This window comes from Serratia sp. NA_13 (assembly GCF_052691735.1).
In genome coordinates this window covers 1-115,343 of record NZ_JBQZFV010000009.1, presented here as the reverse complement: position 1 = coordinate 115,343, position 115,343 = coordinate 1, and the positions used below count along the sequence as shown (strand labels likewise).

Genomic DNA, 115,343 nt, shown 5'->3' with positions numbered 1-115,343 from the left:
ATGGCTGCGGTTGATGATCCCCTGCTCATCCAGCTTGATCAAATCGCGCCGGATGGTGGCAGGAGAAGCATCGATAGCGCTGACCAATTGCTCAACCGTGACCAGATTATGGGCTTTGAGGTATTCCAGAATCTGGTCCTGGCGAGTTTTTGGCTTCATGACGTCCGCGCTATCACGCCAACTGAGTGGCTAATTGAATCGAGATAGCCATGCTCTCAGACTTGGCTTTACCTGTCCAGGCAATATCAAACGCGGTGCCGTGGTCGGCAGAAGTCCGGATAAATGGCAGGCCTGCCGTGATGTTAACTCCATCATAGAAGCCCAACAGCTTGAGCGGAATATGCCCCTGATCGTGATACATGGCGACCACCATATCGTAGTGCCCCTCGTAAGCCTGCAAGAACACGGTATCCGGTGGGCATGGGCCTGTAACATCAATTCCACGTTGTTTCATTGCCGCAATCGCCGGGCTGACGATGTTGATCTCTTCATCGCCAAACAGGCCATTTTCACCCGCATGGGGGTTAACCCCGGCCACCGCGATCCTTGGCTGTTTAAAACCAACGCGTTTGAGGAAGGCGTCCGCCATCGCCACCACCGTTTCAATACGTTCGGCACTCAGCGTGTCGAGGAATTTACGCAGGGCGATATGGGTTGAAACATGGATCACCTTCAACTTGTCGGTATACAGCACCATGGCGTAATCGCGGCTGTTGGTCAGCGTTGCCAGCAGCTCCGTATGACCTGGGTACAGATGCCCGGCCAGATGCAGCGCCTCCTTGTTTAACGGCGCGGTAGCAATGGCCATGACCTCTCCGGCCATTGCCAGTTCGGTAGCACGCTTTACGCATCGGTAAGCCAGATCGCCCGCCTGTGCCTGCACTTTCCCTGGTGTCAGCGCTGCGGGGTCCTCTAGCGGTTCATCAATGACGTTGATAATACCGGGCGCAAAGCGAGCCTGCGAAACTTGCAGGATCGGCCTCAATTCCACTTTTGGCACGATCCCCAACGCCTGTATGCGTTGCAACGTTTGCAGACAGCCCACCACGACCGCTGGCGTTCCCGCCAGCTCGCCTTCAGACAGCGCCTTGATGATAATCTCTGGCCCGATGCCTGCCGGATCGCCCATGGTGACCGCAATCGTGTTATTTGCCACTGTACATCTCCTCAATATAATAAAGTGCATCCCGTAGCGTTGATGCGCTGCCAAATCCGCCGGCTTTGGTGATCACCGGCAGATCGTCGATCTCGCTGTTGACGAACGTTCCGCAAGGTACACAAGGCGCCACTTCGCTGGTGATCCGATATCCTTCCGCGCCTAACGCTCTGGCTACGGCAATAGCGATATCGCCACCGGTCAGGAACAGGCCGCCAATCTGGGCCTGATTGATGATCGACAAAGTGATTGCGCCCAGCGTCTGGCTGATTTTGTCGCCTAATTGCTGGCGCGAGAGGTCATACTTTTCACACAGCGTCTCGATCACCTGGCGGGCATCAGCATCCCGACAGGTGCGTAACACGCAGTGTTGCCGATCCCGCAGCACACAGGCCGCCTGGCGAATAATTTCATCTACCGCGGTCTGGCTGTCCGGCTGCAACAAGCCTTCGACATTAATATCCAGAATGCCGAGCGACTTTTCTTCAGCTGCAAACACAATCTGCTGCCGGGTGGCTTCGCTCATCGAACCCGCAACCACCAGCACAGGTAGGCGCTGGCGAGTGGCCAGATAGCTGTTGGCTGGCAGTGCATTTGCCAACCCCGCCGCGCCCACCAGTAGATAACGGCAGTTGAGCTGCTGGATTGCCTGTGCTAATTGCGCCAAATCGCCATCGGTTTCGGCATCCACGACCACGATTGCTGGCCCGTTCTGGCTCAAGCGGGGTAATTCACTGCCCAGCTTGCCGCTGCGTACCGTTTGCAAATCCAACTCGTGGATCGGATAGGCGGTCTGCAAACCAATCAACGTCTTGATATGAGAAGAGACGATTGGCGTTTTCGGATCGCTGGCGAACTCGGTTTCCACCAGCGGCACGCCGTGAACCCGGCATTCACCATTGAGCGTTACCCGGCCCGCAGCGGGGATGGCAGCGGCAACAATAGCCAACTGTGCACCGCTGGCAAGCATCGCCGCCTCGACCTCTGCCCCTACATTGCCGCGAAAGGTCGAGTCGATCTTTTTATATACCAGAGGCGGCGTATCACTTTGACAGTAAGGCTTCAGGGCTTCGCTAACCTTGGCCCTGGCCATGTCAGGAAGTAACGCCCGGCTTTCGGTGTTGATCACCAACACATCCGTGCGTCGGGTAGACTGCGGCAACTCGTTGAGCAACACGTCGGTACGTGCTCCCTTTTTTGCCAGTTGCACACCGGTGTCATTGGCCCCGGTAAAGTCATCAGCAATCACGAGCATTTTCATGCCGCCTCCTCCAGCGCTGCGTTTTTCGCGGCATTACGCTTCGCGACCCAAGAACTGAGTATCGGAGTCAGAAGGGCGGTGGTGATCACCGAAGCGGCAATCAACGGGGCTGCCGCCGTCGCGACACTGGCCAACGAAGGGTCCGCCTGGGCAATCGCCAATGGCGTCGCTACCGCATTACCTGCGGTGCTTGATGCCGCAGCACCCGCGATACCTGAGCCCCCCACCAACCGATCGGCGCGAATGTTAAAGAAACCGCCAACAAAGGTGGTCAACACGCCGAGCAAGATCCCAGCCATACCACCTTGCAGCAGCATTTCCAGATTGATGCCAGCACCGAGCGCGAAGGCAAAGAATGGGATCAGGATCGGGCCACCTTTGGTAAGGAAGTCACGCATCTGATGGTCCAGATTACCCAGCATCATCCCGACCAGCAGAGGAACCAGAACGGCAACCAACGCCATCAGGGGAATATTCGCCATCCCTGCCGCTCCAAGCGCGATCATGGTGAAGAACGGCCCGTCATTCAGTGACAGGATGGAGATCGCCCCCACGTCCCGCTCATTACCAAACTCCCCCACCAGCGCCGCATACAGGCCACCGTTGGAGTTGCTCATCGCAGCAATGATTGCCACGCCGGTCAGGCCGAAAATGCCCTCCGCACCAAACAGATGTTCAACCCCCAATCCTAGCGCCATGGCAACCAGCAGTTTGGTCAGGGTGATGGTGCCACCTTGCAGCAGAGCCTGCGGAGCCGCTTTAAAACTGATCCCAGCCCCCATGCACAGTAGGAAAGCACCAATCAACGGCGCAGCGCCGTTTTTGAACAATGCCGTGGTGAAACCGCCGATATCCAGCGCCTGTGGAGCAAAGGTGTTGATCATTGCGCCAAGTACCAGTGGGACGACCATCATCCCCCCAGGGATTTTCTCTATTGCCGCCTTAATTTTCATCCTACCCTCGTCATTTTGATTTATTTTAATCAAAATGATTGTATTGAATCAAAAAATAACAAATGCGCGCTGTGTCGCAGATTAAAAAATCAACGACATGATTATTTGATTTTATTTAGTCATTTTAGGGGAAAGGAAAGGCGGCCGAGAATCGGCCACCTAAGATTTACCATGCAGGGGCGCTACATACCGCGCCCGTTGGAAAATCAGTAGTTCAGCATAAAGGTGCGGTAGGCCTTCAATACCTGCAAAAAGTCTTCGACGCCGCAGAATGAGAGGCTTTCTTCGTCATAGTAATTCATCCCCTCCTCCATCTCATCGCCCTCGAACTCCAACAGGTTAGCGCGGATCATCACTTCCTCCCCGTCCATCAGCAACGTGTATTCATGACCTTCCAACTGCCATTGACGCTCACTGCCCTTCACTTGCGCCGCACCGGCTTCGATGCGATCGAGCAGGTTGAAGTTGCCTTTGAGTTCTTCGTTGATCCAGTGGCCAATCGCCTCATGCCCCATCGAAAATCTGACGATCACCTGTCCGGTCACGTCACGCAGAAATTCGTAATCCATAGCACGCCCTCCTGAGCCCTTTCTCTTAGTGTAAACATTAATTCATGACTAACTCAGTGAGCGCTCGCAAAGTTGGCAACTGAGAAAAATAAAACGGGAGGCCAAGGCCTCCCGTTGAACAGTTGCGCAATATTACCCATCATTCTTCGAATTGCAACGGCGTTGACCGCCTTTATTCACCCCGGTCATTTGGTCGACCAAACTCCCGGGGATTCATTCAGTTGCCGCCTTGCCGCAACCCGAATTATTTAGGGTAACGCGGCTTAAACGGCGGTTTGGAAGATCACGCCGTCGGCTTTTTCAGTGTACTGACCCAGTTGGTCAAAGTTCAGATAACGGTAGGTATCCGCCGCTGACTTATCGACCTGTGCCATGTACGTCTGGTACTCGTCCGGCGTTGGCAGACGGCCCAGCAATGAAGCCACCGCCGCCAGTTCTGCAGACGCCAGATAGACGTTAGCGCCAGTACCCAAACGGTTCGGGAAGTTACGGGTCGAGGTGGAAACTACCGTCGCACCGTCGGCCACACGTGCCTGGTTACCCATGCACAGTGAACAACCTGGGATCTCGATGCGCGCACCGCTCTTGCCGAATACGCTGTAGTAACCCTCTTCGGTCAACTGAGCTGCGTCCATCTTGGTTGGCGGTGCCACCCACAGACGGGTCGGCAACTGGCCTTTGTGCTGATCCAGCAGCTTGCCGGCAGCACGGAAGTGGCCGATGTTGGTCATACAGGAGCCGATGAACACTTCATCGATCTTGCTGTTGGCCACATCAGACAGCAAACGCGCATCGTCCGGATCGTTTGGTGCGCACAGGATTGGCTGAGTGATCTCTGCCAGATCGATGTCGATCACCGCAGCGTATTCAGCATCCGCATCGCCTTCCAGCAGTTGTGGATCCGCCAGCCATTTTTGCATGCCCTGAATGCGACGCTCCAGAGTACGACGGTCGCCGTAACCTTCGGAGATCATCCACTTCAGCAGCACGATGTTGGAGTTCAGATACTCTTCAATCGGTGCCTTATCCAGCTTGATGGTACAGCCGGCAGCGGAACGTTCGGCCGACGCATCAGTCAGTTCGAATGCCTGCTCAACTTTCAGCTCCGGCAAGCCTTCAATTTCCAGAATACGGCCGGAGAAGATGTTCTTCTTGCCCTTCTTCTCAACCGTCAGCAGGCCCTGCTGAATGGCGTAGTAAGGGATTGCATGCACCAGGTCACGCAGAGTAATGCCAGGCTGCATCTTGCCTTTGAAGCGCACCAGCACCGACTCAGGCATATCCAGCGGCATCACGCCGGTAGCAGCGGCAAAGGCAACCAGGCCGGAACCCGCCGGGAAAGAGATACCGATTGGGAAACGGGTGTGGGAGTCACCGCCGGTGCCTACGGTATCCGGCAGCAGCATGCGGTTCAGCCAGGAGTGGATAACACCATCGCCAGGACGCAGCGAGACGCCACCACGGTTCATGATAAAGTCCGGCAGCGTATGGTGAGTGGTCACATCAACCGGTTTCGGGTACGCGGCAGTGTGGCAGAACGACTGCATCACCAGATCGGCGGAGAAGCCCAGGCAAGCCAGGTCTTTCAGCTCATCACGGGTCATCGGGCCGGTGGTGTCCTGAGAACCGACGGAGGTCATCTTCGGCTCGCAGTATTCCCCCGGACGCACGCCGGCAACGCCACAGGCGCGGCCAACCATTTTCTGCGCCAGCGAGAAACCTTTGTTACTGGCGGCCACTTCTTTGGCAATGCGGAACACATCGCTATGCGGCAGGCCCAAAGATTCGCGAGCTTTTGTAGTCAGGCCACGGCCGATGATCAGTGGGATACGGCCACCGGCGCGCACTTCGTCGAGCAGCACGTCGGTTTTCAGTTCGAAGTTGGCAATCAGTTCACCGGTTTCATGGTTACGCACTTCACCTTTGTACGGGTAAATGTCAATAACGTCGCCCATGTTCAGGTCATTAACGTCCACTTCAATCGGTAGTGCACCGGCATCTTCCATGGTGTTGAAGAAGATAGGCGCAATTTTGCCCCCCAGCACCACCCCGCCGCCGCGCTTGTTAGGCACGTGCGGGATGTCGTCGCCCATAAACCACAGCACCGAGTTGGTGGCGGACTTACGGGAAGAACCGGTACCAACCACGTCACCAACGTAGGCCAGTGGGAAGCCTTTTTTGTTCAGTAGTTCAATCTGCTTGATCGGGCCAACGCTGCCCGGCTGATCCGGCACTATGCCTTCACGTTCGTTTTTCAGCATCGCCAGGGCGTGCAACGGGATATCCGGGCGCGACCAGGCATCCGGTGCCGGTGACAGATCATCGGTATTGGTTTCGCCGGTGACTTTGAACACGGTTACGGTGATTTTTTCCGCCAGTTTAGGGCGTGAAAGATACCACTCGGCATCAGCCCAGGACTGCATGATCTGTTTGGCGTGTGGATTACCCGCTTTGGCCTTTTCTTCTACGTCATAGAAGTTGTCAAACATCAGCAGCGTATGGGACAACGCCTTGGCGGCAATCGGTGCCAGCTTTTCGTTATCCAGCGCGTCGATCAGCGGATGAATGTTATAGCCGCCCTGCATGGTGCCCAGCAGTTCAATGGCTTTCTCAGGGGTAATCAGGGGAGAGGTTGCTTCGCTTTTGGCGATGGCTGCCAGAAAACCGGCTTTGACATAGGCGGCTTCGTCGACGCCTGGCGGTACACGGTTAATCAGCAGGTCTAACAGAAATTCTTCTTCGCCTTTTGGCGGATTTTTTAATGATTCAACCAGCGCTGCCATTTGCGTTGCATCTAATGGCTTAGGGACGATGCCCTCTGCAGCACGCTCGGCTACGTGCTTACGGTATTCTTCTAGCACGACTTTCTCCTCGCTCACATTGTCATTTATTGTGCCTGGCGTTTATACCCGTCGTCTTCCAAGCCGCAGTGTTGTTACCTGCGCTCGTTCATCCCCAGTTACTTACCTGAGTAAGCACCTGGGGATGAACGAGCTGGGCGCCTAACTGCAACTTGAAAGCCATAGGGTAACTCTTCAAACCGGGTTTAGCGCACGGTGTTGATGCCATTGATCCTGACGGGGCACTGCTGTCGATATCCTGGACTGTAAAGTACAGCGCCCGGTTCCGCCCAGCCAGCATATCAGGATTTGAATTGGTTGTTAATTCGTTCACATAAAAGCAACATTAAATCTTTGCTGAATCGTTGACCACAGCGTAATCGACTGTTAGGCCGCAGTGGCGGACCTGGGTGGGTTACGCAACCAGAAAAATCTCAACCGGATGAGCACAACACAACATCCATACTTTTACAATGGTTATTAATGTATTCAGGGAAATTGGCGGGGGTCGGGCACAAAAAAACCGCCATAAAGACGGTTCTTTCGAACCCGTTCGGTGTTAGCAGGCACCAAAACGGATTTCTTACATCGTTATAGAACGATACAAGCGCTACCGAGCAAAGACATTGCGCGCAAATCTGGTTAAAAAATCAACCATAGGATGCAAGGCGGCGCTTTTTTATATACCCTGAACTTGGGTCTGTTCTGCCGGTTTAGCAGCCGGTCACCGGGCATTCCACCCATAAAAAAACGGCCCCTTTACAGGAGCCGCTTATTACCCTTTCAAACCAGCAGAATTACTTCTTCTTGGCTTTCGGGTTAGGCAAGTCGGTGATGCTGCCTTCGTAGATCTCAGCCGCCAAACCTACGGATTCGTGCAGGGTTGGGTGAGCATGGATAGTCAGCGCGATGTCTTCTGCGTCGCAACCCATCTCGATAGCCAGACCGATCTCACCCAGCAGCTCGCCGCCGTTGGTGCCGACAATTGCGCCACCGATGATACGGTGAGTTTCTTTGTCGAAGATCAGTTTGGTCATGCCGTCTGCACAATCGGAAGCGATAGCACGGCCAGAAGCTGCCCACGGGAAGGTGGATGTTTCGTAGCTGATGCCTTTCTCTTTCGCTTCTTTCTCGGTCAGCCCCACCCAGGCAACTTCCGGCTCGGTGTACGCGATGGATGGGATCACTTTCGGATCGAAATAGTGCTTCATGCCGGCGATAACTTCAGCGGCAACGTGGCCTTCATGCACGCCTTTGTGCGCCAACATCGGTTGACCGACGATATCGCCGATAGCGAAGATGTGCGGCACGTTGGTGCGCAGTTGTTTGTCGACGTTGATGAAGCCACGTTCATCAACTTCAACACCGGCTTTACCCGCTTCCAGCAGTTTGCCGTTCGGCACACGACCGATAGCCACCAGCACCGCGTCGTAACGCTGTGGTTCTGCAGGCGCTTTTTTGCCTTCCATAGTGACGTAGATGCCGTCTTCTTTGGCTTCTACCGCGGTCACTTTGGTTTCCAGCATCAGGTTGAACTGCTTGCTGATGCGTTTGGTGAAGACTTTCACCACGTCTTTGTCAGCCGCCGGGATCACCTGGTCAAACATTTCTACTACGTCGATCTGTGAACCCAGCGCATGGTATACGGTGCCCATTTCCAGGCCGATGATACCGCCGCCCATCACCAGCAGACGCTCTGGGACAGTTTTCAGTTCCAGTGCATCGGTAGAGTCCCACACGCGTGGATCTTCATGAGGAATGAATGGCAGTTGGATCGGACGGGAACCTGCGGCAATGATGGCATTGTCGAAGTTGATGGTGGTTGGGCCATTTTCGCCTTCCACAACCAGGGTGTTAGCGCCGGTGAACTTGCCCAGGCCGTTAACCACTTTCACTTTACGGCCTTTAGCCATACCAGCCAGACCGCCGGTCAGCTGATTGATGACTTTTTCTTTCCAGACGCGCACTTTGTCGATGTCGGTTTTCGGCTCGCCGAAAACAATACCGTGTTCGGCCAGGGCTTTGGCTTCTTCGATCACTTTGGCAACGTGCAACAGGGCTTTGGAAGGGATGCATCCCACGTTCAGGCAAACCCCGCCCAGAGTGGAATAACGTTCAACCAGAACGGTTTCAAGACCTAAGTCAGCGCAACGAAAGGCAGCAGAGTAACCTGCCGGGCCCGCCCCAAGTACCACGACCTGAGTTTTAATTTCAGTACTCATCATGACCTCTTAATTGTTTGTCCGGCGGGTCAGACGTCATCTTATCCCCTTCGTCTTTCAAGCTGCAGCGTTGTTGGCTTCATTTGCTCACCCCAATCACTTACTCAAGTAAGCTCCTGGGGATTCACGAACTTGCCGCCTAGCTGCAACGTGAAATCCATTGGGCATATTTCTAATCGATCTCATAACGCCCTTCATCCACCGGGACGCTTACACCGCCAGCAGTTTACAGAATTGTTAATAATCTGCAAAGCGTGTTCGAGTGACCCGTGTCTCAACAATTTTGTCGAGTCGTGCAAAAACCGACAAAACTGCTACAGAAGTGATAAGGGCGCAGCATGCTGCGCCCTTTTTTCATTACATCACCATACGGCGGATGTCAGCCAGCATGTTGTTGATGATGGTAATAAAGCGCGCACCATCTGCACCGTCAATGACACGGTGGTCGAAGGAGAGCGACATTGGCATCATCAGACGCGGCACGAACTCTTTACCGTTCCAGACCGGCTCCATAGCAGACTTGGAGACGCCCAGAATGGCCACTTCCGGTGCATTCACAATCGGTGCGAAGTGGGTTGTCCCGATACCACCGAGGCTGGAGATGGTGAAACAACCACCCTGCATCTCGCCTGCAGTCAACTTACCGTCGCGTGCTTTCTTAGAGATAGCCATCAGTTCGCGGGACAGTTCAGTGATGCTCTTCTTGTTCACATCCTTGAACACCGGAACCACCAGACCGTTTGGCGTATCAACCGCCACACCCACGTTGATGTATTTTTTCAGCGTCAGCTTCTGTCCATCTTCGGACAATGAGCTGTTGAAGCGCGGCATCTGCTCCAGAGCAGCAGCAACGGCTTTCATGATGAACACCACCGGGGTGAACTTCACGTCCAGCTTACGCTTGGCTGCTTCTTCGTTCTGTTGCTTGCGGAAAGCTTCCAGATCGGTGATATCGGTTTTGTCGAAGTGAGTTACGTGCGGGATCATCACCCAGTTACGGCTCAGGTTGGCACCAGAGATTTTCTGGATACGACCCAGTTCGACTTCTTCGATCTCACCGAACTTGCTGAAGTCCACTTTCGGCCAAGGCAGCATGCCTGGCAGACCGCCACCGGCAGCAGAAGCCGGAGCCGCTTCCGCACGTTTGACCGCGTCTTTCACGTAAGCCTGAACGTCTTCGCGCAGGATGCGGCCTTTACGACCGGTGCCTTTCACTTTCGCCAGGTTTACGCCGAATTCACGCGCCAGACGGCGGATTACCGGGGTTGCGTGCACATAAGCGGCGTTCTCAGCGAACTCGCCTTTGGCAGCCGGTGCAGCCTGTTGGGCCGGAGCAGAACTTGCAGCCGGAGCCGGTGCAGCTTCTGATTTTTGGGCCGGAGCGGCAGCAGGCGCAGCGCCTTCAACTTCGAAGACCATGATCAGGGAACCGGTTTTCACTTTGTCGCCGGCGCTGATTTTGATTTCTTTCACGGTACCTGCGAACGGTGCCGGGACCTCCATAGAAGCCTTGTCACCTTCAACGGTGATCAGTGACTGCTCAGCGGCAACTTTATCGCCCACTTTCACCATCACTTCGGTCACTTCTACTTCGTCGCCGCCGATGTCCGGTACTGCAACGTCTTTGGCAGCAGAAGCCGCCGGTGCCGCAGGGGCAGCCGGAGCTTGTGCCGCAGCCGGAGCGGCAGCAGAAGCAGCGCCAGCCACTTCAAACACCATGATCAGAGAACCGGTAGTGACTTTGTCGCCGGTGGCGATTTTGATCTCTTTCACGGTGCCCGCGAACGGTGCCGGAACTTCCATAGAAGCCTTGTCGCCTTCCACGGTGATCAGGGACTGCTCGGCTTCCACCTTGTCGCCCACTTTCACCAGGATCTCGGTCACTTCAACTTCGTCAGCACCGATGTCCGGTACCGCAACGTCTTTGGCAGCAGCGGCAGCCGGTGCAGCAGCAGGTGCTGCGGCCGGTTGCTCTTCAGCCTTGGCAGTTGGGGCAGCAGCGGCCCCTTCTGCTTCAAAGATCATCAGCAGTTTGCCGGTTTCGGTTTTGTCACCGACGGAAACCTTGATTTCTTTAACCACACCCGCCTGCGGGGATGGGACTTCCATGGAAGCTTTATCACCTTCAACGGTGATCAACGATTGTTCAGCTTCAACTTTATCGCCCACTTTCACCAGAATTTCGGTGATTTCCACTTCGTCTGCACCGATGTCCGGTACTTTAATTTCGATAGACATTCTTCAGTACCTCTTATGCCAGACGCGGGTTAACTTTTTCTGGGTTGATGTCGAATTTCTTAATCGCATCAGCTACCACAGAAGCTTCAATTTCACCGCGTTTAGCCAGTTCACCCAGTGCAGCAACCACAACGTAAGAAGCATCGACTTCAAAGTGGTGGCGCAGGTTTTCGCGGCTGTCTGAACGACCGAAGCCGTCAGTACCCAGAACGCGATAGTCGCTGGCTGGAACGTAAGTACGAACCTGTTCTGCGAACAGTTTCATGTAGTCGGTAGACGCAACCGCCGGCGCTTCGTTCATCACCTGAGCGATGTAAGGTACGCGCGGAGTTTCGGTTGGGTGCAGCATGTTCCAGCGCTCACAATCCTGGCCATCACGCGCCAGTTCAGTGAAGGAAGTCACGCTGTAGATGTCAGAACCCACGCCGTAATCGTCAGCCAGGATCTTCGCCGCATCACGAACGTGGCGCAGGATAGAACCTGAACCCAGCAACTGAACCTTGCCTTTGCTGCCTGCCAGAGTGTCCAGCTTGTAGATACCTTTGCGGATACCTTCTTCTGCACCCTGTGGCATAGCCGGCATGTGGTAGTTTTCGTTCAGCGTAGTGATGTAGTAGTAGACGTTTTCTTGCGCGTCACCGTACATGCGAACCAGACCGTCATGCATGATCACTGCCACTTCGTACGCGTAAGCTGGATCGTAAGAGATACAGTTAGGAATAGTCAGAGACTGGATGTGACTGTGGCCGTCTTCGTGCTGCAGACCTTCACCGTTCAGGGTGGTACGGCCGGAAGTACCGCCTACCAGGAAGCCGCGCGCCTGCTGGTCGCCTGCGGCCCAGCACAGGTCACCGATACGCTGGAAACCGAACATCGAATAGTAGATGTAGAACGGGATCATTGGCAGATTGTTGGTGCTGTAGGAAGTTGCTGCGGCCAACCATGAAGAGGCTGCGCCCAGTTCGTTGATACCTTCCTGCAGAATCTGGCCTTTCTCGTCTTCTTTGTAGTAAGCCACCTGCTCACGGTCCTGCGGGGTGTACTGCTGGCCGTTCGGGCTGTAGATACCGATCTGACGGAACAAACCTTCCATCCCGAAGGTACGAGCTTCGTCGGCAATGATTGGAACCAGACGATCTTTGATCGACTTGTTCTTCAGCATCACGTTCAGGGCACGCACGAAGGCGATAGTGGTAGAAATTTCTTTGTTCTGCTCTTCCAGCAAGGAGCTGAAGTCTGCCAGAGCCGGCATTTCCAGCTTCTCGGTGAACTTCGGCATACGGGTCGGCACATAGCCTGCCAGCGCCTGACGGCGTTCATGCAGATATTTGTACTCTTCGGAATCTTTCTCGAAGGTGACGTACGGCAGTTTTTCGATGTCAGCATCGGCAACCGGCACGTTGAAACGATCGCGGAAGTGGTAAACCCCTTCCATGTTCATTTTCTTCACCTGGTGAGCAATGTTTTTACCTTCCGCAGTTTCACCCATGCCGTAACCTTTGATGGTATGGGCCAGGATAACGGTTGGTTTGCCTTGGGTGTCCTGCGCTTTTTTCAGTGCAGCAAAGACTTTCTTCGGATCATGACCGCCACGGTTCAGCGCCCAGATCTCTTCGTCGGTCATGTCTTTGACCAGCGCAGCCGTTTCCGGGAAGCGACCGAAGAAGTGCTCACGTACGTAAGCGCCGTCTTTGGATTTGAAGGTCTGGTAGTCGCCGTCCAGGGTTTCGTTCATCAGTTGGATCAGCTTGCCGCTGGTATCTTTACGCAGCAGTTCATCCCAACGACCACCCCAGATCACTTTCAGCACCTGCCAACCTGCGCCAGCGAAGATGCCTTCCAGCTCATTGATGATCTTGCCGTTACCGGTGACCGGGCCGTCCAGACGCTGCAGGTTGCAGTTGATAACGAATACCAGGTTGTCCAGCTTCTCACGGGTAGCGATGGTGATCGCGCCCTTGGATTCCGGCTCATCCATCTCACCGTCGCCCAGGAAGGCGTATACGGTTTGAGCAGAGGTGTTCTTCAGGCCACGGTGTTCCAGATATTTCAGGAACTTCGCTTGATAGATGGCGCTGATTGGGCCCAGGCCCATGGAAACGGTCGGGAACTGCCAGAATTCCGGCATCAGTTTAGGATGCGGGTAAGAGGACAGGCCTTTGCCGTGAACTTCCTGACGGAAGTTATTCATTTGGTCTTCGGTCAAGCGGCCTTCAAGGAAGGCACGTGCGTAAACGCCCGGAGAGATGTGGCCCTGGAAGTAAACCAGATCGCCGCCATCTTGTTCGGTGCGTGCACGGAAGAAGTGGTTGAAGCAGACTTCATAGAAGGTCGCAGAAGATTGGAAGGAAGCCATGTGGCCGCCCAGATCCAGATCTTTTTTGGAAGCACGAAGAACGGTCATTACCGCATTCCAGCGAATAGCGCTGCGGATACGACGCTCAAGATCCAGGTTACCAGGGTAAGCAGGTTCGTCTTCCACCGCGATGGTGTTGACGTAGTTGTGAGCCGCAGCACCGGCTGCAACGCTAACACCGCCTTTACGGGCTTCACCCAGAACCTGATCAATCAGAAACTGAGCTCGCTCAACACCCTCTTCACGGATGACCGATTCGATCGCCTGCAGCCAGTCGCGGGTTTCGATCGGATCCACGTCATTGTTTAAACGTTCTGACATGGTGGTATTCCTTATCTGTCTAATGGTTTGTTTTGGAGCCTGTCTTCCTGTGTTCTGAGACAAAACACACGAAGACAGGCCCATCAGTTTAGTTGCCGCTTACTTAAATGCTTAATTAAGCACTTCGAACGCAAACCCCGCAGGCTGGTGTGCCCTGAAGAGAACCGCTCTTAATCCTTGCGTTGCTGGAGACGCCGCAGCGATCTCTCGCGTCGGGTATGCTCCCGACTGAGATCCAGCAAGATTTCCTCGATAAACGCCAAATGGCGGTGCGAAGCTTCACGAGCTTTTTCTGGCTCGCGTGCCACAATCGCCTCAAAAATTCCGGCGCGGTGGCTGCTCACTTTTGCCAACATCTCACGGCGCGAGTAGAGCAATTCAAAGTTCTGGCGTACGTTCTGTTCCAGCATCGGCCCCATACAGCGCAGCAGGTGCAGTAACACAACGTTGTGGGCAGCTTCGGTCACGGCGATTTGGTATTGCATGACCGCGTCGGCTTCGGCGTCGAGATCACCGCTGTCCTGAGCCTGCTGAATCAGCCTATGGCAATCGCGGATGCGAGCCAGATCTTCGTCGGTACCGCGCAACGCCGCGTAATAGGCAGCAATGCCTTCGAGGGCATGGCGGGTTTCCAACAGATCGAATTGTGATTCAGGATGGTCGGCCAGCAGTTCAGCCAGCGGATCGCTAAAGCTCTGCCACAGATTAGTTTGTACAAAGGTGCCACCGCCCTGACGGCGCAGGAGCAGCCCTTTCGCTTCCAGGCGCTGGATAGCCTCTCTCAGAGAAGGACGGGAAACATCAAATTGTTTCGCCAGTTCACGCTCCGGTGGCAGTTTTTCGCCTGGACGCAGTGTTCCCTCGAGGATCAGATGTTCGAGCTGCTGCTCGATGACGTCTGACAACTTGGGTTGGCGGATTTTGCTGTAGGCCATGGGTGATTTCTTCTCTGCGAATGGCGCGGAGTCAATTGGTAATACCAATTTCAAAAACGTGACGGTAAAGTAACAAAGTATTCACCTCCTGTCCATATGGGCCTTGTTCGAAATCAGGTTACCCGCACATTTTAACACCTCAATACCAGACCTGCTGCAAACCGCCAACGCGCGCTTGGTAATACCATTTACGAGGTAGGTTTTTGATTTAACTTTTGCGAAACCTGCCATCGGGCAGACTGAACTCCCTAAAGTAGAATTCTATTGCATGTTTATTAAGCTTTAACGAATACCTATTTGCATCGCAAAAGGTGCGTTCGCCGGTTAATATTTCGCCACCGACCAACCGCCAGCGCTAAATTATTTTTGCGCATTATGTGAGTTAATGCTTATTTCATGCATTGAATCCCCCCTGTCGTCACACAACCCGCATTTTGTTTCCTAAACTGCTGAAATCTTAATCACTCACCACATAAAGCAGGTGCAAACTGGCGCACATAACATTATTCTTTGCCAAACGGTAGCGGCTCCGTGGAATTAATAGATATAACGCCGTAAATAAAACAAAACACACATCGTAACCACTGCTTTACAGCATGTGAGTAATTCTGCAACGACAGAGGGTTTCATTGATGGATGGTCAACAGCATGATGGCGACCAGCTGAAACGCGGCCTTAAAAACCGCCATATTCAGCTTATTGCACTGGGGGGCGCTATTGGTACCGGGCTATTTCTCGGGATCGCGCAAACAATAAAAATGGCCGGCCCTTCGGTCATTCTCGGTTATGCCATTGGCGGCTTTATCGCATTTTTGATTATGCGCCAATTGGGTGAAATGGTGGTCGAAGAACCGGTGGCCGGTTCCTTTAGCCACTTCGCCTATAAATACTGGGGCAACTTCGCTGGCTTCGCTTCCGGCTGGAACTACTGGGTGCTGTACGTCCTGGTTGCCATGGCGGAACTGACTGCGGTGGGGATCTATGTGCAGTACTGGTGGCCGGAGATCCCGACCTGGGTATCGGCAGCCGTATTCTTCCTGGCGATTAATGCCATCAACCTGGCGAACGTGAAGGTGTATGGCGAGATGGAGTTCTGGTTCGCCATCATCAAGGTCGTGGCGATTATCGGCATGATCGTGTTCGGTGCCTACCTGCTGTTCAGCGGCATGGGCGGCCCGGAAGCCACAGTGACCAATCTGTGGGCGCAGGGCGGGTTCTTCCCTAACGGCGTCATGGGGCTGGTGATGGCGATGGCGGTGATCATGTTCTCGTTCGGTGGGCTGGAGTTGGTGGGCATCACCGCGGCAGAAGCCGACAACCCGCAAAAGAGCATTCCCAAAGCGACCAACCAGGTTATCTACCGCATCCTGCTGTTTTATATCGGTTCACTGACCATTCTGTTGTCGCTGTACCCGTGGGGCAAAGTGGTTGAAGGCGGTAGCCCGTTCGTACTGATCTTCCACGCACTGAACAGCAATCTGGTCGCAACGGTGCTGAACGTGGTGGTGTTGACCGCCGCGCTGTCGGTATACAACAGCTGCGTCTACTGCAACAGCCGCATGCTGTACGGCCTGGCAAAACAGGGCAACGGGCCGAAAAGCCTGCTGAAAGTCGATGGTCGCGGCGTACCTGTCATTGCGATTGCCGTCTCCGCCACTGCCACGGCGTTCTGCGTACTGATTAACTACCTGATCCCAGGTCGTGCCTTCGAACTGCTGATGGCGTTGGTGGTGTCGGCACTGGTGATCAACTGGGCGATGATCAGCCTGGCGCACCTGAAGTTCCGCGCAGCCAAGAACCTCGAAGGCGTTGAACCGAAGTTCAAAGCCTTCTGGTATCCGTTCAGCAACTATCTGTGCCTGGTGTTTATGGCCGCTATCCTGGTGATTATGTACCTGACGCCGGGCATTCAAATCTCGGTATTGCTGATCCCGGTTTGGGTCGCCATTTTAGGCATTGGCTATGCCATTAAACAGCGTAGCCAGCGTACAGTAAGCGCATCGGGCCGCAGCTAACCGCCCCAAAAACAAGGCCCACAGTGCAAACTTTGGGCCTTTTTATTGCCTCTCTATTCTGCAAGCTGGCTCACAGTTTCCCCGCCATGGTTGATTTGTCCATCTCTACAACCATTCACTTCTGATAACTCGCCGCCAACCGGGACAATAATCGTTGCCACTCAGTCAGACTTTGCCGGTGCGGAGAAAATGTCCATGAAGAGCAACGCCCTATCAATAAAAGAAAAGATTGGCTACGGCATGGGAGATGCCGGCTGCAACATGATCGGCGGAGCCATTATGCTATTTCTCAACTATTTCTATACCGATATCTACGGTCTGACTCCCGCATTGGTCGGCGTGCTGCTACTGTCAGTTCGCGTGCTGGATGCCATTACCGATCCGATCATGGGTGCCATAGCCGATCGTACCCAAAGTCGTTGGGGTCGCTTTCGCCCTTGGTTGCTGTGGATCTCCCTGCCGTATGTATTATTCAGCGTTTTGATGTTTACAACGCCGGAATGGAGCTACAACAGTAAGGTGGTCTACGCCTTCGCCACTTACTTCTTGATGTCGCTGACCTACACGGCGATCAATATCCCCTACTGTTCGCTGGGCGGCGTGATAACCGCCGATCCGCACGAACGGGTCTCCTGTCAGTCCTATCGCTTTATCCTGGTCGGCATTGCGACCCTGATCCTGTCCCTGACGCTGTTGCCAATGGCCGAATGTTTTGGCGGCGCAAACAAGTCGCGTGGCTATCAGATGGCAATGGGAGTACTGGCACTGATTGCCCTGTTCATGTTTCTGTTCTGCTTTGCCACAGTTAAAGAACGCATACGTCCGGCAGTGCCAACCCATGACGCCCTTAAATCCGATCTGAGAGACGTGTGGAAAAACGACCAGTGGGTACGCATTCTGCTGCTGACATTTTGCAACGTCTGCCCCGGTTTTATCCGCATGGCCGCCACCATGTATTACATCACTTACGTCATGCAACAATCCGCCTCCTTCGCCAGTCTGTTTATCGCGCTGGGCGTCGTCGGCATGATGATTGGCAGCGCGTTGGCCAAGCCCTTGACCGATCGCTTCTGCAAACTGAAAGTGTTTTTCTGGACCAATATTGTGCTGGCGGCGTATTCGTGCGGCTTTTATTTCCTCAACCCTCAGTTCACTGCGCTGATCGTCGCCGCCTATTTCCTGCTGAATATCCTGCATCAGATCCCTTCGCCGCTGCACTGGTCGTTAATGGCCGACGTGGACGATTACGGCGAATGGAAAACAGGCAAGCGCATCACCGGCATCAGTTTTTCCGGCAATCTGTTCTTCCTTAAAGTCGGGCTGGCGGTGGCCGGTGCCATGGTGGGCTTCCTGATGTCGCTGTCCGGCTATCAGGCGGATGCTGCCAGCCAAAGCGCCGGCGCACTTAACAGCATCGTGCTGTTGTTCACCGTGATCCCCGGAATCGGATATCTGATCACGGCCGGCGTGGTACGCCTGCTGAAGGTTGATCGCCAACTGATGCGTCAGATCCAGATCGATCTGGAAAAGCGACGCATTAATTACCGCGAGCTAACCGACTACTCTGAGCCGCAACTAAAAACCCGAACCCCGTAAGGAGCCTGCGATGCGCGACTACCCTAATCCCTTGATTGAACAGCGGGCCGATCCATTTGTTCTGCGCCACAGCGATGGCTACTACTACTTCACCGCCTCGGTGCCGGAATATGACCGGTTGGAACTTCGGCGCGCGCGTAGCCTCAGCGAACTGGCACAAGCCAGCCCGACGGTGGTGTGGCGAAAACCACAACTGGGACCAATGAGCCATTTAATCTGGGCGCCGGAACTGCACTTTATTAACGGCAAATGGTATTTATATTTCGCCGCAGCCCATAGCCCGGAGATTGCCGGTGGCCTGTTCCAGCACCGAATGTTTGCCCTGGAATGCAGTGCAGCCAACCCACTGACCGGGGATTGGGTGGAAAAAGGCCGAATTTACACCCATATCGACAGCTTCGCCCTCGACGCCACCCACTTCGAGCATCGTGGCAAACACTATTATCTCTGGGCGCAGAAGGATCCGGCGATCCCTGGCAACTCCAACCTGTATCTGGCCGAGATGGAGGATCCCTGGACGCTGAAGGGCCGACCGGTGATGCTCAGCCAACCGGAACTCCCTTGGGAAACCGTCGGGTTCTCGGTCAATGAAGGGCCGGCGGTGATCACCCATGGCCAAAGAATATTTATCAGCTACTCCGCCAGCGCGACCGACGAGAATTATTGCCTCGGTCTGCTGTGGGCCGATATCGACAGCGACATTACCGATGCCGCCCAATGGCATAAGCTCGACCAGCCCGTGTTTCGCACCAGTGTAAAAAACCGCCAGTTCGGCCCTGGGCACAACAGCTTTACCCTGGATGAACAGGGGCGAGATATCTTGGTTTACCATGCGCGCAATTACACGGAGATCGAGGGGGATCCGCTCTATGACCCGAATCGTCATACACGAATTAAACCGCTGGAATGGGATGAGGAAGGAATGCCGGTATTGGGTGAGCCCCCGGCAGATAATCGTTAATAAAAGCGTGCGTCTGCTGTTACGGCCAGTGCGGCATATCACGGGCGAACACCTTCTGCCCCATCACCTTGGCGCGGCCATCGATGCGAAAGCGAATACGCTTTTCATGGGCATCCCAGTTAGGAGACTGAAGGATTCTTTGCTCAAACAGCGCGGCGTAGGCACGACTGTACAGTGGCGCGAGGTATACGGAGCCCCCCGCAATCACGGCGCTTTTGATAAAGCGGCGCCGCGACGGGGGTTAAAGTTGCTCATAAAAAGTCCTTTGCTTCTTATTGTATTTTTGTATTCAGCGGTGGTGTTGCGCAAACGCTGACGACCTTGCCGTAGACGTCATAAACATATGCTTATAACCAAAATTATGTGATTATTAACATGCTGTTTTCAAGAAAAACACATTTCAAGAACACATATTTTTAGTAAGGTAATAATAAGTTGCACAAATTCGGGCGGGTAACATGACAGCGGGCATAGTGATCGCCGCTGCCGGACGTGGGGAGCGTTTCTCTCAGGCCGGTGGCGAAGGCAATAAATTAAATGCCGGGTTTGCAGACGACTCCGGCCAGCAACGTTCCGTATTTGAACAAACGCTGCGTCAGGTACTGGCCTCTGGTTTGCCGGTATGGGTAGTCACCCGGCCGGATAATCTCCAGGTGCAGCAGGTCTGCACGGCCTATCAGGTTCCGGTCACACTGCTGGCAAGCTCTGGCCTCGGGGAATCCATCGCCGTCGGCGTTAACGCCACCCCGCACTGGCAAGGCTGGCTGATCCACTTAGCGGATATGCCCTTCGTTACACCGACGGTTTTCCAGCAGGTAGCGGCCGCTCTACAGCAACATGCCATCGTTCGCCCCGTTTTCCAGCAGCAGCCGGGCCATCCGGTCGGGTTTTCCGCCATTTTGCGCAAACAACTGGGCCAATTGCGCGGTGATAATGGCGCACGTGAACTGCTTAAAGGGCAGTCGGTGTTCCTGCTTCCTCTTGAAACGTCCGAGGTGGTGCAGGATATTGATCTTCCGTCACAGCTACCGGTCAGCGAGTAAATCCTCTATGCAACATCTCGATATCACCGTGGTCAACCAGGCGATAAGCTGGCTGAAGCAACAACCGGTATGGCTGTGCACCGTACTGAGCACCTACGGCTCCTCACCGCGATCGCCGGGGGCCATGTTGGTGGCCACCCAAGACGGGCATTACTGCGGGTCGCTGTCAGGGGGCTGCGTGGAAGAGGATTTTCTGCGACGCGTGGCGGTCGGAGAATATCAGGCGGCCAGCCAGGTGATCCGTTATGGTGAAGGGGGTCTGGAGCCGAACGTGGCGCTGCCGTGCGGCGGCGTACTGGAAGTACTAATAGAATCCCTGCCTGCCGGTGACGACAGTATTGCCTATCTGACAAAAATTGCCGGTGCACTGAACGGGCACCACGCGCTGGTCAAACGCCTGACCCTGCCCGATGCCTGTACCAGCCTGACATTGACCGATTTCGCCAGCGCCACCCAGGTGGAACGTCGTGGCCCACAGGTCACTTTGCATATCGCCGCGGCACCGCGTTTGCTGATCGCCGGGTTATCCAGCGTGGCGCTGTACTGCGCCGATTTCGCCAGCTCACTGGGGTTTGAAGTGTTGGTCTGTGAGAATCGGCCGGAGGCGCTGGATAATTTCGCCCCGCAGCTCAGAGCCAACGTCACCTTGTTGCGCCAGTTCCCGGCCAAGTTTATTGAAGACGGTGGCTGCCACGCCAATACGGCGATTGTGGCGCTGACCCACGATCCGCGCATGGACGATTTGACGCTGATGGAGGCGATCCACACCCCGGCATTTTACATCGGAGCCATGGGGTCATTGCGCAACAGCGCACGTCGCCGCCAGCGTCTGCAACAAATTGCCGAATTCAGCCCACAGGAGCTGGAACGTATTCATGCCCCAATCGGGTTGCCACTCGGCAGCAAAACCCCGGCGGAAATCGCGCTGGCGGTAATGGCGGATATCGTGCAGCAGAAAAACCGCACTACCGCCGCCCTGTCTGTCAACCAAGCGGAGTCACTGGCACCAGATGCTGGAGCTCAAGCTGCAACTCCTCCCGCTCGTTCAGCGAAGAGTTGAACATGGTCAGATCAGGCCCCTCTCTACGGGCCAGGCCAAGTTCAGGTAATGCCTGGGTGTAAATCTGCACCACATGCTCGTGCAAGGCCACCTGCTTGCCGGAATAACAAAAACGGCAAAAATCGCCGTGAATTTCCGGCCATGGCTCAAGCCCGGCCTCATCACTGACAGGACTATCCGCCGCAACACCGAGTGCGTATTCTACCCTGACCTGCTCTCCATCGGGTATAAACTCAGTAAGCGAAAAGGTTAACGTCGGTCGGCTGTCCACCGATTGATAAAACTGCTCTCTGATTTTGCTGCGAATGTGCAGGTGCGACTTATCCAAATCGGCAATATCGAGGTGATAAGCGTAACTTTTCCCTTTGATGGCATACTGCCCTTTGACTACCTTGATGCGGTCAACCTGAATATCGCCGGGATGGTTGACTGACAGCGAACGAACCAGATGACTGAAGTCCTGCTTGCGGGCATGGCGATAAACGCTGGGGGATTCGGCAAAGTGCTTTTTGAAGCAGCGGGAAAAGGTTTGTTGGTTATCAAATTGATATTCAATGGAAATATCAAGAATGGTTTTTTGCGTGAAGCGCAAGGCAAAAGCGGCGAGATACAGGCGGCGGGCGCGAATATAGGAGGCCAGCGACAGACCGGTCTGCGTCTTGAACATTCGCTGCAGATACCATTTCGAGTAGCCTGATTTGGCAGAAACGATATCCAATGATAGCGGGTTGGTCAGGTTGTCTTCAATCCAGACCAATAATTCCCTGATATGATTTTCTTGCGTTTCCATGTAGTTGCCGAGCCTTCTGTGCCAAATATGCCTTTATGCGTGTATTACTACTGCGCACGTAGGGTATACAGGTTAAAACGCGGCGTCCAGCGGGCTACAGGACTTTACACAGGCCTGAGCAAACCTGAAAAATTGCCGCCCGACCGCGGACGGCAAGTATTGACGAAAGTTATTTCACACAGCGCGAACACTGACCTGCCTGGATCTTCTGGAAGAAGTCATTGCCTTTATCATCCACCAGAATGAACGCCGGGAAATCTTCCACTTCGATTTTCCAGATGGCCTCCATCCCCAGTTCAGGGTATTCGACACAGGTCAGGCTCTTGATGCTTTGTTGCGCCAGTACCGCCGCCGGGCCACCGATGCTGCCGAGATAGAAACCGCCGTGTTTGTGGCAGGCATCGGTCACTTGCTGGCTGCGGTTGCCTTTGGCCAGCATGATCATGCTGCCGCCGTGGGACTGCAGCAGATCAACGTAAGAGTCCATGCGCCCAGCAGTGGTTGGCCCCAGAGAGCCGGAGGCGTAACCGTCTGGCGTTTTGGCCGGGCCGGCGTAGTAAATCGGGTGATCTTTAACGTACTGCGGCAGGCCTTCGCCGTTGTCCAGCCGCTCTTTCAGCTTGGCGTGTGCGATGTCACGCCCCACGATAATGGTGCCGCTCAGCGACAGGCGGGTGGACACCGGGAATTGCGACAGCTGCTTGAGGATATCGGCCATTGGGCGGTTGAGGTCAATCTTGACGGCCTCGCCTTCCCCAGCCTGACGCAGTTCTTGCGGAATGAACTTGCCCGGGTTGTGCTCCAGCTTCTCCAGCCAGATGCCGTCACGGTTAATCTTGCCCTTGATATTACGATCAGCGGAGCAGGAAACCCCCATGCCTACCGGGCAGGAAGCGCCATGGCGCGGCAGACGCACCACGCGGATATCGTGCGCAAAGTATTTGCCGCCAAACTGCGCGCCCAACCCCAGATTCTGCGCTTCTTTCAGTAACTCTTCTTCCAGCGCTACGTCGCGGAATGCCTGGCCGTGTTCATTGCCTTCGGTCGGCAGGCCGTCATAGTACTTGGTCGAGGCCAGCTTGACGGTTTTCAACGTCGCTTCGGCCGAGGTCCCGCCGATAACAAACGCCACGTGGTAAGGCGGACAGGCTGCGGTACCCAGCGTGCGCATTTTCTCGACCAGATAATCCTTCAGCTTACCCGGAGACAGCAGCGCCTTGGTTTCCTGGTAAAGATAGGTTTTATTGGCTGAACCGCCGCCCTTGGCGATACACAGGAACTTGTATTCTTCGCCGTCAACGCTGTAGAGATCGATCTGCGCCGGCAGGTTGCTACCGGTGTTGACCTCGTTGTACATATCCAACGCGGCGTTTTGCGAGTAGCGCAGGTTGTCTTCGATAAAGGTGTTGTACACCCCACGAGACAATGCCGCTTCGTCACCGCCGCCGGTCCAGACGCGCTGGCCTTTTTTGCCGACGATGATGGCGGTACCGGTATCCTGACAGGTCGGTAAAATACCCTTGGCGGCGATTTCTGAGTTACGTAAAAATTGCAGCGCAACGTACTTGTCGTTTTCGCTGGCGTCCGGATCCTTGAGAATATCGGCCACCTGTTGCTGATGCGCCGGGCGCAGCATGAATGAGGCGTCATGGAATGCATGTTGAGCAAGGAGGGTTAACGCTTCGGGGGCTACTTTCAGCACTTCCTGGCCTTCAAACTCACTCACACAAACGTGGTCACGGCTCAACAGATAGTATTCGGTATCGTCTTTTTTCAGCGGGAACGGATCTTGATAATGGAACGGTTTATTCGACATTAATCTCTCACTTGCAACATCAGCTGCGTTAAATTCACACTTACTCAGCCAGCTCGGGGCAGGCCGCGTCAAAAAACTCCCCACACCTTACGTACTTTTAATCAGTCAGTTATTGCGCTAAATCGCATAATTCCCTCTGATTTTTAAGGGTGTTGTTGGCTACACCCGCATTACTCGGGGCCAATATATTCACCCCCTACAGGCAGGGACTCGGCATATACGGTTTATTATCCCGCAGTTAACACAATGATTACAATCCATCAGCGTCGATCGGGTTATCAATGCGGTGAAAAACTGCCATTCTTCCCTATCCATACCCAAAATAATTGGAGCAGCATCAAGGCGGCAAGGGTGCTCATCCCGATGAGCTTACTCAAGTAAGTGATTCGGGTGAGTAAGCGCAGCCAACACAGAGGCAGCTTCAAGTATGATGGGTAACGCTTATTGCCAGCCGGCGCGCCTTTGCTTAAGCTAGCCGCAATGAACAAAGTAAGAATCCCCATTGCACTGCAACAGGCGGTGATGCGCTGTCTGCGAGAAAAATTGCAGCTGGCCCGTCAGCACTTTTCCGTCGAGTTCCCCGAGCCCAAAGTCGTTTACCAGCAACGCGGAACCAGCGCGGGCACCGCCTGGCTGCAAGCCTGGGAAATCCGACTGAATCCGGTGCTGCTGATGGAAAACCAACAGCCGTTTATCGATGAAGTAGTGCCGCATGAACTGGCGCACCTGCTGGTATTCCGCCAGTTTGGCCGCGTGCCCCCCCACGGCAACGAATGGCGCTGGATGATGGAAGGCGTGTTGCAGGTACCGGCCAGCCGTACCCATCAGTTTGAGATTGCCTCGGTGCAGAGCAAAACCTACCCCTACCGCTGCAGTTGCCAGTTACACCAGTTGACCGTGCGCCGCCACAATCGCGTGATGCGCGGAGAAAGTGAATATCGCTGCCGTCAGTGTGGCGACAAACTGAAATTTTTCGCCGGCGAGCCTGTTTAATCGAGATAATCACGCGTACCCCCCTATGAATTTCGAGTTACAGCTAGGCGCCCAGCTCGTTCATCCCCAGGAGCTTACTTTTGTAAGTGACTGGGGTGGGTGACAAATCTGTCGGGAACAGATTTGAACGCGCGATCAGCGGCCCCGAAGGGGCAAGGCCCAGATATGGGTCTTGTAAGCAGGTAAAAACGCTGTAGCTTGAAAGGCGACGGGGACGTTTGCCACTGCTGTAAACTTCCATTACCCTGCCTGCTTTTCCAATTTTGAGCTGTTTTGGAATATGCTTCGCAAAATTTTATTTATGGTGGTTCTCACTGCCGGTGCCGCACAGGCGCACGGTATCAATAACTTTTCTCAGGCCAAGGCGGCCGCAGCCAAAATCAATCAGGACGCCCCCGGCTCCTTCTACTGCGGTTGCCGGATAGACTGGCAGGGCAAAAAGGGCATTCCCGATCTGAACAGTTGTGGCTATCAGGCGCGTAAAAACGCCCAACGTGCGCAACGTATCGAATGGGAACACGTGGTACCGGCCTGGCAGTTCGGTCATCAATTGCAGTGTTGGCAACAGGGCGGGCGCAAAAATTGCAATAAAGACGCCGCTTACCGCCAAATCGAAACCGATTTGCACAACCTGCAGCCGGCGATAGGTGAAGTGAACGGCGATCGCAATAACTTTATGTACAACCAATGGAAAGGCGGTGAGGGCCAGTACGGCCAGTGTCCGATGAAAGTGGACTTCAAAAATAAGCAGGCCGAACCGCCCGCCCGCGCCCGCGGTACGATCGCCCGCACCTACTTCTATATGCGCGACCGTTATCAACTGCGGCTTTCCCGCCAGCAAACCCAGCTTTTTGAGGTATGGAATCGCCAATACCCGGTCAACGAATGGGAATGCCTGCGCGAAGCACGCATCGCTAAGGTACAGGGCAACCATAATCCTTATATTCAACAGGCTTGCCAGCAACGAAAGGGCTAAATCCCCTTCGTACTTAAAACTGCAGCGGTGTTGACTGCGTGAGCGCCCCCGAATCACTTACTTAAGTAAGCTCATCGGGATGCACTCACTTGCCGCCTTGCTGCAGCTTCAATTACTTTGGGTATATACTCTTTTTTTTTCAAGCTGCAGCACTGATGACTGCATATTAGTCAGGATCGAATATTCATATGCGTATACCCCGTATTTATCACCCGCAGCCGTTGATCGACAACGCGGAAATCTTCTTAAGCGAAGACGCCGCCAACCATATCGGGCGTGTACTGCGCATGAACGCCGGAAAGGCGCTGCAGTTATTCGACGGCAGCAATCAGGTGTTTGACGCCGTGATCACCCAGGTCGACAAGAAAAGCGTTCAGGTGCAGCTCAGCGCCGGCCAGTTGGAAGACCGTGAATCACCGCTCGATCTGCATCTGGGCCAGGTGATTTCTCGCGGTGAGAAAATGGAGTTCACCATTCAGAAATCCATCGAACTGGGGGTTAACGTTATTACCCCGCTGTTTTCCGAGCGCTGCGGCGTCGCGCTTTCCGGCGAACGCCTGGCGAAAAAAATTCAGCAGTGGCAGAAAATTGCCATCGCCGCCTGTGAACAGTGCGGCCGCAACCGCATCCCGGAAATCCGCGAGGCCATGCAGTTGGAAGCCTGGTGTGCCGAGCAGGATGGCAGCCTGAAGCTGAACCTGCACCCACGTGCCAGCCACAGCATCAATACCCTGCCGCTGCCAGTGGAGCATGTCCGGTTGCTGATTGGGCCAGAAGGCGGTTTATCTACAGACGAAATTGCGATGACCACAGGCCACGGATTTACTGATATCCTGCTGGGGCCACGCGTTCTGCGTACAGAAACCACAGCGCTCACCGCAATTACCGCTTTACAGGTACGTTTCGGCGATCTGGGTTAAAGGAGAAAAGATGATTAAGCTCGGCATCGTGATGGATCCTATCGCCTCCATCAATATCAAGAAAGACACCAGCTTCGCCATGCTGCTCGAAGCGCAGCGCCGTGGCTGGGAACTGCATTATATGGAGATGGACGATCTCTATCTGCACGCCGGTGACGGCCGCGCCCGCACCCGCCTGCTCAGCGTGAAAGAAGATAAAGAGAGCTGGTTCAGCTTTGGCCGCGAGCAGGATCTGGCGCTGCAGGATCTGGACGTGATCCTGATGCGTAAAGATCCGCCGTTCGATACCGAATACATCTACGCGACCTATATTCTCGAGCGCGCAGAGGTCAAGGGCACGCTGGTGGTCAACAAGCCGCAGAGCCTGCGTGACTGCAACGAAAAGCTGTTCACCGCCTGGTTCCCGGAACTGACGCCGGACACTCTGGTCAGCCGCAGTGCGGCGCACATCCGTAAATTCCACCAGCAGCATGGCGACATCATCCTCAAGCCGCTGGACGGCATGGGCGGCGCGTCGATTTTCCGTGTGAAGCAGGATGACCCTAACCTGTCGGTGATTATCGAAACCCTGACCGAACACGGCAGTCGTTTCTGCATGGCGCAGAACTTCATTCCGGCGATCAAGGAAGGCGATAAACGCATTCTGGTGGTGGACGGTGAGCCGGTGCCTTATTGCCTGGCGCGTATTCCGGCGCAGGGCGAAACCCGTGGTAACCTGGCGGCCGGTGGCCGGGGTGAAGCGCGTCCGCTGAGCGAAAGCGACTGGAAAATTGCGCGTGCGGTAGCGCCGACGCTGAAAGAAAAAGGGCTGATTTTCGTTGGCCTTGACGTGATTGGCGATCGACTGACCGAAATCAACGTCACCAGCCCAACCTGTGCACGCGAAATCGAAGCGGCCTTCCCGGTGTCCATCACCGGTATGCTGATGGACGCGATCGAAAAGCGTCTGGCAGCGAAGTAATCCGCAGTGCGGGCGGCGTTGTCGCCCGCTATCCTGACCTCCCTACTGACGCTACCGGCCTCGGCTGAGCGAGTGCGGCTAACAACGCTGCAACTTGAAAGGCGACAGGGATGGCCGCATACTGGCGGCTGTTTAACTTCTCACCAATCAAATACCTTAAATAACACCATGAATTTACAGCACCATTTTCTTATCGCTATGCCATCACTTCAGGATCCTCGCTTCAAACGCTCGGTGATTTATGTCTGCGAGCACAATGAAGAGGGCGCCATGGGCCTGGTGATCAATAAACCGGTGGAACAGTTCACGGTGGAAACAGTGCTGAGCAAACTGAAGATCATGCCACAGGCGCGTGATCCGGCGATCAGCCTCGATAAACCGGTGTTTGCCGGCGGCCCGTTAGCAGACGATCGCGGCTTTATCCTGCATACGCCGCGCAAGGGCTTTGGCTCCAGCATTCAGATCTCGCCGGATACCATGATCACCACCTCGAAAGACGTGCTGGAAACGCTGGGCACCCCGGAGCAGCCGGATGACGTGCTGGTCGCGCTCGGTTATGCCGGCTGGGAAAAAGGCCAGTTGGAGCAGGAAGTGCTGGAAAACGCCTGGCTGACCATTGAAGCCGACACCGACATTTTGTTCCATACGCCGATCGCCAGCCGCTGGCGCGAGGCCGCCAACCGCCTGGGCATCGATATCCGCAGTATTGCCAACCATGCAGGACACGCCTGATGACCAACCGCACCATTATCGCCTTCGACTTCGGCACCAAAAGCATCGGTGCGGCCATTGGCCAGGAGCTTACCGGCAGCGCCCGTGCACTAGCGGCCTTCAAAGCGCAGGACGGTTCGCCGGACTGGCAGAAGATCGAGAAGTTGCTGAAAGAGTGGCAACCGGATCTGGTGGTAGTCGGTCTGCCGCTGAACATGGACGGCACCGAGCAGCCGGTCACCGAGCAAGCACGCAAGTTCGCCAACCGCCTGCACGGCCGCTTTGGCGTGCAGATCGCGCTGCATGATGAGCGCTTGAGTACCGTCGAAGCCCGCGCCAACCTGTTCGATCGCGGCGGCTTCCGTGCGCTGGACAAGGGCAGCGTGGATTCCGCCTCAGCGGTAGTAATTCTGGAAAGCTGGTTCGAACGGCAATTGGGTTAATCCCTTGGCAAAGTCCCCTCCACACCGCCCAGTAATCCCGCACCGATCCGCTGTTGCAGACCTTGCTCAAAGGTCTGCATGCCGGACTGCCCACCGGTTTGCAGCACGCTGGCAAGCTGATGGGTTTTGCCCTCGCGGATCATGCTGCTGACCGCTGCCGTCGCCGTCAGCACCTCAAAAATCGCCACCCTGCCGCCCCCGGGCCGACTCAACAGCTTCTGTGCAATCACCGCCTGCAGGCTACCGGCTAACTGGGCACGCACGTAGGGCTTTTCTTCCGCTGGGAAAACATCCACCAGCCGATCGACCGCCTGCGTCGCGCTACGGGTATGCAGCGTCGCCAGTACCAGATGGCCGGTTTCCGCAGCGGTAAGCGCAAGCCTGATGGTGGTGGTGTCACGCAGCTCCCCCAGCAGGATCACATCAGGATCCTCACGCAGTGCGGCCCGCAGCGCATCGTCAAAGCTATGGCTGTCGCGCCCCAACTCCCGCTGCTGAATCAAACACTGCCGGCTGCGGTGGATAAACTCAATCGGATCTTCCAGCGTGAGGATATGCCGCCGCTGGTGCTGATTGATGTCGTCAATCATTGCCGCTAGGGTGGTGGATTTACCGCTACCGGTCGCGCCGGTCACCAAAATCAGGCCATCTTCCCTGCGCACCAGGGCTGGAATGATGTCTGGTGCTGCCAACCCCGCCAGCGTCGGGCACTCGCCGGCAATCAGCCGCAAGGCAAGCGAAACCCCGAGGCTTTGCAGAAAGAAATTGGCGCGTAGCCGAATATCGTCCGCAAGCGTCAGCGCCAGATCAAGCTGCCGCTGCTGTTGCAATTGCTGCCGCTGCTGGGGTTGCAGCAACGCGTTGCACAAGCGATGCATCTTGGTCTCGGTCAGTTTTTCCGCACCTGCCAGCGGCTGTAATTCACCATCGATGCGCAACATCGGCCGATGCCCCGTACAAAGGTGCAGATCGGAAGCATTATGCTTTACACTAAGGGCCACGAATTCATCGATATCCATATCAATCTCCTGGGTCAATAATGAGCACTATCCAACAGAATCTGCAGGATGTCAGAAACCGCATTGCCGCGGCCGCTCAAGGCTGCGCTCGCGCTCCAGAAGAAGTGACGCTGCTTGCAGTGAGTAAAACCAAACCTGTGGCGGCGATCGCAGCAGCCATCGCAGCGGGCCAGCGTGCCTTCGGCGAGAACTATGTTCAGGAAGGGGTGGATAAGGTTCAGCATTTCGCCACACTGCCGGAAGGCGCAACGCTGGCTTGGCACTTTATCGGCCCGTTGCAATCCAATAAGAGCCGGCTGGTGGCAGAGCACTTTGCCTGGTGCCACACCGTCGATCGGCTGCGTATCGCCTCGCGCCTGAATGAACAGCGCCCGGCGGAGATGCCGCCGCTTAACGTTCTGATCCAAATAAATATCAGCGATGAGCAGAGTAAATCTGGCATTGTACTGGCTGAATTGCCGGCGCTGGCGGAGGCGGTTGCCGCCCTGCCCAACCTCAGACTGCGCGGGCTGATGGCTATTCCAGCCCCGCAGGAGGATTATCAGAGCCAGTTGGCGGTGTTCGGCCAAATGCGCGACGCCTTCCTGGCGCTGCAGCAGCAATATCCGCAGGTAGACACGCTGTCGATGGGCATGACCGATGACATGACGGCGGCGATTGCCGCAGGCAGCACCCTGGTGCGTATTGGCACCGCCATTTTTGGCGCGCGAGATTATTCGCAGTCCTGACACACTGACGAGGAATTTTAATGCAACACCGTAAGATTACCTTTATTGGCGCCGGCAACATGGCGCGCGCTATCATCGCCGGCCTGGTGGCGGGCGGTTATCCGGCGGAATCCATCAGCGTCTGTGCACCTTCGGCCAAAAACCGTGATGCGCTGGCAGCGGACTACGGCGTCACCAGCAGCAGCGACAACCAGGCCTGCGCCCAGGCCGCCGATGTGGTGGTGCTGGCAGTCAAACCGCAAATGATGGCCGACGTCTGCCAGCCGTTGCGCGAAGGGGTCGATTTCAACGCCAAGCTGGTACTGTCGATCGCCGCCGGTATCCAGGTCAACCGTTTTTATCAACTGCTGGGTGACAAGCTGAACATCGTGCGCATCATGCCCAATACCCCATCGCTGGTGGGCAAAGGCATGAGCGGTCTGTATGCACCGCAGCAGGTCAGCCAGCAGGACCGCGACTACACCAGCGATTTGATGGCGTCAGTCGGCAAAGTCTGTTGGGTGGATAACGAAAATGGCATTAATAGCGTGATCGCCGCAGCAGGCAGCGCACCGGCCTATTTCTTCCTGTTTATGGAAGCCATGCAACAGGAAGCCGAACGTATGGGCTTCGACAGCCAGACCGCCCGTGATCTGGTGCAGCAGGCGGCCTCCGGCGCGGCTGCACTGGTGGAAGCCAACCCGGATACGCCATTATCGACCTTGCGTGAGCAGGTCACCTCCAAAGGCGGCACCACCGCCGAAGCACTACGCGTTTTCAACGAGCAACAGCTGCCGGCAACCGTGGCCAAAGCCATGCAGGCGGCAGTATCCCGCGCGCAGGAAATGGAAAAATCATTTTAAATAATCGAGAGTTAAGGAGAAGGGCTACTACATGCTAACGCTGACTTTTTTGGTCAAAACCGTTATTGATCTGTACGTCATGATACTGCTGCTGCGTATCTGGATGCAGTGGACGCGCGCTGACTTTTACAACCCATTCGCACAGTTTGTCGTGAAAATCACCCAACCGGTGATCGGCCCGCTGCGCCGCATTATTCCATCCATGGGGCCTATCGACAGCGCATCACTGCTGCTGGCGTTCCTGCTGATGACCATTAAGTACCCGCTGCTGCTGCTGATCCAGGGCGGCGCAATGTCACTCAGCCCATATAACCTGCTGTTTGGCCTGATCTCGCTGGTGAAGTCGGCCGGCTACCTGATCTTCTGGGTAATGATTATCCGCGCGCTGATGAGTTGGATAAGCCAGGGCCGCAGCCCAATCGATCAGTTGATGTACCAACTGACCGAGCCCTTGATGTCCCCCATCCGCCGCATTCTGCCGGCCATGGGCGGCATTGATTTTTCGGCGATGGTGGTGATCCTGATCCTGTATCTGATCAACTACCTGGGCATGGATCTGTTCGGTGAGATCTGGTTCCTGCTGTGAGTGCAGTAACCCCAGTGCTGGACGGGCTGGCGATCAGGCTATATATTCAGCCGAAAGCCAGCCGCGACCAGATTGTCGGTTTGCATGGCGACGAACTTAAAGTCGCCATTACCGCCCCGCCGGTAGACGGCCAGGCCAACGCTCATCTGATCAAGTTTCTCGCCAAACAGTTCAAAGTGGCGAAAGGCAACGTCACCATAGAGAAAGGCGAACTGGGGCGGCATAAACAGTTACGCATCGTTAATCCGCAACAGATCCCCGCCGTGGTCGCGGCGCTAATCGAATAAATTTCAAGGTAGTCATCATGCAAAAAGTCGTTCTTGCCACCGGTAACCCGGGCAAAGTGCGCGAACTCGCCGACCTGTTGGCCGATTTCGGGCTGAATGTGGTCGCGCAAACCGAACTGGGCGTAGAGTCTGCCGAGGAAACCGGCTTGACGTTTATCGAAAACGCCATCCTCAAAGCCCGTCACGCGGCGCAAATCACCGGCCTGCCGGCGATCGCCGACGACTCGGGTCTGGCGGTAGACGCTCTGGGTGGTGCGCCGGGCATCTATTCTGCACGCTACGCGGGCGTTGACGCTTCTGACCGGCAAAACCTCGACAAACTGCTGGTGGCACTGAAAGACGTACCGCAAGGCAGTCGTGGCGCTCAGTTCCACTGCGTGCTGGTGTATCTGCGCCACGCCGAAGACCCAACACCGCTGGTGTTCCACGGCAGCTGGGCCGGTGAAATCACCGACAGCGCGGCAGGTGAAGGCGGTTTCGGCTACGATCCGATCTTCTACGTCCCGGAACTCGGCCGTACCGCCGCCGAACTGAGCCGCGACGAGAAGCGCGCGATATCGCACCGTGGCAAGGCGCTGAAACTGATGCTGGAAGCCATGCGCAATGCTTAAGCTGCCTCCGCTGAGTTTGTACATCCATATCCCGTGGTGCGTGCAGAAATGCCCTTACTGTGATTTCAACTCGCATGCGTTAAAGGGCGAAGTTCCGCATCAGGAGTATGTCGATCACCTGCTGGCGGATCTGGATGCCGATCTGCCGCTGGTCGCCGGCCGTGAAATCAGTACCATTTTTATCGGCGGCGGCACCCCCAGCCTGCTGAGTGCCGAAGCCATGCAATCGCTGCTGGACGGCGTGCGGGCGCGTATTCATGTGGTTGATGGCGCCGAGATCACCATGGAGGCTAACCCCGGCACCGTGGAGGCCGATCGCTTCAGCGGCTACCAGCGTGCCGGTGTGAACCGCATTTCTATCGGGGTCCAGAGCTTCAGCGCCGAGAAGTTAACCCGTCTGGGGCGTATACACGGCCCGGAAGAGGCCAAACGCGCAGCGCATCTGGCCACAGGTCTCGGCCTGCGCAGTTTTAACCTCGATCTGATGCACGGTCTGCCGGACCAGTCGCTGGAAGAAGCGCTGGACGATTTACGCCAGGCGATTGCCCTAAACCCGCCGCACCTGTCGTGGTATCAGTTGACCATCGAGCCCAATACCCTGTTCAGCTCACGCCCACCGGTGCTGCCGGACGACGACGCACTGTGGGATATTTTCGAGCGAGGTCATGAGTTGCTGAGCGCCGCCGGTTATCAGCAGTATGAAACCTCGGCCTATGCCAAGCCGGGCTATCAGTGCCAGCACAACCTCAACTACTGGCGCTTTGGCGACTATCTGGGGATTGGCTGTGGCGCACATGGCAAACTGACCTTTAGCGACGGCCGCATTCTACGCACCGCGAAAACCAAGCATCCGCGCGGTTTTATGCAGGGCAAGTATATGGACAAACAGCATGAGGTGACGACGGCAGATCGGCCATTCGAGTTCTTTATGAACCGTTTCCGCCTGCTGGAGGCTGCGCCGCGCGCCGAGTTCGTCAGCTACACCGGACTGGATGAAAGCACTATCCGTGCACAGCTGGACGAAGCACTGGCGAAAGGCTATCTGGAAGAAACGCCGGAATATTGGCAGATCACCGAGAAAGGCAAGCTGTTCCTTAACTCGCTGCTGGAACTGTTTCTGGCGGATGAATAACAAAAAGCGCTGACAATTCAGCGCTTTTTTTGGGTTTTAATCTGAGATAATCGAAAACAAACTACCCGCGCTGATTTGATGTTACTTCAAAGCATTAAGCAGGTCTTTACGCTGGGCTTCCAGACCGGTAACACGGTTACACACGTCGTGGCCGAAGTTCTGGAAGTCCTGCTCCTGATTGTTCCATTCGTTCTGAATCGCTTTTTGCAAGCCACCCAGATTGCCCATGATCGCCTGCAACGGATTGCCGCCGCTGTTGGCCGCCTGCTTGACGCCCATCTCGTTCAGGCTGTCCTGCAACACGCCGCCCATGCTCTGCTGCACCAGGTTACGGCCATCCTGCTCAACCTGATCAATCGCCTTGTGGTGGAAGGTCAGGCCGTCGCTGCGGTGTTCGATAATGCGGTTCATCTGCTGTTTAAGCTGGTCATTGAGCGTAGTCAGGCGGTTGCGCACGTTGCTGTCGCTGCCCAACTCCTTGACGATCACCTTGTCCAACGCCACGCGCGCTTTTTCCAGGTGCTGCTGCGCGCCCTTGTCGATCCACGGCAGTTCCTTACGCAATGCGCTCTGGTAGCTAAAGGCCTTCTGCCGCTGGCTGTCATTCAGGCTCAGGGCCTGACCGTTGCGGGTCACATCGCCATCCGCTGAAATTTGCAGGTTGCCGCTGGCTCCCGTCACCTGCACGTTCTGCGGGCTGATAATCACGTCGTCCTGGGGTTTAACGCTGCACTGATATTCGGCATGTGCCTGTGAAGCAGTCAACAGCAGTAAGGCTAACCCGGTTTTCTTTAACATATTTTCTCCTGACTCCCTTCCGTGGTGGGATTAAAAAATCGAACGGCTGATCCGTTGAGACAACAGTTCCAGCGCCGCAGTTCCCGCCAGTGAGTTACCTGAGGCATCCAGTTCCGGCGACCAGACGGCGATCGACAGCTCATCGGGAACGATGGCGACAATGCCGCCGCCGACACCGGACTTGCCCGGCATGCCCACGCGATAGGCAAATTCCCCCGCGCCATCGTACATGCCGCTGGTCATCATCAACGCATTAATCTGGCGCGCCTGCAGCGGGCTGATCACTTCACTCCCGTTAAGGTCACGTCCCTGATTGGCCAGGTAAACAAAGCTGCGTGCCAGCTCCAGACTGCTCATCCGCAGCGCACAGTAGTGGAAATAGGTTTGCAGCACGGTGAGCACGTCGTTTTCAAAGTTACCGAACGACTTCATCAGATAGGCGATGGCCGCATTGCGATCGGAGTGTTCAAACTCGGAACGGGCGACTCGCGAATCATAGGCCAGGTCTTCTTCACCCGCCAGTTGGCGCACCACTTCCAGCATGCGCTGTTTGGGGGCGCTGAGCCGCGTTTGCAGCATGTCGCACACCACCAGCGCACCGGGGTTGATAAACGGATTGCGCGGCTTGCCCTGCTCCATCTCCAACTGCAGCAATGAGTTGAACGGCAGACCGGAAGGCTCTTTGCCGACCCGTTGCCAGATCTCGTGCTCCTGATAGCGCGTCAGCGCCAGCGTCAGGCTCAGCACCTTGGAGATTGACTGAATAGAGAAGCGCTCGGTGGCGTTACCGGCCTGGAACATTTCGCCATCGACGGTGCAAACGGCGATCGCCAGACGATCGGACGCCACTTCCGCCAACGCCGGAATATAGTCCGCCACCTTGCCCTGGCCAATCAGCGGGCGCACCTGTTGCAGGATATCTTCCAGCAACGCGTTATCCAATGTAGTTACCACCGCGGTCACACTCCGGACAAAATAAAGGTGCCGTTAAGGCACCTGAGACTATTGACAAAGAGGGGGGAAAAACGTGGTTTCCCCCCTCTTTGTGGTAATCAACCGAAAATCAGTCCCACCAGATATCGAACAGATCGCTAACCTTAACGTCGCTCAGCTTGCGCGCTTCCAGCCATTTTTTGACCAGTTCGCGCTGTTCGTCGGTGCAATGACCGATAGTCTGCAGGCAGATCAAACCTTCCCACTGCAGGTAGCCACTGCCGTCAAACGCCATACCGTTTGGCTCAATCACTTCGTCGATGAAAGCGTCCAGCGTGCCGTCGATATCTTCAACTGCGGTGCCTTCGGCAAAACGCCATGCTACGGAGAAACCCAGCTCCTGAAACTCTTCAATGTGTAACTTTTTACGTAAACGACGACTGCGGTTCTTAGCCATTATTCTTTCCTCTCAAACATCAAATCCCAAACGCCATGTCCCAGACGCTGGCCGCGTAATTCAAATTTTGTCAGTGGGCGTGAATCCGGGCGCGGCACGTAATCATTATCGCTGGAAAGATTACGATAGCCTGAGATCCCGTTCATAACCTCTAACATATGTTCTGCGTAAGGCTGCCAGTCGGTGGCCATATGGAATACGCCGCCGACTTTCAATTTGCGCCGCACCAGTTCCACAAACGGCGTCTGTACAATGCGACGTTTGTTGTGGCGCGCTTTATGCCACGGATCGGGGAAGAACAGCTGCACCATGTCCAGCGAACCGTCCGGGATCATATTCTCCAGTACCTCAACCGCGTCGTGACACATCACGCGCAGGTTGCTCAGTTCCGCTTCGGTAGCGTCGGCCAGGCAGGCGCCCACGCCCGGCGAGTGTACTTCAATCCCCAAGAAATTCTGCTGCGGGTTATTGCCCGCCATGGTCACCAGCGAGGCGCCCATGCCAAAACCGATCTCCAGCACGGTCGGCGCATCGCGCCCAAAAAGTGCGGTGATATCGACAGGTTCAGCCTGATACTCCACGCCCATCACCGGCCAATAATTGTCCAGCGCGTGCTGCTGACCTTTGGTCAACCGCCCTTGGCGGCGGACAAAACTGCGGATACGGCGCATCGCGCGGCCGTTCTCATCAAATTCTGGGGAGATGACGTCATTAATCATAGTGCTTTCTGTCTGTTTGGCTGCCAATTAGGGAAACGCGCATTATGCAAAGATACATTGGTTTAGCAAGTGTTCATCTTGTGTACCTGCCGTGCTGCGTCGGAAAGTTCCGGTTTACAGCATCATGACTCTATGCTGCAATCGCGCTTCATTTACTGCTGGATATTGAATCTGCTTATGATGCAAGCACAACAGTTCGCACAGGTGGTGCTTGACTGGTACCAACGTTACGGCCGCAAAACCCTGCCGTGGCAGCTTGATAAAAACGCCTATAAAGTATGGCTCTCTGAGGTCATGTTGCAACAAACTCAGGTTGCCACCGTGATCCCTTACTTCGAGCGCTTTATGGAACGTTTTCCCAACGTGCGTACACTGGCAGAAGCGCCGTTGGACGAAGTGCTGCACCTGTGGACCGGCTTGGGTTACTACGCCCGAGCTCGCAACCTGCACAAGGCCGCGCAGGCTATTGTCGCACAGCACGGCGGCGAGTTCCCGACAACCTTTGAAGAAATCCACGCTCTGCCCGGCATTGGCCGCTCAACGGCCGGTGCAGTACTGTCATTGGCACTCGGCCAGCATTACCCGATCCTCGACGGTAACGTGAAACGCGTGTTGGCTCGCTGCTATGCAGTCGAAGGCTGGCCGGGCAAAAAAGATGTCGAAAACCGGCTGTGGCAGATCAGTGAAGACGTCACCCCGGCACAGGGCGTCGGCCAGTTCAATCAGGCGATGATGGACCTGGGGGCGATGGTCTGTACCCGCTCCAAACCCAAGTGCGAGCTGTGTCCACTCAACCTGGGCTGCATCGCCTATGCCCATCACAGCTGGGCGAAATACCCCGGTAAAAAACCCAAGCAGACTCTGCCGGAAAAAACCGCCTACTTTTTATTGCTGCAACACGGCGAACGAGCCTGGCTGGAACAACGCCCGGCCGTCGGCCTATGGGGCGGCCTGTTTTGTTTCCCGCAGTTCGGCGAACGCGAAGAGATGGAACTCTGGCTGCAACAACGCGGTCTGAAAAACAATCGTCAGCAGCAGTTGACCGCATTTCGTCATACTTTCAGTCATTTCCATCTCGATATCGTGCCGATATGGTTGGAGATGAACGACGCGGCTGCCAGCATGGATGAGGGTGCCGGTCTCTGGTATAACTTGGCGCAGCCGCCATCGGTCGGGCTGGCAGCGCCGGTTGACCGCCTGTTACAACAGTTGGCAAAACAGTCACCACGCCCGCAGGGTTTATTTGGCGATAGCGCCATTGATGAGGAATTAGCATGAGCAGAACCATTTTTTGTACCTTCCTGCAGCGCGATGCCGAAGGGCAGGATTTTCAGCTTTACCCAGGGGACGTTGGCAAACGCATCTATAACGAGATCTCGAAGGAAGCCTGGGCAGAATGGATGAAAAAACAGACCATGCTGATCAACGAGAAAAAACTGAACATGATGAACGTGGATGACCGCAAACTGCTGGAAGCGGAAATGATCAAGTTCCTGTTCGAAGGGCACGACGTGCACATCGAAGGCTATACGCCACCGAGCGAATAACGCTGTTGGGGCCAGGCGCTGGCCCTCTTCAATACTTCCCGTATACGGCTTTAAGATGAAGAAAATTTTAGCTTTGCTAGTGATAGCGCCTTTGCTGATTTCCTGTTCCGGCAAAAAAAGTGAAGAAGTTAACGAAGCCCTGGTCAAAGACACCAACGGCTTTGAGATCCTGATGGGCCAATTCGCCCACAACATCGAGAATATCTGGGGTCTGAACGAAGTTCTGATCGCCGGGCCAAAAGATTACGTTAAATACACCGACCAGTATCAAACCCGTAGCCACATCAACTTTGATTCTGGCGCCATCACCATTGAAACCATCGCCACTACCGATCCTGCCGCCCACCTGCGCCAGGCGATTATCAGCACCTTGCTGATGGGGGACGATCCGGGTTCTATCGATCTGTATTCCGACGTCAACGATATCCAGATCAGTAAAGAGCCGTTCCTGTACGGCCAGGTGCTGGATAACAAAGGCGCGCCGATCCGTTGGGAATGGCGTGCGGCGCACTTCGCCGACTATCTGGTACAAACCAAGCTGCAAAAACGCACCTCCGGCCTGCACGTGATTTACTCGGTCACCATTCAACTGGTACCAAACCACCTGGACAAGCGTGCGCATAAATACCTGCCGATGGTCCGCAAGGCATCGGAGAAGTACGGGGTTGAAGAGTCGCTGATCCTGGCGATTATGCAGACCGAATCGAGCTTTAACCCGTATGCGGTGAGCGGTTCGGATGCGTTGGGCCTGATGCAGGTGGTACAACACACCGCCGGTAAGGACGTATTCCAGATGCGTGGCAAATGGGGTAAACCAAGCCGCAGTTATCTGTTCGATCCGGAGAACAATATCGACACCGGTACCGCCTATCTGGCCATTTTGCAGAACAACTATTTGGGCGGCATCCAGAACCCAACCTCGCGTCGCTATGCGGTGATCACCGCCTATAACGGCGGGGCGGGCAGCGTGCTGAGAGTGTTCTCCAGTGACAGAACCCGCGCGGTGGGCATCATCAACGGCATGCAGCCGGGCGATGTCTATCAGACGCTGACCACCAAGCATCCGGCCAGTGAATCGCGCCGCTATCTGGTGAAAGTGAACAACGCGCAGAAGAGCTATCGACGCCGTTAATCACCCCGGTCAGGGCGGTCTCTCGCGTCGCCCTGACCACCAATATCCCTAAGCGATACTGTAACCATTACGACCAAGCTCCTTGGCGCGGTACAAAGCCTATTGCTTGATCATATAACCGAAGATACGTTTCCAGCCGTGATCCTTTTTCTCGATATACACGCCCTGTAGCTCCGGTGAAAAACCGGGCAGCCGGTTGATACCATCTTCCAGCGCCAGGAAGTAACGCTGCACCGCCCCGCCCCACACTTCCCCCGGCACCACGCACAGCACGCCCGGTGGGTATGGCAGCGCGCCTTCCGCCGCAATGCGACCTTCCGCCTGGCCAATCGGCACCAGTTCGACGTTGTCGCGGATAAACTCCACGTTGGCATCCTGCGGGTTCATCATCACCTGCGGGAAATGACGCTGGCGGAACATTTCTTTCTGCAACTGTTTAACGTCAAAGCTGACGTACAGGTCATGCATTTCCTGACACAGCTGGCGAAGGGTATAGCCGCGATAGCGCTGTTCATTCTTGCGATACACCGTTGGCAGCACCACGCTCAGCGGCGCGTCTTCTTCCACATAGCGTTCGAACTGCACCAGCATCTCCACCAGTTGCTCCATCTTGGCCGGGTTTTCCGCCGGAGTCAGCAGGAACAGGATCGAGTTAAGATCGCACTTCTCCGGCACTATGCCGTTCTCACGCAGGAAGTTGGCCAAAATGGTCGCCGGTACGCCAAACTCGGTGTACTGGCCGGTAGCCGCATCAATACCCGGCGTAGTCAGCAGCAGCTTGCACGGATCGACCAAATACTGATCCTGCGCGTAACCTTCAAAACCGTGCCATTTTTCATCCGGCACAAAGTTGAAGAAACGCGCATCGTTGGCGATGAGATCGGTGTCGTAATCCTGCCAGTTTTTACCCGCCACCTGCGGCGGAATAAACGGCCTGAGCTGCGAGCAGCGTTCCAGCAGTTGTTTACGCGTTTCGATACCCAGCTTCACGCAATCCAGCCACATGCGGCGACCGGCGGCCCCGGCATGCATCTTGGCGTTAACGTCCAGCGCGGCGAACAGTGGGTAAAACGGGCTGGTAGAGGCGTGCAGCATGAAAGCATTGTTGAGGTGCTTGTGGTTGCAATGGCGCTTCTGGCCCTTAATGTGGTCGTCTTTCTTGTGGATTTGCGAGGTCTGCGAGAAACCGGCCTGCTGCTTGTGTACCGACTGGGTGACAAAGATACCCGGATCCAGTTCATCGAGCTCCAGCAACAGCGGCGAGCACTCTTTCAGCATCGGGATAAAGCCTTCGTAACCCACCCAGGCCGAGTCAAACAGAATGTAGTCACACAGGTGGCCGATGGTGTCGATCACCTGGCGGGCGTTATAGATGGTGCCGTCATAGGTACCGAGTTGAATAATCGCCAGACGGAATGGACGTGCCATATTGGCCTTTTCTGGTGCCACTTCGCGGATTTGCTCGCGCAGGTAACGCTCATCAAAGCAACGTGAATCAATACCGCCAATAAAACCAAACGGATTACGCGCGGTTTCCAGGTATACCGGCGTTGCCCCAGCCTGGATCAACGCACCGTGGTGGTTGGATTTATGGTTGTTGCGATCGAACAACACCAAATCACCACGGGTCAGCAAAGCATTGGTCACGACCTTATTGGCGGCAGAGGTACCATTAAGCACGAAATAGGTTTTATCGGCGTTGAATACCCGTGCAGCATGCTTTTGCGCATCCTTGGCCGAACCTTCGTGGATCAACAAATCGCCGAGCTTAACGTCGGCGTTGCACATGTCGGAACGAAAAAGCGTTTCACCGTAGAACTCGAAAAACTTCCGGCCGGCCGGATGCTTACGGAAAAACTCGCCGCCCTGATGGCCCGGGCAGGCAAAGGTTGAGTTTTCCATTTCCACATAGGTTTTCAGCGTTTTGAAAAACGGCGGCAACAGCGCCTGTTCATAGGCATCGGCGGCAGCTTCAAGCTGAGCCATATAGAACGCCTTGCTGGCGCCTTCCAATGCAAAAACACCGCTGATCAACGGCAGGTAGTCCGGAGAGAGATGCTCGTCCCCTGCCACCGCCACAAAGGTCGGGATCTCGAACCCGGTCGCTTTGAGCTGCGCCAGATGACCTGCGTTAACGTCATCCACCGACACCACTAACGCGGCCACGTCGGTGTAGTCCGTTTGCTCGATGCGGACGACCTGGCGCAGTGTTTCAATGGTGGCAACCAAACTGGCGCTGGTGGCTATTTTCAATTCTTTCATTGTGCTAACTCTCAAACGGTTAAGGATGAGGGTGTGCCACGAGGCACGATGATGAGATAACAAAGGTTATCTCGGCAAATTGATGTCCGGCGTGAGCGCATAAAGCGCAAGCGTGACCGGCTGACTCTCTTAAGATTATCAGGTAACTATCGGGGACTGGTATCGGCAGCGTCCGATAGACATCAGTAAAAGCAGAGCCGCAGCTCTATTTTTAACAATGCCTAACAGCGAGCATCCGTTAGCCTTACCGCATGGCAAGCTGGACGTTTTTGACCGATTGCGTTCGGGAAAGGTAACGACGGAATGGCGGCATCCTCAGATGTCTGGTACGCAGTGACGCTTGAGTAACAAAACCAGTCATGACTGCAACCTCTGACTTAAATGAGCGGGAGCGCCGTTAGGGGACGTAGAGTGCTAAAATTTGCGCAATGATTGCATGTTTTTTTATGAGGTTCAAGTGACAATGATGCTGATTTAATTACGAGGAGATAAAGCGTAACGCATTGTTAATTAAAAAATAAAAATAAAAAACAGAAAAATCAAAATGGTATAAATAGACGATTTTTTTGCATATCTATTACCAAACAACGCCACTGACTCTCACCTGCCCCAGTTTCCATTGCATGAAAATAGAGCAACCGATCGGCTTTGTGACAGAAAGCGATTGACGATTTCCGGCCAATAGGGTTAAATGCGCCCCGTTGCCCGGATAGCTCAGTCGGTAGAGCAGGGGATTGAAAATCCCCGTGTCCTTGGTTCGATTCCGAGTCCGGGCACCAAATTCATATCAACGGACCTCCACGGAGGTCCGTTTTTGCATTCTAAGCCCGCCAAAATCAACACTTCTACAATCCCTTAGCGCCACCCAACGCAATCAACTTCAACCCGCATCAGGTCCCTTGCGAGGGTACAACTAAGTGTAGTTGATCAGTCATTCAGGACACCTCGGAATCCTGTTAATGTTAAAACAGTGAAAATGAGGTGATGCATGATCAAAACTCGTCGGACTAAACGCACCTTTTCCCCTGAGTTCAAGCTCGAAGCTATCGAACAGGTTATTAAATATCAGCGAGATGTACGGGAAGTCGCGCAGGCACTCGAACTCAATCCTGAGCATCTGCGTAAATGGATACGGCTGTATAAGCAGGAACTTCAGGGGATTGAGCCAGCTGGTAATGCTATCACACCTGAACAACGCGAAATTCAGCATGTAGTGATGTGATGGATGCCCCTCCCTAAGGTTGTCAGTGCCATACTTTTACTGACTGCATTAATCCGGGAGTTGGACTGACCCCCCCCCGGTAGACGACACTGCCCTCTAGTTCGCCGAGAATAGTTTTGACAAACGAACTCCGTCCTATGATGACAGTATCCACATAGTCAGCCTCAGAGCCGCCCCCCAGAACATCGCACAAAGCAACAGGGTGCCGATCCAGATACTCCTACAACTGAGCCACCAATCCTGGCTCAACCATCGAGCATTCAATGTACTCCAGCATCGACAGACACGAACCCATATCATTCTTCTCCTCCTGAGATATGTCATCTTGCATAATTGGCGTAAACCAAATGCTCAGTAAATCCGGCAATAGCCTCATTTTCACGCCGACAAATTTAACAAACCCTGCCCCGAAACCGACAACCATTTGCCCACTTCTCTTGTAGGCCAAAACACAAGGACGCCATATACGCCTGCACTTAAGCAGACCCACGCTCTCCGTGCCTTCATCTGTTTGCTCTTGAAGAGAATTGGTCGGAAAAAATACGGCACGGTACCGATTTCATCAGAGTATGTTTGATTCAGGGAGTCGCACTTTACGTCTCTCGCTCCGGGTTCTGAAAAAGGCTCTATGGTTTTTCATCGTCCCTTCTCGCCGAATCAGTAATAAAAGAGCGGGACATCGGCGCAAACCACCGCAACAACGCCAACACGTTCTTGGCTCCGAGCTTAAATAGAGCGCCGGACCTATGGTTATAAATTGTTTTCGTACTGACACAGTGAACGTGCGCTTGTGCGCGAACGGATATTTCACGCAACGTTTGCGCCAACACTCGTAGTTCGCCTCGGGTAAATACCCGTGTGGGTTTACCAGGCGATATTTCGTTAAACCCTTCTTCCGTCGAGGACATAATGAGCTGACATAATTTCGCTGGTGCCTGCCGGGCATCCACGACGCGTACTGCGCTGCTTGGCCCCACACTTCGAAGAATGCGACGAACAACCTCGGGTTCAATATGCGATAACACCACGATGCGTGGGTAACTCGCCACGGTAACCTCCCCCAATTCCAGCAACAAAGCCAACGCGGCCTGAGGCGCCATCGGCAAGCGTACAACCAGAAGAGCCTGTGCCAGTTCTCCCCTTTTGCGATAGCTTGTCATTATGTATGGGGAAATGCTCGACAGCAGTCTCGTCAACGAGTCGACGGCCATGACACTCCGGTTGCCTGAGTTTGAAAAATACTGCTGCAGTGCCGCCAGCAACCCAATTCGCCCGTAACAACAGTCATCGACAAGGGTCACCTGCCAGCACATTTTGGCGAGATGCGTACCAGCCGGCGTATCAAAGTGCTCCGCCGCATCCGTCGGCAAACCAACCCCCCTGCTCGTCTGCGGATAAAATGTATTCATGCAACCTCCTGTCCATTACAATGAGCGGCCCCTCCTGAGATAACAATGTTCGCCACCCAGACACGCAACAAGCAGGAAAAACCGAGAGTGGCCTGTCAACACTCCATGCCCCGAATAACACACCTCTATCCCATCTCCCGCGCCTGTCACCCATACCGCACGCTTGTTCGTTGGCCGTCATGGGTAGCACTTTTTTACCGCTTTTTGGGAAATAATATGAACAACGTCATTAACAATGACCTGCCATTGCCTCCCATTATTTTCAATGGGGATTTTAAAATAAAAAAATTTTCACGGCTGACATTATTAAATCAAACTTAAATTTTAAGAATACATTCCGAGCTTGATTCTTAAAAACGTTAATTTCCAAACATATTATTAACTTCATTAATCCCATTGAAACAGTAATAAACCAACACCCCGCCACGCACATTTTCTATTACAGCACTACGTTGTTATTAAAAAATCCAATCGAAAATTTACGACCATAATTTTACAATGGTATTATTTCAGCTTTACATTATTTTCTTGCCATATCGAATGGATAATTGAGCACGCAAGAAATTTGCCATTTTGTAATGCCATAAGATGCTATAAATATCAGGCAGGGCGCAGCCTGCCTGACAAAAACTCGTTTAAAAGTTGTACTTCACCCCAACCATCGCGGCACTGTCGTTATAACCTGCATCCCCCATCTGCACACCAACGTTACCCCAAAGATTCAGGCGCGGGTTAATTTGCCCTTCAAGCCCAACTTTAGCTTCGGCGAGATTGCCTGCCCCGTTTTGGCTAACGGTATTGTCATCCATTTTGGTCGCAAAATCGCGCGTATTGTGCAACCAGTTCAGTTCTAAATAAGGTTGGAATTGACGCTCCTTGCCGTTATCACGTGCATGGTGACCTTTAAGGTAAGTTTTAATGCCAAGCCGAGTCATGATGTTCCCATCCCCCTCGCCGCTGACCTGAGTTCCGTTGGCTTCCTGATGGCTATCCGCCCTTACGCCCATCCATACTAACTGGGCCTGTGGCTGAACAAACCACTGATTAAGCGTGCCCTGACTACCCAGGAATTGCCCAAGTTTCCATGTATAACCTCCTTCCAGCGAAGCGGTAATCCCATGAGATTTATATCTTTCAGTCGTCAACTTATCGCCGCTCACTTCGTTATTGAACCAGCTGTACTGTAGCCAGCCATCCAAATAGGCACCGGTACGATTTTCATTGTTGGCATACCAGGTGGCATAACTCCCTATGCTGTAACCATCCACTGAGCCTTTCGATCTGTAACTGCTGACCTGATTCCGGGAAGTGCTGTGGTTGTTGCCATAACCCGCCATAAGGCCAACGTGCCCGCGATTCAGCCCATCAGTGCTCCAACGACTTACATCGCCGCCAATCTGAACCATATACCGGTTACTTTGGGTTTTCATCTGCCCACTACCATCACGCCAGGCATTATGCCCGCCGACCTGACGCAGCCACAGGCTGGTCACCTCCTGTTGGCCAGTCAGCGCATCGATATACTGGGTTTCCCCCAGACGATCGTGCAGAGTCATCATAAACAGGTTATTAGCCGCGGCCAGGTTAGCCGTGTAGCTTCCTCCTTCCGGGCGAATGACTGAAGCTGTTTCCGGTTGCGGATCTGGTGTTGGCTCGGGATTGATCACGTTACTGCTCAGATACCAACTTTCTCCTTTTTTGACGAGATCGTAATCATAAGCGCCGGCAACGATACGATCCATTTTGACAAAACGTCCCCAAGAAGTACCGCCGACATCAACGATTTTTATTCCCTCAACAGTCTGTGCACCTTGGCCGCCAAGATTATTGATGAAAACGTTAGTGGTTCCCTGCTGCACATCTCCGCCGACAATCAGTTTATTCGTCGACGAATCGTCGCTTCCCAGCACACTGTTCATTATCAGCGTCCCGCCGTCGCCGGTATAATTTCCCGTCACTGTCAAAGTGTCGAATTTGTTAGGCGCGGAAAAGACAACGGTACCGTTATTACTGAGTTGCCCAACGACAGAATTGCTTGTCATATTCCAGTTACTGCTACTATCCAGCGCCAATGAGGTGGCGTTATTTACCGCGCCATTCAGTACGGAACCTGAGGTAAGATTAATTACGGCGGTATTTCCCGGATCCGACACCACAATATCGCCATTTAACTTACTGTTTGTCGCATTGAAAACTACGTTACTGTATATGTTATTTGTCGGATTAAGAGCATCTTCATAGTTGCTGACGGTCATAAGCTGACCATTTCCGCCGCTAAGAACGGTATCTTTCACCTCCAGCGCAAAATCGGTCGTCTCGACAGCTATCGCCTGCGCCAGCTCGCTTTTAAGCGTCACATTATCGAGTGATACTTTATTGCTGAGCGGAGAGGTTGAGGAGTAGCCATTGACATATAGTCCATATGCCTCCTCACCTGAAGTGGTAATATGGCTGTCGCTAATGTTCAGCGACCCCGCGCGACTCCACAGCCCAAACCCCTCCTTACCGGAGGTATCGATCAGCACCTTGCTTGCGGTTATTTGCGATCCAGGGTAGGCTGATAAACCCGGCGCAAGCTCGCCATGTGTAACAATGTTGCTGTCAGTCAGGCTTCCCACACCGCCAAGCGCCGTGAAAAAGCCCGCGCTTCTTGCTCCTGAGGTAGTAATAGACAGGCCATCACCCCGCGCCTGATTTTCGGTATATATGCCGTAGGCATTGTCTCCCTGCGTTTCGAGAGTACTGTTTGTGAGCTCGGCAGTCCCTTTTTGCGCATTTACTGCGATAGCTCTCTCACCGACAGTAGTGATATTTGCTTTATTCATCAATAACGAAGAGCCCTTTGAGGCGATCCACACTGCATCACTGTAAGCCCCCTGAGTGGTAAACTGCCCTCCCTCAACATTAATGCCTGCAGCCATATTGGCATTCAATGCATAGCTCTGGTTACCCGTAGTACTGACGGCAACATTATCCAGCGCCAATCTCCCCGCCATCACCCTGATGGCATCCCCTCCAGCGGTTGCAATAATACTGTCGGTAATGTGAGCGTTTGCGATGCCCTGAGGCGTGGACCAACTACCATCCAAGGCCAGCCCCAGCGCATTATTTTGAGCCTGAATATCTATCTTGCTCAACACAGCTTCACCGTTGTTCGCCAGGTAAATCCCGGTGCCGGAACTCCCACTAACGTTAATTTGTAAATCTCGTCCGATAAATTTACTGTCGTTGTTCCAGACCCCAACGCCGCGAATCCCTGAGCTATTCAACTGTAGCCGGGTACCTGTAAAATTAGCGCCATTTTTCGCCTGAATAATGAAGGCTCCATTAGTACCGTTTTCAAGCGTCAGATCATTCAGAGAACGTACTGTACCATCAGCAATAATAGTGTCGTTGTTGGCCGCCCGCACATAAGAACAGGGTGAAACCAATACGGGTGAAATATACAGCGAGCTGAATAATAACAAGCCAAAATTCCATTTGTTATTGGTATTATAATGCATCGTCAACTCCTTTTTCCAATTTAGTAATTATAAGCACAAGGTATTTCGTTCACCACATCCACACTTCGCAATAAACGAAGCATATCTATAGAATTCAGCTTGATTTTCCGCGCCCATTTTTCGAAAGGCGCTTCTATAATGGGTACGTATCGTTTTGCGCGAACGATTAAGTATTCTTGATATTTCAGCACTGTTATATCCCTGTCCTATAAATATCATTACGTCATTTTCGGTATCAGAAAGTTGAGCGTACTTTTTCAACCCAAACTTCCAATAAACCTCTTCCTTATTGATAAAATCATTATAATCAGCATGGGCTATCTCAAGTATCTTGCATATTTTCATTGAGATATCATTTAGAGTTTTACTTTTTGGCAAGAAAGGGACATGAATGGTTATTTTCTCTGACCTTTTACATACAGCCTCATTGTGATTAGTATGATTTTTATTAAAAACATTGATCGTTACCAGTTCATCATGGAAGATAACGTTAGCGATATCCTTATTATTCTCCTGCGATGGCAATAAGAAAAGGACCTCATCTAATAAACGATAGCCTGGGAGATATTTTAATATTAAAAGACTCAGTCCCGAAGTTTGGTAAAAATTATAATCCATTAATAATATCTTTAACATGCTCCACCCCCATGTGTTATGTTCTCCATTCGATATGTAACGATCAGCTACATCCGCCTCCCTGTAGCATCCGGTTACACGCGGGCATGGCAGACCGCAACATAAGACCAGATACGTTCCGATAACACTTTTCGGTCATAAAACACACTTAGGGCAAGCTCGATACAGCGGCAGTTTTTTTTCACTAATGCGCCCTGTTTTCTCCGCATTATTATTACTTTCTAACGGTATTAATTTTCAGAAAAAATTAATACCGCCGATTTCTTAACAATTCATTGTGACTTTTTAGTTGCCTGGTATTCTGCTCCGGCACCAGAATACGGCCTTGCTCAGACGTGATGACGCTGCCTGATTAGTTCGCCTGGTGTGAAGTAGGATAAGCCAACTTCCCATACTGTCTACCGCGCCTTAAAAGCATGTTCTCATTGAGATGGAAGCTCAACACAGTCCTACTTAGACATCCTTATTATTACTATTTTTAATTACGCCCCCTTATTTGAGATGGCAAATTTATTTTAATTTACTATGATAATAGAATCACAATATTTATTAACCTATCTCCTCCTATGAGATTTTCCTCATTCTATATCCAACCCCCATAACGATCAAATATATTTAAATTCCATTAAAACCAGAATAACATATCGTTAATAATTAAAATTTAGAACAAAAAACCAACATCATTAAGCCACATAGTTAATAAGACAATAATCACTGGGATTTTTCTATACTTTATAACTAATGAATTTTAGAACATTCTGAATTTAGGAAAAACGGCTAGGAAAATAGCCCAGCCAAATATCCCAACCTGGTGAAGATATTAAAAGGGCTTTAAGAGGGCTATAGCAACTTTAAATCTACTTTTTCCGACTCAAAGTCATAACGGCCACTCATGCATAAATCAACCGGATGGGGTTTCCAGTAAATCAATCCCCTAATTTCGAATAGAATGACAGCATGTCTAGGTAAAGTATCCTTTTCCTGCAATGAGCGCACGAGTAGCGTTTCAGGGATAATACGTGGCTCAAAACGTAGTATTGTGTTACGAATTATTTTTTCTGTAAAATTCCAGTTTGAGTGATTTTCCTGAATACCAATCAGCGCAGGAACACCATAATTAAGCACAGACTCTATTATGTTTTTATGTCGTTCTTTATCCAGGGTATCTTCGATATTGGTATGATTAATAAGATCGACAATATCCTTCTGAACCAAACTGCGAATCCTTTTTATATCAATAGGTTTTTCACGGTCATCAGGAATTTTAGGGGTATAGTCCAGTAAACGTTCCAACAAGGTCGGAAGATATTGTCGATTCTTTTCAAAAAAATTATCCGAATGCAATGTCGCCAACTTCCATAATTGATTGTTCACTGAGGTTAGTAGTCAGAACCTTGCGCCCACTGCCGGTGAAGAGAATATCGGACAACGTCGCCCATTCAGTTTTTAACCCCAGCTTACAATCTTGTGAATCACTTTGATTAACAGGGTAACGCGCCGGAATAAACCCATAATAAATTTCCCCATCGACTTTAATGGTCGAAGGTACCCACAGGAGATCGAGTAAATCTACAGGCTTTGAGACGCTCAACTGCTGTAGAGAAGCAAAAGGCAACCAGCGATATCCCCCGGCACAAATAAACTCGCAAACCGGTCCAAGGCGGCTGTCGCTATCCGCGATCCAAGAAAATTCTCCCAATGTATCGCTTTTTCCGACACTTTCCGGCGCAAGTTCAAATGCTTCCTGGCGAGATACCCTCGCCTGTTCTGCTTTCCCCGTATAGTGTTCCACATTTGCTTGCTGTAATTTCTCCATCCATTGCAGAGTATCCCCTTGCAAAGTGGCCGCCTGACGCTCTCCGGTTAATACCTGCATACGCTGCATTTCACTGAACACCAAATTCTTATACAGCTCGATCCGCTTTTGTGCGCCTTCATCCAGTAGCATCAACGTCTGAAGCTGCAACAATGCCTTATCCCACAGTCCTTGAATGCAATATAATTTAAACAGTACTTCCCTCGCTTTTAGGTCCTGCGGGTGCTCTTTTACCTGAGCCAGTACCTGTGCAAAAATTTCATCCAGCGAGGAGATTTTTAATGCCTGGGTGAGAAAAGTTAAATCCTGCATAATGATATCTCCTTTGATTAGTAATAAGAATCCAAACCAACTTTGTAAAAGTCCTGAAATACCAGTTCAGGAACTTTATATTTTCCTTTGGCGACGATATGTTCGGGAGAAAGGGCTTTGAGAAGCTCCACTTTATCTTCTTCATTGAAGATATCATCCGAATACTCCCCCACCTCAAGTTCAGGCCATACTTTTTCCATCAAAAAATCCTTTGCGACAATGCATTCGGTTAAGGTTTTTTCTTTAATTTTCTCCCTGATACTGTCAAAACGGTGATCCGTTTTGATTATATGCTCAGAATGATCGCTGCTCCCATCGTAACGCCCACCATCCAACTCCCTCCAGATAAGGAAACGTTTATATTCCACCTCCAATGTCTTTAGAACATCATTTCCTTTGTCCTGGGCCAGTACCACGTCGTCGAAATAACGCAGATCATTAATATAATTCCCCCCATTGGGGAGAATGTCCTCAACTTCAGGGATCTTGTTTGCCGCCAGCCATGCGCCATTCGGATAAATAAGCTCATAGAACCCCGCCTCATCCACTTCGTCAGAGCCAGTCGTCGTTACCAACTTAAAATGGCCAACCTGTATTTTACTTTTATCTCTTAGCGGGTGAACGCTTCCATACTGAAGTTCAAGGCCATCGAGTCGACAAACGTGGTTGGCGCATAAATTCAGCATCACAGGCCGGACCATATCCCAGTAAAAAGCAACAGTATCCTGTTCCCGATCTTGACTATGAAACCTCCCACTGGAGACATCTAAAAAAATAGCATTATCCACTGTGAAATCACCTGACAATGCAACAGAGTGGCACGATGACGGCCACTCAAATTGAATGTTCATGTCGTCAGCCGCCTATGTATACATCACAAGACCCCGTGACCACGATAGCTCCGCACCCCGTCACATCACCAAGCCGCGCTGCCGAAAAACCATTAATGAAAACCGAGCAAGACCCCGTCACAACAGGAGCAGCGCAGTGGAATGCACAAAGCGCAACACTTGCGCAGACCATTGCCGCAGGCTGACAATTAATATAGACATCCCCGGAACCAGAACATATTACACCGCCGTGGGCGGTAACATCTCCGACTCGTCCTGCATTTTGCATAAACTCCCTCCTTGATAAAACACTAAGAACGACAGCGGATGCACTCCGCCGTCTGTATAAATGAACCGTTAACGCACAGTGGCTGTGGCACTGCCAGTCTGCGTTTGTGTTTGCGTCTGCGTTTGCGTCTGCGTTTGTGTCTGCGTTTGTGTCGGTGTCGGTGTCGGTTTCGGTTCTTCTGTTTCCGTCTGCGTTTGTGTCTGCGTTTGTGTCTGCGTTTGTGTCTGCGTTTGTGTCGGTGTCGGTTTCGGTTCTTCTGTTTCCGTCTGCGTCTGCGTCTGCGTCTGCGTTTGCGTTTGCGTTTGCGTTTGCGTCTGCGTCTGCGTTTGCGTTTGCGTCTGCGTCTGCGTCTGCGTTTGCGTTTGCGTTTGTGTCGGTGTCGGTGTCGGTTCTTCTGTTTCCGTCTGCGTTTGTGTCTGTGTCGGTTTCGGTTCTTCTGTTTCCGTTTCCGTCTGCGTTTGTGTCTGCGTCTGTGTCTGTGTCTGTGTCTGTGTTTGCGTCGGCGATGGTGTCTGCGTTTGTGGCGGTGTCGACGTTTGTGGCGGTGTCGACGTTTGTGGCGGCTTCGGATTCGGCTTCGGCTTCAGAACAAGTAATGGTGGCAAAGGAAGCACCACGCCGAAGAGCGAGCAAATCGGCGGTAATCCCGGCAACCCAATCAACCCGAAGCATGCAAAAAGGCCACCGCCACAACCGCAATGGTGGCCACAACAATCACCGGGATTGATATCGACCTCCCCTCCCTGAATAACGACTTTGCTGGAACCAATAATTTTGATTTTATGGGCCGCGATGATCAACTCACCCCCTGCAGTGAGAGTCATTATCCCACCCGCTATCATGGTGCTCAGCCCTCCAACCGCAAGTGAGTGACAGCCTCCAACATTGACTTGATGAACGCCACCAACAGAAAGAGAGTGATATCCCCCGACTGCAGTTGTAAACGCTCCTCCTACATTGATCCCTTTAGCTCCAGCAACGTTGTCGCTCTGGCACCCACCGACTTGAATGGCCAGAGCCCCTCCGACTAACGAACTGCTGCTCCCAATCACATCAGACATATAGTTCGCGCCGACAAACAGATTTCTTGATACCCCCACATTGACATTAGAACTCAGACCAATAGTCTGAACCTCATTTTTTTTAGTCAAGCGGTTCATATTACGTTCGGCTTGTTCCCAGTACTGCTCACGACCTGGTTTATCCTCAAAACGAATGCCATTAAAATTGCTGCGGCCACCACCGACGGTGCGGCTAATAAACCCACTCTGGGTCGCATTAGCGGGTAAATCCCAAGGCGGCCTCGTGACGTTGTTGTAAAGGCTGCCAGTAATCAGAGGCCTATCCGGATCGCCATTGATAAAATCGACGATAACTTCATGCCCAATACGCGGAATGTAAATCCCGCCAAAATTATTGCCTGCCCAGGCCTGACTAACACGTAGCCAACAGGAATCAGACTCACGGTTTTGGCCATAACGATCCCAGAGAAAACGCACTTTTACCCGACCATATTCATCCGTCCATATCTCCTCGCCCGGGGGCCCTACGACAATGGCCGTTTGTGGCCCACTGGTTTTAGGTCTGTCCACGGTCATCGGATGACGGTAAATTTTAGTGGTTGGCTGAACGGTAAAATCGCAGCTGTAGCGGAATTCGTCCTTCGAGGCTAACTGGTCTATTTCCTCAATCAACAGGTGGCTGCGCAGTACCATGTATTCACGATTCGCTTTTTCGACGGGATAATTCGTCAATTCGAAATCGCAACCGCAGGCAATGCCGCGCAATTCGCCGGAACCTTCGCAACGCGAACCTAAAGCTCCCCGTTCTTCCATACGAACGCGCGCCAGCTGCTCGCCGATATCCGGCTGTTCATAATCGCCGGGCCAGTGGAAGATCTCCATCTGGTTAAAGCTGGTCTTACGCGGCTTGCTATCCAGTGCCATAATATCCGCGCGCGACTTGGTAAAATCATAGTCATTGGTAACCCATTTCCCGGAGGTAATCGTTTCCTGGAAATGAAACTGGTTGATATATTCCTGATCCATCTTAGGAAGATCGGGAGCATACTGAATAACGTGGTAGGCCCCGCTAGGGAAGCGCTTATGCGCGCCGACGTTATCAACTAAAATCAGTTTATGATTCCTTCCGCTATGCTCGAAAAACCAGTAAATACCCCACTCTTCCATCAGGCGTTCAATAAATTCGAAATCTGTTTCCCCATATTGAACCTGAAAATCGAGCTGAGGGTAGTTCCCCGCCAAACGCTTTTCAACGGGGAAATTATAATCACTCAGCACTTCTTCAATAATATTCACTACCGTTTTCTGTTGGAATATTTTGAAATCTGCGGTTAATTCCGCGAGATGAAGCCAGGGCCGAATTATCAGCTCATAAAGTGCCTGATTGCCATCACGCCCCACATAGCGAGCTTTCTGTACTATGCCAGAAATTTCGCGTACGTCTTTGCCAATACCGATAATCTCGCCCAACCCGTTGCCATCGAGTTCAATTTCAACGGTCATTTCTTTGCCGATCAACGATTTCAGATCGACATTCGACGCCGCCTGCCATGGAATAAGCGGATTAGCGGGCGTTTTAGCGGTAATCGCATAGGAATAGAGTGAAGAAAGCGACTCTTCACCCTCCAGCTTTGAGATTACCAACGCCGGTTCTCCAAGCAAAAACGGCATCGCCGAGCTGCTTAATTTTATAGTACGTGGCATATGATCACCTACTGCGTTGTGAATATCTTAAAATGATGCGTTAGGCGGTTTAGCCTCAGCGCTTCGTAACGAAATTCTCTGCGAATCTAATATGTTCCCGTGCCGGCTTTGCCGCCAAATCCAGATGCTCTCCTCCTGCTGAATACAGTCGGGCCAGTTTTTCCACGGCATCACCTCAACACCATCAATACTCCGAATGTGATAGTCTTCCTGAGTCCCCTCCCTGAGTAACACCTGCGAATGATTTTTAAAGCGCCAGGCAGGTGTCAAAACAAAGGATTCCCAGAAAGGGGAATACGATCGTTTTAACGATTTGACCCATTGCCACAGCGGCCGCCAGTTATTTTCGGCAAAATCACTTTTCTGCACGTTATTTAAAATCCTTGCTGCCCAGAACGTCAGCGGAAAATCAGTGTGCATATTTTTCTGCAACCACCGATAAGACACCACGCTATGCACGACAACAAGTGACGTTTTTCCCTGCTCACCACGAAGCACCATAAATGCACCGACGTAGTGATATTTCCCCCGCCGTGCGGTGGAGGAAATAACAAAACACCACGGATAACTCTCCGATAAATACCCCTCCAGCATTGAGGAACCTATGTTTGGCAGAATCTGCTGGGTAATAATGGAGCGTATTTCCCGCTGCCGTTTACCCAACCGGTGAAATGGACCCACGCGCGATTCATCAACAAGTAAATACAGACGTAGCGACATAGTTCCCTCTAACGTATGGTTGCCACTTTTTTAATAACCGCCGGGACAACGAAAATCCTTCAGTAAATCCACGACAAGCCTGCCTTTATAAGTCAACCCGGAAACTTCAATATTCACTCGACGTGAATCCAGCTCGTAAACCAAGACAGTTTCACCCGAATCGTTTTTGACAACATCACTGGCCCCCTCCAACCAGCGGAATAATGACCATGGGCCACTAAACGCCAGTGATGAGGCACCTAACGCGGCGCGTGGGGTAACATTAAGCATAATTCTCGATGCCCTGCGCGATGCAGGCCAGATTATCGGTACGGGCGACACCGGCCAATGGGCATAATTCACCTGCTTCCCGTCGAAATTCATATTCAGTTGAGTGATCGCCGGATCGAGATAAGGCACCGAAATCTCGAAAGCGAGCGACATTTTCCGCCCCCCGTCTTCCTGAAAAAAAGCATCGCGAATTTCTACCACGCGCTCGAAAACAGCCAGTATGTCCGCAGAATCTCCATCAGCATCGCCCTTGTAACGCCACGGATGAGTGGAGGTATCCACTTTGTCCGCCAGATTTTTCTTGAAGTATTCATCTGCCACTCCGCCCGCAGCAAAGAAACGTTCAAAGTCCGCCAGCTTCACCTCTCGCCGACTCTCAGCGAAAGGATAGCGCCCCGCAAGCGCAGAGCGGCACACCCTGCCAAGATTGTCTTCGATGCCTTCATTACTTATGGCGATGGCTTCACGGCTGGCCCGACGGTAGGCATCATTCAGCAGCGGGCTAATCAGGTTGCGCAACGGATCGGGCCAGGTTTGCGATTCCGCACTCATATTCAATGCCGTGTTGGAGAGCGCCATTGAGTTGCCGTTTTTCAGCGCATCGTCATAGATAACGAACAACGTATACTGCTCGCTGAGCGCCCCCATCAGCTTACTCAGCCCCGAGCCCCCCACAGCGGGGCGTTCGTCCGCTGTCGCCTCATTGCTGCCGGTGACAAACTCACGTAACGGCGCAAAATGATTATCTACCCGCTCTCTCAACAACTTATTTTCCACCGCAGCCCAGGCGAGATTCACTTTAGTTACCGCATTTAAAAGCTGCCCCTTATTACTGACGTTATCGAGCAGCGATTTCCCCTCCTTTCTCACTAACGTAGTTTCCACCACGGCACGACGTACCAGATTAGCAAGCGGAGAATCCGCCGAGCTTAGCGTTCGCAATATGTAAATATCCGCCGCCACGCCGGCAGTGCCGTAGTTCAGTTGCAGAACATCCGATTTAATGCGGATGTTGCTCAGAAAGTCCTGCCAATGCCGAGTGTATTCATCCAGATAGAGCGCCAGAATCTGCTGCTGTATCGGATTAACCAATACGCCATTGTCCGCAACTTTCATTTGGGGCCGTGGGGCGCTATCGCTCCCCTTTCCCATGACCCAAGCGTCCTCATGCTCCAGCCACATCAGGCCCGGATCCATTTTTTTTTTAAACAGGTCGTAATAGCCCGCACGGGTAAATAAGCCGGGAATGACCGTCTCGCCGCTTGCGTCCGCCAATGAAAAAAACTCGCCGCCTCGCGATTTTGCCATTTCGCCAAGCGTTAAATCGGCGGGTACATCCTGTGATAGCGAGTCTTTAATGCGTCCGTAAAGGCGGCTGGTCAGATCTTCGCGACCCAGCATCGCACGCGCATATTTCACCAAGCCATCATCCATCTTCTGGCCATAGCGTCGCCATTCGGGCGAAGCGAAGAGCTTGGTCAGATGAGAGACAAAAATGTGGCGCTCTTCGTAAGGCTCGAGCTTGCCACTTGTCTCCCACAGGCGGGTGATATTGTCAGTCATCGACTGACGTTCGAATTTTCCCTGACCAAACACTTGCAGATAAAGCTTCAACCGTGCATAAATCTGCTCTGAATGACCTTTATCAATCGCCTCTTGCAGTGCCAGGGTAACCTGCTGCTCAATCTGCGGCAGCAGCAGTCGATGAAGGAAGAATTGGTACAGCGAGTCCGAAGCATTCATCACATCCGTACCGGTATATAAACCGTAGCGCCATTCCAACCCCGGGTTGAAAATATCCAACACGCCATACTCCGGCAAATATTGTGAAAGCGTCAACAAACGAGGAAGCAACTTGTCATTTGACGTTTTGACAAAACGATTAACTTCGGTGCGCAGCCCGTCGACTTTTGTCTCAACAGTGTTCAGATACTCAGTATTGTGACGGTAGCTGTTATAAAAGCCGTTCAGCAGGATAACGGCCATCAAAATACACACCGAATGCCCCAGAAAACGTTGCAGGCGATACTTCGATTCGTTAGCCAGATTATGACGTGCCAAATCAACATCTTTTACAATGACGTCACTGAACAGTTGCTTGAGAAAATACTGTCGCCCATAGGACACATCGTTGATGAGAAAATCACGCTCGCCAGGCTGCTCGGTCAAAGAGGCTGTTACCACCGGGGCTTTATTCTCGACGTAATTGGACCATTTGCGAATGATGCTTTGATTATTCAACAGGCTAAAATCAACCGGCTGATGGCTACTTGAGAAATAGATGCCACGCAACAGGGTAAAGCTCAGCGTTTCATCATAGCGGGATGCAAAAAAGATGTTGTGCACCACCTCGGCCACCATGCTGGAAAGCAGATGGAAATCCTGAGGCAGCGCGTACATTTTCTTGCGATCCCGATTGTCATATTCTTCCTGCTGACGCACGATCATATCCCGTTCGATACGCTCCTCAAGCAGAGAGAACTCTGCTTTTATCTGGTCGTGCAATTCCGATACGGAATCGGTTCTGGCATCGCCATACGGGAAAGTCACTCCCCAAACCTGCTCCCGCTCCTGCTCGGTCAGGATCCTGAAATATTCCGCAAAGCCGGGCAGTTGGTCCAGTTTAGTGACCAAGACATAAACCGGGAAACGCACGCCCAGCGTCTGACGTAAATCGTCTACTCTAGCTCTCAAACTGGCCGCCAACTCAAATAACTCCGCCTTGCTACGCCCCATGACATCGGCGGCGGAGAACGTGAGTACCGCGCCGTTCAGCGCTTTGACCGGACGATACTTTTTAAGCGCTTTGAGCATTGCGCGCCATTCGTTGAGGTACTTTTCCGGTTGGCTGACATATTTCCCGGCGGTATCGATATAAATGGCGTCATTGGCAAACCAGCATTCACAATTACGTGTCAACGGCGCAGATTTGCCTATCCGGTTAAGCTGTTCCGGCAACGGGAAGTTCTGCCCTGAGGCCAGGATAGCGGAGGTCTTCCCGGCATCTTCGGTGCCGAGCATCATGTACCAGGGCAAAATATCAAGCGGCTTACGTGCCAGAATCACGCGCTGGAAGAAGGAGAGGTTGCTGCGATTCTTATTAACGTAATCGACCGCATTACCGATAACGGAGGCAACTTCAGAGGTGTCATTTTCCTCCGCAGACACTTTATTACGGGCAAATTTATCGAGCAGCGTCGGATTATCTTTTAATGCCAACAACAGCAACCACAGGCCATACAACAGTGTAATCAGCAAGATAGCCGCAATAATCGCCAATCTGACGCTGACCGGTTCTACCGGGTATTTTTCCCCCACCAGCAGGAAGGGGCCCAGAACCCAGACCAGCACGCAAAGTACGGCGGCAACGACAATGAAAATAGGCCAGCGCAGCCAGAAACTCACCAGGCAAAACGCCGCCAGCAGGATGAAAATAACTCGCGACTCTACACTAAGCAGGGGACGTGATTCACCAAATCCGAAAAACGGCCCAAGGAACCAGATGGCGGCAACCAGTAGCGCGATGCAACACACAATCAGCAGCGTCTTCAGAAACCGCGCCGCGAAGACTCTATTAAAATAAGACATTGTCATTCTCGTTAATACGTGACAAAAAACTCTACGCGGCGATTCTTCGCGCGCCCCTGAGGAGTAGCATCGGAGGCCAGCGGCTTGTTATTCCCAACCCCTTCCACTTTCACCTTGCTTTCAGGCAACCCTGCAGCAATGAAATAACGAGCCACTTCCGCTGCACGTTTTTCCGACAGCACAATGTTATTAGGCAATCCCGGCCGATTAATGGGCGTTGAGTCTGTATGGCCAACAATAATGATATCCCCGTTGACGCGGCGCACTTCGTGCGCCACACGCTCGATGACCTTCACCATTTCAGGCTGAACTTTGGTCGAACCGGATAAAAACAGCGAATCCCCCTTCAGCACCACTTTGCTCTGCCTCTGCGTTTCATCAACGCTAAGTAACTGTTGCTGGATTTCGTTACGGAGCAAAACGGCCAATCTCAGACGCATTTTCACTGGCATCGTGGCCACCTTAATATTTTGCATAGCATAAATATTATTGGTAATGCGATCGCCGCGCACCGACAGCCAGTATTTGCACCAGATAAAGGCCGAAGCCACCAATACACCTGCACACAGCGCGGTCAGCCTTACAGGAATGATCGTCTTCTCCCGACGCGCCGGTCCCTGCGGCTGGAGCCCATGCGGCGACAACGCTGGCTGGGTAGTATTGCGAGTACTTTGGATCAGGGTCAGCAGACGTTGGCGGATTTTTGTCAGTTGGCGGTCGCCATCTTCAATAATGCTGTAGCGCCCTTCAAAGCCCAGCCCAAGAATGAGCAGCAGCACTTCGAGCACATCGGCAAATTCATTGGGATTCATGGAGAGACGGCCTATAAGCAGGAAGTATTTGTTCCCACCATCGTTGTCCCCCTCAAAGTGGTTCAACAAATTGCTCTGCGACCAGCCAGACTCGAGCCCCCACGGCGCGGTATGCGCCGCCTCGTCAAGCGCGGTGCAGAGGCAATAACGAACTATCGCCATCTTTTTCCAAGGAATATTCACTTCGTCGCAAACAATGCTGAACAGATTGACCTCGCTTTTGAGCGTATTCTTTAAGATCTCGACATGAGCGATGTCGGCAATCCGCTCCGGCATATCGCTAAGCGCACGTAGCAAAGGTTGAGCCGCCTCCAGTAGCGGATTCTCGGCCTTACTCACTTTCAGCATACGCTGCTGTACGCTTTCGCTTTTCACCACCCTTTCATTTCTGAGCCCTTTATCGTCAGCGCCGGATGCCGTATTCTGGCCGGATTGTGCTGTACCTGACTCCTGAATCCAGTCGCCCTGCTCATCAAGAAGGAACTTCCCCTGCGCTTGCGGAGAGCTTTCCTCATTGAGAACAGGCTCGGAAGAAGCCGCTGTTTGCTGGCTAATATCGTCTTTCATCAGCCCCTGATTCCCCAGAGATCCATTTTCAAGCCAGGAAACTCACCGGCAACGTGCAGCGCCAATGCGCCGGTAACCGAGATCCGCTCCCAGAAAGGTCCATTTTTAAGCAATTCGAAATAGACATAGCCTGTGCTGTAAGGAATTTGACGCGGCGGAACCGGCAAGCCTTGTAGTACCAACCCCGGCAAGTGCGAACGAACCAGCTCGTGCAACTGCTGCGGGGCGCTGATTTTGGCTTGCGCCTGGAACTGTTGCTGCAGAACATCCATTGGCAGTTGCGCGTGCACCGCCAGCACCAGGTGAGAGAACGAACGCAGTTCATTAGGCAGCATCGATGCCGACCAGACGCCGTTGCCCTTAGCGTGCAATTCGATGAGTTGGCCTGCCCGCACCAGAATCTGATTAAGCAAGTCATGCACATCGTCCACCAGCGGACGAATTGAAGGATAAAGCCTGGCATGGTCATACCCTGGCGCACTTTTCGGACGGCGAGTTTTGGTGCGAACAAAGGTCGAAAGCTCACCCGCCAATTTTGACAACTCTTCATACAGCACAATTGGCGGCAGCTCGGGGATATGACGCAGATGATCGAGGATCGGCTCATATTTGTTGAAAATTTGCAGCAGCAGGTAATCGACAATCTCCGCGCTGGCACTGGCTTTGCCATCCGAAGAGGACAGACGGTTCGCCAACATTTCGGCGCGCATTTTCACCAGGCCATTCAGGTGCGTCAGCCACTCACTAAGCAGGGGATTGGCCGCATAGCCGGTTACCGGCGGAATATAATCGTCCAGATGCAACAAAACGCTACCGTCCGGCTGAATGGCCTTCACCTTGGTCAATTCCAGACCTATCCACGATTCGGTCATTTCCGCTTGTGAAACCAGCTTTAACCTGAGCTTGGCAAGTTGCACCGGCTTTGGCCCCTGACGGATAGAATTGGTGTCGCAGAGTTCAGCTTCCTCCGCGCGAAAACGCGCCAGTGAACTGGCGTCATGTTGGCTAAAAATGGTTTCATCGCTGTTATCAAGGCGCAGCGGCACAGCCAGATAGAGGCTCTTGCCCAGATGCTCAGGCAAAATCGTTAGCGGTTCCGGCAGGTCCGCGTGATCGGGAATGTCGAAAGGCGTGCCATCCGGCAATACGCCGCGCGCGGAACGCAAGACCAGTTTCCCATAGCTCAGCGCCTCACGGTCGATTTCGTATTGCGAGAACCCCCAGAAGAAGGGACTCAGCGTCGAGGCGCGTTTATGAGCGTAATATTCAAAATAACGCTCTTGCTGTTGAAAAAGTTGCGGGCGCAAAAACAACCCTTCACTCCAGACGACTTTATTCGTTTTCACGATTTAATCCATTTTTTTAATTGTAATTGCTGATTTTTGGAAATGCGCATTCAATTCAAGCGAATCATTGCCAAAAAATCCCCGCCACCACGATTTTTTCTTTTCTGGTAAATCCCAACTCACCAGCCAGATAGAATCGTTAAGATCGCGATATGCACCAATAAAACCCAAAGTTCTGGTATCGCTGTCCGGCTTGATGAAAACAACACGCGACTCTCCAGGTTGGAGTATCGCTTCATAAATCTTTGACGCCGCGACTTGCAGAGGCTTACTGCCACCATCAACAATTTCAAAAAAATCGGCATTCACGAAAACATCGGCTTCCTTTACGTTGAAGATAAAAATATTTAGTGGTGCCGGCTCACCCTTTCCATTGGGGTTGATATCTTTATCTGCAATCAGATTGATTTTAATTTCACCGCCAACTGGTTCAGACCGATTGCTGCCACAGGACGTCAAAACGACTGCCAGTAATATTGCTACCAATCCCTTCAGCGGATCCAGCCGGTATTTTTTTATTTCTGTGCTGAAAAACATATCCCTAACCACGCAACCTATTTTTTCTGAACTGTGTATTCTGAATTGACGACTTAAACAGAGGATAGGGAAACCTGCGGCTTTCCGTATCTAACTACCTAATGGGAGTTTTGCCGCCGAAGCGGCAAAACTCTTTTAGCTTGCCTGGCGATATTAGCTGCGCAGGTTAGCTTTAACATCGTAGCTGGTAGAAATAACGCCAGATTTGGCGCCTTCAGCATTTTGCATCACATAATCTTGAGTCATCTTAGTGAAGGCAAAGGTAACTCTTTCACGCGGACGAGTTTCATCCTCTACGGAACCGGCCGTTTCAACGCAAGTAATAATTACATCAGTGAATTTAATAGTCAGATATTCAAGAGGATCACCGCCCGCTTTACGTACTACGAACTGAATGTCCTTAATGTGTTTACCAGACAGACAGTAGCTCAGCAGATTGGTACTGGCTTTATCGACATAGTGCTCGAAGCAAAAATCTTCTACCGTCGCTTTGCCGGAACCACCACCGGAACCACTGTGCATATTTGAATGCTGAGCGCTGGCCCAACGCCATGAAAGCACCTCGATCTCATTTTTATGAGTAGCATCCAGAGATTCACCTTCGATGCCATCAATTTTAATAAACATATCTTGAGCCATAATATTTCCTTATTTACTTTCATTAAAAATGTCACACAGAGTGCAACAGACCAAACTAAGACAGAGAAAAGTTCTCATCATGAAAAAAAATCTCTGGCCTTTTACAGCGCGCAAGAAATCCCAGCGCAGCCGTATCTATTAAGAAGAATAAAATGAATATTCTTCCGGTTTACTTATCAGAATCAGGCAACATTTTTGAGCGAAGGTAATTTGGCAACCATACGCAGAGAAACGGTCAACCCTTCCAGTTGGAAATGCGGACGCAGGAAGAACTTCGCTTGGTAATACCCCGGGTTGCCCTCAACGTCTTCCACCACCACTTCTGCCGCAGCCAATGGACGACGAGCCTTAGTTTCCTGAGAAGAGTTTGCCGGATCCCCGTCAACGTAATTCATCACCCAGTTATTCAACCAGCGCTGCATATCTTCACGCTCTTTGAAAGAACCGATCTTGTCACGCACAATGCATTTCAGATAATGAGCAAAGCGCGAGCAGGCAAACAGGTACGGTAAACGAGCGGAAAGATTGGCGTTTGCCGTAGCGTCCGGGTCGTAATACTCGGCAGGCTTTTGCAAAGACTGGGCACCAATAAATGCCGCATAGTCTGTATTTTTACGATGGACCAGGGGAATAAAGCCATTCTTGGCCAGTTCCGCTTCCCGACGGTCAGAAATCGCGATTTCAGTCGGGCACTTCATATCCACGCCGCCATCATCGGTCGGGAAAGTATGGCAGGGAAGGTCTTCCACCACACCGCCGCTCTCAACGCCGCGAATCATGGTGCACCAGCCGTAATTTTTGAATGAACGGTTGATGTTTACCGCCATTGCATATGCCGCATTAGACCAAACATATTTGCTGTGATCCGCGCCGTCAGTCGTTTCTTCAAAATTGAAGTCATCAACAGGATTATGCTTGATTCCATACGGCAGGCGAGCGAGGAAACGCGGCATCGCCAAACCGATATAACGAGAATCCTCAGACTGACGCAGCGAATTCCAAGCCGCATATTCCAGGTTTTGAGTAAAGATTTTCGTCAAATCACGCGGGTTGGCCAACTCTTGCCAAGAATCCATCTGCATTACGGACGGCGCGGCACCAGTGATAAATGGCATATGAGCAGAAGCCGCAACCTTACCCATCGAAGACAGCAGATCCACATCCTGTGCACTGTGATCGAAGTGATAATCTGCCACCAGACAGCCATAAGGTTCACCGCCGAGCTGACCATACTCCTCTTCATAGATTTGCTTAAATAGCGGGCTCTGATCCCAGGCGATGCCTTTGTAACGTTTCATGTTGCGTCGCAGGTCATTTTTTGAAATGTCCATAAAACGCAGCTTCAGCTTTTCATCGGTTTCAGTGTTATAGACCAGATAGTGCAAACCACGCCACGCACTTTCCAGACGCTGAAATTCTTCGTGATGAAGGATCAGGTTTATTTGTTCGGAAAGCTTGAGATCAATTTCCGCAATGATCGCCGCGATGTTTTTATATGCGTCATCGGCCATCGTGATCGAGGAGTTCAATGCCTGTTCGGCAAGGGTCTTCACCGCGATTTCAACCGCCGTTTTCGCCTGATCTGATTTCGGCTTAAACTCACGGGTCAGCAAAGCATTAAAATCATTTTGCGTTCCGGCCTGAGTCATAGCCTGTTTATTTGATTCTGCTTGAGTTGCCATAGTTCTCTCTCTACATCACTTTTGGGACGCGGCTTCATCAGCCTGTTTTGGCTTGGGAGCTGAAGCCAGAGTATTCAGCAGCGACTTGTCGTTAAGCACTTTCATAACCAGACTTTCCGCGCCTGCTTTGCCATCCATATAGGTTTGCAGGTTGGCAAGCTGGGTCCGTGCCTCAAGTAACTGCGATAATGAATCGACTTTGCGGGCAATAGCGTCGGGAGCAAAATCATCCATGCTCTCGAAGGTCATATCGACCATCAGTTGCCCTTCTCCCGTCAAGGTGTTAGGTACTGCAAACGCCACGCGCGGCCGCATTCCCTTCATACGTTCGTCGAAGTTATCGATATCGATGCTCAGGAACTTCCTGTCGGTAACGGGAGGCAATGGCTCCAACGGTTTACCGGACAAGTCGGCCAGCACGCCCATAACAAACGGCAGTTCTATTTTCTTTTCACTGCCATAAATCTCCACGTCATACTCAATCTGTACACGTGGCGCACGGTTACGTGCGATAAATTTTTGCGAATTGCTTTTGCTCATAGTAGTCAACACTCTTTAATAACCGTTTATGGATAAACCGTCGTTCGCCTGATGGTTAACGTTCAGATAATTAGGCAGCCTTGCCTCCCTGTTATTTATAAACAAGCTCAACCCTTGCTACAGAATGAACTTTCCCAGCAGTAACGGCTGAGTCCCCCTTTGCATAATAACTCGCTGTAAATCTGTGACTTAATGATTCAGCAGCAGAAGAAATAACATAATCCTGCCCTGTTGTAGCATTATCAATAATAACTTGAGAGTTATTTTCTTTTCGTAACCGAATTTGCACGTTGCGACTGAAAAGAACACCTGCATCATTAACTAAATTTCCCGTTTCCGTATCTGAACCAGAAACGCTGCTGTTAAAAAATACCGTCACGGTTCGGCTGGCAGGACAATCTTTCAATGTAATATCAAAAGGCACACTTCCCGCTTCACTGCCATTTTTTTTGAGAGCCCCTACCGCTATCCGGGGTAAGGTAACAACCTCATTAATGCCGGCGTTATTAATTACCACGTTACAAGTTTCGTCGATATATTTACCTGTAAAGTAAACGTCTATTGAGCAATTTGTCGAGCAGGCCATCGCCGTTAACATCGATTGAATCGCAATAAACACCGTATATAAAGCAATACGGATAGACTTCATACCCGGAGTGATAATAATAGTTAATGACATAAAACCTCTACCTGGGTAATAGCACCAGAAGCGCTCTTGATTTTATGGGAAATATCGTCATCCGAATAAATGGTACAAAGGCGTACTCCAGATGAATCTTTCACGTACAGGTTATTATTCTGTGCTTGCCAACCGCGAACAAATGCCATCCCCCCTTGCCCGATAATGCCAATATTGTTGTTGCCTTCATCAACCATATTCATACCAATCGGCAACGGTTTACCTTGCTTGTCATGCACCACCAGCACGACAGGATCGCCAACCATTGTTTTCACATCGATTTTTAGTGCCGCTCCCAGGCGCGGAATGACGATACTTTCGCTTTCCAATACATCAACAGTATCTGGCAGCCCCTGGGTGTTCACCGCGACGGTATTCTCGCGATAAGGCGTCAGGGATGGCACGATGGCATAACCATTCGAATCAATTCTTGCACCATAACCGTTGAGTATTCTGGCACCTTCAGCACCCGGCGCATTGACCAGCGCAAATGGATAGTCACCCAAACGCGGTCCTGCGGTTATGCCACCACCATGCGCCACCAAGCTCCCGTTCGCCGAGAATGAAAGCTGACGCGATTTATTACCTACCGAAGCGGTAGAGCCAAACTCTCCCATCGGGGAGTTGTAGTGTATGTTGCCGTTAAAAACGGTTTGGGAAGAATCATTCTTCGCTCTGGAAACCGAAGTCCCGATACCATAGTTCAGCTCGTTTTGCTCGCCTTGGCTACCAATAGCGTTTGCTTGAATCGAACCGGCGCCATCGTTGTCGTGGGAGACGGAAGAATAAAGCGAGCTAAATACAGGTTTCTCCGTAATGTTGTTTTGCCCCAGAGGAACGCTAAAGGACAGCATAACGCTATTCACATTCCGTTCTTCGCTGCTATAGGATCGCGAGGCCGAAATTCCCCAAGAGAAATAGCGCTCGGACTTGTTATACGAAAGCTGGTACTGGCTGGTCGATGAGCGGCCCCCCCAGTAATTGTAAAAATTGCCGGTTAAATTTAGCCTTCCACCATTCCATAGCGGCTGACCGACATTAATGGTAAAACGCTGCCGGGTACGATAATCCACCATATAGCGATCGTTCTTTTCGCCATACCTGTCCAACGCCGCATCTCGCAGGCTGTAAAACCCGCTCGATGAATAGCGATAAGCCGCCAAAGTGACGTCCGTTGAGGTTGAATCCACATATTTGCTAAACCCGACATTGAAACTATTACCTGTAGAAACCTTGCCATTTTTCAGTTCGCTGCGCGCCCTGGTAACATCTACCGATACGCCGCCTAGTGGCGTATTAAACGCATTCCCCAACCCCAACGCGGCGTAATTGTCAGAAAGCTGGCCACCGCCATACAGCGTATACATATTGCCGATGCCGTACTGATAAAAGCCCTCCGCCAGCCCAGGTTTTTCCAATAACGAATCATCCTGCAGCTTGCCTACCGTAATGCCAAAACGGGAAACACCAGCATGCAGCAACATGGGGGGAGCCGAGAAAGGCACCACCTGAGTTTTCTGCCGGCCATCAGCTTCTGTCACCGTTACCAGCAGATCGCCACCGTAACCCATTGCGCCAATATCGCTGATTTCAAAGGGCCCCGGTGGCACCGTAGTTTCATAAAGGGTTCGGCCACGCTGAGTTACCAACACTTTCGCGTTGCTGTCGGCCACACCGCGCACTAAAGGCGTGTAGTACCGCAGCCCTTCCGGCAGCATGAGTTCGTCAGACTGCAATTGAATGCCCCGTACGGTCATACTGTCAAACAGATTACCGCTGGTCGTGCTGTCACCAAGTGTTAACCGGCTTTTCAGTACCGGTACGTCTCTCTGCAGGTAGGTGAACAAGGATTGAGTATGGGCCGAAGAACCGCTGCTCCAATTGGTGTTGATGCGTTTGCGCAAACGCCAAGCAGAAAAGTTCAGACCCGCCATCGCCCCTAAACTACCGCTAACAGCATGTTCATCATTGCCTTTAAAGAAACTACTGGTTGACTGCTGAACGTAAAAGTTAGAGTTATAATCTAACAGCCCTATCGTCACACCAGAGTCCCAAGAACTCGGATCGATATAACCACGCGGATACTGCACCACATAAGCCTGGGGGACCACCAGGTCGAGATAAAAATCCCCAGAGTCATAATTGGCCTTAGCACCAGCAATCCACTTACCAATCATGGCACACTGCGCTTTTTCCTTAATTCCGCTTTTATCCGTCCTCTTTGCCATTGAAACATCTGTTACCTTGAGGCCCAGACTGGTCAGTTCGTGTTGATTAAAGCAAGGCTGGGCACCAATTTGACCTTCAACTTGCCTGAATACCACTTTACGCTGCCCCCGATTTTCACCATTGACGGCAACCGAGACCGTATATTCACCGGCTAAACTTGGATTCCCCTGATAATATTGAGAAATGTCGACGCTGAGGCCGTGGATAAACGCACCATTAAACTTCACATTTTCAGGTTGCGTATTATTTTCAAGTATTTCCGGTACATTAGCGGAATTACCCTGAGCAAATACAGAAAAACTGATCCCTAAAGAAGTAATAAGGACACGTCGGATCGCATGCGTTAACTTAGATACACACATTGCTTGTCGCGCATATTTTTTTATTTCTTTCGGTTGCACGTCCATGTCTCCTGAACACAAGGTGTGAATGCCAGAGCGATAATCAAAAACCGTTCCTACCTGAACGAAGAATCACCACTATTTTGCACACTATTCTTCTTTTATGGTTAATCTCTTTCCTGATGCAGGAATTAATTGATACTCAACCACACTGCCATAATCGCTAAGCATATTAATATTCACACCATTCGCAGTCACTGGTGCATTATTTTTATTTTCCAGTAAAAAATCTTTACTGCCAAAAGGTGGAATCATATCAACGTTCAGAGGATATTTAATAGCACCAGAGATTATTGATGCCGAATCGAACGAGTAATAATACGGCGTAGGATTGGTTACTTTAATGCCTTTCGCCGGGCTGATAATTTCCCAGTGTAACTTGCCAACTTCATTCGTACTGCTGCTTTTTAGCACGCTTGGCCGATAAAAAATTTTAATACGCGTTCTGAATGCCAGCTCAAGGTGATCGGTTTCCTTCGCCGTCTCTTGCATCGGCGGTACTTCCAGCAAATTAAACCAAAATACGGACTCTCGATCCTGCGGTAAAGCCATACCGTTGTAAATAAGGCGTATGCTTTGCCCTTTTCCTGGTTCAACACGATAAATAGGCGGCGTCACGGTAAACGGAACTTTGACGCTATTAATATCATCATTAGCATTACCATCGTCAACCCAAACCTGCGCCAGCAAAGGTATACTTCCCTTATTGGTAGTTCTCACGGTTTGCTCGCGCTCAGCTCCCGGAAAAATAATTCGAGTCCCAGAAATGGTCATGCCGGCAAAAGACATCTGGGTCGTTAATATCAGGCAGAAAAAAGCCTTGGTTAACGTTGAAAAAATTCCACTTTGATATTTCATAACACTACCCTGTGCGCGTTGCATCCCACCTTATAAAAGGTAAAACAGGAACGTTTCTTAATAAGGGGCGATAATTCGCCCCAATGCCAACCTTGAGGCTGATTTATTACGGGTAAGCTAAGGTATAACGCGCTTGCGCATAAACCATACCAGCACCAGTGGCTGCCGTTGCGTAATAACCACCATAGTAGGTCATGGTGGCACTACCTTTATCGTCGACTTTCGCCGCGGTGCCCGTGTCACCCAGTTTCAGTTGTGTCGTCCCATCGGTGTTGTACAGGCGAACCTGAACCTCCGTGGCTTTGGTTTCCGCGCCCTGATACTCGTTTTTTAGGTTCCCTGTTGCGCCATCCAGGCCGCTACTGCCAATAGCTTCAAAATGTGCAGCAACTTGAGTAAGACCCTTCGGGCAGTTTTCAGCCGTCAGTTGGAACATTTTTGAACCGGCTTCTTTCCCATTAGCATTAAGAGTCTGAATAGCAACTTTTGGCAAAGTAACTATGCGGTTTTGAGAGCCATTCTCAATAGAACAGGTCTCAGCAGTCAACTCACCATTAAAGGTTACGGTCCCCTGAGTAACTTCATCCGCAGCCAAGACGGAAGTCGATACCGCAGCCAGCGCGCACAGCGTTAACGTTAATTTACGCATTAATAATTCCCTATATTTATGTTTTTAAATTAAATTCATCGATTAACATATCATTTGATGCTTTCTGATTTTAATTTTAATCACTCTATCGGCAGATCCTCCATTGACATAACAACCTCAATTGCTTTCTCTTGTGAATAAATGACACGAATAATTATTGTTTTATTCTTTTCTGCATCAGCACCTGTCAGGTTTAAAACGGTAACGCCAATTTTTGGCAGAATATTTTTCTCGATAAAACGGATTAACATCCTGGCCCCAGTTTCAGCTACCGGACATTGCTCAACCACGTGCTGAACCAATTCTTCGCTGAAGGTCAGCGCAATACCATAATTCGCTTTTGCCCGCTCAGCGATACGGTTCAGGTGAATGTTGACAATCTGCCGCAACGAGGCAGTCTCCAACGGGAAATACGGTATGACAGTGACCCGCCCCAAGAAAGCGGCGGGGAATACTTTCAGCAATGCCGGCTGCAATAACGTTAATAAGCGGTCTTCATCCGGCATCGTTTCCGGATCCGCGCAGGCGCTGCTGATTATTTCACTACCTGTATTGCTGGTAAGTAAAATAACGGTATTGCGGAAATCGATATGGCGACCTTCACCGTCCTCCATCGAGCCTTTATCGAAGACCTGGAAGAACAGCTCGTGCACATCCGAATGCGCTTTTTCCACTTCATCGAGCAGAATAACGCTATAAGGTTTACGCCGAACCGCTTCGGTTAATACGCCGCCTTCCCCGTAGCCCACATAGCCTGGCGGAGACCCCTTCAGCGAAGAAACAGTATGCGCTTCCTGATATTCGCTCATATTGATGGTGATAAGATTCTGCTCGCCGCCATAAAGCTGGCTGGCGATCGCCAATGCGGTTTCTGTTTTGCCGACACCAGAAGGCCCCACCAGCATAAAGACGCCAAACGGTTTTTGCGGGTCAGCCAGGCCAGCACGCGCAGTCTGAATGCTCTGGCTTAGGCAAGTCAGCGCATATTGCTGACCAATCACTCTTTCAGAGAGGCGCTGCGGCAGCTCCATTACTGCACTAACATCATCCTTAAGTACCTGCCCTACCGGTATTCCGGTCCAGTTCGCTACGATAGAGGCAACCACACCGGCATTCACTTCAGCCTGCACAAGCGGCTGCTCACCGCGAATTTTTCTCAGCGTTTCCTCTAATTCATTCAAACGCGCCTGTAAATACTCGACTTTTTCTGCTTTCGGGACCTGAGATTCTTCCACCGCAGCGGCCAAAAGTTGCTGACGCGTATCGATGATGCTGGCAACCAGCTCGCATTCCTGCGCCCAACGGCGATCGAGAAGCTTCGCCCCTTCAGCATGCTCAGCGATGGAATTCTGAATAGACTGGACGCGTTCACCGTCTTCTTTACCAAAACCGATCGCTTTTTCGAGCAAAGACAATTCCGTCTGCGCCGACTGGCTGCGGAATTTCAGTATTTGCAATTCTTCCGGCGGAGCATGCTGCGCAACGGCAACCCTGGCACAAGCGGTATCCAGCAGGCTAATCGCCTTATCAGGCAATTGACGGGCAGGAATATAACGATGAGAAAGGCGCACAGCCGCTCGTATCGCCTCGTCCATGATCCAGACGCCATGATGCTTCTCCAGCACCGGCAGTAGCCCGCGCAGCATGGCGATAGCCAGCTCTTCGGAAGGCTCTTCAACTTGAAGCACCTGGAAGCGACGCGTCAGAGCCGGATCTTTTTCAATGTGGCGCTTGAATTCGCTCCACGTAGTGGCACCGATCGTACGCAACTGACCACGCGCCAACATGGGTTTCATTAGATTGGCGGCATCGCCCGTACCGGCATTACCGCCCGCACCAACCAGCGTATGTACTTCATCAATAAACAAAATCACCGGCTCGGCGGAATTGACGGCTTCTTCCAGGACCGCTTTTAAACGCGCTTCGAATTCGCCTTTCATGCTGGCACCCGCAGAAAGCGCAACGACATCCAGCGCCAATAGGCGGACGTTCTCAAGCGAAGGCGGCACTTCACCGGCAACGATAGCCAACGCCAGGCCTTCCACCACGGCAGTCTTACCTACACCGGCCTCACCGGTCAGCAATGGATTGTTCTGCCGACGGCGCAGCAAGATATCTACCAGGGTATTTATCTCTTTATCGCGCCCCAAAACCGGATCAATTTTTCCCTCACGCGCCAGTGCCGTCAGATCCGTCGAATACTGCGACAGGCCGCCCCCCTGTGCTGATCCCAATGCATTACTGGCTTCGCCAGGAACGCCAGCTTCGCCTGGAATAACCGCGCCGCCGGTCAAATCGCCTTCTTCGGCCGAATCGCGAATGATATAACCGAGATCTTTGCTTAAATGCTCCAGCGGGATCTTTTCGAACGCCGGGGAAATGGCAAACAGCGCACGGCGTAATTCCATGGTGGTGAGCAACGCAATAAGCAAGTGACCACTGCGGATGCAATTATTGTGGCATTCCAGACTGGCAAATACCCACGAACGCTCGATGGCCAGTTCGATATGGTATGAGAAATCGGAGATAGAGCTCGCACCTGCCGGTAGACGCGTTAATGCCTGCGCGAAATCACGCTCCAGCATTTCGGCGTCCACTTCAAAGTGCCGAATGATATGCTTGATATCACTATCTTGCTGTTGATATATCTGATTTAGCCAGTGCACCAACTCAACGTAAGGATTACCACGCAGTTTGCACAACGTAGTCGCACTCTCTACGCTTTTAAACAAACTAGTATTTAGCTTGCCGAATAGGTTTTTTCTGGTTATCGCCACGATAAAACTCACCCTGTTTTAATTCTTCCATAGTGGATCTGAGAACCGTTTTGGTTACAAAAATCCGGCGTAACGGTACGCTGCTTTGTAAGAATTCTAATTAAAAAAATTGAAATAAAAACCCTAAAACGCGACGCATAACAATTTTGAGAATTAAGCCCGGAAGTTATTCTTAGTCTTAATCATTAATCTTTATTTTTTAAGAATAAAGCCCGAGGCGCATTCTTAAAATAGCAACTGGGATTAATAATACCATCGTAAAAAAAAATTAAATTTATAGAATCGCTACCGTTAAAGAGAAAAGTTCAGCAGAAGGCCAGCGGGACACTTTTGATTTAATTTCGGGTATTGTTCTCCTGACCAACAAGAAAAGTTCTTTTTGCCGTTATAAATTGACAGGGTGCTAAGTGGAACACAACTTCCTAGACTACTACAATCGAGAGCTGACATTCGTCAGGGAAATGGCGCAAGAATTTGCCGAACGACATCCTAAAATTGCCGGGCGTTTAGGGATGCACGGCATCGAGGTTGCGGACCCTTACGTGGAGCGTTTGATTGAGGCATTTTGCTTTTTATCTGCCAGAACGCAAATAAAACTTGACGCTGAATTCCCTAAATTCACCCAGCGGTTACTGGATCTTATCTATCCAAACTATAATTCCCCCACCCCCTCTATGGGTGTTGTCCAGCTGAAACCTAATTTGAGCGAGGGGGATTTAACGCATGGCTATAAAATCCCCAAACAAAGCGCTTTCTATAGCAGGATCTTGCCTGGTGAAATGACCCGCTGTGAATTCAGAAATAACCAAGACGTTACCTTATGGCCGCTGGAGATAGCAGAGGTAAGACTGACGTCCGTACCACCGGATATTCCTAATTTGGAAAGTTATCGTCTCAATCATCATCAGTTGAAAGGCGCACTGCGGATAAAACTAAAACTGCAGGGCGACCTTGTTTTTTCTGCGCTAAAAGGGCTGGATAATCTTCCTTTTTATATTCAAGGTGATGAACGCGTTGTGTCTCATACCTTTGAGCTTCTGCACGGCAGCCATGTTGCGACAGTGATCCGCAGTGAGAATAGAGAAAAACCTCAGCATCATGTCATCAACAATCAACCTCTGAAATTCGAAGGCCTGGATCCGGATCAGAGCCTTTTGCCCCTGCAGTGGAATATGTTCCATGGTCACACTCTGATTCAGGAATATATTGCCTGCCGCGAAAGATTTTACTTTTTCTCTCTCACGCAGTTGGGCACGGCATTGGAAGAAAATAATACAAATGAAGTGGAGATTATTATTCTCCTGAATAGATTACCGCAGGATTTAATCGCCCATCTGGACAGCTCACGTTTTTTGCTGTTTTGTACGCCGGTGATTAATCTTTTCCCGAAGAGGGTAGACCGCATCGAAGTCAATCGGGCGCTGAACCACTTTCATATTGTCCCGGACCGTAGCCGCCCGCTCGATTACGAGATTTTTTCCGTTAATAAGGTCCTTGGTTTGCAGGCAGAAACCAGTGAGGAGCTGACATTTAACCCGCTTTATCAGACCCGGCACAGCGACACCGGCAATTTCGGGCGCTACTTCTCGGTAAAGCGTGAAGTCAGAACAAAAGAAAGCCTCAGTCGTAAATACGATACCCGCACGCCTTACAGCGGCACCGAAATTTTTATCTCGCTGGTCGATCAACAAGAAGCGCCCTACGGGGAGCAGATTCGCTATCTATTGGTCGACGCGGTGGTTACTAATCGTGATTTACCCCGTTTGCTAACCAGCACCGGCAGCTTTGATCTCACTATGTCAGATTCCGTTCCCATCCATGGCGCCCGATTCGTAAGCTCGCCAAGCGCCCCGCGCGCGCCGTTCGCCTTAGGCGAGTCGGCATGGCGGCTAATTCGCCAGCTTAGCTTTAACTACCTGCCATTATCTGACATGGACCATGCTCAGGGGGGCGAGTCGCTGCGTAATATGTTGCGGCTTTTCACTACCGCAGCCGATCTGGATTCCGTAGCGCAGATTAACAGCCTGGTAGGGTGCAAAACCGAACCCGTGGTTCGCCGTCTGTCGAATGAAGGGCTGCTGGTTTACGGACGCGGAGTTTGCTGCAGCTTGACCGTAGACGAAGAGGGTTTTTCCGGAGTCAGCCCCTATCTCTTTGGCCTGATAATGGAAAACTATCTGGCGCGCCACGCCGCCATCAACATCTTTACGGAGACTGAACTGCATTCAATGCAGCGTGGTTTAATCGCGCGCTGGAAAGCGCGGCCAGGCAGGCGAGGTGCGCTATGAATCATCGCGACGCCTCCCGGCAACCTGCAAATCTGGACAACTGGTACGACATCGATAAACCCTGGGAAGCCGGTTTTATCAGCATAATGCGGGCTATTGCGGCCCGCACGCCAGACTCTCCACCGCCGGGCAAGGCAACGCTGCCTTCACAAGAAAGCTTTCGACTTGGGCAGGTTGCCAGTATGGCATTCTCGCCACGTGAAATTTCCGCCATTAGCCAACAGGACGAAAAAATCAAGCTCCAGCTATTCGGTTTAGGGATCTGGGGCGCACAAGGCGCCATGCCGCTTCATCTTTCCGAACTGGCCTACTCCCGCTACGAGCAGCACGATCGTACGCTAACCGATTTTGCGGATATTTTTCACCACCGGGCACTCAGCCTGTTTTATCGCGCGTGGTTTTTATCGCAGGACACCGCCTCGCTGGACCGCAAAGACGATGAACGTTTTTCGTTTTATGTCGGTAGTCTGATAGGGCTGGATCCTGCCGAACTCCCCCCTGCGCCGCTTCCGATTCATACCCGGCTGGCCTCTTCTGCACACCTGATTCGAGAAGCGCGCAACCCGGACGGCTTACTGGGCGCAATGCAGTATTACTTCGAAGTGCCGGTCCGTATGGAAGAATTCGAGCTGCAATGGATTTTTCTGGAAAGCAAAGATCAAACCGCGCTAGGCGACGATCACTACGCCACATTGTTAGGCGACGGTGCCATTCTCGGCAACACCGTACTGGACAGGCAATGCAAATTCAAATTGCTGATGGGACCGCTAACGCTGGCCCAGTACACCCAGTTTAGTCCGTGGGGCCGCGATTTGTCGGTACTGCGCGAACTGGTGCGCAGTTTTATTGGTTTTGAATATGCATGGGATGTAGAGCTAGTGCTGGCCGCCGATCAGGTACCGCAGGCCACGCTGGATGGCAGCCATCAACTGGGCTACGCCAGTTGGCTGGAGCGAAACACCTGCGATTCGCCAGTCTCCGGCATGAGCTTCGAACCGGAAATGTATCACCGCTAGCGGCTCCCTACGGGCCGATTACGCAGCCACTCATGGATGAAAGTGAAGTCGCTATGAATCAGACACACAGCCTGAACTGTTCAGATTATTACCAGCACCTTATGCAACCCATTGAGGGTGATGCCCCCTGTGGTGAGAACCTCGATTACGATCCTGCCTTTATCATGCTGCAATCCAAGCTGCAGCCCAAACTTGGCGTTGAGTACGGCAATTTTTTTGAAGCGGCGGAGCCGATTAACTGGACGGAAACCGAGCGTGAATGCCAGACCTTGCTGCAAAAAAGCAAGGACATCAGGCTGATTATCATCCTGATGCGCTGTCAACTACGCAAGATTGGCCTCCCTGCTCTGGCGGAAGGGCTCGAAGCTCTGCATTCCTTGCTTCACGCCTGGCCGGACGATCTCCATCCGCAGCTTTTGGACGAGGGCGAATTTACCCCCGTTCTGCGCGCTAATGCCCTGGCCGAACTGAATGACGTCAATGGTTTATTGGCAGACTTGCGTAACCAACTGTTGCCAAAAGCTGCCGGTCTGCAAGTCACCGTCAAAGAATTCGAGAAAGCGCATCAGATTCCGCGTGAAGAAGGAGCGCTTTCGGATACTGCCGTCGCCGCACTGATCCATGAATGGCACAGCAGCGCCCGCGAAGAGATTCGTCCTTTGAGCCAGGCATATCATTTCATACTTGAAATGAAAAAAGCGCTCTCGGAGATGCTGGCGCAAGAAGCGCCGGAGTTTGACGCTTTGGTCAGTATTCTGAAGTTGTTCTCCGGCGAATTCGGCAGCGAACCGCCTGCTGCGGCGGCTCCCTTTCCTGACTCCATTCCCGCCGCAGTTGGCGGGCAAGACGACTTGCCGGCACCCACCGTTGAAGCGCCCGTCGCTGCTGTGAAGACCGTATCTCCCCAGGTTGAGGCTGCGACATGCACTGTGCCAGAGGTGCAACGCGGCATTGGCAGCCGTATTGATGCGTTGCATCGCCTACAGGAAGTTCGCAGCTGGTTTGCCATGACCGAACCCAGCAGCCCGCTGATTCAGGTATTGAAGTACGCCGAGGATAGCATCGGTAAAAACTTTGCCGACCTCTTAAAAATGTACCCTCCTGAAATCGTTGCAGTGCTGAATCAAGAAAAGGAATAAATGATGTTAAAGATCTCTATCATTATGCTCTCCGCCCTTATTCTGTCGCCCAATGCCGAGGCTGCCTGTAAGCTTGCCCGTGGCTCGCTCACCAAGCTGAGCATTCCTTCGCAGGTAATTCGCATTTCTGCTGATGCCCCGGTCAGTACTTCAAATCCTCTGGCTCAGTTCGATAGCCCGACAACATCGCAGGATATTGGCTTCGATGATTGCATAGCGGGGACACCATACGGTAAACGTACGATAAATCTCCGAAACCAGAACCCGGCGACAAAAATCTTCCCAACCAATATTCCCGGCATCGGAATTAGAGTGCTTGCGAGAGCTGGGGACGCTACCGGCGACTTTCCCTCAAGCGGTGCCGTCACATTTCCTGGTGGCGAACAGATAGGGACATTCGATATCAAGGCAGGGCTTGGTTATCGCATTCAAATTTTTAAAACCGGTAGTCGACTTTCTCTACAGCATGGAGAGAATACTTTCCTACCAGCCGGTCTCATTGCTTATAACTACCTGGGGATAGCGGATCCGGCCTATTTCACCACCGATCTGACCATCGGTGAAATGAAAATTACCAGCACGCCGGCCTGTACCTGTACCTCCGATAAAGCGAAAACCGTCAATTTTAACGATATCACCCCTTCACAGTTAAAAAACGGCGTTACGCGCAAGCTGAATTTCGCCATTGTCTGCAAAAGCGACTTTGGCTCCTATTCGGCCAAAGCATCGATTATTACAGCGACCCCCTCCTCTGATGCCTCGTATATCCGTGCCAAAGATGCGGCAGGCAAACAAGACCGGTTAGGAATAAAAATCACTGATAGTGCCGGTAAGACAATGAAAGTCGACGGCAGCACGTCGGAACAAAAAACCGGTGTCTCCAGTCTTGGACCCGCTGAGTTTGCCTGGAACGCCACACTGTTCGCCAGCAGTCAATCCGCCCCAACAGGGGGAGTTCTCTCCGCTAAAGCGGAAATCGTTTTTGATATTCAGTAATAGGGATTTTTATATGGTTCGGGAAAACAGGGATAACCCAGCAACAATTTTTATCAGCATAGCCAGTTACCGTGATCCGGAATTGCAGTCCACGCTTCAGGATATGCTGCAGCACGCCGCACATCCTGAAAATCTGCATATCGCCATTTGCTGGCAGGATAACGAAGAACGGGATGTTTTCGAACAGACTGGGCTGGAACCGATAGGCAAGCGGTTCGTCGCGGGCAATGAGGTCTTTGCTTATCGCTATCATCAGGCTCGCATCGATGTTATTAGCATACATTATTACGCCAGCCAAGGAGCCTGTTGGGCACGTAACCTGGCGGAAACGCTATTTGATAATGAAAGCTACTTCCTGCAGATAGACTCCCATTGCCGCTTCATACCCAACTGGGATGAAGAAATGATCGCCATGTTACGACAATTACAAGCAACATCGCCTCTGCCCATTATTTCTTCTTATCCCCCTGCTTATACGCCAGGAGACAATGAAGAAGCGAGCAAGATATCTAGTGTCACCCGCTTACTTTTTCGCGCCTACGAGGACAGGATTCCGATGTTAGGTTCCACGATTTTTGAAGCGACCAAACCGCTCCGAGGCAGCTATCTCGCAGGCGGATTCACCTTTTCCACCGGGAGTTATGTTAAGGCCGTTCCTAACGACCCGCAGATATTCTTCGCTGGTGAAGAAATTGCCATGGCCGTGCGTGCATTCACTCACGGGTACGATATCTATCACCCGCATAAACCGCTGCTCTGGCACTACTATCAACGCGCGGAACACAACAAGATCTGGGGTGATCACACCAATCAGGCTAAGGATGATGGCATGGTTGAAAAAGCGTGGTGGGAATGGGACAACGCCTCGAAAAAACGCGTCAGAACCTTGTTGGGGCTGGAAAGTGATGGGGCTGCCAGTCTGGCTCCCTACACACTGGGCAGTAAGCGAACCCTAAGGCAATTCGAGTATCAAGCAGGGATTTGTCTGGAAAACGGCACAGTCCTACCTGAAGTGATGGGCCCATCATTGATAAATTTTTTTGCTGATCCTCCCATTGACGAGCAGGAATGGCTCAACCGCCAATACGCCTACTACAAGAAAACCATCACACTGAATGCGTCGGAATATAGCACCATTGAACCGGGCATGAGCGACCTGCACTTGAACGTTTATAACAAGGAAAATGTCCTGCTGTATAAGCGCACACTGGGAACCGAGGAATTTGAGACGTTACGGAAAAAATCGCCACATGACGGGCTAACCTTATCAATCGAATTCAAAACTGCCAACACAGTTCACCCCGCCGTCGTACGGTTATGCCCGTGGTCTACGGCGTCAGGCTGGGGTGCTATCACGGAGAAAGCCTGGTGAAAAGCGAAACCTTTTTTTGCAGGCTTATTGGGATCGATACCCTGTTCTCTTTCGACGGGATCATTCCTTCCGCTGCAGATTTTCAGCTCAAGCTAACCTCGTTGATAGAGCAGCTCAATAAAGCCTTGCTGGCGGAAAACCAACTGCCAGCAGAGAGCGAAGCGCTCTGCCAAGCCTTGTGCGGTTATTTCGACATGCGTCTCACCAACGCCCCGCAGAATAACTCCTTATCCTGGCAACGTTATTCATTGATGCACTACTTTTACGGTTACAACGAAAGTCAAGAGGCCCCTTCATTACCCGCTCAGTTGGAGGTTCTCTTGAAGACCGGCAGCGACGTGATTTTCCGCTACGCCTGGAAACTGCTGCTGCTCCTGATGAAGGAAGAAGGGCAAACTGAAACCTTGGTTTCGCTACGCTCAGCTTCCCGTGCCCGTTACTTTTCCCGTGTTCGCCCCCACTTAACGCCACCGGAACCAGAACCCACCCTCTGGGGATCGCAAAACGATACGCTCTCAGATTCGCCGCGCCTGATGGTGTGTGTTATTGGGCCATTTGCCGGCAAATGGTTTAGCCAATCTGATCTTTCCACAAGCAACGACAGCGGGATTGTTTGGGTTGTCGCTGAGCACGCGACGTCACTGGTTAAACGACTCGAGCATTTGAAGGAAAGCTACAGTTCGATGGCTACCCTCGCTTTTTTCCCGCTGCTTGCCGACGGATTTCAAAACAGCGGGATCATGATTGAACAAATTACTGCGTGGCAGTATGCCTTTTCATCTACGCGACTTCCCGATCACTTGCCCTGCATGCTGGGGCTGTATACGCGCCTGAGCCAACAGCGTTATCCACACGATCCCGATAGAGCAATCTGGACCGGAGGTTTAGCGGCTCCTCCCTACGGGGAGCTAAAACTGGAACCCCGCCTTATTGAGCTTATTGACGAGCTTGATGCCAGCGATGATGGCAACGATGTTTACACCATTCAACGACACGCGCTGGGCTCTATGTGCGTAGTCTGGCTTGCCGAAAATCGGATACTGAATGCCCTGCAAACGTTGTTTGACAGCACACAGCTCGATCTCGCCGGCGTTACGCTGGCCGACCACGGGCAAGGATTCACCCGCCACGGCGCATGGTCCCTTTGGCTTGCGGAAAAGTATGGCATTCTGCCAGGCCTTGCTGCCTCCTTAGCTATGCATCCACTCCCTGCCGTCCCCCTTCCGCCTGTGATGACAGAAGATCCTCTTCTACCGACGCCGGTTTTGCCTCTCGCCAAACCTCATCCTCCGCAACGACGCAGAAAAACAGCCTTCACACTGTTGGTGTTATTTGCTTGTGTGGCAGGTGGTTTGGGGTATTACAGTTGGCAATCTGGCGGTGAAATACGTGAGCAGTTGAAACAGTCGGCATTTTTTAACGCGCTGTTCGGAGACTCCAGCCTAAACACTGACGTTGTGCTATTTACTTTGAGCGGCAACACGCCGTTATTCGAAAACGGCAGCAGCAACCTAATGCCCAGCAGCGAAAAACAACTCGCTGAAATCGTACCAAAAATGACGCACATCCCAGGCCAAATGTTCCTCATCATCGGTCATTCTGACAATACCGGTTCCGCCGCTACCAACCTTGCGTTGTCAACCGAACGGGCGCGTGTCGTTCGGGACTGGTTGGTTGAACACAGTGGGTTATCTGTCAACCAATTCCTCATTGAAGGTGCAGGGAACTCACGTCCGGCCGCCAGCAACGCCACCCAAAAAGGACGCGCGCAAAATCGCCGCGTTGAGATTATTCCACTATCTATGCAAAACAATCAGGATTGAGAGAAATTCGCTTATGAGCAAAAAACCTGTGACTTACCCACTTAATGAAGGCACTTTCGTAACACTGGATCCGCAAGAGGATAGGACAATCAATATCCTACGCTATATGGATGACGAGAATACCCCCTACAATATTCTGATTAATCGTGCCATATTGGAAGAAGGTCAAACCGTAGATGATTTTTGTGAAAAGCAATGGGAAAAAATGAAACGTTCCGTCCCAGGATTTGAAGTGGAAGGAAAAAACCTGAAACATGAAATTGGCCCGGCTAAACTACCCGTCCTACAGACTGCCAATAAATTCCTGGAGGACGGCGGCTGGGTTCGGCAGGTCTCGTCCATCATTACGCTGCCTTGGCACCCACAGATAAACCCAGACTCTCGCAAACTGTTGGTGTTTACGTTGGCGGTAAACAATGATTTTACCGAAGCGCAACGCAAGCATTACGTGCGTATTATCAACAGCTTTATCCCTGTAGAAACCCCAATCAGCGTCGAAAGTTGACTCTTCCCTTCGTTCTGCTCCAAGGCCCCATAAAAGGCCTTGGGCATTAATTATTTATATCTCGACAAACTTTAGCAGGCAGTAAATTCGGTGTACACGCTTGTGGTTCCAAACGTGGTCCTGTCTGAGAAGCACCTGAAGAAGCGTCTTAAATCCGCAGCGAGGGTAACATTCAACCGCCTCGGATCACTGCTTCATCACGTCGTGTATAGGGCTGATAACGAAACACCGCCCTGCTCAGCGATAAAGTCCTGCATGCTTGCCGTATGCTCATCGTAAGTGCCCGGGTTTTCCACCCGGTTAAGGTCGGTTCCTGGACACGCTACCGCCCATCGCTGTTTCCCATGAAGGGGACCAGAGCGCATGCGGTCAGGCTGGCAGGCAGATTGTGGTTTTCTTTACTCAATGCCCACCGTGCAGGCACTCAGAAAAAACGGCGGGCACTCCAGGAACACCTGCATCCCCGCCGTTAAACGTTCATCCGCGATCGCATCCGACATCGTCTGCGCGTCCTGCCAGATGTCCAGCGCACTCAGCTCAGAGACCGGGTTCAGGTTGATTTTTTCAAACAGGGACGCGTAAACGCCACCCGCAGCAGGACGTTCCAGCACCACACTCTCACCACCAGCCGCATTCTCATTTTTTACAGACATCAGCATCTTCCTTATTAATCCGTTAAATCATCGTGACCGTTATGGCTGTCTTGGGGCCAAGGCTGAAAGTTCGGCTCAGAGTTCTGCACTTAATGCCGGGAAACCTGCTCAGGAGTGAAATCCTTCATGCTCAGGAAGGTCAGACTGATATTGTCTTCACTACCATCATCGGCAAGCGTGTTTTTAACGGTCAGATTGACTTTTGGGGAATATTTGGAAAGAACTGAATCAAAATTATTTTTGTTCAAGTTAACTTTTTTGCGCTCAGACAATGGTGCAGACTCCTGATCATTACTGAAGTCGCCCGCCACCAGTAATTTCAGAGGGAGCTCAGTTTTCTTGCTCGCGCCCCCCGTATGCAAATCGAGTTTCAGATTAATGCGCGCTTTAGGGATTTCGGACTGAAAGGAAGAGTTAGACATGGCTGTCCCTGTTCTATGGAGTAATAGAAACGGTCAATGCCAGTGAGAAATTAATAAGAAAGGCTTACCCTGCCAGAACAACATCCCTGCTTACGTCATCCAACGTAAATCAAAATCCCGGAACTAAAAAGCGGGTGTATTCCATCCACCAGCATGCCGACACTGTATTTTTGAGTATTTCTCTGAAATAAGAAATTTCAGATAAGACCCAGTAGCCGGAGTGTAGGAACGTTCTCTGCCTGATCGGAAATGAAAAAATGTAACAAAATTTTACAAAGTCAACCTTTAACACCAACAGATCATCTTTCTGATTTATAAGAATTTTCCTTAAAAACCACTTCAATCCATGTGGAATAAGGGTGTTCAGCAAACGATCAATTGAGCTTAGGGAGTATATTTGTACAAAACACCACCAATCACGTGAAATATCTGATTTTGTACTTTTATCAAAAAATGAGAAGCAGGACGTGACTGAGCATGTGAAAAATTGACGACATCTTCGGGTTATCATCATTTCTTATTATTCACTTAAACGAGGCTTATTTGTTTTCGTCAGAAGAAAGGAAATTTCACGACTGCCCTTTACTCAAACCATAGGGCAGGATCGTCTACCGGGGTGGGGCCAGTCCAAACAGGCTATTGAGGTGTCCGGAATTGCTGATCAACTACAGCAATGGTGGGCTGATTTTCTGGGGATCAACAGAGAAGGCATGATTTCTCCGTTTGATTATGCGAAATTGACGTTGCCACGAACCGGATGTGAGCACGCATGGACACCCAGCCGATAAAGACTGGGTGTCTACTCTGACGTTATTTTTTCAGTAAAGGCACCCTAACCCGAGATGATTGAGTGGCAGGGGCAATAAAACAGGTCTAAAAAGGAAAATGAAGTGAAAAAATGGATATTGCACAGACTCGCATTATTACTGTTAGCAGCCCTGCCCTTCTGCAGCGCGCAGGCCGAATTATCAGTCACCGCCCATAACACCGGCGAGTTGGCCGGCACATGGGGGGGCAAAAATTGGTATAACGTTAACGGGCATGCGCTTTGGCGACAGCAGGACGCTGCAGCTATTCAGGTGAGCTGCACGGCCGTGCTGGGCTGCGCGCTGGCAGTCGGCACCGTCGTCGGCGATAAATTCTACCCAAGATACGGGTTTATCCCTGTCGCGAGGGGGATGGCTTGGGAAAAGGCCTACACGCAGTGGATTTACACGCACACGACCGATATGGCCTTTACCTACCCCGAGCCGGCAGAGCGACTTTCCGCGCCCGGGGCCTGCAGCACAGTCGGTTTATACTGGGGTCGCGAGGAAGGCGACGGTTACTCACAGTGGTTGCCTGTCCCCGGCAGCCTTTGTGCGCCTATCAGCGGCCCCCAATAACAGGGTGAGTCGCGTCAGGCCCACCCTCGACTCGCGGGAACCGGTTCAGATGCCTTCCCCGACGGCTCAGAGAAGGAGACCAGGCTATCCCGTCATCAATGGTACAACCCGTCTTCGGTAAAAAATAATCAGACGGGTGACCTCATCTGTCAGGCCACAAGGTGAGTGAGCACCTTAATGTTATCGCGGACGGCATTGGAATAAGGGCAGACGACATGGGCTTCTTCGATCAGCTTTTCCGCCTGTGCGGAAGACATGCCGGGTAATGTCACCCTCAGTTCTGCTTCAATGCCAAAACCGGTGGGTGTCGGCCCTATACCGACAAGACCCTCGACATTAGTACCTGCCGGTAAGGCTATTTTCTGCCGCGCTGCCACATACGTCATCGCGCCAAGAAAGCAGGCTGAATAACCCGCGGCAAAAAGCTCTTCGGGATTGGTTCCCGGTACGCCTGCCCCACCAAGCTGTTTGGGGATGGAAAGGCTGACGTCCAGCACTTTACTTTCAGACCAGGCGCGACCATCGCGGCCCCCCGTTGCAGTGGCTTTTGCTGTATATTTTACATCTTCAACTTTCATGGTTTTCTCTCTATGTCTGAAATAATGTGCAGATAAATGTGGTTTTTCCGCCCATGCCAACCGTTTGACAGAAAAATTGCAGGCTGGCCATACTTTTGCTAACGCATTCAACCTCGGGCAATTCAGGCACTTTTTCCTGCCCCGTCCTGACCATAGACGACTTTATTAAACAGGCCTTCAAGATTTTCAGGCGGCAGATATCCATTGATGAACGTGCTTAATCTGCCATTTCTCCTGAAACAGACTGTCGGAAATGATTGCACGCCTGATATTCTGCAGAACCTAAACTGTGCCTGTGTAGCAGACTTGATTTCATTACTTTCAAACCAGGAAATAAAATCCTCAACCGGAATGGAATGTAACTCACACAAACTTCTGTAGAACTCTTTTTCCTTGGGATCCTCACCAGAAACATAAAACTTTTCCTGAATGCTGCGAAAAAAAGATAGCTTCTTACTTTCTCCAATAAAAATCCCGGCGGTGATGACGGCCCGGCAGGCCGGCTCTGTGTCATAATTGAAGGAATGCCTATCAAGTAGTGTGTAGCTGAAAGGCTTTCCTGTTTTTAACGCGATATAAGCCCATTCATTTCTGAGAAATTCCGTAAATTCCGGCCCCCACAGATCCCCCCCTCCGGCCCGCAATCCTCCTGTTATCACGTTGAAGCCGATGTCGTTTTTTTCACACAGGTTTTCCAGCGCAGAAAACGTATCAGACCCACCCCAGCACCACGAACACATTGGATCGCCGAAATAATAAAATGAAATATCCTCTTTATTCCCGACATCCGAAAATAAATGGGCGTTGATATCAGGCACACTCTCGGCCAAACAAATACCTTTTTCATTTTCGCATTTCATTGTTGTCTCCTGTTAATTAGTATGCGGGTATCTTATCAACCGCCCGGTCAGGTACAATGCGCTGTATCCCAACAACTGTGTGCAGAAAACCTGAACGATGGACAAACTCACCGCGATGCAGACCTTCATAAACGTGGCCGAGGCTGGCAGCTTCAGCCAGGCGGCTAGGCTGATGAATGCACCCAAAACGCGGGTATCGCAGCGAATTTCTGAGCTGGAAAAAGAGTTAGGTGTCAGGCTCCTTGAAAGAAATACCCGCTCACTCAAGCTGACACCCGCAGGGGAAAACTATCTGTCGCGCTGCAGGGATATTATTGGCGCCCTTGATAATGCTGAACACGAAGTGCGTGGGGAGGTTTATGGGGCCCGGGGACATATTCGCGTTGACATACTGTCCCCCATAGCACGTTGGGTTATTGCACCACGCCTGCATGAGTTCATGGCGCTTCATCCTGACGTCACGCTGAGCATTATCAGTAACGACAGTTTCGCCAGACTCTACGAAGACAACGTGGACTGCGCCATTCGCGGCGGCGAACTGAAAGATTCGGGCATGATATCTCGCCACCTATGCAACGTAGAACTGGCGCTTTATGCTTCACCTGAATATGCGGCAACGCTGAGTGAAAGTCCGAAATTATTGTCTGACCGCGATCTCATTACCTGGCTCAGCGCCGATGAACGCAATTTGGTGTGGTCGCTGAAGCGGGAAAATGAAACCCTCACGCTTCGCTCGGAAGCTCATCTTTATATGAACGATCATGATGCCGCACTGCTACATTGTGCGGCAGGAAAAGGAATATGTCCGGGGATCGGTGCAGGGGTGAGCGAACTGGTCTCTGCCGGCAGGCTGGTGCAGGTATTTCCTGGGTGGACCCTTGCCCCAAGGCCGGTCAGCATCGTTTATCCAAGCAGAAAGAATCTGCCGCAGAGAGTCAGTCTTTTTGTTGAGTGGGTATGTCGCACCGTTTCACTGGCTGAAAAAGAGATTAACAGCATCAGCAAAGCGCTGACGCTGGAGTAGGCTTGGCCCCATGAAAAGCGCTTGCCGGCATAACGTTTTCAACGGGGCGGTAGCGAGATCTCAGATAACGGGATATTGATGGCGTACATCTTACATGTGGCATTACAGAATCCGCCGCGCGCCAGGCGAACGCGGTGCTCATGAAGGAAACGCCCGGCATTCTCTTCGTCTCTGAAGACAAAAAGCCCCCCGGCAGCCTGTTCTTCAGCATTCTCCGTCCAAATTTTCCACATCAGTCCTGCTTCCGCTGAAAAATCATGGGCAAGCGGGCCATAGGTTGCCGACATCTCACGGCCCCAGGGGCCCTGATGAGAAAAGTCGGTTTGTATAAGATACAATGCCTCTTCTTTGTCAGAGCCGCAACTGAACGGACGTGTATGAAGAGGTGCTGAGTTGATGGCTGAAAGGGGTTCATTAACCTCAAAAACGTTCATCTCAATGCCGGAAATCCCCGCCAGTGACAGCCTTTCGGCATGCATCCGGCCGTAACGCAAGGCATCATCCCGGTTGTCAAAAAGATAGATCCCCCCTGCTTCGCAGGTTAAGGCATTCTCGGTCCAGAGTTTCCAGTACAGGCCGGGCTCCTGAGCAATAGTTGAAGCCAGGTCGCGGAAATTCTCGGTCATGGCATGCTGCCAGGGGCCCGCATACGGGAAATCCACCTGCAGGATATGAAGTGTCATTTTTTCGTACCTTCTTATTTTTTCATTTGATAATGGAACTGTGACGTTGTTGAGGCGCTGATAGTAGCAGGGGGCTGAAGACAAACAATAACCCGGCCCAGAGAAACAGTGTGCAGGAAAATTGGACAATCATGCATAAGCGATGACGACCAAGTCGTCAGCCTGCTGATTAACCTCGTTGAAAATAAAACAGCGGTTTTTAACCCTATTTTCTTAAAGAAAGGCAGTAATTCGCGATCATTATCATCGAACGACGCGTCAATTCGTTCGTTGTCAGTGTGAAAAATCTCACCCGTGGCCTTGCTGTGTGTCACCCGCGCTGTTGCCCTCAAGGTGTTACCCTCGATGATGCGATTATCCGTGGAGGTTAGCCATACTGACCGCGTGCTGCGCAGTGTGTGCAGCAGCGGGCCCGGTAGCGCTGTGGTTTCCCCTTACTCTTGAGATAAATCTTTCTAACAAGAAAATCTCTTGCAGGGCACAACAGGGAAAAAATAAAACCAACCGACCTGAAAATCTCAAGCACTAAAATAAGTTTAAAACCCATAAAAATAAATCAACGCAACAGTGGGTTATACTTATTTATTAATGCAATCGTCTTGATTTTATTTTATCTTACAAAATATCAACCTTGAAAAGCGCAAACCCACTCACGGTTTGCCCAAGTGTCCCTGTATCGGTAACAACAAAGAGCGGGTTAAACGTATAGGGGCCAATGATATCCCGTTCAGCCGTAGAACCGCAGCCATCACAGGCAGATATTTTCACCCGGACACCGCCATTCATCACGATTGTATCCTTCATGTCCAAGGTTGTTACACTTACACGCACCCGTACACTAAGGGGATTACAAATAACACGTACTGCCGCAGTGCCCCGCGTCGACTTACCCACTTGAGTGATTAAGTTTACATGGTTCAAGACTTCAGCAGAGCAGGATTTTGTGGGTACCGGGGGGATGTATTGATTATAAATATAATATCCGTACATGCCCTTTGGATAACATTTAATGATAAGGGTATTCTCTCTTTTCCCTCCTCCAGGAAAAATCACCGACGTCAAAGTCTCGCCAGAATACCTATTTACAAAATCAGATGCCGCCTTCTCATTCGGACAATCCAAGCTAGCTGAAGGCTCCTGTCTGGCATAAACATCTTTTTTTTCATCGCTGTATTCAATGTAGCCCAGAGTACCAGCATTTTGAGAGATCGCTGGAAAAAACATCATATCCGCAGGAGTGCTCGATCCAACAACAATATAACCATTGTTAATTTTTTCCGTAGCAAACACGGCATAAACCATAGGCGAAAAAGAAAAAAATAAAGAAAAAAATAAAAACCTCATGATTTACCACCTCAACAAACTAGCACCTAAAATAAAACCAAGCACTATTAAAGCCCCAGCAAGAAATATAAAAACGACGGGGATTATTACCCTCCCCCCACTCAACGAGACAATTATTGCAAAACAGAAGCAATTTGAAAATATAAAAAATGAGATTAAAAAAAATAAAAGACATAACTCTTTCCCAATATTAATTTTACAACTTTCACGACCTTTAATATCAAAAAAGAAAATAAATCAGAATAAAAAACCATTGAAATAAAATGCTTAACATTATCGAACGTTAATTTAAAAGGTGCGTTATAATCATCTAAAATTAGAAGGGAATGTGAGCACGTATCTCAGGCTGGACGCGAAAAGTACTTGATTGATAAGTCTCAGAGAACACCTCGCCAAGAAACTAATAGTTTGAAAACTAACAGGTACCTATTTGGTTGCTGCCGTATTAAATACCACCTGGCGCCTGAGCACAAAATCCAGCGTGGGTAGTTCGACATACCATGCCATTCAGCACACAAAGACACCCAGCCGAGATGATTGAGTGGCAGGGGCAATAAAAACAGGTCTAAAAAGGAAAATGAAGTGAAAAAATGGATATTGCACAGACTCGCCTCGTCGAAAATAAAACAGCGGTTTTTAACCCTATTTTCTTAAAGAAAGGCAGTAATTCGCGATCATTATCATCGAACGACGCGTCAATTCGTTCGTTGTCAGTGTGAAAAATCTCACCCGCAGCCTTGCTGTGTGTCACCCGCGCTGTTGCCCTCAAGGTGTTACCCTCGATGACGCGATTATCCGTGGAGGTTAGCCATACTGACCGCGTGCTGCGCAGTGCGTGCAGCAGCGGGCCTATCGTTGGCATGCAGAAAATGACGGACGGCCCCCAAGCCACGGATTCACTCTCGCTTGCAGACCATGGGAGTCTGCCAGGGAGATGACAACAGATACTCCTGTCCCCCCAGGGGGATAATTTTAAACTTCACCTCGTCATATCTGAACAATTTAAAAATAACCGCCAGGTCAGGATTGCGTGCGCCAAAACGGACCGCGTAATAGCTGCCTTCCTTTTTATAGGTAAACTCTACAATTCTCTCGACCAACTGAGGCTGAGCATTGGGGCAGGTATAACTGCCCGAAACAACTACATAGCCTTTCCCATTACCGTGCATGGCCAGAAACAATTCGGTAATGCTATCCCCCTGACAGGTATTCGCCGCCATCCGGGTGTGTATGCGAGCCTGGCATTCAAATCCGCCATCAAGTTCTTGTCCTACACTTTTCCACCCCAAATACCCCAGGAGAAGTCCCACCATTATCAGCAAAAATACGCTACTTTTCGTCTTTATTTTCATAGTTAAAAACATAGTCATTATCGCAAGGCAGCTTACTGTCGTACGGACAATAAACCACTAAATGATTGGTAAACGCTTTGCCCACCGAATCTATCGTACTGTCCACGAAGAAATACACGTTTGCTTTACGGGTACAGTCCAGCGGCTTACGGCGGAGCCGCGTTTTGAAAACGTTGATGGCTTCCGGCCTTGCCATGGCTTGGGCCCCGCCCCCTGCCAGATAAAACCGACACTGGTCAAGGGTGAACACCTGCGTTCTCACCGGGTGCCGCCAGAGACTCAGAGACACACCGAGCGCCATCACGGCCGCGCAAAGCGAAAGGGCAACTATGAGCCATTTTCTTTTAGTGGAACCTTTGATCCCGACAACCGGGAGCTGCTCTTCAGACACCACCAATTCAGAGAGTGGACTCAAGTCTGCCGCAACAACCGGTGATGCCTCTGCCTTTTTCTCCTCGTCGTCAATGACGCTGAGGCTCTCGGCCTCAAACACAAAACCATGTTTAGGAAGGGTGGTTATCAGGCCCGTCAACCCACACTGCGAAAATGCTTTTCTCAGCATGGAAACGTGATTGTTCAAATTATTACTGGAGGCATTAAGCCCTCTGCTCTCCCAAATTTCATTTAAAATAACCTCTCTACGTAAGGGGAGCCCGTTATTTTTCACAAATAGCAACAAGAGCTCATTACCCACACTGCTCAGCGTGAGCATATCTATACTATTTTCAGGACAAAAAAGCGTGCCATCTGAAGAGTTGTACTTTGCAACTCCATTAATAATGTACTTCATAAAACTCCCCGGTAATAACTCTCCGTAATTGTATTTATTTTCTACATCTCCACAAGCCTGCCGTCCTGTCCTCCCTGAGGTTGTTCTCCCTTGCAGTTCGCTCCGCCCCCCCCTTGTATTGTAAAAGAAAATTCCAAAGCAGCGCACTGGCCTTCCGGCCTGAATCGCCCAACCCCCCTTTTATTCAGAACAAAAATCTAACTAATGTTAATAATCAGAATTAAAATCTATGCTCAATAAAACAATGATATATATGACCGTTAGGATTTTACTGAGTGTTAGGATTATTCCCATCAAGCAGCACACCCCAGGGAGATGACGCTCAGACGTGTCCACGTTGAACACTGAGCTGCGGAACCATGACAGCCCCTCAGGGCGTCACGCAGTCAATAACAATACGCCTTAAAAACACCATTACGTTGGGGAAACTTTTTCTCCAAGAGATTTTTTTGCAAACCAAAAATACAGAAGAAAATAATGAAAACTGTAAGTAACGAGCCCTATTTTGAAAATAGCAGACTAGTCCTAATCAATAATACCCTGACCTTAAAAGAAGAAAATATCTCGGTACGACTGAGTGTCCTGCAAAACACATTCCTCATGTGTTTAGTCAGGGGTATTACGGAGAGGCAAGCCATTATTCAGGCAATATGGCCAAGCACCCATTGGAAAGATAAAGGAAATAACTACAAACAGTTGCTGTTTCAAACCCGGACGACTTTGAAACGCCATGGCTGTCCTGAAGACACGCTAATCCTCTCCCCGGGGAGGGGTATCGGCTTAAATGTGAATTTGATGAAACCCCTTGGCCCGGCGTTTGATGAGGGCGCATACCCCCTACATGACCAGGGGTTGATGTATATCCTTTAGCACAGAGAAGTCGTTTGTCAACGTGACACATAAAGGTCCTGCAGATGCCTGTACAACGGGGCGCGAATATGCCAGCCCCGTTAATCATCCACAGCGCTGATTGCTCAGTCAGAGAATGAACTGCACCTCTAGATGGCCCCACTCTTAGCTTAGTATTCTGGGTGATAATTGATTTATACCTATATTAATATAAAAATCAATAAACCACTCTGGAGGTTATTTAAATCGCGGATCAGAAGGGAATAGTAACTCGGCCTCTTGGTGCAATGCATCCGCCTCAACCAATTTTTTCTGATAACGCAAAATTATCAGAAGATTTGCATAGACGTTTTTATCGATACGATATTTCAAGTAATCTTGCGCCCATTGGGTATACCCTTCCAGTAATTTTTCATCTCCGGTCTGGTTAAAACGCAACACCCCATACAAATGACGATCAAACTGCCAACGATCTTTGTGCACCCAGGTCAGCACCACAGGCAATGCCAACACCTTGTCCATATTGTTGAACCGCTGTTTTTCGGACTGGGTTAACAGCATACCGGTATAAAACGCCATCACCATGATGGCCATGCCAGCAGCAGATAATATAAACACAGCGCTCCCCACCAGGGGTTGCCAATATGTTGGCAGCGAATAGCGATGAGCAGTAGGAGAAACCAGGCGATCCAGCATCGCTAGCAACAGCAAGAATACCATCCAGTGTATGGCAGAAAGATAAAATGGGTATTCCGTCTGTGTATGTAACAATATGGGCAGCAACGAAAAACATAAGGCCATTCCTTGTCCGGCAGAGTCCTTACCATTATGAAAAGCCACACTATCATATCGCCAGGCCTTGAGAAGTAAGAAAATCCCTGCAACTATTAGCAGCAACATACCTGTCAGACCGACCATTCCTCCCTCAACCCACCACAATAGCAGTTCATTGTGCGGATGACGGGCAATACCTACACCTTCGGTTGATAAGCCCTGCGCCAGACGAAAATGCTGGAAGCTATATTCAAAGCCTCCGTAGCCCCAACCTAACCAGGGTTTCTCCGCTATCATTTGCAGCGTGGAGAACAACATAGCAGAGCGTGCCTGATCAGAACCATCATGGGGTTGATAGGCCATATTCTGGTCGAACTGCATTACCCCGATGGCCATCAGTACACCAGCTGCGATAGGCAAAGTTGACAAACAACAACGCCATGGCATTCGCCGGCCGTAGTACAGTAAAAACAACCCAATCAGCAAGATACCAGCCAGCCAGCCGGTGCGTGATTGTCCCCAGACGAGCGTCGCCGGGAATACCGCTAGCATGACCCCCAACGCAGCACTGCGGCAGCACTCCCAATATTTTTGCCTTAAAGCAAAGCCTGGCAATAAAAACACCATTAACGTTAACGCCAAACCGGTAGCCAGAAAGCTGGCTAACAGGTTGGGTTGCTGAAAAATACCGACTGCCCGACGGGTTGCAAGCGGTGCCCAGGCATCCGCTAACCCAGGGAGAAAGAGTTGTAATAGAGCCAACAACGCCTGTATCCCAGCCGCGATGATTATCAAATACACGACCCACCGCTGCCAGCACGCCTGCAACCGCAATTGTAAACACATAAAGTAAAAAAATACGCCCGTAAACAAACCTAATGCACGCCAGCCTGCGCTCTGTAACCATTCAGGGCGTGTATAAAACAACGGTACCAGCAACACGACCATGGCACACATAATAAGCCGACTGGTTTCTGTTACCCTAATTGCACGCAAAGGCAACCTGAGCCAGCACGACAATATCAGTCCTGTCATTAATAAATAAGTGATTATATTATTAGGCATGGCCAACCCCACGCCCCCGGGATTGGATATATAGAAAGAGAGCCCGCCAAGTGCAGCAAAAATCCATAAGAAAGTAATATTATTTGTTCTCATACATAAGCCTCACCAGAATATTAAACTGCTTTCATCCAGGTTGGGGGTTATTCATTTTTCGCTATACCGAATAAAAATTCCACAACGCAAATAAGCTCAGCCGTTACTCACTTCCGCGGTCACACGCAACCCTTAATCCATTTTTTCGGTTTGCTACGAGCCAACTCAGCCTGCCCCGCTCCTGGGGCGACTATACACGTCATAGATTGCGGGCTAATCCTGAAGCCGCACTGATGGACAAGTACATTAACCCAGCGCCAGTAGAACTGCCTTGACCACCTGCCGCATACACCGCAAGTGGTCATCACTTGGAAGCATTTTGCAAAGGTAGCCAAGCTCCATCAATCATAGCTAAGGTTCACGATGACACTTCCACGAAAAGCGCCAGGTTTACCGAGGTCACGCCCCCCCAGTCGTCCTTTGAGATTTACTGTGTTCCATCCCCCCCCACGGAATTTATAGGGGCGCCCATAGCCGCCGCCCCAATCGAGTTCAGCATAGATATCATCCGTTATGCTCAGCGGAATCCGTTCCCCAGAGTTGGTCTCAATGACGAGATCAACCGAGGCCCCTATTGTACAAGACACGTTCACAGTCGTAGAGGCCGTAGCATTCACTCTATCCGCAGTGATTGTACCAAAATCCAGCTGCATGCTATTGGAGAAAAAGCTACATGAGGTAGCTTGTACAATACCCTTGGCGCAGTTCGAAACGAGAGTGCCAACTTTCAGGTAACCATCAATGCCAGCAGCGATGACGACACAAGGCTTATTCCCCAGTAGCGGTTCGAGGTAATCTCGCCCAACCCTCCCTTTATTCTGTACACCCGCCCACCATGTATCAAGGTATTCAAAGGTTGATATGTGCCTTCCCGATTGGTGAATCCAATCATCTACGTCAGTAGCAGAGTAGTGTGCACCGTTAGGGAGCCAAGATTCGTCGATCGTATAGAAGTGGAGCCTGCACCTAGATTCGCCGTAACATGGGTTACGGATGTGGCCAGGGGGACCAACAACGGCGGCCGAAAAAAAACCATTAACACTGATAGGGACCTCCACCACAGATATGGTAAAATTGGCATATACTGGAGCAGATACAACAAGCAGGAATAACCTAAAAAGAGAAAGAAAATTCATAATACGGTCCTAATATTCGCCAACCTTGCATCTGGGAAAACACTAAATAACTAGTTAGGGACTCTAGGTGCTTCCCTCAGCAATCGGTGCCGCCCTCAACATACCCTCACCCCGTTTTTTCACCGTGCTGTGCGCGTCCGCTTATTGCCATTGATAACACACTACGATACATCGACATTGGACGGGGAGGCATAACCAACCGCAGGCAAACTCCCCTTGGGTTATTGCCCTATTCATATTCCAGACTAAAGGTGGCGGTGGCACTAAAGGGCCCGCGCACAATCGCCTTTTGAGCTAACGCCTTCGGCTCGCCCTGCACATAGGTATGAATCGTCAGGGTATTGCTGCCGCTCACCAGCACCTGCGCCTGTCCGCTTTTATTCACCGGCAAAGGCTGCCCTTCGGGGGTTTCCATACCAATGGCAATACCGTTGGCCTGGCTGCCGCCGTCCAATGCCAGCATTCCCGGTAGCGCGGCGTTTTCGGTGCCGCTAAAGGTGACTTTCACCGTTTTCCCCAGGCTCAAGTCACATTCCGCCAGGTGCAGCGCAAACGCCTTCCCCAGTGTGCGGGTGTTCAGATACAGGTATTTATCGATCACCGTGTCAAAATCCAGTACCACCGTTTCATCTCCCGGAGGGATCACACAGGGTTCCGCCACCAGCGCCCCGTGCAAACGCATATTGTCCGCACTATGGAGTGATTGACTGAGCAACAACAGCACTCCCGCCACTCCATACAGCCAACGGGCGCTGTAAGCCTTCCCGGCCAGCAAAGAGGATAAGCTCGTCATTGATACACCGCCAATAAAGTAGCCGTAGCCTCAAACACCCCTTCGCTTAAGGTTGAGCCTGGCCGTTTTACCGGCACCGCCTCCAGCCGTGGTGGGCTATTAAGAGTAATGGCAACCGGTTTGTTCAGCTCAAAGGCACTGCCGTCACGCAACAAACGAATCCCCAAGTCGGTTGCATTCGTTTGCAGCGCCGCTGTGTCATAGGTGGTCGGCGTCCCGATCACCGTCAGCGTCAGCGTCATCTGCCAGACATTTGCCCCTGAGTCGCAGGTGATCTGGTAATTCACAGGCTGCAGATAGTTGTTGCCATTCACTTTCGTCACCCCAACCCGGCTGCCAAAATCAACGTCCACTTCGCCACCGTCGTTAATGGTGCAAGGCGGCGGTTCAATCAGTGTGCCGTAGAACTTCATGTTCTCTGCAGCCGACGCCTTGCCCGCGAGCAGCCCGCTGAGCAGCAGGCCGGTAAATACCGCGTATTGCATCATTTCCAGGCCCCTATTCACTGGTATTCCACCTTCATGGTCGCCCCGGCGGAAAACGCCCCGCCGCTCAACGTCGCGCCCGCCTGCTTGACCAGCACAGCCTCCAGCGTCGGCGTGTTCGGATAAGTAAAGTTCAGCCAGCTATTTAACGGTACACGATTGCCGTTCCTGACAAACGCCACCCCCAGGTCGGCGCGATTGGTTTGCAACACGCCGCTGTCAAAACCGGCACCGTTGCCGGAAACCTGCATTTTCATCGCGTTGGTCGGCGCGTTTGTGCATTCCACACGATAGGCCACCGGCATTTTTTTGTAGCTGCCATCCACCCGGGTGGTCATAACGTCATTACCAAAGTTCACTTCGATCACATTATTGCCGTTAATCACACAGGGCGGCGGTGCCACAATGGTGACGGTTACTGTCAGGGTCGTCACCGCCATTAACGGCGTGCTAATAATCAGCAGCCCCGCAGCCCAAGGGAGATATCGCCAATTCACGCCATACATGTTGTGCTTTCCTTAGTCATAACTGAGCCTGAAATCCACATGGGCGGAATACGCACCGGCTTGCAAGGGTGCGCGGGTCCGCTCCGGGGTCACGCTGTAGTTCAGGGTGTTTTGCCCCACGGCCAGCAGCAACGGTGCACCACGCCCCCCGAGACGCACATCCCGCCCTTGTGCATCCGCAATACGCAACGCAAGCCCGGATGCCCCCGCAACCCTAACGAGCTGTGGGTTGTCGGCATCCGCCGGGGCCATAAAGCTCACCGAAACCGCTGGTTGCTGGGCATCCCATAACAAGTTACCGCTGCGCGTATCCCGGTTATTCGCGGCGCTACGCAGACAATCTTGCAGCCGCAACTGTACGGTGACCGGTCTGCCACGTGCACCCACGCTGGCAAGTTGAGCGGTGCCTGTTTGCCCCAGATAGACCGCTTGGTCGGCAGATTCCATGTCCAGCCGGCAAGCACTTTCACTGAGTGCACCATGCACATGCAGTTGGCCGTTGGCTCCTTCTACCTGCCAGTTGTCTGCCGCTGCCGCCACCGGTAACAACAGCACCATGGCGCATACCACCAGTGGGATCATCATCACCATGGCACTGATGACCAGCACGTACAGCCATTCATGCCATTGATGGCGATGGTTATTGATATAGCGAAATACCCCTTGCATGCTGCCGTTCCTTATCCGTTAGCCTGTGGTTAGTTGCCGCTCTTACCCGGCATCACCTTGCAGCTTGCACCGTTACACTGGAAGGTCAGTACCGGACGACCGCCAAAATCATTGACATAAGTCAGCACCGGCGCATTGCCCAACGCGGCTGCCGCAACGCCCAACGTTTCACTACTTTTCGGGGCGATCATCAGCGGGTTAAAACCACTGGCACTAGCACCGCCTTTATGGCTGGCGGCATCCACCAACGTGACGTAATACGGTGTCGGGTTATTTACCTGGTATTTATCGCCCTGCTTGGTCAGGGTCAGTTGTTCCTGCCAGGGCGCCGTAGTCTGGGCATTGACTACTGCAATGGCTTTTGGCCGATAAAACAGCTTGATACGGGTTTGCAGCGCCAGTTGTAGCGTATTGGGCTTGTCGCTTTTCGGTGGGATCTCGCGTAAATTGAAGTAAAACAGCGTCTCGCGATCCTGCGCCATCAGGTTGGCCGCAGGTAACCCTTGCACCTTCACCTGGCTTTTCGCACCCGGCTCCAGGCGTTGCACCGGCGGCAGCACCGTCAACGGGCTGCTGATTTTGTTGCCTTGGGCATCTTCAATCCAGCCCTGTGCCAAATAAGGCAATTGCTTGTTCTCATTGCTAATACTCAGACTGACGGATTTATCTTCACCGTTGAAAATCACCCGAGTACGATCCAGAGAAATCGCTGCACTGGCCTGCTGTGCCAGTAACAAAGCGGCGATTAAAGTTACTGTTGAATTCAGTTTCATCATTAAGGACTCGTCGAAAAATAAATTAAGGGTCTGTTTTGGCCAACGGGCCACACGGCAACAACAGGTTTGCCAACTGGCTGGCCTGCAACCGCTCGGGCAACGTAAAACCACACTGTGCAATACCGCCCCAGTTCACACTCATGGTTTCACCGGCATTGATGCCACTGAGGTAAACGTTGCCGCCGTCGTTGATGATGCCCACTTCCTGTCTTTTGTGGTTCAGCACGGTGGCGCCAAATGGCGGTGCACTGCCGTCAGCCAACCGTACAATAGCCATCGCTTTTTCACCGGAGATCACCTCAAAATGCCGATAGCCGATCGCCCCCTCGGTCAGGGTGGCCTGCGTCACCGAACCGTTCACCTCGGCGGTATCCGGCAACCCATTCAAATCAATGTTGAACTGGTTTCGGTAGTAATTGCTCACGTTCACCATCACTGCTTTACCAAACCTGTTACTCTTCGTCGGGGTGCTATAACCACGGATCGGGATCCCTTCGACACCGTCTGTGTCCAGCATCATGCGCGTACCTCCTGCCGTGCTGTTGCGGTGCAATGCCGCGCCTTGCAAGGTCGCCGTAGCCCCCCCCTGCATTGATAATCCCAGTGAACTGTACTGGCCCGCTTGGTAACTGGCACTGGCACTCACTTGATTAATGTCGCCCTCGTGGCTGTAATAACCACTCGCCATTGCTCCATTACGTGACATACCGCTGCTCAGTTGATAGCTGTCGCGTTCGTTCACACGATCGTAATAACTCACTTGGTTACTGTTGTTCTTACTGTTGACGCTACCGTTGTAGCTCAGACTGCCGTTGTCACCCCAGGGCATGGACAGCGATAAATACATGCCATCGTCGTTCACACCGTTATACTTATTGCGATAAGCGGATAATGACAGGCTCAGGTTTCTGAAGCTCCCGACATCGAAATAGTGCGCCAGGGTCAATTTGTACGTATCATTCGCTGGGCGATCCCAATAGGTCTGGTGATGGTAGTCAAGGAATGCACTCAACCCCAGATCGCGGAACTGCTGATTAAAGGTGATGTTGTACATTTCCTTGCTGCTGTTGATCCGCGAGCCAAACGCCTGCGCATCCAGATACTCACCCATCGTCATATAATTGCGCTGTGAGAAACGATAAGCGGCGAAGGTCACCTGACTATCGTAATCGTCAAAGCGTTTGGAGTAGCTCAACCGGTAGGAACCGCCGCTCAATGTGTCTTTATCCTGTAACTTAGCCCGTGACTGTGTGGCGTCAAAAGACAAGGCACCAAACATCATAAGGTCACGGCCAACGCCCAGTGCCAGAGCGTTGTAATCCCCGCCAGCGACCGCACCGCCGTACAGTGACCATCCGTTGCTCACCCCCCAGGAGAATTCACCGATGCCAAATATAGGCCCATTACTACGGTGCTGATAATCTGAAGGGCGGCCGGCGCTCACTTTGTAACGTACTGATCCTGGGCGCGTCAGGTAGGGAATACTGGCAGTGTCCATACGGAACTCCTGCACGCTGCCATCCTGTTCTTCGACCCGCACGTCAAGCTGACCATTCACCGCATCATTAATGTCCTGGATACGGAACGGCCCCGCCGCTACCTGGGCTTCATACAAAACTCGCCCTTGCTGGCGGATCACCACTTTGGCGTTGGTACGGGCGATACCGGTCACCTCAGGCGCGTAACCGCGCAGGTTCGGTGGCAACATATTATCGTCGCTCGCCAGACTGGCACCGGCAAAACGGAAGCTCTCAAAAATGTCGGAATATAAATAGTTTTCACCGACGGTCAGCTTGGCGCCGATGCGCGGAATGGCCCGATAAGCGTAATACCGGCTCCATTCCCACTTATTGCGGTTTGCCGCTCCCCCTCCGCCCTGGTGTTCCAGCCGTGATTGCCAATCCGCCCGCAAACGCCATGCACCGAGGTTAGCCCCTGCTGTGCCATTGCCGCTCAGGTTATAGGCTTGCGTGCCTTGTTTTTGCTGGCGCTGGCTCTGCGCGTTCAGGTTATAATCAAATAAAATTCCAGGAATCCCATTATCCCAACGCGCAGGTGGGTCCCAGTTTTCCGCGGTATACTCCAGATAAGCCTGTGGAATATTCAGATACAGCGCTGCTGCACCTAAATCACCACGAACTTCCATGCCGTCTAAACTACGCGGATCCAGACATTGTTCCTGATGCCACCATTTCAGTTTCGCTAATACAGCCTCTTTTAACCCCAACTGTTCAACCAATTTCGGGGAGATACAGGCTTCGCTGCCTTTAGCATCGTCATCTGGTGGATAAAACACCACCGGTTGTTCCTGAAGCATCTGTTTATTGATATGCACAGTGAAAAGATAATCACCAGGCATAATAAAATTATTGCGGGAGAATTGGTCCAAATCGATATTGGCGCGGTCGTTAACATCCAGCACATCGGTGTTAAACTCTATATCCCTGGCCAAACCACTCGATGTGTTACTAATTATCGCCAGGCAAATGAATACACTTAAAATACGCGGTCGTGCATTCCATGCACGGTAACCCGATGAAAGAATTAACATCCGCAGACCTTTATCTATTATAAAAAAGTAAAATATTACTAATCTTCTGCCATTGAAATCTCATGCCGATAACCTCACAAAACAAGCGGTCAGTAATAATCCATTTTGTAACGCACAGTGGAGTAATATCTCCCTGATTCGACAATCTGATTGTTTCCAACTAAACGCATGCTATAGCTCAGCATCATTGCTTTGGGTTCAATTTCACTTTTTGACAACGGTTTCCCTGGTATCGCGCTCTGGCCTTGTGCATCAGTAATTTGTAAGGCGATTCCTTTTGCTTCACCATACAGACCAAAAAGACCTGAATCATTTTCACCGTCAAAGGTTATTTCAAAATAGCGCCAGTCTGCTTGTGCAGTCGCAGATCGTTCCAAAACACAATTGACCAGCTTAATGCTAAAAGGGTGTGACTCCCCCTGACCGTCGCGGATAATGCGGCTGATAGGCATATGACCGAGATTAATAGTCTGATCCCGGCTTTCGGTATCAATGGCGCAGGCAGACGCGATAATTCTCCCTTGCATGCTTACTTCGCCGCTTCCTTGATTGGCTGCAAATAACAATTTAGAAAACAACAGCATACTGGCACACAGTGTACGCAATAATGTCAGGCTTATTGTCATTCGAAACATGCTTGATTATCCGTTCATTGCCACCAACACATAACTAAGAAGCATGCGGGTTACCCCGCATGCGGCTCTTTATTCAAAAGCTTATTAACTTACTGGTATGCCAGGGTGAAATCAGCTACAGAGTTAAATTCACCTGGAGTGATAGCGGCAGAAGCGCCATCGCCCTGCAGGTGAGCAGAGAAACGCAAGGTTGCCTGACCATCTTCAAGCTCCTGTGGTTTACTCGCTTTACCTAATGCCAGCGTTTTTCCATCAACATCATTAATAGAAATACTAGCCCCGCGTGCGCTGCCCTTCATTGCGAGCATACCAGGCTGAGCATTAGACTCGGTTCCTTTAAAGGTCGTAGTCACGTTTTTGGCAGTGCTAATGTCACAACCAACCAACTTAATCAGGATATCTTGTGGCGTTGATTTCCCGCCATTTTTCAGTTGAGCCGTAGCAATGTCACCCAATTTTACCGTTTGGTCCAGAGTACCCGGATCAATAGAACATGGCGCATCAATGATAGAGCCTTTAAAAGTCACAGTGCCAGCACCCTGATTAGCTGCGTTAGCCATAGATACAGCACCAAAAGTCAGTGCTGCTGCCAGCATAATTTTGTTCAATTGCATTTTGTTATCCTTAATTCATTAACGATGATGAACCGGCGTTCAGACATCGACACTAATCCCCGCCTACTTTGTTATTCCCATAGCAGCAGGGCTCTATTACATTCATTAGAATATGAATGCATCTCACGCAAAACCTTTCTGCCAGAAATCTGGCAGATTAATGAATTGCATCAAATCAGTCCGTGTGTGTATTTCATATAATTCAAAGTAAGAAAAACCAAAATCTACCTTTCGAGAAAATCAAATAGATAGTCCGTTAATTTCTAGCGGTACACACTGCGAAAAAAAACGAGTTACACATCACAATTGAGCCCACCACGATGAGCTCAACTGAGAGAATTATTACAAAACAAAATTAATTTTAAAACGTAAAAAATTATATTCAAAAAAATACACGATATAACTCTTCGACTATATTAAATTTCTAATTTTTGCGATCTTTAATATCAAAAAAACAAAAACAACAAGAATAATATTCTGAAAAAAATCCATACACCAACATCATAGATCGCGCTTTCTAAATGTGCGTTATAATCATCTAAATAGAGGAGATTGTGAGCACCCATTAAGGGCCTTGCTGAAAAGCAATTGATTTATAAGCCTCATTAAAATCCATCACCGGAATATTATTAGCGTGGGAAGGATTATTCACGTTGTGGGTGATGGCCTAATTAAACTTGTAGCTATACAGGCGATGAAAGAAGGAGCCATGGAATGAATACGGTCTTTGAGCAAAGAATAGAGGGTTTGTCGCCGGTTGAGCTTCTGATTGAAGCCGTCACCCAATTGTGTGCCACACAACAGGGGCGAAACGCCTGCGCGCCGGAAACCTGGCCCAGCACACGTGATATTGCCGAAAACTGTGATTTCAGCATTTATAAGACGCGTTATTTATTGATGAAAATGGTGGCTAAAGGATGGATCCAGGTAACCCCGCGTCCGGTAAAAAATACGCTGCGTTGGTATATCTGCCCGGAAATAAACACCCAAGGCTTTTGTGGTAAAAAAGAGGAAGACCTCGCAAGCCATCTGAAAAACAGGCTTCCCACAGTCAACCCTGATGTCCCCTAAAAACCGCATGACTGACCAGTGTAGTCTTGCCTGGTGTTTAATAAGGAGAACAAACATGAAGTCCTATGCGACTATCTTGATTGTCGAATCCAATCAGTATTTTTCCCGTGGATTTATGCACGGGCTCTTGAAACATTTTGACAGCCTGGAAATCCCGATCATGTTTACCCACTCGCTTGTGGATAAATCGATTGCTGATGTGGTGTTTATGGCGGCCGAGTTGGAGGGCGCGCAGCTGCGTTATTTAGCTCAGCGTGAAACAGCCCCTCCCTATCAACATATCTATCTTTTTAAGGAAAGGCCGGCTCAGGCAGATAAAGTCCTATACAAAGCGCTGAATGGCATATTTTATCGCTATCAAAGTCTTGATTGGGCGGTGCAGATTGTGGCACAAGCGTTACGGAACATATCGGTTACCAAGACGCGTTATCGCCGGGCGAGACCTGCAATTCCTCTGACCGAACGGGAAAGAGAGATCCTGAGCTACTTATCCAAGGGGCAACGTTCCTGTGATATCAGCCGCAGGTTACGCATCAGCCAAAAAACAGTGAGCGGTCATAAGCGCAACGCCATGGAGAAGCTGGGACTCAGCCGTTCGTCAGATCTCAATTACTGGCTGTTGCATGGTGGAATAAATCAACTGGCCCACACAGCGTCACCCGGCGTACGACCGATGTTCGCTTACCGAGCATTTTCTTCTTCGCAACCTCATTTAATCCCTTCCCTGCCGCCACTGCGGGCGGAGTAAAACACGTATTTATCAGAGAATGACTATGCCTAACTGCACTGCCCTGTCCGTGTCACTGCTAATTTTCACCACACTGCTGAGTGGGTGCAAAGCGCCTGCCCGTCCTTCTGCAACCGGGACGACGCCAGCTTCCACATCAGCCGAACCACTGGTAGGACAGGAAGTGCAACGCCTGCGCCAATGTCAGCAACAATTAAAAGCGCTCAGCACGCTGCAAGACGCCAGTTACCCGGCCACCCAAGGCGCGTTTGATCGACTGATGCGTGGTGCCGCGCAATATGCAGGCTTGCGCACCAGTGTTAATGAAAGCACGCAGGACACCGTAGATGCCTTGTACCGGTATCGTGTGAACCTACTGTGCGCCCAAATCAATCAAGCCGTGCTCAATCGCCTGGCGGAACAAGGTGGAACGGCACCATGACTATTGGCCTCATCCCGTTCCCGCTGCGCAGCAGCCCCCTGATGCTCGGACTCATGATGGCGATTGGCCTGACCACGTCGGGCTCTGCGCTGGCGACGCCGAAGGCCGGTATCCCGGCGATCTTGCAATTTGCAGAACAATATCAGCAACAATCCACTGTGGATAACACCCCGAAAAAAGAAAAAGCGCCGGCTCAAAATAGCCACGAGGTCTCCGGAACGAATCCTCAGCTAAAAAAAAGCGTCACGACAACGACCCGCTGGCAAACCAAAGAAGCAGAGATCCAACGCCAACAAGGGACCATTGACCGCCTGGAGCGTGAGGTGGCGGCGCTGAAAAAGACCCTGGCGCTCAGAGCCTCCGCCCCGGCGGCCACCGTCGCCTCCCCGCCTCAACCGCCGGTGGATCTGCAGCAATGGGGGAAACTGGCCCAGGGCCTGCGCCAGGCACTCGCATTGACCCCCAATGAAACCCAGGCCCGAGAACGTCTGCGACTGGCTCAGCAACAGCAGATGCAAGCCCAGACCTTGCAAGATCGGCTGCAGTCAGAAAATCAGGCCCTCAAAACACGACTGTCGACCCTGAAAACACAGCAGCAGGTCGCCGTCACCGATGCCCAGGCCGACCTCAAAAACCGCTTGCAAGCAGCTGAACAAGACAGGGCGACGTTGCAAACCCATCTATCAGAAGCGCAAAACAGCACCCAGAGCCTGAACGCAACAACTGAAAACCTGAAGGCACAGTTGGCCAGGGCAAAAACGACCGAGGCAGAACTACGCCAAACACAAACGCAACAACAACAACAGCAGAACAAACTGCAACAACAACATACAACGCTACAGACCGAGCTGGACGCAAATATTACCCGCGTGGCCGATTTGACCGCGGAGCTCACGGCGTTGCAAAAGGTGGTACCGGCCAAAATCCAGGCCGAGAGCCTGAAACAGCCCTCGGTGCGGCAAGACTACGCGGCCGGTGTCTCTCTGGGTGAAGAAATTTTACAAATGCATGCTGAGCGCCAGCGTTGGGGGGTAAACGTCGATAAAAAAACGCTTCTGGCAGGGCTTATCGACACCTTCAATGGGCAACGGCAACTCGATGAGCCAGCCCTCAATCAGGCGCTGGCCGACTCGGAAAAACAAGTGACCAAGGCCAGAGAAAATGTTTTCTCAACCCAGAAAAAGCAGGGTGACGCTTATCTGGCCACGTTCAAAAAAGACAAGCGGGTGAAAACCACTGCCGGCGGGGCCTGGTATCGCATTGATTATGCCGGTGATAACCCGATCCCCCCTGATGCCACCCTGGATGTGGTCGTGAAAGAAACCCTGACCGATGGCACAGTCATTCAGGATATGGAGGCCAACGACAGCGTGTTGTCCCAGTCCCTGGCACAGTTCCCGCCGTTATTTGCCGATGCTCTGCGTCAGTTGAATAACCACGGTTCTTTAACCTTGGTGGTACCACCAGCGCTGGCGTACGGCGATAAAGGCTATCCACCAAACGTGCCGCCTAACGCGACCATGGTATATACGTTGCGCATTGCCGAAGTGTACCCCGCCACACAGAAAAAAAAGGCGACACCTGAAGCCGCATCGCCTTCCAGGTAAGCGTCTGCTGCCAGGAAGACCCGTGTTAAGCCGTTGACGTCTCCTATCCGTCAACGGCTATTTTTTAGCGCCGTCGATGATCTCATAAAACGGCAATTTATTGTGGAAGAGGCCAGGCCCTTCCTGTGTGACTGCACTAAGGATTTTTTTGTGAAAACCTATTACCACTCCCTGAAAGAAAAAGTCGCCACACATCCTTATACTCGCCGAGATGGTTGCCTGCTGGTTATCGGTGTCAGCCTGTTGTTTTGGAGTCTGGTCATCGCGAGCCTGATCTGGCTGTGGTAATACCTTGCCCCGCGGTGATGACACCCCAGCCAGGTAATGACGGTCACCGTGGGAGCAATTAAAGGAAATAAAAGAGATAGATTATTTTATATAAAATGTGACTCCTTCGTTTTACGCTAAACCGCCACACCCAAGAAACGAAAAGTTATAATAAACACCTTCTCGTCACGCCTTGTTTTTAAATGATATTTATCCGCGTTCGAATGCATTATAAAAATTTATATTTCTCGTTACTCTTTATCCCATATGAATTATCATGTTTTTACTGAGCCCGCATAGCGTTGCGCCTCAGTCATTCACCTTACGTAATATAGGAACAGTGATATATCCGTCTGACGCTCCCCGTGGGAAACGTAGACTGTCTTTACGGCGGAGCGCCTCAATATATACCTCATAGATACCTATAACTCACTATATGGAATTTGGAGTCAATATGGTTAATAAAATCCTGTCACTCTCATTATTGGCGGCCACACTCGGCTCAACCGGTGTTATTGCCGCAGATCAATCTGCCGGTGGCGTTATTTCTTTTTCGGGTGCCATTACGGACACCACCTGTACCATTAACGGTGGCAAAAGCGCTGACTTTACCGTCGCCCTCAGCCCGATTTCTGTAACCGATGCCGGGACCACCGTGGGCCCCATCACCAAAAACAAGAAGACCTTCTCACTCACCTTCTCCAACTGTGCACCTGCTGCGGGAACCGCCGGTGTCCCGCTCAAAATCTACTTCTCCTCCGCGGATACCATTTCCACCGACGGGAAGTACCTGCTGAACGATACCGTGAACGAAAACGACGCCAGCGTCGCGAAAAATGTCGGTTTCTCTCTGGCAAAAACCACCTCCTCTGCCCCGCTGGCGCTGAATCAGCCGCTGGTGACTGACCTGAAAGGCAGCAACGTCAGCCCGGATTCAGAAACGCTGACACTGGATGCGTATTATTACAAAACCAATGCCGAGGCAGCCAAAGTCGGGGCTTTACACTCTAACGTGACCTACACCATTTCTTACCTGTAATTGAACTGTCAGCCAGGCTCAAAGGATGAGCCTGGCTATCGGGAGCCTTATGATTAAAAAAATCCTCCTCGCCGGGTGTATCCTGGGGGCGGCCCCTGCCTCGGCCAATGTCGTGATCAATACCACCCGCGTGATTTATCCGGAAGCCCATAAAGACGTTGTCGTACAATTGATCAATAACGGTGATACCCCGTCCCTGGTGCAAACCTGGATCGACGCCGGCGATATGAACTCCACCCCCGAAACCGCCAACGTGCCTTTTTTATTGTCCCCCCCCGTGGTAAAAGTTGCCGCCCAGGGTGGCCAACAATTACGGATAAAAAAAACGGGCCCTCGCCTCGCGGCCGACAGGGAATCGGTATTTTATCTGAACGTACTGGATATCCCGCCGGTACCGGAAAATCTGCAAGGGCAAAATACACTGCAACTCGCCGTCAAATCCCGAATAAAGCTGTTTTATCGTCCCCGCGATCTGAAAATAAAACCCGATGCCGTGGCCGACAATATTGCGTTGTATCCGCGCGGTGATCTGCTCGTCATCAAAAACGACGCCCCCTACCATTTCACCCTGGCAAACCTCACCCGTGGCACACAGCAGAATCTACTCACCGATGCCGTCATGGTCGCGCCGTTTTCGACCGCCACCATCCCGACGCGTGAGCCGATCAAAGCCAACGAGCACCTGACGCTGAAGTACGTTGACGACCTGGGTGCGTATCAAGAAAAAGCCATCACGTCTCATTGATGAAGGGAAGCCATCATGACTATCACCCACGCATTCGCTTCGCGGCTGGCGCTGGCGTTCCTGCTGCTCGTAAATCGGGCAGCGGCCGTCGAGTTTGACACCCGCTTACTGGCCGGCAGCTCGTCGCAGGCCGATCTGTCACGCTTTTATCGCCACACCGACCTCCCGGTCGGGCCCCAGACACTTGATGTGTATGTGAATGACAGCTGGAAAGGGCGCTTCACCCTGCACCTCGGCGAGTCGCCTGAACAGACCACCATCAGCGCGCGCGACGCCGCAGCGTTAGGAATAAACCTCTCCGCGTGGGAAACGGGCCCGACGCGCGTGACGAATCTCCCCTTGGGCGACCTGGTGCAGGGCGGCAGTGTCCGGCAGGAAACCGACACCCTCAGCGTCAGGCTGTTTGTGCCACAAGCCCATCTCCTTCGCGCGGAAAGCGGTTATGTGGACCCGCAGTTTTGGCAACAGGGTGAGCCCGCCCTGCTGTTCTCGTACAATACCACCTACTACCATTCCCGGTTCCAGACCGGCAGCCGGGGCACGCAGGATGACCTGTATGCCGGACTCAACGCCGGCGTGAATCTGGGAGGATGGCAGTTTCGTGACAACAGCACTTTTTCACATTATTCCGGTCGCGACAGCCACTGGCGGAACAACACCCGCTATGTGCAACGCGCCTTTTCCTCCCTGACGTCGACACTGACCGGGGGCGACTTCTATTCACCCAGCACCCTGTTTGACTCGATCCGCCTGCGGGGGGTATCGCTGGCGTCGGATATGAGCATGCTGCCCAATGCGCAACAGGGCTTCGCGCCCGTAGTCCACGGTGTGGCACAGACCAATGCCCTGGTGAAAGTCGTGCAAAATGGCAATGTTATCTACCAAGAGAATGTCCCGCCCGGCGCCTTTACTCTCGACAGTATCCAACCCACCGGCTCCGGGGGAGATCTGCGGGTGATTGTGAAAGAAGCCGACGGCAGCGAACAGTCCTTTAGTGTGCCGTTCTCGTCTGTCCCCAACATGCTCAAGCAAGGGATCGCAAAATACGGGCTGCTCGCCGGCAAGGTCAACCAAAGCAACACCCGGTACGATCCCGATTTTTTCCAGGGGACCCTGCAATACGGTGTGAATAACCTCGTCACCGGGTATGCCGGCGCGTTGATCAGCGAGGATTACCGGGCCTGGTTGTTAGGCAGCGGCTGGAACCTGCCGATAGGCGCGGTGTCGGTGGATCTCACCCAGGCCGACACCCAACTTCCCGGCCGCCGGGAGCGCGGGCAAAGTTATCGCATCGCCTACAGCAAATTTCTCGACACCACCGCAACCAACTTTACCCTGGCGGCCTATCGCTATTCGACCCAGGGGTATTATAGTTTTTCAGACGCCATTTACAGCCATGAAGGTTTTCGCCAGCTTGCCGAACGGCCACACGACCTCTTGGGGCGTCCCGGCAGCGAACCACTCGAACAGCTGGATATGAATACGCTGGACGCTCTGCGTTCCGCCCGCCCCCGTAACACCTTTACGCTGAGCCTGAACCAGCGGCTCGGGGAGAACCTGGGTACAGCCTTCTTTTCCGGCACCCAGCGTGATTACTGGAGTGAGCAGGGCAACAGCCGGGAATACCAATTGGGTTACGCCAACGCCCTGGGCAAGGTGGATTACGCGCTCTCGGCCAGCCGCGTCCGCAACACCGAGCATCAGGAAGAAACACGCTTTTACCTGTCGCTCAATGTGCCTTTCGATGCGTTCGATAATACCGCCTACCTGAGCAGCAGCCTGTCGATGACGGACAGCCATTATCAACAGAGCCAGCTCAGCGTCAGCGGCGTGGCCGGTGATGCCAACCGGCTGAGTTATACCCTGTCCGGTGCCAACCAGTCCGGCGGGAACAACATGGCCGGCGTCAACGCCGACTACCGGACGACGTTCTCCACACTCGGCGGTTCCTACAGTGAGGCGACCGAATACCGACAGGCCGGCTTAAGCGCCCGCGGCAGTCTGGTGGCCATCCCCTGGCATCTGCTGCCCGCCAACGAAATAGGGCACACGCTGACGGTAATCGAAGCCCCGCAGGCCGCCGGGCTGATGGTGAACGGAGACGAGAGTATTGTCACCAACCGGGACGGGCTGGCCCTGGTGCCCTATGCCACCCCCTATCGCCAAAATACCCTCACGCTGTCCGATACCCAGGACGCGTCCGGGGCAGAGATCGTCAGCAACATTGGCCATACCGTGCCGTTCTACGGCGCCGTTAACCGGGTCACCTTTGACACAGACCGTCGTCAGTCCACAACGCTGACCGCCACCTTCCCCGACGGGACCCCCTTGCCCTTCGGGACTGAAGTCGTGGATCGTACCGGTGAGCCCGTGGGTTACGTTGGTCAGGCCAGCGTGCTGTACATCAAGACCGAACAGGCGCCCACGCACCTTGAGGTCAAACTCAACAAACGCGACGCGGGCCACTGTGTGATCACCCTGACGCCGACGGCTGTGAACGCCTCAACGGCCATTTGCCGCTGAGCCCCTGTGAGTGAGGTCATTATGAAAACCATCTATTTCTTCTCCCTGATCCTGGCCGGCCTTTATACCACTGACAGCCAAGCGGCCTGCTACGGTAACCCGCTGGGGACCGCACGCGCCATTGGTATTGATCTGTCGGACAAACTGAGCGCCAACACCCCCGAATGGTCTGGGCAGATCCAAACACAATTCACCGGTAATTTTGATTGCAATACGCGCAACAACCGACTCGGCTATTTCTCTCCCATCGCCGACAGCGCCCGTAACACACTGATCGTCGGCTTTGGGGATGGCAAACACTGGGTGAAGCTCCAAACGTCGGCCCCCGAGAAAGAGGAGATCACCCTCGCAGAAAGAGGGGCACACTCTGCCTCCGAGCTCAACATCGGCTACACCCTCAAGGCGACTCTGGTTAAACCGTCCGGCTCCACGACGGCCAAAAACAGTTACCGCATTGATAACTCGATGATGGTCTCCGATTGGACCGGTATGTCCCTGTGGGAAATCATCACCTGGCCAATCACCCAGGCAGGCAAGTTTTTATCCTGGCTGGCAGGCAATGGCTGGCCGGTGGACCAGCGGGACATGTATATGCAACCCTTAATGATTACTTATACCCCCCGGGCGACTACCTGCCAGTTTGAAAATGCCGGCCTGGCCGTCCAGTTGCCCCGGTTGGGCGTCGCCCAGTTGACCGGCAACCAACCGGGCTATACGCCGTTCACCCTGAATATGCGCTGCGACAACCGACTGGAGAACGGGGCCTCCGACAGGAAAATTGAGATGTTCTTGTCAAGCAACAACCTGTTGGCAACAGACAACAGCGTAATGATCGACACCAGCGCCGGTTCTGCCAAGGGCGTCGGGATCCGGCTGGCGCAAGCCAGTGCTCCCGGCATACCGGTGCGCCTGTCTGCGTCTGCCACCCACCCGGCTAACGCCACGTCGCTGTTTAACGTCACAGCCGGCAGTCCCTTGGAGGCCCGTTTCACCCTCAGCATGGGGGCTTACTATTATCCCTATAACCTCGCGTCCGCTGGAAAAGGAAAAATCAACACCAGCGCGACGCTCAATATTATTTATGAGTAACTGACACCACTGCGGACACCGTCACTGGGTAGGTAAGAAGGACATTTAAATGAGTGAACCCACGCAAATCGGTGTGAAAGTCGACAAAGCTTTAAAAGATGAGGTGGATGCTATTCTACGGGGATTAGGGATAAAACCGACTACGGCGATAGTCGGTCTTTATCATTATATCGCGCAACACCGGGAGTTGCCGTTCATCATTCATACGCAGGTCAATAAACCCAGCACCCTGCAACGTCATTTGTATATGGATTTCACGTTACTGAAACGCCTTCTGCAGGCGTTCTATGTCACCCGAGAACGCGGAGGAATGCTCAAAGACGAGGAGTTTGCGCTCTTAACCAATGTGCTGCGCGAATTCATCACGAATTTTCGGCAGACCGAGAAAGCCCGTGAGCCGGGGGATAATGCTTTCCATATGGACTGGACAAAAGCGTTTAACGGCGCTAAGCGGGCACTTTATGTTCTGGATGCCTACTTCCAACCTGACACCCCGCAAGGAGATACGCTGGACGAGAGTGGGATGATAAAACTGGCCCTGGCCTTGAAAATGCTCCACGACGCGGAAACGGGCACGACGCCCTGACACACCCTAAACCGCCCTCAATAAAAATGAGGACGGTTTTTCTCCCTACAGGATTAAAAATAGTAACGCAACCTGCTATTATTAATATGGCGATGTTTTATTTGATAAAATTGACACCAGCAGGTTAGTTTGTCAAAAAGTACGGCTAATTATCGATGGGCAAGCATGCCAAGCTAATACTTGGCAATGTTCTCCTTCATCTGCTCCGCCAGATCCAGATGTTTGAACATCATATGCGCGGTTCCCTTCTGAGATCGCCCGTCAGTGCATATCCTGAGTAGTGTAGTTGGTGCCTATTATGGATACAGCGTCACACCCGCACTGTCCGTTTCAATGTCATAACGTGCCCCGAGAAAGAGATCGAAAGGCTGCGGATCCCATTTAACCAACGCCCGAATTTCAAACTGAATAATACCATTGCAAGCAGGGGACTGCGTGTCCCCCAGTAGCGTAATGATGATAGAGTCAGCGATAAGACGCGGCTCAAAGCGGATTATGGCCTCACGGATCATATGTTCCAATACGCCCCAAGAGCGCAGCGTTGCATAGCCACCGACTAGCGGCGAAATACCGAAATTAATCACCGATGCCGCGGTATCTCTATGACGCACCTTATCCAACTGATCCTCCATATTCGCCGTATTGAGAATATCAGCAATATTGCGTTGTATTAGTGTACGCATCGTGCGGGCATTAAAGTGATAACGATCCCAAGTTTCAATCTGTTTTCGTGGTTCATCATCCAAAAGGCGCTCCAGTAAACAAGGCAGGAAAGGTTTACGCTTCATGTTCACTTTCTACCCTGTTAAAAGTGATGTTTCCTGCCTCAAACAATGCGCACTCCCCACCGCTACTCATCCACATTTTACGCCCATTACCCACATATCTTTCCGATCCCTGTAGCTGCCACTGGGTTTGTGAGCCTGTTTTAAACTTATGATCTTTTTGCTCCATCAAAGGATAACGGGCCGGAATGAACCCATGTACTGGTTTATCCAGCATAAGCGTGGCAGGTGCCCACACCAAATCTAATAATCCTAAGGGGGGATTAACCACTAACGCATTAATACCTGATAAGGGTACCCAGCGATAACCACCAGCACAGATAAACTCGCAGATCGGCCCCAGTCGATCATCGCCATCTGCGAGCCAGGTAAATTCGCCCAGCGCCTCGCAATGCCCCGCACTCATAGGCGCATTTTCCAGCGCCTGTAACCGACATGCTTCCCCCCTTTCGTCCTGGCCAGCAGCATAAAAAGCATTCGCACGATGCAATTTTTGCATCCAGTCAGGCAGCGTGCCGTCCAGCGAACAGGCCTCACGTCTACCAGACAACACACTGTCCCGAAGACGCTCGCTAAATATCAGATTTTTATACAGCTCAACCTGACGTTGCGTCTCAGGGGCAATTTTTAACAAAGTATCGAGCTGCAGCAGTGCGCGATCCCATTCAGCCTGGAAACAATAAAATTTAAACAATTGCAAACGTGCTTCAATATTACCGGGTTCGCTTTTTATCCAACGAGAAACCCCGGAGACCCAGTCCTCCAGTTCCTGTATATCCATTCCTATCGTAACTCCAGTTTGCTCCATCCTTTTTCTCCAATATGGTTATAAATGGCTATCTAACCCCAGTTTATAAAGCTCGCGATAAAGTAATTCCGAAACATCCCAACGTTCAATTCTCGATAAATGTTCGGGTGCCAGCTCGATTAAAATATCAGGCTGCTTCTCTTCAATAATTTCCGCTTGATCCAGAGCCATCAGTTCTGTCAACACGCGTTCAATCAAGGAGCCTTCGTTAAAGATGCACTCCGACAACGTTTTATTTTTAGAGCTTTGGATCACGTGTTCCAGGTAACTATCGTGAGCAGGCAGTGAATTCTTCTGCTGTACATCCTGAGAGGTAAAAGTTCGGCTCTGATCACCCCAAAGTAAATAACGTTTATATTCACTACCGAGTTGCTTTAGCACATCACCCTGTATTTTTTCGGTGATAGCTGAAAGGTCAGATACCTCCCAGGGCGTATAGTGGCCACCGTGCATAAGCAGGGTGTCGAGATCAGGCAAATCAGGATCGTCCAGTAGCGGTGGGGTACTCTCTGATATAGACGTGACACGAAAACGAAAATGTCCCACCTGAATTACCATACCCATACGTAGCGGGTATGCTACGCCCGGCTGCAGATGCTGAAAGTCAATCACACTCTGATACTCGTCACTATGGCAAGTCATGACACAGTCAGGATCACTCCACCCGAACCGTAAGAAACCCCGCCTCCCTTCAGGCTTTTCGTCAACAAACTTACCCTGGCGCAGGCAAAAAAAATCTGCCTGCTCTGGTGCCAGGAACTCGCGCAATCGGTGATTCACCCCCTGCCAGGGCCAGTCCATCTGCAATTGCACTAACGTCAACCAATCAATACGTTGCCTGAACCGCAAGTAATGCTTGCGCCACAGGATGTCGTATCACCTAAACGTGCGGCGGGCGAACCATTGATAAACACCGTGCCTGAACCACTCGCGACCACTGATGCCCCATGCAGGCTGCAAGCGGCAACACTTATACCCACTACCCCCGCCGGAATACCGTTGATGAAAACGTTGGGCGAACCACTAGTAATAGCTCCGCCGTGCGAAATGGCATCTCCTATTCTTGCTGCTGGCTGCATCGTATTTCTCCTTATTACAGCTTGAAATGACCCAGGGTCGTAGTACCTGGGTCGTTTGATATTTTAAGGTTCCGGCGTCTGGCTTTCCGTTGGGGTCGGCGTCTCCGTTGGGGTCGGCGTTTCCGTTGGGGTCGGCGTCTCCGTTGGGGTCGGCGTCTCCGTTGGGGTCGGCG

At 51.7% G+C, this 115,343-nt stretch carries 100 protein-coding genes, 1 tRNA gene and 5 pseudogenes (1 of these 106 running past the window's edge); 43 read left to right on the top strand and 63 right to left on the bottom strand.

Translation table 11 applies throughout. From position 1 onward, the window contains the following. From ACUTSU_RS14185 to pdhR, 10 genes are all read right to left on the bottom strand, one after another. On the bottom strand, positions 1 to 159 hold the 5' portion of the coding sequence (locus ACUTSU_RS14185; RefSeq protein WP_445651777.1) for a DeoR/GlpR family DNA-binding transcription regulator. 600 nt of this gene lie to the left of the window's left edge; the window shows 159 of its 759 coding nt (coding positions 1-159); its start codon is at positions 157 to 159; the stop codon falls past the left edge of the window. A 13-nt stretch (positions 160 to 172) separates the two neighbouring features. Continuing rightward, positions 173 to 1,186 (bottom strand): D-threonate 4-phosphate dehydrogenase, encoded by a 1,014-nt coding sequence (locus ACUTSU_RS14180; RefSeq protein ID WP_445651776.1) that lies wholly within the window; start codon positions 1,184 to 1,186, stop codon positions 173 to 175. Beyond that, positions 1,146 to 2,417, bottom strand: a complete 1,272-nt coding sequence (gene dtnK, locus ACUTSU_RS14175) for a D-threonate kinase (RefSeq protein WP_445654303.1) — start codon at positions 2,415 to 2,417, stop codon at positions 1,146 to 1,148. Before dtnK ends, ACUTSU_RS14180 begins: the two co-directional genes overlap by 41 nt. Next, positions 2,414 to 3,370: a 2-keto-3-deoxygluconate permease 1 gene (locus tag ACUTSU_RS14170; protein ID WP_445654302.1), complete on the bottom strand. Its 957-nt coding sequence runs from the start codon at positions 3,368 to 3,370 to the stop codon at positions 2,414 to 2,416. The genes dtnK and ACUTSU_RS14170 overlap by 4 nt, the downstream gene beginning before the upstream one ends. Before the next feature lie 206 nt (positions 3,371 to 3,576). Then, positions 3,577 to 3,939: a protein YacL gene (gene yacL, locus ACUTSU_RS14165; protein ID WP_445651773.1), complete on the bottom strand. Its 363-nt coding sequence runs from the start codon at positions 3,937 to 3,939 to the stop codon at positions 3,577 to 3,579. Positions 3,940 to 4,202: 263 nt separating this feature from the next. Beyond that, on the bottom strand, positions 4,203 to 6,800 hold the full coding sequence (gene acnB, locus ACUTSU_RS14160; protein WP_445651772.1) for a bifunctional aconitate hydratase 2/2-methylisocitrate dehydratase: 2,598 nt from the start codon (positions 6,798 to 6,800) through the stop codon (positions 4,203 to 4,205). Between the two features lie 776 nt (positions 6,801 to 7,576). Further along, the gene (lpdA, locus tag ACUTSU_RS14155; protein ID WP_012146711.1) at positions 7,577 to 9,001 is read right to left on the bottom strand and encodes a dihydrolipoyl dehydrogenase; all 1,425 of its coding nucleotides are present in this window, start codon (positions 8,999 to 9,001) and stop codon (positions 7,577 to 7,579) included. Positions 9,002 to 9,358: 357 nt separating this feature from the next. Beyond that, on the bottom strand, positions 9,359 to 11,239 hold the full coding sequence (gene aceF, locus ACUTSU_RS14150; protein WP_445654301.1) for a pyruvate dehydrogenase complex dihydrolipoyllysine-residue acetyltransferase: 1,881 nt from the start codon (positions 11,237 to 11,239) through the stop codon (positions 9,359 to 9,361). Between the two features lie 13 nt (positions 11,240 to 11,252). Then, positions 11,253 to 13,916, bottom strand: a complete 2,664-nt coding sequence (gene aceE, locus ACUTSU_RS14145; protein ID WP_445654300.1) for a pyruvate dehydrogenase (acetyl-transferring), homodimeric type — start codon at positions 13,914 to 13,916, stop codon at positions 11,253 to 11,255. Between the two features lie 170 nt (positions 13,917 to 14,086). Continuing rightward, entirely contained in the window at positions 14,087 to 14,851 is a 765-nt protein-coding gene (gene pdhR / locus ACUTSU_RS14140) for a pyruvate dehydrogenase complex transcriptional repressor PdhR (protein ID WP_445651769.1), read from the bottom strand. A gap of 632 nt (positions 14,852 to 15,483) precedes the next feature. Here pdhR and ACUTSU_RS14135 point away from each other — a divergent pair. The 3 genes from ACUTSU_RS14135 (at position 15,484) to ACUTSU_RS14125 (ending at position 19,423) form a co-directional block, all read left to right on the top strand. Then, complete coding sequence (locus ACUTSU_RS14135) at positions 15,484 to 16,866, top strand: amino acid permease (protein ID WP_445651768.1); 1,383 nt, start codon at positions 15,484 to 15,486, stop codon at positions 16,864 to 16,866. Positions 16,867 to 17,061: 195 nt separating this feature from the next. Continuing rightward, positions 17,062 to 18,462: a glycoside-pentoside-hexuronide (GPH):cation symporter gene (locus ACUTSU_RS14130; RefSeq protein ID WP_445654299.1), complete on the top strand. Its 1,401-nt coding sequence runs from the start codon at positions 17,062 to 17,064 to the stop codon at positions 18,460 to 18,462. 10 nt (positions 18,463 to 18,472) lie between these two features. Beyond that, positions 18,473 to 19,423: a glycoside hydrolase family 43 protein gene (locus ACUTSU_RS14125; protein WP_445651766.1), complete on the top strand. Its 951-nt coding sequence runs from the start codon at positions 18,473 to 18,475 to the stop codon at positions 19,421 to 19,423. Between the two features lie 22 nt (positions 19,424 to 19,445). Here ACUTSU_RS14125 and ACUTSU_RS14120 read toward each other — a convergent pair. After that, positions 19,446 to 19,678, bottom strand: a pseudogene (locus tag ACUTSU_RS14120) (hypothetical protein); the annotation flags it as partial. A gap of 203 nt (positions 19,679 to 19,881) precedes the next feature. On the opposite strand from ACUTSU_RS14120, the gene ACUTSU_RS14115 reads away from it, so the two are divergent. Continuing rightward, entirely contained in the window at positions 19,882 to 20,466 is a 585-nt protein-coding gene (locus ACUTSU_RS14115; protein ID WP_445651765.1) for a nucleotidyltransferase family protein, read from the top strand. Between the two features lie 7 nt (positions 20,467 to 20,473). Next, the gene (locus ACUTSU_RS14110; protein WP_445654298.1) at positions 20,474 to 21,526 is read left to right on the top strand and encodes an XdhC family protein; all 1,053 of its coding nucleotides are present in this window, start codon (positions 20,474 to 20,476) and stop codon (positions 21,524 to 21,526) included. On the opposite strand, the gene ACUTSU_RS14105 is transcribed toward ACUTSU_RS14110, so the two are convergent. Both ACUTSU_RS14105 and fumA read right to left on the bottom strand, forming a co-directional pair. Then, positions 21,450 to 22,316 (bottom strand): helix-turn-helix domain-containing protein, encoded by an 867-nt coding sequence (locus ACUTSU_RS14105; RefSeq protein ID WP_445651763.1) that lies wholly within the window; start codon positions 22,314 to 22,316, stop codon positions 21,450 to 21,452. The genes ACUTSU_RS14110 and ACUTSU_RS14105 overlap by 77 nt on opposite strands. A 169-nt stretch (positions 22,317 to 22,485) precedes the next feature. Next, positions 22,486 to 24,132, bottom strand: a complete 1,647-nt coding sequence (fumA, locus tag ACUTSU_RS14100; protein WP_445651762.1) for a class I fumarate hydratase FumA — start codon at positions 24,130 to 24,132, stop codon at positions 22,486 to 22,488. A 480-nt stretch (positions 24,133 to 24,612) separates the two neighbouring features. Between fumA and ACUTSU_RS14095 the strand changes: the two genes are divergently transcribed. The 6 genes from ACUTSU_RS14095 (at position 24,613) to ruvX (ending at position 29,136) form a co-directional block, all read left to right on the top strand. Further along, complete coding sequence (locus tag ACUTSU_RS14095; protein WP_445654297.1) at positions 24,613 to 25,125, top strand: SprT family zinc-dependent metalloprotease; 513 nt, start codon at positions 24,613 to 24,615, stop codon at positions 25,123 to 25,125. A gap of 280 nt (positions 25,126 to 25,405) precedes the next feature. Then, a complete protein-coding gene (gene endA, locus ACUTSU_RS14090) occupies positions 25,406 to 26,101 on the top strand; it encodes a deoxyribonuclease I (protein WP_445651760.1) in 696 nt (231 codons plus the stop codon). A 188-nt stretch (positions 26,102 to 26,289) separates the two neighbouring features. Then, the gene (gene rsmE / locus ACUTSU_RS14085) at positions 26,290 to 27,021 is read left to right on the top strand and encodes a 16S rRNA (uracil(1498)-N(3))-methyltransferase (protein ID WP_445651759.1); all 732 of its coding nucleotides are present in this window, start codon (positions 26,290 to 26,292) and stop codon (positions 27,019 to 27,021) included. Positions 27,022 to 27,031: 10 nt separating this feature from the next. Continuing rightward, a complete protein-coding gene (gene gshB / locus ACUTSU_RS14080; RefSeq protein WP_445651758.1) occupies positions 27,032 to 27,982 on the top strand; it encodes a glutathione synthase in 951 nt (316 codons plus the stop codon). Between the two features lie 168 nt (positions 27,983 to 28,150). Continuing rightward, positions 28,151 to 28,714, top strand: coding sequence for a YqgE/AlgH family protein (locus ACUTSU_RS14075; protein ID WP_445651757.1), 564 nt, complete (start codon positions 28,151 to 28,153; stop codon positions 28,712 to 28,714). Further along, positions 28,714 to 29,136 (top strand): Holliday junction resolvase RuvX, encoded by a 423-nt coding sequence (ruvX, locus tag ACUTSU_RS14070; RefSeq protein WP_020828599.1) that lies wholly within the window; start codon positions 28,714 to 28,716, stop codon positions 29,134 to 29,136. Before ACUTSU_RS14075 ends, ruvX begins: the two co-directional genes overlap by 1 nt. On the opposite strand, the gene ACUTSU_RS14065 is transcribed toward ruvX, so the two are convergent. Next, positions 29,133 to 30,155 (bottom strand): type IV pilus twitching motility protein PilT, encoded by a 1,023-nt coding sequence (locus tag ACUTSU_RS14065; RefSeq protein WP_445651756.1) that lies wholly within the window; start codon positions 30,153 to 30,155, stop codon positions 29,133 to 29,135. The two genes, ruvX and ACUTSU_RS14065, sit on opposite strands and share 4 nt — an antisense overlap. Before the next feature lie 20 nt (positions 30,156 to 30,175). Here ACUTSU_RS14065 and ACUTSU_RS14060 point away from each other — a divergent pair, with 20 nt between their 5' ends. The 6 genes from ACUTSU_RS14060 to hemW are packed head-to-tail and all read left to right on the top strand — an operon-like array spanning position 30,176 to position 34,341. After that, positions 30,176 to 30,883, top strand: coding sequence for a YggS family pyridoxal phosphate-dependent enzyme (locus ACUTSU_RS14060; protein ID WP_445651755.1), 708 nt, complete (start codon positions 30,176 to 30,178; stop codon positions 30,881 to 30,883). Positions 30,884 to 30,903: 20 nt separating this feature from the next. Continuing rightward, a complete protein-coding gene (gene proC, locus ACUTSU_RS14055) occupies positions 30,904 to 31,725 on the top strand; it encodes a pyrroline-5-carboxylate reductase (RefSeq protein WP_445651754.1) in 822 nt (273 codons plus the stop codon). A gap of 31 nt (positions 31,726 to 31,756) precedes the next feature. Next, a complete protein-coding gene (locus ACUTSU_RS14050; protein WP_445651753.1) occupies positions 31,757 to 32,311 on the top strand; it encodes a YggT family protein in 555 nt (184 codons plus the stop codon). Beyond that, the gene (gene yggU / locus ACUTSU_RS14045; protein WP_135318004.1) at positions 32,308 to 32,598 is read left to right on the top strand and encodes a DUF167 family protein YggU; all 291 of its coding nucleotides are present in this window, start codon (positions 32,308 to 32,310) and stop codon (positions 32,596 to 32,598) included. Before ACUTSU_RS14050 ends, yggU begins: the two co-directional genes overlap by 4 nt. Before the next feature lie 17 nt (positions 32,599 to 32,615). Continuing rightward, entirely contained in the window at positions 32,616 to 33,209 is a 594-nt protein-coding gene (locus ACUTSU_RS14040) for an XTP/dITP diphosphatase (protein WP_261421132.1), read from the top strand. After that, positions 33,202 to 34,341 carry a radical SAM family heme chaperone HemW gene (hemW, locus tag ACUTSU_RS14035; RefSeq protein ID WP_135318006.1) on the top strand — a complete coding sequence of 380 codons (1,140 nt, stop codon included), beginning with the start codon at positions 33,202 to 33,204 and terminating at the stop codon, positions 34,339 to 34,341. The genes ACUTSU_RS14040 and hemW overlap by 8 nt, the downstream gene beginning before the upstream one ends. Before the next feature lie 81 nt (positions 34,342 to 34,422). Here hemW and ACUTSU_RS14030 read toward each other — a convergent pair whose 3' ends face one another. The 4 genes from ACUTSU_RS14030 to trmB form a co-directional block, all read right to left on the bottom strand. Then, on the bottom strand, positions 34,423 to 35,139 hold the full coding sequence (locus ACUTSU_RS14030; protein ID WP_445651751.1) for a YggN family protein: 717 nt from the start codon (positions 35,137 to 35,139) through the stop codon (positions 34,423 to 34,425). Positions 35,140 to 35,169: 30 nt separating this feature from the next. Beyond that, entirely contained in the window at positions 35,170 to 36,093 is a 924-nt protein-coding gene (gene glsB / locus ACUTSU_RS14025) for a glutaminase B (protein ID WP_445651750.1), read from the bottom strand. Between the two features lie 109 nt (positions 36,094 to 36,202). Then, positions 36,203 to 36,529 (bottom strand): YggL family protein, encoded by a 327-nt coding sequence (locus ACUTSU_RS14020; protein ID WP_261092587.1) that lies wholly within the window; start codon positions 36,527 to 36,529, stop codon positions 36,203 to 36,205. Beyond that, entirely contained in the window at positions 36,529 to 37,248 is a 720-nt protein-coding gene (gene trmB / locus ACUTSU_RS14015) for a tRNA (guanosine(46)-N7)-methyltransferase TrmB (RefSeq protein ID WP_037416729.1), read from the bottom strand. The genes ACUTSU_RS14020 and trmB overlap by 1 nt, the downstream gene beginning before the upstream one ends. Positions 37,249 to 37,380: 132 nt before the next feature. Between trmB and mutY the strand changes: the two genes are divergently transcribed. From mutY to mltC, 3 genes are read left to right on the top strand one after another with little or no spacing between them, the layout of a single operon-like run. Beyond that, complete coding sequence (gene mutY / locus ACUTSU_RS14010) at positions 37,381 to 38,526, top strand: A/G-specific adenine glycosylase (RefSeq protein ID WP_445651749.1); 1,146 nt, start codon at positions 37,381 to 37,383, stop codon at positions 38,524 to 38,526. Next, complete coding sequence (locus ACUTSU_RS14005) at positions 38,523 to 38,795, top strand: oxidative damage protection protein (protein WP_061807913.1); 273 nt, start codon at positions 38,523 to 38,525, stop codon at positions 38,793 to 38,795. The genes mutY and ACUTSU_RS14005 overlap by 4 nt, the downstream gene beginning before the upstream one ends. Before the next feature lie 55 nt (positions 38,796 to 38,850). Then, a complete protein-coding gene (gene mltC, locus ACUTSU_RS14000; protein ID WP_261433129.1) occupies positions 38,851 to 39,927 on the top strand; it encodes a membrane-bound lytic murein transglycosylase MltC in 1,077 nt (358 codons plus the stop codon). A 99-nt stretch (positions 39,928 to 40,026) separates the two neighbouring features. Here mltC and speF read toward each other — a convergent pair whose 3' ends face one another. Beyond that, positions 40,027 to 42,189: an ornithine decarboxylase SpeF gene (speF, locus tag ACUTSU_RS13995; RefSeq protein ID WP_445651748.1), complete on the bottom strand. Its 2,163-nt coding sequence runs from the start codon at positions 42,187 to 42,189 to the stop codon at positions 40,027 to 40,029. A 703-nt stretch (positions 42,190 to 42,892) separates the two neighbouring features. Here speF and ACUTSU_RS13990 point away from each other — a divergent pair. Both ACUTSU_RS13990 and ACUTSU_RS13985 read left to right on the top strand, forming a co-directional pair. After that, positions 42,893 to 42,968: transfer RNA gene (locus ACUTSU_RS13990), tRNA-Phe, on the top strand. 209 nt (positions 42,969 to 43,177) lie between these two features. Continuing rightward, positions 43,178 to 43,402, top strand: a pseudogene (locus tag ACUTSU_RS13985) (transposase); the annotation flags it as partial. Positions 43,403 to 44,037: 635 nt separating this feature from the next. On the opposite strand, the gene ACUTSU_RS13980 reads toward ACUTSU_RS13985, so the two are convergent. From ACUTSU_RS13980 to tssH, 21 genes are all read right to left on the bottom strand, one after another. Beyond that, on the bottom strand, positions 44,038 to 44,820 hold the full coding sequence (locus ACUTSU_RS13980; protein ID WP_445651747.1) for a hypothetical protein: 783 nt from the start codon (positions 44,818 to 44,820) through the stop codon (positions 44,038 to 44,040). Positions 44,821 to 45,455: 635 nt separating this feature from the next. Then, a complete protein-coding gene (locus ACUTSU_RS13975) occupies positions 45,456 to 48,323 on the bottom strand; it encodes an autotransporter outer membrane beta-barrel domain-containing protein (protein WP_445654296.1) in 2,868 nt (955 codons plus the stop codon). A gap of 27 nt (positions 48,324 to 48,350) precedes the next feature. Further along, entirely contained in the window at positions 48,351 to 48,959 is a 609-nt protein-coding gene (locus ACUTSU_RS13970) for a helix-turn-helix transcriptional regulator (protein ID WP_445651745.1), read from the bottom strand. 840 nt (positions 48,960 to 49,799) lie between these two features. Continuing rightward, positions 49,800 to 50,303, bottom strand: a complete 504-nt coding sequence (locus ACUTSU_RS13965) for a type VI secretion system baseplate subunit TssE (RefSeq protein ID WP_445651744.1) — start codon at positions 50,301 to 50,303, stop codon at positions 49,800 to 49,802. Next, positions 50,290 to 51,087: a type VI secretion system accessory protein TagJ gene (locus tag ACUTSU_RS13960; RefSeq protein ID WP_445651743.1), complete on the bottom strand. Its 798-nt coding sequence runs from the start codon at positions 51,085 to 51,087 to the stop codon at positions 50,290 to 50,292. The genes ACUTSU_RS13965 and ACUTSU_RS13960 overlap by 14 nt, the downstream gene beginning before the upstream one ends. A 17-nt stretch (positions 51,088 to 51,104) precedes the next feature. Further along, positions 51,105 to 51,938: a TagK domain-containing protein gene (locus ACUTSU_RS13955; RefSeq protein WP_445651742.1), complete on the bottom strand. Its 834-nt coding sequence runs from the start codon at positions 51,936 to 51,938 to the stop codon at positions 51,105 to 51,107. 4 nt (positions 51,939 to 51,942) lie between these two features. Next, complete coding sequence (locus tag ACUTSU_RS13950) at positions 51,943 to 52,206, bottom strand: PAAR domain-containing protein (protein ID WP_445651741.1); 264 nt, start codon at positions 52,204 to 52,206, stop codon at positions 51,943 to 51,945. Positions 52,207 to 52,274: 68 nt separating this feature from the next. Beyond that, entirely contained in the window at positions 52,275 to 54,932 is a 2,658-nt protein-coding gene (locus tag ACUTSU_RS13945) for a type VI secretion system Vgr family protein (RefSeq protein ID WP_445654295.1), read from the bottom strand. A gap of 27 nt (positions 54,933 to 54,959) precedes the next feature. After that, a complete protein-coding gene (locus tag ACUTSU_RS13940; RefSeq protein ID WP_445651739.1) occupies positions 54,960 to 55,652 on the bottom strand; it encodes a T6SS protein Cts1T in 693 nt (230 codons plus the stop codon). Positions 55,653 to 55,682: 30 nt separating this feature from the next. Continuing rightward, the gene (gene tssM, locus ACUTSU_RS13935; protein WP_445651738.1) at positions 55,683 to 59,510 is read right to left on the bottom strand and encodes a type VI secretion system membrane subunit TssM; all 3,828 of its coding nucleotides are present in this window, start codon (positions 59,508 to 59,510) and stop codon (positions 55,683 to 55,685) included. Positions 59,511 to 59,521: 11 nt separating this feature from the next. After that, complete coding sequence (tssL, locus tag ACUTSU_RS13930; RefSeq protein WP_445651737.1) at positions 59,522 to 60,889, bottom strand: type VI secretion system protein TssL, long form; 1,368 nt, start codon at positions 60,887 to 60,889, stop codon at positions 59,522 to 59,524. Next, on the bottom strand, positions 60,889 to 62,235 hold the full coding sequence (tssK, locus tag ACUTSU_RS13925; RefSeq protein ID WP_445651736.1) for a type VI secretion system baseplate subunit TssK: 1,347 nt from the start codon (positions 62,233 to 62,235) through the stop codon (positions 60,889 to 60,891). Before tssK ends, tssL begins: the two co-directional genes overlap by 1 nt. A gap of 3 nt (positions 62,236 to 62,238) precedes the next feature. After that, positions 62,239 to 62,772, bottom strand: coding sequence for a type VI secretion system lipoprotein TssJ (gene tssJ / locus ACUTSU_RS13920; RefSeq protein ID WP_445651735.1), 534 nt, complete (start codon positions 62,770 to 62,772; stop codon positions 62,239 to 62,241). 153 nt (positions 62,773 to 62,925) lie between these two features. Then, positions 62,926 to 63,411: an Hcp family type VI secretion system effector gene (locus tag ACUTSU_RS13915; RefSeq protein WP_445651734.1), complete on the bottom strand. Its 486-nt coding sequence runs from the start codon at positions 63,409 to 63,411 to the stop codon at positions 62,926 to 62,928. Between the two features lie 182 nt (positions 63,412 to 63,593). Beyond that, a complete protein-coding gene (gene tssC, locus ACUTSU_RS13910) occupies positions 63,594 to 65,093 on the bottom strand; it encodes a type VI secretion system contractile sheath large subunit (RefSeq protein ID WP_445651733.1) in 1,500 nt (499 codons plus the stop codon). Positions 65,094 to 65,108: 15 nt separating this feature from the next. Next, complete coding sequence (gene tssB / locus ACUTSU_RS13905) at positions 65,109 to 65,633, bottom strand: type VI secretion system contractile sheath small subunit (protein ID WP_445651732.1); 525 nt, start codon at positions 65,631 to 65,633, stop codon at positions 65,109 to 65,111. Between the two features lie 91 nt (positions 65,634 to 65,724). Further along, on the bottom strand, positions 65,725 to 66,231 hold the full coding sequence (locus tag ACUTSU_RS13900) for a fimbrial protein (RefSeq protein WP_445651873.1): 507 nt from the start codon (positions 66,229 to 66,231) through the stop codon (positions 65,725 to 65,727). A 71-nt stretch (positions 66,232 to 66,302) separates the two neighbouring features. After that, a complete protein-coding gene (locus ACUTSU_RS13895) occupies positions 66,303 to 68,948 on the bottom strand; it encodes a fimbria/pilus outer membrane usher protein (protein WP_445651731.1) in 2,646 nt (881 codons plus the stop codon). A gap of 84 nt (positions 68,949 to 69,032) precedes the next feature. After that, positions 69,033 to 69,800, bottom strand: coding sequence for a fimbria/pilus periplasmic chaperone (locus tag ACUTSU_RS13890; RefSeq protein WP_445651730.1), 768 nt, complete (start codon positions 69,798 to 69,800; stop codon positions 69,033 to 69,035). A gap of 106 nt (positions 69,801 to 69,906) precedes the next feature. Then, positions 69,907 to 70,449: a fimbrial protein gene (locus tag ACUTSU_RS13885; protein ID WP_445651729.1), complete on the bottom strand. Its 543-nt coding sequence runs from the start codon at positions 70,447 to 70,449 to the stop codon at positions 69,907 to 69,909. Between the two features lie 80 nt (positions 70,450 to 70,529). Beyond that, positions 70,530 to 73,238, bottom strand: coding sequence for a type VI secretion system ATPase TssH (gene tssH / locus ACUTSU_RS13880; RefSeq protein ID WP_445651728.1), 2,709 nt, complete (start codon positions 73,236 to 73,238; stop codon positions 70,530 to 70,532). A 395-nt stretch (positions 73,239 to 73,633) separates the two neighbouring features. On the opposite strand from tssH, the gene tssF reads away from it, so the two are divergent. From tssF to ACUTSU_RS13845, 7 genes are read left to right on the top strand one after another with little or no spacing between them, the layout of a single operon-like run. After that, the gene (tssF, locus tag ACUTSU_RS13875; RefSeq protein WP_445651727.1) at positions 73,634 to 75,514 is read left to right on the top strand and encodes a type VI secretion system baseplate subunit TssF; all 1,881 of its coding nucleotides are present in this window, start codon (positions 73,634 to 73,636) and stop codon (positions 75,512 to 75,514) included. Continuing rightward, a complete protein-coding gene (tssG, locus tag ACUTSU_RS13870; protein WP_445654294.1) occupies positions 75,511 to 76,530 on the top strand; it encodes a type VI secretion system baseplate subunit TssG in 1,020 nt (339 codons plus the stop codon). Before tssF ends, tssG begins: the two co-directional genes overlap by 4 nt. A 53-nt stretch (positions 76,531 to 76,583) precedes the next feature. After that, on the top strand, positions 76,584 to 77,669 hold the full coding sequence (locus tag ACUTSU_RS13865) for a type VI secretion system protein TssA (RefSeq protein ID WP_445651872.1): 1,086 nt from the start codon (positions 76,584 to 76,586) through the stop codon (positions 77,667 to 77,669). Next, entirely contained in the window at positions 77,670 to 78,665 is a 996-nt protein-coding gene (locus ACUTSU_RS13860) for a fimbrial protein (RefSeq protein ID WP_445654293.1), read from the top strand. Between the two features lie 13 nt (positions 78,666 to 78,678). Next, complete coding sequence (locus ACUTSU_RS13855; RefSeq protein WP_445651724.1) at positions 78,679 to 80,037, top strand: GlcNAc-transferase family protein; 1,359 nt, start codon at positions 78,679 to 78,681, stop codon at positions 80,035 to 80,037. After that, positions 80,034 to 81,860 (top strand): OmpA family protein, encoded by a 1,827-nt coding sequence (locus tag ACUTSU_RS13850; RefSeq protein WP_445651723.1) that lies wholly within the window; start codon positions 80,034 to 80,036, stop codon positions 81,858 to 81,860. The genes ACUTSU_RS13855 and ACUTSU_RS13850 overlap by 4 nt, the downstream gene beginning before the upstream one ends. A gap of 13 nt (positions 81,861 to 81,873) precedes the next feature. After that, complete coding sequence (locus ACUTSU_RS13845) at positions 81,874 to 82,365, top strand: DcrB-related protein (RefSeq protein WP_445651722.1); 492 nt, start codon at positions 81,874 to 81,876, stop codon at positions 82,363 to 82,365. 69 nt (positions 82,366 to 82,434) lie between these two features. Here the strand turns inward: ACUTSU_RS13845 and ACUTSU_RS13840 are convergent. The 3 pseudogenes from ACUTSU_RS13840 to tssB (ACUTSU_RS13830) all read right to left on the bottom strand — a co-directional run. Then, positions 82,435 to 82,648, bottom strand: a pseudogene (locus tag ACUTSU_RS13840) (IS3 family transposase); the annotation flags it as partial. Positions 82,649 to 82,805: 157 nt separating this feature from the next. Then, positions 82,806 to 83,024, bottom strand: a pseudogene (locus tag ACUTSU_RS13835) (type VI secretion system contractile sheath large subunit); the annotation flags it as partial. 89 nt (positions 83,025 to 83,113) lie between these two features. Next, a pseudogene (gene tssB, locus ACUTSU_RS13830) lies at positions 83,114 to 83,440 on the bottom strand (type VI secretion system contractile sheath small subunit); the annotation flags it as partial. An 890-nt stretch (positions 83,441 to 84,330) separates the two neighbouring features. Here tssB (ACUTSU_RS13830) and ACUTSU_RS13825 point away from each other — a divergent pair. Further along, positions 84,331 to 84,825 (top strand): hypothetical protein, encoded by a 495-nt coding sequence (locus ACUTSU_RS13825; RefSeq protein WP_445651721.1) that lies wholly within the window; start codon positions 84,331 to 84,333, stop codon positions 84,823 to 84,825. A 149-nt stretch (positions 84,826 to 84,974) separates the two neighbouring features. Here ACUTSU_RS13825 and ACUTSU_RS13820 read toward each other — a convergent pair whose 3' ends face one another. Together ACUTSU_RS13820 and ACUTSU_RS13815 are read right to left on the bottom strand one after the other, a co-directional pair. Next, positions 84,975 to 85,403, bottom strand: a complete 429-nt coding sequence (locus ACUTSU_RS13820; RefSeq protein WP_445651720.1) for an organic hydroperoxide resistance protein — start codon at positions 85,401 to 85,403, stop codon at positions 84,975 to 84,977. A gap of 122 nt (positions 85,404 to 85,525) precedes the next feature. Then, positions 85,526 to 86,263 (bottom strand): DsbA family protein, encoded by a 738-nt coding sequence (locus tag ACUTSU_RS13815; protein ID WP_445651719.1) that lies wholly within the window; start codon positions 86,261 to 86,263, stop codon positions 85,526 to 85,528. A 97-nt stretch (positions 86,264 to 86,360) separates the two neighbouring features. On the opposite strand from ACUTSU_RS13815, the gene ACUTSU_RS13810 reads away from it, so the two are divergent. Continuing rightward, positions 86,361 to 87,287, top strand: coding sequence for a LysR family transcriptional regulator (locus tag ACUTSU_RS13810; RefSeq protein WP_445651718.1), 927 nt, complete (start codon positions 86,361 to 86,363; stop codon positions 87,285 to 87,287). A 38-nt stretch (positions 87,288 to 87,325) separates the two neighbouring features. On the opposite strand, the gene ACUTSU_RS13805 is transcribed toward ACUTSU_RS13810, so the two are convergent. Next, positions 87,326 to 87,970, bottom strand: a complete 645-nt coding sequence (locus ACUTSU_RS13805) for a monooxygenase (protein WP_445651717.1) — start codon at positions 87,968 to 87,970, stop codon at positions 87,326 to 87,328. Positions 87,971 to 88,585: 615 nt separating this feature from the next. Beyond that, positions 88,586 to 89,314: a hypothetical protein gene (locus ACUTSU_RS13800; protein ID WP_445651716.1), complete on the bottom strand. Its 729-nt coding sequence runs from the start codon at positions 89,312 to 89,314 to the stop codon at positions 88,586 to 88,588. Here ACUTSU_RS13800 and ACUTSU_RS13795 point away from each other — a divergent pair. Beyond that, the gene (locus ACUTSU_RS13795) at positions 89,313 to 89,576 is read left to right on the top strand and encodes a hypothetical protein (RefSeq protein WP_445651715.1); all 264 of its coding nucleotides are present in this window, start codon (positions 89,313 to 89,315) and stop codon (positions 89,574 to 89,576) included. The two genes, ACUTSU_RS13800 and ACUTSU_RS13795, sit on opposite strands and share 2 nt — an antisense overlap. Before the next feature lie 634 nt (positions 89,577 to 90,210). Here the strand turns inward: ACUTSU_RS13795 and ACUTSU_RS13790 are convergent. Further along, complete coding sequence (locus tag ACUTSU_RS13790; protein WP_445651714.1) at positions 90,211 to 90,666, bottom strand: hypothetical protein; 456 nt, start codon at positions 90,664 to 90,666, stop codon at positions 90,211 to 90,213. Continuing rightward, positions 90,644 to 91,456 (bottom strand): winged helix-turn-helix domain-containing protein, encoded by an 813-nt coding sequence (locus tag ACUTSU_RS13785; protein WP_445651713.1) that lies wholly within the window; start codon positions 91,454 to 91,456, stop codon positions 90,644 to 90,646. Before ACUTSU_RS13785 ends, ACUTSU_RS13790 begins: the two co-directional genes overlap by 23 nt. A 477-nt stretch (positions 91,457 to 91,933) precedes the next feature. On the opposite strand from ACUTSU_RS13785, the gene ACUTSU_RS13780 reads away from it, so the two are divergent. After that, on the top strand, positions 91,934 to 92,326 hold the full coding sequence (locus ACUTSU_RS13780; protein WP_445651712.1) for a hypothetical protein: 393 nt from the start codon (positions 91,934 to 91,936) through the stop codon (positions 92,324 to 92,326). A 216-nt stretch (positions 92,327 to 92,542) separates the two neighbouring features. Here ACUTSU_RS13780 and ACUTSU_RS13775 read toward each other — a convergent pair whose 3' ends face one another. The 10 genes from ACUTSU_RS13775 to ACUTSU_RS13730 all read right to left on the bottom strand — a co-directional run bounded on the left by ACUTSU_RS13775 (position 92,543) and on the right by ACUTSU_RS13730 (position 102,402). Continuing rightward, positions 92,543 to 94,237, bottom strand: coding sequence for a Wzy polymerase domain-containing protein (locus ACUTSU_RS13775; RefSeq protein WP_445651711.1), 1,695 nt, complete (start codon positions 94,235 to 94,237; stop codon positions 92,543 to 92,545). A gap of 341 nt (positions 94,238 to 94,578) precedes the next feature. After that, complete coding sequence (locus tag ACUTSU_RS13770) at positions 94,579 to 95,373, bottom strand: MrpH family fimbial adhesin (protein WP_445651710.1); 795 nt, start codon at positions 95,371 to 95,373, stop codon at positions 94,579 to 94,581. Positions 95,374 to 95,602: 229 nt separating this feature from the next. Then, a complete protein-coding gene (locus tag ACUTSU_RS13765; protein ID WP_445651709.1) occupies positions 95,603 to 96,166 on the bottom strand; it encodes a fimbrial protein in 564 nt (187 codons plus the stop codon). After that, positions 96,163 to 96,654, bottom strand: coding sequence for a fimbrial protein (locus ACUTSU_RS13760; protein ID WP_445651708.1), 492 nt, complete (start codon positions 96,652 to 96,654; stop codon positions 96,163 to 96,165). Before ACUTSU_RS13760 ends, ACUTSU_RS13765 begins: the two co-directional genes overlap by 4 nt. Positions 96,655 to 96,668: 14 nt before the next feature. After that, entirely contained in the window at positions 96,669 to 97,091 is a 423-nt protein-coding gene (locus tag ACUTSU_RS13755) for a fimbrial protein (protein ID WP_445651871.1), read from the bottom strand. 78 nt (positions 97,092 to 97,169) lie between these two features. Continuing rightward, on the bottom strand, positions 97,170 to 97,826 hold the full coding sequence (locus tag ACUTSU_RS13750) for a fimbrial protein (RefSeq protein WP_445651707.1): 657 nt from the start codon (positions 97,824 to 97,826) through the stop codon (positions 97,170 to 97,172). 29 nt (positions 97,827 to 97,855) lie between these two features. After that, entirely contained in the window at positions 97,856 to 98,599 is a 744-nt protein-coding gene (locus ACUTSU_RS13745; RefSeq protein ID WP_445651870.1) for a fimbria/pilus periplasmic chaperone, read from the bottom strand. Positions 98,600 to 98,624: 25 nt separating this feature from the next. Beyond that, entirely contained in the window at positions 98,625 to 101,153 is a 2,529-nt protein-coding gene (locus ACUTSU_RS13740; RefSeq protein WP_445651706.1) for an outer membrane usher protein, read from the bottom strand. Positions 101,154 to 101,242: 89 nt separating this feature from the next. Next, positions 101,243 to 101,779: a fimbrial protein gene (locus tag ACUTSU_RS13735; RefSeq protein ID WP_445651705.1), complete on the bottom strand. Its 537-nt coding sequence runs from the start codon at positions 101,777 to 101,779 to the stop codon at positions 101,243 to 101,245. Between the two features lie 98 nt (positions 101,780 to 101,877). After that, positions 101,878 to 102,402, bottom strand: coding sequence for a fimbrial protein (locus ACUTSU_RS13730; RefSeq protein WP_445651704.1), 525 nt, complete (start codon positions 102,400 to 102,402; stop codon positions 101,878 to 101,880). Positions 102,403 to 103,116: 714 nt separating this feature from the next. Between ACUTSU_RS13730 and ACUTSU_RS13725 the strand changes: the two genes are divergently transcribed. From ACUTSU_RS13725 to ACUTSU_RS13680, 10 genes are all read left to right on the top strand, one after another. Further along, positions 103,117 to 103,473 (top strand): FaeA/PapI family transcriptional regulator, encoded by a 357-nt coding sequence (locus ACUTSU_RS13725; protein WP_445651703.1) that lies wholly within the window; start codon positions 103,117 to 103,119, stop codon positions 103,471 to 103,473. Positions 103,474 to 103,528: 55 nt separating this feature from the next. Next, complete coding sequence (locus tag ACUTSU_RS13720) at positions 103,529 to 104,221, top strand: helix-turn-helix domain-containing protein (protein WP_445651702.1); 693 nt, start codon at positions 103,529 to 103,531, stop codon at positions 104,219 to 104,221. Positions 104,222 to 104,246: 25 nt separating this feature from the next. Next, a complete protein-coding gene (locus ACUTSU_RS13715; protein ID WP_445651701.1) occupies positions 104,247 to 104,642 on the top strand; it encodes a hypothetical protein in 396 nt (131 codons plus the stop codon). Beyond that, positions 104,639 to 106,249, top strand: coding sequence for an FKBP-type peptidyl-prolyl cis-trans isomerase N-terminal domain-containing protein (locus tag ACUTSU_RS13710; protein WP_445651700.1), 1,611 nt, complete (start codon positions 104,639 to 104,641; stop codon positions 106,247 to 106,249). Before ACUTSU_RS13715 ends, ACUTSU_RS13710 begins: the two co-directional genes overlap by 4 nt. A gap of 150 nt (positions 106,250 to 106,399) precedes the next feature. Continuing rightward, entirely contained in the window at positions 106,400 to 106,537 is a 138-nt protein-coding gene (locus ACUTSU_RS13705) for a hypothetical protein (protein ID WP_445651699.1), read from the top strand. Between the two features lie 433 nt (positions 106,538 to 106,970). Continuing rightward, positions 106,971 to 107,555: a fimbrial protein gene (locus ACUTSU_RS13700; protein WP_445651698.1), complete on the top strand. Its 585-nt coding sequence runs from the start codon at positions 106,971 to 106,973 to the stop codon at positions 107,553 to 107,555. A gap of 49 nt (positions 107,556 to 107,604) precedes the next feature. Further along, a complete protein-coding gene (locus ACUTSU_RS13695) occupies positions 107,605 to 108,300 on the top strand; it encodes a fimbrial biogenesis chaperone (protein ID WP_445651697.1) in 696 nt (231 codons plus the stop codon). Between the two features lie 15 nt (positions 108,301 to 108,315). Next, on the top strand, positions 108,316 to 110,823 hold the full coding sequence (locus tag ACUTSU_RS13690) for a fimbria/pilus outer membrane usher protein (protein WP_445651696.1): 2,508 nt from the start codon (positions 108,316 to 108,318) through the stop codon (positions 110,821 to 110,823). Positions 110,824 to 110,844: 21 nt separating this feature from the next. After that, on the top strand, positions 110,845 to 111,912 hold the full coding sequence (locus tag ACUTSU_RS13685) for a fimbrial protein (protein WP_445651695.1): 1,068 nt from the start codon (positions 110,845 to 110,847) through the stop codon (positions 111,910 to 111,912). 49 nt (positions 111,913 to 111,961) lie between these two features. Continuing rightward, positions 111,962 to 112,498, top strand: coding sequence for a hypothetical protein (locus ACUTSU_RS13680; protein ID WP_445651694.1), 537 nt, complete (start codon positions 111,962 to 111,964; stop codon positions 112,496 to 112,498). Between the two features lie 296 nt (positions 112,499 to 112,794). Here ACUTSU_RS13680 and ACUTSU_RS13675 read toward each other — a convergent pair whose 3' ends face one another. From ACUTSU_RS13675 to ACUTSU_RS13660, 4 genes are read right to left on the bottom strand one after another with little or no spacing between them, the layout of a single operon-like run. Further along, the gene (locus ACUTSU_RS13675; RefSeq protein ID WP_445654292.1) at positions 112,795 to 113,286 is read right to left on the bottom strand and encodes a type VI secretion system baseplate subunit TssE; all 492 of its coding nucleotides are present in this window, start codon (positions 113,284 to 113,286) and stop codon (positions 112,795 to 112,797) included. Beyond that, the gene (locus tag ACUTSU_RS13670) at positions 113,276 to 114,064 is read right to left on the bottom strand and encodes a type VI secretion system accessory protein TagJ (protein WP_445651692.1); all 789 of its coding nucleotides are present in this window, start codon (positions 114,062 to 114,064) and stop codon (positions 113,276 to 113,278) included. Before ACUTSU_RS13670 ends, ACUTSU_RS13675 begins: the two co-directional genes overlap by 11 nt. A 45-nt stretch (positions 114,065 to 114,109) precedes the next feature. Next, positions 114,110 to 114,892 (bottom strand): TagK domain-containing protein, encoded by a 783-nt coding sequence (locus ACUTSU_RS13665; RefSeq protein ID WP_445651691.1) that lies wholly within the window; start codon positions 114,890 to 114,892, stop codon positions 114,110 to 114,112. Between the two features lie 17 nt (positions 114,893 to 114,909). Next, entirely contained in the window at positions 114,910 to 115,170 is a 261-nt protein-coding gene (locus ACUTSU_RS13660) for a PAAR domain-containing protein (protein ID WP_445651690.1), read from the bottom strand. Positions 115,171 to 115,343 lie beyond the last annotated feature (173 nt).

What these genes read in the sequence shown, in the direction of transcription:
- ACUTSU_RS14180 (WP_445651776.1), bottom strand. Translation starts at nt 1,186, where the DNA reads ATGCACTTTATTATATTGAGGAGATGTACAGTGGCAAATAACACGATT.
- dtnK (WP_445654303.1), bottom strand. Translation starts at nt 2,417, where the DNA reads ATGAAAATGCTCGTGATTGCTGATGACTTTACCGGGGCCAATGACACC.
- ACUTSU_RS14170 (WP_445654302.1), bottom strand. Translation starts at nt 3,370, where the DNA reads ATGAAAATTAAGGCGGCAATAGAGAAAATCCCTGGGGGGATGATGGTC.
- yacL (WP_445651773.1), bottom strand. Translation starts at nt 3,939, where the DNA reads ATGGATTACGAATTTCTGCGTGACGTGACCGGACAGGTGATCGTCAGA.
- lpdA (WP_012146711.1), bottom strand. Translation starts at nt 9,001, where the DNA reads ATGAGTACTGAAATTAAAACTCAGGTCGTGGTACTTGGGGCGGGCCCG.
- aceF (WP_445654301.1), bottom strand. Translation starts at nt 11,239, where the DNA reads ATGTCTATCGAAATTAAAGTACCGGACATCGGTGCAGACGAAGTGGAA.
- aceE (WP_445654300.1), bottom strand. Translation starts at nt 13,916, where the DNA reads ATGTCAGAACGTTTAAACAATGACGTGGATCCGATCGAAACCCGCGAC.
- pdhR (WP_445651769.1), bottom strand. Translation starts at nt 14,851, where the DNA reads ATGGCCTACAGCAAAATCCGCCAACCCAAGTTGTCAGACGTCATCGAG.
- ACUTSU_RS14135 (WP_445651768.1), top strand. Translation starts at nt 15,484, where the DNA reads ATGGATGGTCAACAGCATGATGGCGACCAGCTGAAACGCGGCCTTAAA.
- ACUTSU_RS14130 (WP_445654299.1), top strand. Translation starts at nt 17,062, where the DNA reads ATGAAGAGCAACGCCCTATCAATAAAAGAAAAGATTGGCTACGGCATG.
- ACUTSU_RS14125 (WP_445651766.1), top strand. Translation starts at nt 18,473, where the DNA reads ATGCGCGACTACCCTAATCCCTTGATTGAACAGCGGGCCGATCCATTT.
- ACUTSU_RS14115 (WP_445651765.1), top strand. Translation starts at nt 19,882, where the DNA reads ATGACAGCGGGCATAGTGATCGCCGCTGCCGGACGTGGGGAGCGTTTC.
- ACUTSU_RS14110 (WP_445654298.1), top strand. Translation starts at nt 20,474, where the DNA reads ATGCAACATCTCGATATCACCGTGGTCAACCAGGCGATAAGCTGGCTG.
- ACUTSU_RS14105 (WP_445651763.1), bottom strand. Translation starts at nt 22,316, where the DNA reads ATGGAAACGCAAGAAAATCATATCAGGGAATTATTGGTCTGGATTGAA.
- fumA (WP_445651762.1), bottom strand. Translation starts at nt 24,132, where the DNA reads ATGTCGAATAAACCGTTCCATTATCAAGATCCGTTCCCGCTGAAAAAA.
- ACUTSU_RS14095 (WP_445654297.1), top strand. Translation starts at nt 24,613, where the DNA reads ATGAACAAAGTAAGAATCCCCATTGCACTGCAACAGGCGGTGATGCGC.
- endA (WP_445651760.1), top strand. Translation starts at nt 25,406, where the DNA reads ATGCTTCGCAAAATTTTATTTATGGTGGTTCTCACTGCCGGTGCCGCA.
- rsmE (WP_445651759.1), top strand. Translation starts at nt 26,290, where the DNA reads ATGCGTATACCCCGTATTTATCACCCGCAGCCGTTGATCGACAACGCG.
- gshB (WP_445651758.1), top strand. Translation starts at nt 27,032, where the DNA reads ATGATTAAGCTCGGCATCGTGATGGATCCTATCGCCTCCATCAATATC.
- ACUTSU_RS14075 (WP_445651757.1), top strand. Translation starts at nt 28,151, where the DNA reads ATGAATTTACAGCACCATTTTCTTATCGCTATGCCATCACTTCAGGAT.
- ruvX (WP_020828599.1), top strand. Translation starts at nt 28,714, where the DNA reads ATGACCAACCGCACCATTATCGCCTTCGACTTCGGCACCAAAAGCATC.
- ACUTSU_RS14065 (WP_445651756.1), bottom strand. Translation starts at nt 30,155, where the DNA reads ATGGATATCGATGAATTCGTGGCCCTTAGTGTAAAGCATAATGCTTCC.
- ACUTSU_RS14060 (WP_445651755.1), top strand. Translation starts at nt 30,176, where the DNA reads ATGAGCACTATCCAACAGAATCTGCAGGATGTCAGAAACCGCATTGCC.
- proC (WP_445651754.1), top strand. Translation starts at nt 30,904, where the DNA reads ATGCAACACCGTAAGATTACCTTTATTGGCGCCGGCAACATGGCGCGC.
- ACUTSU_RS14050 (WP_445651753.1), top strand. Translation starts at nt 31,757, where the DNA reads ATGCTAACGCTGACTTTTTTGGTCAAAACCGTTATTGATCTGTACGTC.
- ACUTSU_RS14040 (WP_261421132.1), top strand. Translation starts at nt 32,616, where the DNA reads ATGCAAAAAGTCGTTCTTGCCACCGGTAACCCGGGCAAAGTGCGCGAA.
- hemW (WP_135318006.1), top strand. Translation starts at nt 33,202, where the DNA reads ATGCTTAAGCTGCCTCCGCTGAGTTTGTACATCCATATCCCGTGGTGC.
- ACUTSU_RS14030 (WP_445651751.1), bottom strand. Translation starts at nt 35,139, where the DNA reads ATGTTAAAGAAAACCGGGTTAGCCTTACTGCTGTTGACTGCTTCACAG.
- ACUTSU_RS14020 (WP_261092587.1), bottom strand. Translation starts at nt 36,529, where the DNA reads ATGGCTAAGAACCGCAGTCGTCGTTTACGTAAAAAGTTACACATTGAA.
- trmB (WP_037416729.1), bottom strand. Translation starts at nt 37,248, where the DNA reads ATGATTAATGACGTCATCTCCCCAGAATTTGATGAGAACGGCCGCGCG.
- mutY (WP_445651749.1), top strand. Translation starts at nt 37,381, where the DNA reads ATGCTGCAATCGCGCTTCATTTACTGCTGGATATTGAATCTGCTTATG.
- ACUTSU_RS14005 (WP_061807913.1), top strand. Translation starts at nt 38,523, where the DNA reads ATGAGCAGAACCATTTTTTGTACCTTCCTGCAGCGCGATGCCGAAGGG.
- mltC (WP_261433129.1), top strand. Translation starts at nt 38,851, where the DNA reads ATGAAGAAAATTTTAGCTTTGCTAGTGATAGCGCCTTTGCTGATTTCC.
- speF (WP_445651748.1), bottom strand. Translation starts at nt 42,189, where the DNA reads ATGAAAGAATTGAAAATAGCCACCAGCGCCAGTTTGGTTGCCACCATT.
- ACUTSU_RS13980 (WP_445651747.1), bottom strand. Translation starts at nt 44,820, where the DNA reads ATGAATACATTTTATCCGCAGACGAGCAGGGGGGTTGGTTTGCCGACG.
- ACUTSU_RS13975 (WP_445654296.1), bottom strand. Translation starts at nt 48,323, where the DNA reads ATGCATTATAATACCAATAACAAATGGAATTTTGGCTTGTTATTATTC.
- ACUTSU_RS13970 (WP_445651745.1), bottom strand. Translation starts at nt 48,959, where the DNA reads ATGTTAAAGATATTATTAATGGATTATAATTTTTACCAAACTTCGGGA.
- ACUTSU_RS13960 (WP_445651743.1), bottom strand. Translation starts at nt 51,087, where the DNA reads ATGCAGGATTTAACTTTTCTCACCCAGGCATTAAAAATCTCCTCGCTG.
- ACUTSU_RS13955 (WP_445651742.1), bottom strand. Translation starts at nt 51,938, where the DNA reads ATGAACATTCAATTTGAGTGGCCGTCATCGTGCCACTCTGTTGCATTG.
- ACUTSU_RS13950 (WP_445651741.1), bottom strand. Translation starts at nt 52,206, where the DNA reads ATGCAAAATGCAGGACGAGTCGGAGATGTTACCGCCCACGGCGGTGTA.
- ACUTSU_RS13945 (WP_445654295.1), bottom strand. Translation starts at nt 54,932, where the DNA reads ATGCCACGTACTATAAAATTAAGCAGCTCGGCGATGCCGTTTTTGCTT.
- ACUTSU_RS13940 (WP_445651739.1), bottom strand. Translation starts at nt 55,652, where the DNA reads ATGTCGCTACGTCTGTATTTACTTGTTGATGAATCGCGCGTGGGTCCA.
- tssM (WP_445651738.1), bottom strand. Translation starts at nt 59,510, where the DNA reads ATGTCTTATTTTAATAGAGTCTTCGCGGCGCGGTTTCTGAAGACGCTG.
- tssL (WP_445651737.1), bottom strand. Translation starts at nt 60,889, where the DNA reads ATGAAAGACGATATTAGCCAGCAAACAGCGGCTTCTTCCGAGCCTGTT.
- tssJ (WP_445651735.1), bottom strand. Translation starts at nt 62,772, where the DNA reads ATGTTTTTCAGCACAGAAATAAAAAAATACCGGCTGGATCCGCTGAAG.
- ACUTSU_RS13915 (WP_445651734.1), bottom strand. Translation starts at nt 63,411, where the DNA reads ATGGCTCAAGATATGTTTATTAAAATTGATGGCATCGAAGGTGAATCT.
- tssC (WP_445651733.1), bottom strand. Translation starts at nt 65,093, where the DNA reads ATGGCAACTCAAGCAGAATCAAATAAACAGGCTATGACTCAGGCCGGA.
- tssB (WP_445651732.1), bottom strand. Translation starts at nt 65,633, where the DNA reads ATGAGCAAAAGCAATTCGCAAAAATTTATCGCACGTAACCGTGCGCCA.
- ACUTSU_RS13900 (WP_445651873.1), bottom strand. Translation starts at nt 66,231, where the DNA reads ATGTTAACGGCGATGGCCTGCTCGACAAATTGCTCAATAGACGTTTAC.
- ACUTSU_RS13895 (WP_445651731.1), bottom strand. Translation starts at nt 68,948, where the DNA reads ATGGACGTGCAACCGAAAGAAATAAAAAAATATGCGCGACAAGCAATG.
- ACUTSU_RS13890 (WP_445651730.1), bottom strand. Translation starts at nt 69,800, where the DNA reads ATGAAATATCAAAGTGGAATTTTTTCAACGTTAACCAAGGCTTTTTTC.
- ACUTSU_RS13885 (WP_445651729.1), bottom strand. Translation starts at nt 70,449, where the DNA reads ATGCGTAAATTAACGTTAACGCTGTGCGCGCTGGCTGCGGTATCGACT.
- tssG (WP_445654294.1), top strand. Translation starts at nt 75,511, where the DNA reads ATGAATCATCGCGACGCCTCCCGGCAACCTGCAAATCTGGACAACTGG.
- ACUTSU_RS13865 (WP_445651872.1), top strand. Translation starts at nt 76,584, where the DNA reads ATGAATCAGACACACAGCCTGAACTGTTCAGATTATTACCAGCACCTT.
- ACUTSU_RS13860 (WP_445654293.1), top strand. Translation starts at nt 77,670, where the DNA reads ATGATGTTAAAGATCTCTATCATTATGCTCTCCGCCCTTATTCTGTCG.
- ACUTSU_RS13855 (WP_445651724.1), top strand. Translation starts at nt 78,679, where the DNA reads ATGGTTCGGGAAAACAGGGATAACCCAGCAACAATTTTTATCAGCATA.
- ACUTSU_RS13845 (WP_445651722.1), top strand. Translation starts at nt 81,874, where the DNA reads ATGAGCAAAAAACCTGTGACTTACCCACTTAATGAAGGCACTTTCGTA.
- ACUTSU_RS13820 (WP_445651720.1), bottom strand. Translation starts at nt 85,403, where the DNA reads ATGAAAGTTGAAGATGTAAAATATACAGCAAAAGCCACTGCAACGGGG.
- ACUTSU_RS13815 (WP_445651719.1), bottom strand. Translation starts at nt 86,263, where the DNA reads ATGAAATGCGAAAATGAAAAAGGTATTTGTTTGGCCGAGAGTGTGCCT.
- ACUTSU_RS13810 (WP_445651718.1), top strand. Translation starts at nt 86,361, where the DNA reads ATGGACAAACTCACCGCGATGCAGACCTTCATAAACGTGGCCGAGGCT.
- ACUTSU_RS13805 (WP_445651717.1), bottom strand. Translation starts at nt 87,970, where the DNA reads ATGACACTTCATATCCTGCAGGTGGATTTCCCGTATGCGGGCCCCTGG.
- ACUTSU_RS13795 (WP_445651715.1), top strand. Translation starts at nt 89,313, where the DNA reads ATGATTTACCACCTCAACAAACTAGCACCTAAAATAAAACCAAGCACT.
- ACUTSU_RS13800 (WP_445651716.1), bottom strand. Translation starts at nt 89,314, where the DNA reads ATGAGGTTTTTATTTTTTTCTTTATTTTTTTCTTTTTCGCCTATGGTT.
- ACUTSU_RS13790 (WP_445651714.1), bottom strand. Translation starts at nt 90,666, where the DNA reads ATGAAAATAAAGACGAAAAGTAGCGTATTTTTGCTGATAATGGTGGGA.
- ACUTSU_RS13785 (WP_445651713.1), bottom strand. Translation starts at nt 91,456, where the DNA reads ATGAAGTACATTATTAATGGAGTTGCAAAGTACAACTCTTCAGATGGC.
- ACUTSU_RS13780 (WP_445651712.1), top strand. Translation starts at nt 91,934, where the DNA reads ATGAAAACTGTAAGTAACGAGCCCTATTTTGAAAATAGCAGACTAGTC.
- ACUTSU_RS13775 (WP_445651711.1), bottom strand. Translation starts at nt 94,237, where the DNA reads ATGAGAACAAATAATATTACTTTCTTATGGATTTTTGCTGCACTTGGC.
- ACUTSU_RS13770 (WP_445651710.1), bottom strand. Translation starts at nt 95,373, where the DNA reads ATGAATTTTCTTTCTCTTTTTAGGTTATTCCTGCTTGTTGTATCTGCT.
- ACUTSU_RS13765 (WP_445651709.1), bottom strand. Translation starts at nt 96,166, where the DNA reads ATGACGAGCTTATCCTCTTTGCTGGCCGGGAAGGCTTACAGCGCCCGT.
- ACUTSU_RS13760 (WP_445651708.1), bottom strand. Translation starts at nt 96,654, where the DNA reads ATGATGCAATACGCGGTATTTACCGGCCTGCTGCTCAGCGGGCTGCTC.
- ACUTSU_RS13755 (WP_445651871.1), bottom strand. Translation starts at nt 97,091, where the DNA reads ATGGCGGTGACGACCCTGACAGTAACCGTCACCATTGTGGCACCGCCG.
- ACUTSU_RS13750 (WP_445651707.1), bottom strand. Translation starts at nt 97,826, where the DNA reads ATGCAAGGGGTATTTCGCTATATCAATAACCATCGCCATCAATGGCAT.
- ACUTSU_RS13745 (WP_445651870.1), bottom strand. Translation starts at nt 98,599, where the DNA reads ATGAAACTGAATTCAACAGTAACTTTAATCGCCGCTTTGTTACTGGCA.
- ACUTSU_RS13740 (WP_445651706.1), bottom strand. Translation starts at nt 101,153, where the DNA reads ATGTTAATTCTTTCATCGGGTTACCGTGCATGGAATGCACGACCGCGT.
- ACUTSU_RS13735 (WP_445651705.1), bottom strand. Translation starts at nt 101,779, where the DNA reads ATGACAATAAGCCTGACATTATTGCGTACACTGTGTGCCAGTATGCTG.
- ACUTSU_RS13730 (WP_445651704.1), bottom strand. Translation starts at nt 102,402, where the DNA reads ATGCAATTGAACAAAATTATGCTGGCAGCAGCACTGACTTTTGGTGCT.
- ACUTSU_RS13725 (WP_445651703.1), top strand. Translation starts at nt 103,117, where the DNA reads ATGAATACGGTCTTTGAGCAAAGAATAGAGGGTTTGTCGCCGGTTGAG.
- ACUTSU_RS13720 (WP_445651702.1), top strand. Translation starts at nt 103,529, where the DNA reads ATGAAGTCCTATGCGACTATCTTGATTGTCGAATCCAATCAGTATTTT.
- ACUTSU_RS13715 (WP_445651701.1), top strand. Translation starts at nt 104,247, where the DNA reads ATGCCTAACTGCACTGCCCTGTCCGTGTCACTGCTAATTTTCACCACA.
- ACUTSU_RS13710 (WP_445651700.1), top strand. Translation starts at nt 104,639, where the DNA reads ATGACTATTGGCCTCATCCCGTTCCCGCTGCGCAGCAGCCCCCTGATG.
- ACUTSU_RS13700 (WP_445651698.1), top strand. Translation starts at nt 106,971, where the DNA reads ATGGTTAATAAAATCCTGTCACTCTCATTATTGGCGGCCACACTCGGC.
- ACUTSU_RS13695 (WP_445651697.1), top strand. Translation starts at nt 107,605, where the DNA reads ATGATTAAAAAAATCCTCCTCGCCGGGTGTATCCTGGGGGCGGCCCCT.
- ACUTSU_RS13690 (WP_445651696.1), top strand. Translation starts at nt 108,316, where the DNA reads ATGACTATCACCCACGCATTCGCTTCGCGGCTGGCGCTGGCGTTCCTG.
- ACUTSU_RS13685 (WP_445651695.1), top strand. Translation starts at nt 110,845, where the DNA reads ATGAAAACCATCTATTTCTTCTCCCTGATCCTGGCCGGCCTTTATACC.
- ACUTSU_RS13680 (WP_445651694.1), top strand. Translation starts at nt 111,962, where the DNA reads ATGAGTGAACCCACGCAAATCGGTGTGAAAGTCGACAAAGCTTTAAAA.
- ACUTSU_RS13675 (WP_445654292.1), bottom strand. Translation starts at nt 113,286, where the DNA reads ATGAAGCGTAAACCTTTCCTGCCTTGTTTACTGGAGCGCCTTTTGGAT.
- ACUTSU_RS13670 (WP_445651692.1), bottom strand. Translation starts at nt 114,064, where the DNA reads ATGGATATACAGGAACTGGAGGACTGGGTCTCCGGGGTTTCTCGTTGG.
- ACUTSU_RS13665 (WP_445651691.1), bottom strand. Translation starts at nt 114,892, where the DNA reads ATGGACTGGCCCTGGCAGGGGGTGAATCACCGATTGCGCGAGTTCCTG.
- ACUTSU_RS13660 (WP_445651690.1), bottom strand. Translation starts at nt 115,170, where the DNA reads ATGCAGCCAGCAGCAAGAATAGGAGATGCCATTTCGCACGGCGGAGCT.